General features: G+C 68.9%; 99 protein-coding genes and 1 pseudogene. 36 read left to right on the top strand and 64 right to left on the bottom strand.

Annotation, left to right across the window (positions count from 1 at the left end; translation table 11 throughout):
* Positions 1 to 127: 127 nt before the first annotated feature.
* Complete coding sequence (gatB, locus tag AMD30_RS13240; RefSeq protein ID WP_055475937.1) at positions 128 to 1,633, bottom strand: Asp-tRNA(Asn)/Glu-tRNA(Gln) amidotransferase subunit GatB; 1,506 nt, start codon at positions 1,631 to 1,633, stop codon at positions 128 to 130.
* Between the two features lie 133 nt (positions 1,634 to 1,766).
* Between gatB and AMD30_RS13235 the strand changes: the two genes are divergently transcribed.
* Positions 1,767 to 2,000: a PspC domain-containing protein gene (locus AMD30_RS13235; protein ID WP_010841334.1), complete on the top strand. Its 234-nt coding sequence runs from the start codon at positions 1,767 to 1,769 to the stop codon at positions 1,998 to 2,000.
* A gap of 14 nt (positions 2,001 to 2,014) precedes the next feature.
* Here AMD30_RS13235 and AMD30_RS13230 read toward each other — a convergent pair whose 3' ends face one another.
* From AMD30_RS13230 to AMD30_RS13220, 3 genes are all read right to left on the bottom strand, one after another.
* Entirely contained in the window at positions 2,015 to 3,049 is a 1,035-nt protein-coding gene (locus AMD30_RS13230) for a 6-phosphofructokinase (RefSeq protein ID WP_014927505.1), read from the bottom strand.
* A 149-nt stretch (positions 3,050 to 3,198) separates the two neighbouring features.
* A complete protein-coding gene (locus tag AMD30_RS13225) occupies positions 3,199 to 3,849 on the bottom strand; it encodes a response regulator (RefSeq protein WP_010841336.1) in 651 nt (216 codons plus the stop codon).
* A gap of 9 nt (positions 3,850 to 3,858) precedes the next feature.
* Positions 3,859 to 5,151 (bottom strand): sensor histidine kinase, encoded by a 1,293-nt coding sequence (locus AMD30_RS13220; protein WP_055475936.1) that lies wholly within the window; start codon positions 5,149 to 5,151, stop codon positions 3,859 to 3,861.
* Positions 5,152 to 5,316: 165 nt separating this feature from the next.
* Here AMD30_RS13220 and AMD30_RS13215 point away from each other — a divergent pair, with 165 nt between their 5' ends.
* Both AMD30_RS13215 and AMD30_RS13210 read left to right on the top strand, forming a co-directional pair.
* Positions 5,317 to 6,018, top strand: coding sequence for a hypothetical protein (locus AMD30_RS13215; RefSeq protein WP_231632715.1), 702 nt, complete (start codon positions 5,317 to 5,319; stop codon positions 6,016 to 6,018).
* Positions 6,015 to 7,259: an alpha/beta-hydrolase family protein gene (locus tag AMD30_RS13210; protein WP_055475934.1), complete on the top strand. Its 1,245-nt coding sequence runs from the start codon at positions 6,015 to 6,017 to the stop codon at positions 7,257 to 7,259. The genes AMD30_RS13215 and AMD30_RS13210 overlap by 4 nt, the downstream gene beginning before the upstream one ends.
* A gap of 41 nt (positions 7,260 to 7,300) precedes the next feature.
* On the opposite strand, the gene gatA is transcribed toward AMD30_RS13210, so the two are convergent.
* Together gatA and gatC are read right to left on the bottom strand one after the other, a co-directional pair.
* Entirely contained in the window at positions 7,301 to 8,806 is a 1,506-nt protein-coding gene (gatA, locus tag AMD30_RS13205) for an Asp-tRNA(Asn)/Glu-tRNA(Gln) amidotransferase subunit GatA (protein ID WP_010841340.1), read from the bottom strand.
* Entirely contained in the window at positions 8,803 to 9,114 is a 312-nt protein-coding gene (gene gatC / locus AMD30_RS13200; protein WP_010841341.1) for an Asp-tRNA(Asn)/Glu-tRNA(Gln) amidotransferase subunit GatC, read from the bottom strand. The genes gatA and gatC overlap by 4 nt, the downstream gene beginning before the upstream one ends.
* Before the next feature lie 176 nt (positions 9,115 to 9,290).
* Here gatC and AMD30_RS13195 point away from each other — a divergent pair, with 176 nt between their 5' ends.
* Both AMD30_RS13195 and AMD30_RS13190 read left to right on the top strand, forming a co-directional pair.
* A complete protein-coding gene (locus AMD30_RS13195) occupies positions 9,291 to 9,959 on the top strand; it encodes an amino acid-binding protein (RefSeq protein ID WP_035717011.1) in 669 nt (222 codons plus the stop codon).
* A 29-nt stretch (positions 9,960 to 9,988) separates the two neighbouring features.
* Positions 9,989 to 10,504 carry an O-acetyl-ADP-ribose deacetylase gene (locus tag AMD30_RS13190; RefSeq protein WP_055475933.1) on the top strand — a complete coding sequence of 172 codons (516 nt, stop codon included), beginning with the start codon at positions 9,989 to 9,991 and terminating at the stop codon, positions 10,502 to 10,504.
* 4 nt (positions 10,505 to 10,508) lie between these two features.
* Here the strand turns inward: AMD30_RS13190 and ligA are convergent, their stop codons facing one another.
* The 10 genes from ligA to AMD30_RS13140 form a co-directional block, all read right to left on the bottom strand.
* Positions 10,509 to 12,599, bottom strand: a complete 2,091-nt coding sequence (gene ligA / locus AMD30_RS13185) for an NAD-dependent DNA ligase LigA (RefSeq protein WP_055475932.1) — start codon at positions 12,597 to 12,599, stop codon at positions 10,509 to 10,511.
* A 241-nt stretch (positions 12,600 to 12,840) separates the two neighbouring features.
* Positions 12,841 to 13,227, bottom strand: a complete 387-nt coding sequence (locus AMD30_RS13180; protein ID WP_010841345.1) for an MmcQ/YjbR family DNA-binding protein — start codon at positions 13,225 to 13,227, stop codon at positions 12,841 to 12,843.
* Between the two features lie 41 nt (positions 13,228 to 13,268).
* Positions 13,269 to 14,288 (bottom strand): methionine synthase, B12 independent, encoded by a 1,020-nt coding sequence (locus AMD30_RS13175; RefSeq protein ID WP_014927516.1) that lies wholly within the window; start codon positions 14,286 to 14,288, stop codon positions 13,269 to 13,271.
* Positions 14,285 to 15,403, bottom strand: a complete 1,119-nt coding sequence (mnmA, locus tag AMD30_RS13170) for a tRNA 2-thiouridine(34) synthase MnmA (protein ID WP_055475931.1) — start codon at positions 15,401 to 15,403, stop codon at positions 14,285 to 14,287. Before mnmA ends, AMD30_RS13175 begins: the two co-directional genes overlap by 4 nt.
* Entirely contained in the window at positions 15,403 to 16,623 is a 1,221-nt protein-coding gene (locus AMD30_RS13165; RefSeq protein WP_014927518.1) for a cysteine desulfurase family protein, read from the bottom strand. Before AMD30_RS13165 ends, mnmA begins: the two co-directional genes overlap by 1 nt.
* A gap of 143 nt (positions 16,624 to 16,766) precedes the next feature.
* Complete coding sequence (locus AMD30_RS13160) at positions 16,767 to 17,246, bottom strand: DUF4334 domain-containing protein (protein ID WP_010841349.1); 480 nt, start codon at positions 17,244 to 17,246, stop codon at positions 16,767 to 16,769.
* A gap of 61 nt (positions 17,247 to 17,307) precedes the next feature.
* Positions 17,308 to 18,252 carry a lysophospholipid acyltransferase family protein gene (locus tag AMD30_RS13155; protein ID WP_055475930.1) on the bottom strand — a complete coding sequence of 315 codons (945 nt, stop codon included), beginning with the start codon at positions 18,250 to 18,252 and terminating at the stop codon, positions 17,308 to 17,310.
* The gene (locus tag AMD30_RS13150) at positions 18,249 to 19,235 is read right to left on the bottom strand and encodes a GNAT family N-acetyltransferase (RefSeq protein ID WP_055475929.1); all 987 of its coding nucleotides are present in this window, start codon (positions 19,233 to 19,235) and stop codon (positions 18,249 to 18,251) included. Before AMD30_RS13150 ends, AMD30_RS13155 begins: the two co-directional genes overlap by 4 nt.
* Positions 19,236 to 19,335: 100 nt before the next feature.
* Positions 19,336 to 20,292 (bottom strand): electron transfer flavoprotein subunit alpha/FixB family protein, encoded by a 957-nt coding sequence (locus AMD30_RS13145; protein WP_010841352.1) that lies wholly within the window; start codon positions 20,290 to 20,292, stop codon positions 19,336 to 19,338.
* A gap of 53 nt (positions 20,293 to 20,345) precedes the next feature.
* Positions 20,346 to 21,131, bottom strand: coding sequence for an electron transfer flavoprotein subunit beta/FixA family protein (locus AMD30_RS13140; protein WP_010841353.1), 786 nt, complete (start codon positions 21,129 to 21,131; stop codon positions 20,346 to 20,348).
* A 185-nt stretch (positions 21,132 to 21,316) separates the two neighbouring features.
* Between AMD30_RS13140 and AMD30_RS13135 the strand changes: the two genes are divergently transcribed.
* From AMD30_RS13135 to AMD30_RS13125, 3 genes are read left to right on the top strand one after another with little or no spacing between them, the layout of a single operon-like run.
* Complete coding sequence (locus tag AMD30_RS13135; protein WP_055475928.1) at positions 21,317 to 22,135, top strand: class I SAM-dependent methyltransferase; 819 nt, start codon at positions 21,317 to 21,319, stop codon at positions 22,133 to 22,135.
* Between the two features lie 3 nt (positions 22,136 to 22,138).
* The gene (locus AMD30_RS13130; RefSeq protein WP_055475927.1) at positions 22,139 to 23,746 is read left to right on the top strand and encodes a 1,4-alpha-glucan branching protein domain-containing protein; all 1,608 of its coding nucleotides are present in this window, start codon (positions 22,139 to 22,141) and stop codon (positions 23,744 to 23,746) included.
* The gene (locus tag AMD30_RS13125) at positions 23,743 to 25,083 is read left to right on the top strand and encodes a glycosyltransferase family 4 protein (RefSeq protein WP_055475926.1); all 1,341 of its coding nucleotides are present in this window, start codon (positions 23,743 to 23,745) and stop codon (positions 25,081 to 25,083) included. Before AMD30_RS13130 ends, AMD30_RS13125 begins: the two co-directional genes overlap by 4 nt.
* A 120-nt stretch (positions 25,084 to 25,203) precedes the next feature.
* Here AMD30_RS13125 and AMD30_RS13120 read toward each other — a convergent pair whose 3' ends face one another.
* Positions 25,204 to 25,950 (bottom strand): acyltransferase, encoded by a 747-nt coding sequence (locus AMD30_RS13120; RefSeq protein WP_010841357.1) that lies wholly within the window; start codon positions 25,948 to 25,950, stop codon positions 25,204 to 25,206.
* A gap of 129 nt (positions 25,951 to 26,079) precedes the next feature.
* Here AMD30_RS13120 and AMD30_RS13115 point away from each other — a divergent pair, with 129 nt between their 5' ends.
* Complete coding sequence (locus tag AMD30_RS13115) at positions 26,080 to 27,417, top strand: outer membrane protein assembly factor BamB family protein (protein ID WP_055475925.1); 1,338 nt, start codon at positions 26,080 to 26,082, stop codon at positions 27,415 to 27,417.
* A 25-nt stretch (positions 27,418 to 27,442) separates the two neighbouring features.
* On the opposite strand, the gene AMD30_RS13110 is transcribed toward AMD30_RS13115, so the two are convergent.
* From AMD30_RS13110 to AMD30_RS13100, 3 genes are all read right to left on the bottom strand, one after another.
* The gene (locus AMD30_RS13110; protein WP_055475924.1) at positions 27,443 to 28,642 is read right to left on the bottom strand and encodes a class I SAM-dependent methyltransferase; all 1,200 of its coding nucleotides are present in this window, start codon (positions 28,640 to 28,642) and stop codon (positions 27,443 to 27,445) included.
* A 170-nt stretch (positions 28,643 to 28,812) separates the two neighbouring features.
* Entirely contained in the window at positions 28,813 to 29,787 is a 975-nt protein-coding gene (locus AMD30_RS13105) for a class I SAM-dependent methyltransferase (RefSeq protein WP_055475923.1), read from the bottom strand.
* A 63-nt stretch (positions 29,788 to 29,850) separates the two neighbouring features.
* Positions 29,851 to 30,639: an enoyl-CoA hydratase/isomerase family protein gene (locus AMD30_RS13100; RefSeq protein WP_055475922.1), complete on the bottom strand. Its 789-nt coding sequence runs from the start codon at positions 30,637 to 30,639 to the stop codon at positions 29,851 to 29,853.
* A 101-nt stretch (positions 30,640 to 30,740) separates the two neighbouring features.
* On the opposite strand from AMD30_RS13100, the gene ligD reads away from it, so the two are divergent.
* A complete protein-coding gene (ligD, locus tag AMD30_RS13095) occupies positions 30,741 to 31,721 on the top strand; it encodes a non-homologous end-joining DNA ligase (RefSeq protein ID WP_010841364.1) in 981 nt (326 codons plus the stop codon).
* Here the strand turns inward: ligD and AMD30_RS13090 are convergent.
* On the bottom strand, positions 31,702 to 32,106 hold the full coding sequence (locus tag AMD30_RS13090) for a MarR family transcriptional regulator (RefSeq protein ID WP_035717031.1): 405 nt from the start codon (positions 32,104 to 32,106) through the stop codon (positions 31,702 to 31,704). The two genes, ligD and AMD30_RS13090, sit on opposite strands and share 20 nt — an antisense overlap.
* A 108-nt stretch (positions 32,107 to 32,214) precedes the next feature.
* On the opposite strand from AMD30_RS13090, the gene AMD30_RS13085 reads away from it, so the two are divergent.
* Positions 32,215 to 32,814 carry a maleylpyruvate isomerase family mycothiol-dependent enzyme gene (locus AMD30_RS13085; protein ID WP_055475921.1) on the top strand — a complete coding sequence of 200 codons (600 nt, stop codon included), beginning with the start codon at positions 32,215 to 32,217 and terminating at the stop codon, positions 32,812 to 32,814.
* A gap of 11 nt (positions 32,815 to 32,825) precedes the next feature.
* Here AMD30_RS13085 and AMD30_RS13080 read toward each other — a convergent pair whose 3' ends face one another.
* Together AMD30_RS13080 and AMD30_RS13075 are read right to left on the bottom strand one after the other, a co-directional pair.
* Positions 32,826 to 33,650, bottom strand: a complete 825-nt coding sequence (locus AMD30_RS13080) for an NUDIX hydrolase (protein ID WP_055475920.1) — start codon at positions 33,648 to 33,650, stop codon at positions 32,826 to 32,828.
* Entirely contained in the window at positions 33,650 to 34,486 is an 837-nt protein-coding gene (locus AMD30_RS13075; RefSeq protein ID WP_055475945.1) for an ABC transporter ATP-binding protein, read from the bottom strand. Before AMD30_RS13075 ends, AMD30_RS13080 begins: the two co-directional genes overlap by 1 nt.
* Before the next feature lie 122 nt (positions 34,487 to 34,608).
* On the opposite strand from AMD30_RS13075, the gene AMD30_RS13070 reads away from it, so the two are divergent.
* The gene (locus AMD30_RS13070) at positions 34,609 to 35,613 is read left to right on the top strand and encodes an LLM class flavin-dependent oxidoreductase (protein ID WP_035717013.1); all 1,005 of its coding nucleotides are present in this window, start codon (positions 34,609 to 34,611) and stop codon (positions 35,611 to 35,613) included.
* 4 nt (positions 35,614 to 35,617) lie between these two features.
* Here AMD30_RS13070 and AMD30_RS13065 read toward each other — a convergent pair whose 3' ends face one another.
* The 4 genes from AMD30_RS13065 to ctaD are packed head-to-tail and all read right to left on the bottom strand — an operon-like array spanning position 35,618 to position 39,870.
* Positions 35,618 to 36,067 carry a cupin domain-containing protein gene (locus AMD30_RS13065; protein WP_055475919.1) on the bottom strand — a complete coding sequence of 150 codons (450 nt, stop codon included), beginning with the start codon at positions 36,065 to 36,067 and terminating at the stop codon, positions 35,618 to 35,620.
* On the bottom strand, positions 36,064 to 36,825 hold the full coding sequence (locus AMD30_RS13060; RefSeq protein WP_055475944.1) for a peptidyl-tRNA hydrolase: 762 nt from the start codon (positions 36,823 to 36,825) through the stop codon (positions 36,064 to 36,066). The genes AMD30_RS13065 and AMD30_RS13060 overlap by 4 nt, the downstream gene beginning before the upstream one ends.
* Positions 36,826 to 36,840: 15 nt before the next feature.
* Positions 36,841 to 38,082 carry a phosphoserine phosphatase SerB gene (gene serB / locus AMD30_RS13055; protein WP_055475918.1) on the bottom strand — a complete coding sequence of 414 codons (1,242 nt, stop codon included), beginning with the start codon at positions 38,080 to 38,082 and terminating at the stop codon, positions 36,841 to 36,843.
* 3 nt (positions 38,083 to 38,085) lie between these two features.
* A complete protein-coding gene (gene ctaD / locus AMD30_RS13050) occupies positions 38,086 to 39,870 on the bottom strand; it encodes an aa3-type cytochrome oxidase subunit I (protein WP_055475917.1) in 1,785 nt (594 codons plus the stop codon).
* Positions 39,871 to 40,161: 291 nt separating this feature from the next.
* Here ctaD and AMD30_RS13045 point away from each other — a divergent pair, with 291 nt between their 5' ends.
* Together AMD30_RS13045 and AMD30_RS13040 are read left to right on the top strand one after the other, a co-directional pair.
* Entirely contained in the window at positions 40,162 to 41,202 is a 1,041-nt protein-coding gene (locus tag AMD30_RS13045; protein ID WP_197282778.1) for an ABC transporter substrate-binding protein, read from the top strand.
* 135 nt (positions 41,203 to 41,337) lie between these two features.
* Positions 41,338 to 41,826: a beta-class carbonic anhydrase gene (locus AMD30_RS13040; RefSeq protein WP_055475916.1), complete on the top strand. Its 489-nt coding sequence runs from the start codon at positions 41,338 to 41,340 to the stop codon at positions 41,824 to 41,826.
* A gap of 9 nt (positions 41,827 to 41,835) precedes the next feature.
* Here the strand turns inward: AMD30_RS13040 and AMD30_RS25260 are convergent, their stop codons facing one another.
* Positions 41,836 to 42,006: a hypothetical protein gene (locus tag AMD30_RS25260; RefSeq protein WP_193748540.1), complete on the bottom strand. Its 171-nt coding sequence runs from the start codon at positions 42,004 to 42,006 to the stop codon at positions 41,836 to 41,838.
* 180 nt (positions 42,007 to 42,186) lie between these two features.
* Between AMD30_RS25260 and AMD30_RS13030 the strand changes: the two genes are divergently transcribed.
* Together AMD30_RS13030 and AMD30_RS13025 are read left to right on the top strand one after the other, a co-directional pair.
* The gene (locus AMD30_RS13030) at positions 42,187 to 45,189 is read left to right on the top strand and encodes a DEAD/DEAH box helicase (RefSeq protein ID WP_055475915.1); all 3,003 of its coding nucleotides are present in this window, start codon (positions 42,187 to 42,189) and stop codon (positions 45,187 to 45,189) included.
* Positions 45,186 to 45,998, top strand: coding sequence for an SWIM zinc finger family protein (locus tag AMD30_RS13025; protein ID WP_055475914.1), 813 nt, complete (start codon positions 45,186 to 45,188; stop codon positions 45,996 to 45,998). The genes AMD30_RS13030 and AMD30_RS13025 overlap by 4 nt, the downstream gene beginning before the upstream one ends.
* Before the next feature lie 49 nt (positions 45,999 to 46,047).
* Here AMD30_RS13025 and nrdF read toward each other — a convergent pair whose 3' ends face one another.
* From nrdF to AMD30_RS12995, 6 genes are all read right to left on the bottom strand, one after another.
* Positions 46,048 to 47,055, bottom strand: a complete 1,008-nt coding sequence (gene nrdF / locus AMD30_RS13020; protein ID WP_055475913.1) for a class 1b ribonucleoside-diphosphate reductase subunit beta — start codon at positions 47,053 to 47,055, stop codon at positions 46,048 to 46,050.
* A 283-nt stretch (positions 47,056 to 47,338) separates the two neighbouring features.
* Positions 47,339 to 48,253 (bottom strand): hypothetical protein, encoded by a 915-nt coding sequence (locus tag AMD30_RS13015; protein ID WP_055475912.1) that lies wholly within the window; start codon positions 48,251 to 48,253, stop codon positions 47,339 to 47,341.
* A gap of 178 nt (positions 48,254 to 48,431) precedes the next feature.
* Entirely contained in the window at positions 48,432 to 50,624 is a 2,193-nt protein-coding gene (gene nrdE, locus AMD30_RS13010) for a class 1b ribonucleoside-diphosphate reductase subunit alpha (protein WP_055475911.1), read from the bottom strand.
* A gap of 100 nt (positions 50,625 to 50,724) precedes the next feature.
* Entirely contained in the window at positions 50,725 to 51,189 is a 465-nt protein-coding gene (nrdI, locus tag AMD30_RS13005; protein WP_055475910.1) for a class Ib ribonucleoside-diphosphate reductase assembly flavoprotein NrdI, read from the bottom strand.
* A 190-nt stretch (positions 51,190 to 51,379) separates the two neighbouring features.
* Entirely contained in the window at positions 51,380 to 51,613 is a 234-nt protein-coding gene (locus AMD30_RS13000; RefSeq protein WP_055475909.1) for a redoxin NrdH, read from the bottom strand.
* 420 nt (positions 51,614 to 52,033) lie between these two features.
* Positions 52,034 to 52,591, bottom strand: a complete 558-nt coding sequence (locus AMD30_RS12995) for an NAD(P)H-dependent oxidoreductase (protein WP_055475908.1) — start codon at positions 52,589 to 52,591, stop codon at positions 52,034 to 52,036.
* 118 nt (positions 52,592 to 52,709) lie between these two features.
* Between AMD30_RS12995 and AMD30_RS12990 the strand changes: the two genes are divergently transcribed.
* A complete protein-coding gene (locus AMD30_RS12990) occupies positions 52,710 to 53,336 on the top strand; it encodes a TetR/AcrR family transcriptional regulator (protein ID WP_055475907.1) in 627 nt (208 codons plus the stop codon).
* 107 nt (positions 53,337 to 53,443) lie between these two features.
* Positions 53,444 to 54,601 (top strand): FAD-dependent urate hydroxylase HpxO, encoded by a 1,158-nt coding sequence (gene hpxO / locus AMD30_RS12985; RefSeq protein ID WP_055475906.1) that lies wholly within the window; start codon positions 53,444 to 53,446, stop codon positions 54,599 to 54,601.
* 23 nt (positions 54,602 to 54,624) lie between these two features.
* On the opposite strand, the gene eccB is transcribed toward hpxO, so the two are convergent.
* Positions 54,625 to 56,121 carry a type VII secretion protein EccB gene (eccB, locus tag AMD30_RS12980; protein WP_055475905.1) on the bottom strand — a complete coding sequence of 499 codons (1,497 nt, stop codon included), beginning with the start codon at positions 56,119 to 56,121 and terminating at the stop codon, positions 54,625 to 54,627.
* A gap of 203 nt (positions 56,122 to 56,324) precedes the next feature.
* Here eccB and eccE point away from each other — a divergent pair, with 203 nt between their 5' ends.
* Positions 56,325 to 58,061, top strand: coding sequence for a type VII secretion protein EccE (gene eccE / locus AMD30_RS12975; RefSeq protein ID WP_055475942.1), 1,737 nt, complete (start codon positions 56,325 to 56,327; stop codon positions 58,059 to 58,061).
* Between the two features lie 10 nt (positions 58,062 to 58,071).
* Here eccE and manA read toward each other — a convergent pair whose 3' ends face one another.
* From manA to AMD30_RS12960, 3 genes are all read right to left on the bottom strand, one after another.
* Complete coding sequence (gene manA / locus AMD30_RS12970) at positions 58,072 to 59,358, bottom strand: mannose-6-phosphate isomerase, class I (protein WP_055475904.1); 1,287 nt, start codon at positions 59,356 to 59,358, stop codon at positions 58,072 to 58,074.
* On the bottom strand, positions 59,355 to 60,512 hold the full coding sequence (locus AMD30_RS12965; RefSeq protein WP_055475903.1) for a hypothetical protein: 1,158 nt from the start codon (positions 60,510 to 60,512) through the stop codon (positions 59,355 to 59,357). The genes manA and AMD30_RS12965 overlap by 4 nt, the downstream gene beginning before the upstream one ends.
* A gap of 260 nt (positions 60,513 to 60,772) precedes the next feature.
* Positions 60,773 to 61,282, bottom strand: a complete 510-nt coding sequence (locus tag AMD30_RS12960; protein WP_014927557.1) for a DUF3499 domain-containing protein — start codon at positions 61,280 to 61,282, stop codon at positions 60,773 to 60,775.
* A 122-nt stretch (positions 61,283 to 61,404) separates the two neighbouring features.
* Between AMD30_RS12960 and AMD30_RS12955 the strand changes: the two genes are divergently transcribed.
* Positions 61,405 to 61,926 (top strand): metallopeptidase family protein, encoded by a 522-nt coding sequence (locus AMD30_RS12955; protein ID WP_035717019.1) that lies wholly within the window; start codon positions 61,405 to 61,407, stop codon positions 61,924 to 61,926.
* Between the two features lie 87 nt (positions 61,927 to 62,013).
* Here the strand turns inward: AMD30_RS12955 and AMD30_RS25255 are convergent, their stop codons facing one another.
* Positions 62,014 to 62,271, bottom strand: a complete 258-nt coding sequence (locus AMD30_RS25255; RefSeq protein WP_171011557.1) for a WhiB family transcriptional regulator — start codon at positions 62,269 to 62,271, stop codon at positions 62,014 to 62,016.
* A gap of 691 nt (positions 62,272 to 62,962) precedes the next feature.
* On the opposite strand from AMD30_RS25255, the gene cofD reads away from it, so the two are divergent.
* The 3 genes from cofD to AMD30_RS12935 are packed head-to-tail and all read left to right on the top strand — an operon-like array spanning position 62,963 to position 65,939.
* Positions 62,963 to 64,000, top strand: a complete 1,038-nt coding sequence (cofD, locus tag AMD30_RS12945; RefSeq protein WP_055475901.1) for a 2-phospho-L-lactate transferase — start codon at positions 62,963 to 62,965, stop codon at positions 63,998 to 64,000.
* The gene (locus AMD30_RS12940) at positions 63,997 to 65,346 is read left to right on the top strand and encodes a coenzyme F420-0:L-glutamate ligase (protein WP_055475900.1); all 1,350 of its coding nucleotides are present in this window, start codon (positions 63,997 to 63,999) and stop codon (positions 65,344 to 65,346) included. The genes cofD and AMD30_RS12940 overlap by 4 nt, the downstream gene beginning before the upstream one ends.
* The gene (locus tag AMD30_RS12935; protein ID WP_055475899.1) at positions 65,343 to 65,939 is read left to right on the top strand and encodes an NUDIX hydrolase; all 597 of its coding nucleotides are present in this window, start codon (positions 65,343 to 65,345) and stop codon (positions 65,937 to 65,939) included. Before AMD30_RS12940 ends, AMD30_RS12935 begins: the two co-directional genes overlap by 4 nt.
* Here AMD30_RS12935 and glgC read toward each other — a convergent pair.
* Entirely contained in the window at positions 65,936 to 67,150 is a 1,215-nt protein-coding gene (gene glgC, locus AMD30_RS12930; protein ID WP_055475898.1) for a glucose-1-phosphate adenylyltransferase, read from the bottom strand. The two genes, AMD30_RS12935 and glgC, sit on opposite strands and share 4 nt — an antisense overlap.
* 129 nt (positions 67,151 to 67,279) lie before the next feature.
* Between glgC and glgA the strand changes: the two genes are divergently transcribed.
* Positions 67,280 to 68,446 carry a glycogen synthase gene (gene glgA / locus AMD30_RS12925; RefSeq protein WP_197282777.1) on the top strand — a complete coding sequence of 389 codons (1,167 nt, stop codon included), beginning with the start codon at positions 67,280 to 67,282 and terminating at the stop codon, positions 68,444 to 68,446.
* Here glgA and AMD30_RS12920 read toward each other — a convergent pair.
* From AMD30_RS12920 to AMD30_RS12880, 10 genes are all read right to left on the bottom strand, one after another.
* The gene (locus AMD30_RS12920) at positions 68,425 to 69,396 is read right to left on the bottom strand and encodes a putative RNA methyltransferase (protein ID WP_055475897.1); all 972 of its coding nucleotides are present in this window, start codon (positions 69,394 to 69,396) and stop codon (positions 68,425 to 68,427) included. The genes glgA and AMD30_RS12920 overlap by 22 nt on opposite strands.
* 2 nt (positions 69,397 to 69,398) lie before the next feature.
* Entirely contained in the window at positions 69,399 to 69,566 is a 168-nt protein-coding gene (locus tag AMD30_RS24560; protein WP_004019232.1) for a DUF3117 domain-containing protein, read from the bottom strand.
* A 105-nt stretch (positions 69,567 to 69,671) separates the two neighbouring features.
* Positions 69,672 to 70,070 carry a DivIVA domain-containing protein gene (locus tag AMD30_RS12915; RefSeq protein WP_055475940.1) on the bottom strand — a complete coding sequence of 133 codons (399 nt, stop codon included), beginning with the start codon at positions 70,068 to 70,070 and terminating at the stop codon, positions 69,672 to 69,674.
* Positions 70,071 to 70,208: 138 nt separating this feature from the next.
* The gene (locus tag AMD30_RS12910; protein WP_055475896.1) at positions 70,209 to 71,237 is read right to left on the bottom strand and encodes a glucosyl-3-phosphoglycerate synthase; all 1,029 of its coding nucleotides are present in this window, start codon (positions 71,235 to 71,237) and stop codon (positions 70,209 to 70,211) included.
* Positions 71,234 to 72,058, bottom strand: a complete 825-nt coding sequence (gene folP, locus AMD30_RS12905; protein WP_091344402.1) for a dihydropteroate synthase — start codon at positions 72,056 to 72,058, stop codon at positions 71,234 to 71,236. Before folP ends, AMD30_RS12910 begins: the two co-directional genes overlap by 4 nt.
* Positions 72,059 to 72,129: 71 nt before the next feature.
* Positions 72,130 to 73,935, bottom strand: coding sequence for a long-chain-acyl-CoA synthetase (locus AMD30_RS12900; RefSeq protein ID WP_055475894.1), 1,806 nt, complete (start codon positions 73,933 to 73,935; stop codon positions 72,130 to 72,132).
* 55 nt (positions 73,936 to 73,990) lie between these two features.
* Entirely contained in the window at positions 73,991 to 74,548 is a 558-nt protein-coding gene (locus AMD30_RS12895) for a TIGR00730 family Rossman fold protein (protein WP_055475893.1), read from the bottom strand.
* Positions 74,549 to 74,591: 43 nt separating this feature from the next.
* Positions 74,592 to 75,383, bottom strand: a complete 792-nt coding sequence (locus tag AMD30_RS12890; RefSeq protein ID WP_055475892.1) for a TIGR00730 family Rossman fold protein — start codon at positions 75,381 to 75,383, stop codon at positions 74,592 to 74,594.
* A gap of 46 nt (positions 75,384 to 75,429) precedes the next feature.
* On the bottom strand, positions 75,430 to 76,530 hold the full coding sequence (gene dapE, locus AMD30_RS12885; protein ID WP_055475891.1) for a succinyl-diaminopimelate desuccinylase: 1,101 nt from the start codon (positions 76,528 to 76,530) through the stop codon (positions 75,430 to 75,432).
* Between the two features lie 4 nt (positions 76,531 to 76,534).
* Positions 76,535 to 77,047: a DM13 domain-containing protein gene (locus tag AMD30_RS12880; RefSeq protein ID WP_055475890.1), complete on the bottom strand. Its 513-nt coding sequence runs from the start codon at positions 77,045 to 77,047 to the stop codon at positions 76,535 to 76,537.
* A 190-nt stretch (positions 77,048 to 77,237) separates the two neighbouring features.
* Here AMD30_RS12880 and dapD point away from each other — a divergent pair, with 190 nt between their 5' ends.
* Together dapD and AMD30_RS12870 are read left to right on the top strand one after the other, a co-directional pair.
* Positions 77,238 to 78,203 carry a 2,3,4,5-tetrahydropyridine-2,6-dicarboxylate N-succinyltransferase gene (dapD, locus tag AMD30_RS12875; RefSeq protein WP_014927573.1) on the top strand — a complete coding sequence of 322 codons (966 nt, stop codon included), beginning with the start codon at positions 77,238 to 77,240 and terminating at the stop codon, positions 78,201 to 78,203.
* A gap of 60 nt (positions 78,204 to 78,263) precedes the next feature.
* A pseudogene (locus tag AMD30_RS12870) lies at positions 78,264 to 78,507 on the top strand (DUF3072 domain-containing protein).
* Positions 78,508 to 78,519: 12 nt separating this feature from the next.
* On the opposite strand, the gene dapC reads toward AMD30_RS12870, so the two are convergent.
* Positions 78,520 to 79,662, bottom strand: coding sequence for a succinyldiaminopimelate transaminase (gene dapC, locus AMD30_RS12865; protein WP_014927575.1), 1,143 nt, complete (start codon positions 79,660 to 79,662; stop codon positions 78,520 to 78,522).
* A gap of 10 nt (positions 79,663 to 79,672) precedes the next feature.
* Positions 79,673 to 80,002 (bottom strand): ferredoxin, encoded by a 330-nt coding sequence (gene fdxA / locus AMD30_RS12860; protein ID WP_004019217.1) that lies wholly within the window; start codon positions 80,000 to 80,002, stop codon positions 79,673 to 79,675.
* Positions 80,003 to 80,440: 438 nt separating this feature from the next.
* Between fdxA and AMD30_RS12855 the strand changes: the two genes are divergently transcribed.
* Both AMD30_RS12855 and AMD30_RS12850 read left to right on the top strand, forming a co-directional pair.
* The gene (locus AMD30_RS12855) at positions 80,441 to 81,097 is read left to right on the top strand and encodes a cysteine dioxygenase (protein ID WP_010841410.1); all 657 of its coding nucleotides are present in this window, start codon (positions 80,441 to 80,443) and stop codon (positions 81,095 to 81,097) included.
* Complete coding sequence (locus AMD30_RS12850) at positions 81,094 to 81,477, top strand: rhodanese-like domain-containing protein (RefSeq protein WP_055475889.1); 384 nt, start codon at positions 81,094 to 81,096, stop codon at positions 81,475 to 81,477. Before AMD30_RS12855 ends, AMD30_RS12850 begins: the two co-directional genes overlap by 4 nt.
* A 6-nt stretch (positions 81,478 to 81,483) precedes the next feature.
* Here AMD30_RS12850 and cofG read toward each other — a convergent pair whose 3' ends face one another.
* The 7 genes from cofG to typA all read right to left on the bottom strand — a co-directional run bounded on the left by cofG (position 81,484) and on the right by typA (position 90,723).
* A complete protein-coding gene (gene cofG / locus AMD30_RS12845; RefSeq protein WP_055475888.1) occupies positions 81,484 to 82,731 on the bottom strand; it encodes a 7,8-didemethyl-8-hydroxy-5-deazariboflavin synthase CofG in 1,248 nt (415 codons plus the stop codon).
* Positions 82,728 to 84,233 carry a flavin-containing monooxygenase gene (locus AMD30_RS12840; RefSeq protein WP_055475887.1) on the bottom strand — a complete coding sequence of 502 codons (1,506 nt, stop codon included), beginning with the start codon at positions 84,231 to 84,233 and terminating at the stop codon, positions 82,728 to 82,730. Before AMD30_RS12840 ends, cofG begins: the two co-directional genes overlap by 4 nt.
* 56 nt (positions 84,234 to 84,289) lie before the next feature.
* Positions 84,290 to 85,429, bottom strand: a complete 1,140-nt coding sequence (locus AMD30_RS12835; RefSeq protein WP_055475886.1) for a hypothetical protein — start codon at positions 85,427 to 85,429, stop codon at positions 84,290 to 84,292.
* 60 nt (positions 85,430 to 85,489) lie between these two features.
* Positions 85,490 to 85,897, bottom strand: a complete 408-nt coding sequence (locus tag AMD30_RS12830; RefSeq protein WP_010841415.1) for a hypothetical protein — start codon at positions 85,895 to 85,897, stop codon at positions 85,490 to 85,492.
* Positions 85,898 to 85,909: 12 nt separating this feature from the next.
* Positions 85,910 to 86,809: an N-acetyl-1-D-myo-inositol-2-amino-2-deoxy-alpha-D-glucopyranoside deacetylase gene (mshB, locus tag AMD30_RS12825; RefSeq protein ID WP_055475885.1), complete on the bottom strand. Its 900-nt coding sequence runs from the start codon at positions 86,807 to 86,809 to the stop codon at positions 85,910 to 85,912.
* A complete protein-coding gene (locus tag AMD30_RS12820; protein WP_055475884.1) occupies positions 86,806 to 88,746 on the bottom strand; it encodes an ABC transporter family substrate-binding protein in 1,941 nt (646 codons plus the stop codon). Before AMD30_RS12820 ends, mshB begins: the two co-directional genes overlap by 4 nt.
* Positions 88,747 to 88,809: 63 nt before the next feature.
* Positions 88,810 to 90,723, bottom strand: a complete 1,914-nt coding sequence (gene typA / locus AMD30_RS12815; RefSeq protein WP_010841418.1) for a translational GTPase TypA — start codon at positions 90,721 to 90,723, stop codon at positions 88,810 to 88,812.
* A 210-nt stretch (positions 90,724 to 90,933) separates the two neighbouring features.
* Here typA and AMD30_RS25250 point away from each other — a divergent pair, with 210 nt between their 5' ends.
* On the top strand, positions 90,934 to 91,110 hold the full coding sequence (locus AMD30_RS25250) for a hypothetical protein (RefSeq protein ID WP_010841419.1): 177 nt from the start codon (positions 90,934 to 90,936) through the stop codon (positions 91,108 to 91,110).
* Between the two features lie 8 nt (positions 91,111 to 91,118).
* Here the strand turns inward: AMD30_RS25250 and AMD30_RS12810 are convergent, their stop codons facing one another.
* From AMD30_RS12810 to AMD30_RS12795, 4 genes are read right to left on the bottom strand one after another with little or no spacing between them, the layout of a single operon-like run.
* Positions 91,119 to 91,997 carry an EamA family transporter gene (locus tag AMD30_RS12810; protein WP_055475939.1) on the bottom strand — a complete coding sequence of 293 codons (879 nt, stop codon included), beginning with the start codon at positions 91,995 to 91,997 and terminating at the stop codon, positions 91,119 to 91,121.
* Positions 91,998 to 92,034: 37 nt separating this feature from the next.
* Positions 92,035 to 93,072: an ABC transporter ATP-binding protein gene (locus AMD30_RS12805; RefSeq protein ID WP_055475883.1), complete on the bottom strand. Its 1,038-nt coding sequence runs from the start codon at positions 93,070 to 93,072 to the stop codon at positions 92,035 to 92,037.
* Positions 93,069 to 94,703 (bottom strand): ABC transporter permease, encoded by a 1,635-nt coding sequence (locus tag AMD30_RS12800; RefSeq protein WP_231632714.1) that lies wholly within the window; start codon positions 94,701 to 94,703, stop codon positions 93,069 to 93,071. The genes AMD30_RS12805 and AMD30_RS12800 overlap by 4 nt, the downstream gene beginning before the upstream one ends.
* Positions 94,704 to 94,731: 28 nt before the next feature.
* A complete protein-coding gene (locus tag AMD30_RS12795; protein ID WP_010841423.1) occupies positions 94,732 to 95,802 on the bottom strand; it encodes a thiamine ABC transporter substrate-binding protein in 1,071 nt (356 codons plus the stop codon).
* Positions 95,803 to 96,102: 300 nt separating this feature from the next.
* On the opposite strand from AMD30_RS12795, the gene AMD30_RS12790 reads away from it, so the two are divergent.
* The 5 genes from AMD30_RS12790 (at position 96,103) to AMD30_RS12770 (ending at position 100,849) form a co-directional block, all read left to right on the top strand.
* A complete protein-coding gene (locus tag AMD30_RS12790) occupies positions 96,103 to 96,933 on the top strand; it encodes an Rv1157c family protein (RefSeq protein WP_055475882.1) in 831 nt (276 codons plus the stop codon).
* Between the two features lie 131 nt (positions 96,934 to 97,064).
* A complete protein-coding gene (locus tag AMD30_RS12785) occupies positions 97,065 to 97,724 on the top strand; it encodes a GAP family protein (protein WP_055475881.1) in 660 nt (219 codons plus the stop codon).
* Positions 97,725 to 97,937: 213 nt separating this feature from the next.
* Positions 97,938 to 98,840, top strand: coding sequence for a hypothetical protein (locus AMD30_RS12780; protein ID WP_055475880.1), 903 nt, complete (start codon positions 97,938 to 97,940; stop codon positions 98,838 to 98,840).
* A gap of 51 nt (positions 98,841 to 98,891) precedes the next feature.
* Positions 98,892 to 100,190, top strand: a complete 1,299-nt coding sequence (locus AMD30_RS12775; RefSeq protein WP_055475879.1) for an alpha/beta hydrolase family protein — start codon at positions 98,892 to 98,894, stop codon at positions 100,188 to 100,190.
* On the top strand, positions 100,187 to 100,849 hold the full coding sequence (locus AMD30_RS12770) for a lysoplasmalogenase (protein WP_055475878.1): 663 nt from the start codon (positions 100,187 to 100,189) through the stop codon (positions 100,847 to 100,849). The genes AMD30_RS12775 and AMD30_RS12770 overlap by 4 nt, the downstream gene beginning before the upstream one ends.
* 1 nt (position 100,850) lies before the next feature.
* Here AMD30_RS12770 and AMD30_RS12765 read toward each other — a convergent pair whose 3' ends face one another.
* A complete protein-coding gene (locus tag AMD30_RS12765) occupies positions 100,851 to 101,390 on the bottom strand; it encodes a hypothetical protein (protein ID WP_055475877.1) in 540 nt (179 codons plus the stop codon).
* Between the two features lie 48 nt (positions 101,391 to 101,438).
* Between AMD30_RS12765 and AMD30_RS12760 the strand changes: the two genes are divergently transcribed.
* Positions 101,439 to 102,023: an HhH-GPD-type base excision DNA repair protein gene (locus AMD30_RS12760; protein ID WP_055475876.1), complete on the top strand. Its 585-nt coding sequence runs from the start codon at positions 101,439 to 101,441 to the stop codon at positions 102,021 to 102,023.
* Between the two features lie 72 nt (positions 102,024 to 102,095).
* Positions 102,096 to 103,064 carry a hypothetical protein gene (locus tag AMD30_RS12755; protein ID WP_010841431.1) on the top strand — a complete coding sequence of 323 codons (969 nt, stop codon included), beginning with the start codon at positions 102,096 to 102,098 and terminating at the stop codon, positions 103,062 to 103,064.
* Positions 103,065 to 103,080 lie beyond the last annotated feature (16 nt).

Here is a 103,080-nt window from a genome sequence, read left to right as displayed (position 1 = left end):
TCAGGGAGCAAAGGACCTGCAGCTCACTCGAATCAGGGAGCAAAGGACCTGTAGCTCATTCGGATCAGGGAGCGGGGTGACGCTCGCAAGCTCGCTCCTCAGGGAGCGGGAGTTCTGCGGTCAGCCGTCAGGAACAGGCCGCGATGACCAGTTCTTTCACGCGAGCCGGGTCTGCCTGTCCGCGAGTCGCTTTCATGACATCGCCGACGATCTTGCCGGCGGCCTGGACTTTTCCGCCGCGGATCTTCTCGGCGATGTCGGGGTTCGCGGCGAGGGCGTCGTCGACGGCCTTCTGGAGAGCGGAGTCGTCGCGAACCACCTCGAGACCGCGGTCGGCGACGATCTGTGCGGGTTCACCCGCACCGTCGAGGACGGCGGTCGCGACCTGCTGCGCGAGCTTGGTGGTGAGCTTGCCCTCGTCGACCATCCCGATGATCTCGGCGACCTGGCCGGGCGTGATGGGCAGGTCGGCGAGTTCCACTCCACGCGAGTTCGCTTGCTGCGCAAGGAAGGACACCCACCATCCGCGTGCGGCCTCGGGTGATGTCCCGGCGTCGACGGTGGCGATGATGAGGTCGACCGCGCCGACGTTGACGAGGTCACGCATCACCTCGTCGGACACTCCCCACTCCTCCTGGATGCGGGCACGACGCAGCCACGGCAGTTCCGGCAGGGTTGCTCGGAGTTCCTCGATCCACGCCGAGTCCGGCTGCACCGGCGGCAGATCCGGCTCCGGGAAGTAGCGGTAGTCCTCCGCGGTCTCCTTGCGACGGCCGGCCGAGGTGGTGCCGTCGGTCTCGTGGAAATGCCGCGTCTCCTGGACGATCTCACCCCCGGCCCGCAGGATGGCGCCCTGGCGGCGCATCTCGTGACGGACGGCCACCTCGACGCTCTTGAGCGAGTTGACGTTCTTGGTCTCGGTGCGGGTGCCGAACTCGGTGGCGTCCTTCGTCTTCAGCGACAGGTTGACGTCACAGCGCATCGACCCCTGGTCCATGCGGACGTCCGACACGTCCAGCGATTTGAGCAGATCACGCAGCGCCGACACATACGCCCTGGCGACCTCCGGTGCACGTTCCCCGGCGCCCTCGATGGGCCGCGTGACGATCTCGACAAGCGGCACGCCGGCGCGGTTGTAGTCGAGCAGCGAGTGACTGGCCCCGTGGATCCGGCCCGTGGACCCGCCGATGTGCAGAGACTTTCCGGTGTCCTCCTCCATGTGGGCGCGCTCGATCTCCACCCGCCATGTGGTGCCGTCACCGAGCACGACGTCGAGGAAACCGTCGTAGGCGATCGGCTCGTCGTACTGCGAGATCTGGTAGTTCTTCGGCTGATCCGGGTAGAAGTAGTTCTTCCGCGCGAAGACACTCGACGGCCGGATGGCGCAGTTGAGTGCCAGGCCGATGCGGATCGCGGACTCGATGGCCTTGGCGTTGGCGACCGGGAGCGAGCCGGGGAGGCCGATGCACACCGGGCAGACCTGGGTGTTGGGGTCGGCGCCGAACTCGGTGGGGCACCCGCAGAACATCTTGGTCGCGGTGCCCAGCTCGACGTGCACCTCGAGGCCCATCACCGGATCGAAACCGGCGAGGACGTCGTCGTAGTCCAACAGGTCGACGGCTGCGGAAGTCATGGCAGTCAGTTTATGCGGCGATATCCCAGGGGCACGTTCAGGGTGATCACCGATGCCGGAAAGGTGCGCCCGCTCGTAGCGTCGACGACATCGACGGACAACGTCGCAACGGACGCCCACCCAGGAGGACGAGATGACCACCCCACAACCCGCCTACACCGGCCCACGCCTGATGCGTTCACGCACCAATTCCTGGCTGGGCGGTGTGTGCGGCGGCATCGCCGAACGCTGGGGCTGGGACCCGACGCTCGTCCGCGTCCTGTTCATCCTGTCGATGCTGCTGCCGGGACCCCAGGTGCTGCTCTACCTGGCACTCTGGATCATCATCCCGCGCGAGCCCGCCGCGACGGCCGCGCCCGTCGCCTGACGCGGCCACCGAGCTCAACCGAAGATGACCCGGATCTCCTTGTACTGATCCAGCGGCACGGTCTTGAGTTCGCCGAGCGCCTCGTCGAAGGTGATCCGCGCGATCTCGGTGCCGTGCAGGGCGACCATCTGCCCCCAGCCCTTCTCGGCGACGAGGTCGGCGGTCGCCATCCCCATCCGTGTCGCCAGGACCCGGTCGTAGGCCGACGGCACCCCGCCGCGCTGGATGTGCCCGAGAACGGTGGCGCGGGTCTCGATGCCGGTCCGCTCCTCGATGAGCGGGGCGAGCACCTCGGCCACACCGCCGAGCCGGGGGCGGTTGAAGCCGTCGAGGCCCTTGGTGGAGTGGGCCTCCTTCATCTCCGGGAGGGTGAAGCCCTCGGCGACGACGACCATCGGTGAACGGCCGCGCGACTTGACGCTGGTGACCCAGGCGCAGATCTGGTCGAGGCTCTCCGGATTCTCGGGGATCAGGATCACGTGCGCGCCGCCCGCGATCCCGGAGTGCAGGGCGATCCAGCCGGCGTGGCGGCCCATCACCTCGAGCACCATGCACCGCTTGTGCGAATTGCCGGTGGTGCGAAGCCGGTCGATGGCCTCGGTGGCGATCTCCACGGCCGTGTTGAACCCGAAGGTGTAGTCGGTGGCGGCGATGTCGTTGTCGATGGTCTTGGGAACCCCGACGATGTTGATGCCGTCGTCGAACAGTCTCTTCGACGCCGCCGCGGTGCCCTCGCCGCCGATCGCGATCACGCCGTCGATCTCGAGGTTCTTCAGAACCTTCTTGATGTTCTCGGGTCCGCCGTCGGGTTCGGAGTAGGGACCGAACCGGCTCGTGCCCAGGATGGTGCCGCCCTGATTGGACAGGCCGCGTACCGTCGACCGGTTCAGTTCGACGATGTCGCCGTAGACGAGTCCGGCCCAGCCGTCCCGGAACCCGACGAACTCGTGGCCGTACACGGTCTCACCTTTGAGCACTGCGCCGCGGATCACCGCGTTCAGTCCGGGGCAGTCTCCCCCGGACGTCAGAATGCCGAACCTCTTGGCCATCTGGTGAGACCACCCTCCCTGTCGTCATCCGTCGAACCTGCGTCATCTCCGGAGCCTTGACGTCATCTCCGGGGACACGGCCGGTGCCGAGCACGCGGCACGAACATCCCCAATCTAGTGCCCCGGTGAGCCGGGCGCTGGCCGCGAAATCACTTGATGCCGTTCTCGTAGGCGAACACGACCGCCTGGGCTCGGTCCCGGAGTCGGAGTTTGTTCAGGAGGCTGCTCACGTGCGTCTTGACCGTCTGTTCGGTGACGAACAGGTCGGCACCGATCTCTGCGTTGGACTTGCCGTCCGCCACCAGATCGAGGACCTCGCGTTCCCTCGGGGTCAGGGTGTCGAGCTTGTCGTCCCGCGACGGTCGACGACGGTTGGCGGTGACCTCGGTGATCAGGCGCCGCGTGATCGACGGCGCCAGCAACGCCTCGCCCGCGGCCACCACCCGCACCGCCCGCACCAGCTCGTCGGCGGGTGCGTCCTTGAGCAGGAAGCCCGAGGCACCGATCCGCAGGGCTTCGTACACGTAGTCGTCGATGTCGAAGGTCGTGAGCATCAGCACACGCGTGGGCGGTTCCGACGACGACGAGAGGATCTGTTCGGCCGCCCACAAACCGTCCTTGCGCGGCATGCGCACATCCATCAGGACGACGTCGGGACGGACGCGGCGACACACCTCGACGGCCTCGACCCCGTCGGCGGCGTCGCCGAGGACCGAGAGATCGGGCTGCGCGGCGAGCAGAGCCGAAAAGCCCTGACGCACCATGGCCTGGTCATCTGCGATGACTACGGTGATCGGCACGCCGTTACGCTACCGTCGTCGCGACCGCGGCTCACCGGAACCCGACGAGGTCACGATCGGCTCGGGAACGACGACCTCACGTCGCGGCGACGCCGGGATTCGGGCGCGTACCTCAAATCCCCCGGCCGGGGTCGGCGAGGCGATGAGCGAACCGCCCACTGCCTGAGCACGATCGATCATCCCGGGGATACCCACACCACTCCCACCGATCTGCAGCGGCTCGGCGGTCGCGGCAGTGTTGACGACGGCGACGTCGACGAGGCCGTCGTCGGTCCGCGACACCTCGACGTCCACGCGTCCGCCGGGGGCGTGTCGGGTCGCGTTGGCCAGCGACTCCTGCACGATTCGATAGATCACCAGGGCAGCCGATTCACCGACCTCGTCCGCGTCGACGTCGAGTACGAGCGCGACCTCGGCGCCGGCGCGTCGTGTCTCGGCGACCAGCGAATCGAGTTCGCCCAGGCCCGGATTCGGTGCCGGCGAGGCGTCCGTACCCTCGACGCGCAGGACCCCGAGCAGTTGCCGGACCTCATCGAGGGACGTACGTGCCGCGTCGGCGATCGCCTCGAATTCCGCTGCGGCCGAGGGACTCACATCAGGCAGGCGATATCTCGCGGTCTGCGACATCACCACCACCATCGACATCCGGTGGGCGACCACGTCGTGCAGGTCCCGGGCGATGCGCGCCCGCTCCTGGAGCACGGCTGCCTCTGCTTCGGCGGCCTCGGTCTGCTCGGTGCGAACCGCCAGCTGCCGGCGCGAGGCCATCAGGCCGCGCAACAACGCGACCACGACCGCGAGCACGGAGATCCCGAAGACCCACCCGACGCGCGCGGTCGGCTGCACGGCGAACGCGATGACGATGGAGGTCGAGACCCAGACCACCGGAATCCACCGCAGCGGGCACTTGAGAAAGGCCATGAACGTGAGGACCAGCAGTTCGATGAGATGGGTCACCTGGATCGTCAGCTCCCACGTACCCCGAACCGGGACGACGATGCCGATCAGTTGCGCGGAGACCACCGAGATCGCCCATCCCAGCAGCGGGGCCGACCACGCGAGGGCGATCGGCAGGGCGGCGAAGGCGGCGACCACGGGAAGCACGAACACCGGCATGGAGTGGGTGATGGGCAGTGTCGGCCAGGCGACCGAGTACATGACGAGCGCCACGAACAGGAAGAACCAGTTCAGGCGCGACGAGAAGTAGTGCCGCACCGCGGGGTCCTGGGCCACGGGTGCGGTCGACACCCATTCCAGTGAGGACGCCCCCACCGCGCGGAGCTTCTTGCGGTATCCGAACATGCACTCACCCTAGGCCCGCCGACGACCCGAAGACCTCATACTTTCGAGGGAGACTACCCGATACCGGCGTACGGGTCCGGCGCCGGCGGACCGGCCTGGGGACGACCTCGGACGGCTCCGCGGAGCGATGTGCCGGTTGGGTCCGACCTCATAGCGTCGATGACCATGACCGGATCACAGGATTTCCGAAAACCACCTTTGGACAACGGCTTCCACGGTTCCCTCGATTCCTTCGCACCGGACCGCCGGCGGCGCTCGCACTGGTGGGCCGCGATGCTCACCCTCACCGCGCTCCTCGCCGGGCAGTGGGTCTCGACCGCGCACGCCGTGGCGGGTCCGCTTCTCGGAGCGACGAGCACGTCGGTGGCGGCGCCATCGGACGATGCGCACAACCCCTACGCGGCCGCGGTCGTCGCCCTCGTGGGACCGCACCCGGCCACCGCGGTGACGCTCCTTCCTCCGACCTTCGTCGTGGCGCAGGGGTACTCGCCCCGAATCGTCGACGGATACCCGGTCGACCCGGACGGGGACTGCTCGTCACCGGTCCCCCTGCCGGCGCAGTTCACATCCCTGTGTCGCACCCATGATCTCGGCTACGACCTGCTGCGGGCGGCCGAGCGAGACGGTGCACCGCTCGGCGCGTGGGCCCGGATCGCGCTGGACCGCATGCTGATCGACCGGATGTACGCCTCCTGCGGCTCGCCCGCCTGCACGATCGCCGCGCACGGGGCCCGCATCGGGCTGGCGTGGAACACCTGGCGTCAGTACGGCGGTCCCCCGGCCCGGGGTGAGTCGCTGCCCGCGCTGGTCGGCACGACCATCGAGCGCGCCCTGGTCGACCCCGACGAGTACGAGGTGCGGCGATGACGTCGCACCGGGACGCGCGGTGGTTGCGCGACAGCACTTTCCGATCGTGGCCGCACCCGGCCGTCAGTGTCGCCGCCACGCTCGGCCACCTCGTCGCGCTCTACCCGGGCACACTGCCACGCGACGCGACGACGACGGCGATCCTGACCGTTCTGCTCAGCGCTCTGGGAGCGTGCACCGGCATGATTCTCGCGCGGCGTACCCGTCGGCAGCCGGAGGAACAGGCCCGGCGCGTCGTCTTCGGCTCGTGCGTGGTGATCCTCGGATGCGCGGTCGGCGTGGCGCTCTGGTGGCAGAACCTCATCCGGTCGGCGGTCGACGCCGTACCCGCGGGCCTCGGGTGGTGCGCTGCGGCGACGTTGCCGTCCGCGCTGATCGTGGCGGCGATCGTGGCCGTCCCGCGGATCACCGCGATGGCCGCCGCCGGTGGCCTCGCACTCACGGCCGGACTGCTGGCGCCCGCCGACGCCGGGGCCGACGGGCAGCCGTTGCCGGTCTCGTCGTCGGCGCAGCAGGATTCGCGCATCGTGCTGCGCGGCGAGCTCAGGGACGGCCGATTCGACGATGCCGCAGCGGAACTGACGCGGACGTGGGCGGTGTCGGACGGACCTTCGGCGCGCGCGGTCGTGGTCGCGGTGCCGACCGGATCGGGGTGGGTCGATTCCGCAGCCGTCGACGGTTACGCCAGCCGTTTCGCCGGCGATGTCCGGGTTCTCACCCTCCCGTACGCCCAGGTGCCGTCCTGGCAGGCCTTCCTGTCCGACCGGACCAGGGCCGCGGAATCGGCGATCGCCGTGGTGTCGGCGCTGGCGACCGTTCTCGATCGTGTGCCCGAGCACGAACGTCCGCGAGTGGTTCTCTACGGGCAGAGTCTCGGCGCCGTGGGTGCCGACGCCGCCCGGGTGTGGCTGGAGAACGAGCATCCCGCGCTGCTCGACGAGACCGTGCTGGTCGCGCCGCCGGCGGGCACCGTCGCCGCGGTGTCCCGTACCCCGAGAGCGGTCCTCGCCAATTCCAGCGATCCGGTCGTGCGCTGGTCGTTCGCCGAACTGTGGCGACCGCACCGGGCGACCGGCGACACCCACATCCGTGGTCCGCGGGTTCCCGACGCACCGTGGCTACCCGTGGTCAGCTTCGTGCAGACGAGCATCGACCTGCTCGGCGCGCTCGACGGGGCGGCCGGCGTCGGCCACCGATACGGGACGGAACAGGCCGGGCCGCCACATCCGTTGCGCGGCTGACGGTCCGCCGGCCGGCACACCGATGAGCCGTGCAGTGCCGGTCAGACGATCGGGCCGCGAGCCGCTTCGTAGGAGGCGCCGACCCGGTACAGGCGGTCGTCGGCAAGGGCGGGAGCCATGATCTGCAGACCGACGGGCATCCCGTCATCGACCGACAGGCCCGAGGGCACCGACATCGAGCCGATGCCGGCGAGGTTCACCGGCAGCGTGCACAGATCGAACAGGTACATCGCGAGCGGATCGTCGACCTTCTCCCCGATCGGGAACGCGGTGGTCGGCGTGGTCGGCGAGATCAGCACGTCCACCTTCTCGAAAGCCGTGGCGAAGTCGCGCGATATCAGGGTGCGGACCTTCTGCGCCTGACCGTAGTACGCGTCGTAGTAACCCGACGACAAGGCGTAGGTGCCGATCATGATGCGGCGCTTGACCTCTGGGCCGAAGCCGGCTTCGCGGGACAGCGCCATGACCTCGTCGGCGGAATGCGAACCGTCGTCGCCGACACGCAACCCGTAGCGCATCGCGTCGAACCGTGCGAGGTTCGACGACACCTCCGACGGGAGGATCAGGTAGTACGCGCCGAGCGCGTAGGTGAAGTGCGGGCAGCTCACCTCGATGACCTCGGCGCCACGCTCGGTGAGCAACTTCACGGCCTGGTGGAAGGAGTCGAGTACGCCCGACTGGTAACCCTCGCCCTGCAGTTCGGTGACGACACCGATCTTCACGCCCTTGAGGTCCTGCTCGGCGCCCTCGCGGGCGGCCGCGACGACGTCGGGTACCGGGACGTTGATCGACGTCGAGTCGCGCGGGTCGTGCCCGGCGATGACCTCGTGCAGCATCGCGGTGTCGAGAACCGTGCGGCCACACGGGCCGCCCTGGTCGAGTGACGACGCGCAGGCGACGAGGCCGTAGCGCGAGACGGTGCCGTAGGTCGGCTTGACGCCGACGGTCGCGGTGACCGCGGCCGGCTGGCGGATGGAGCCGCCGGTGTCGGTGCCGATCGCCAGCGGGGCCTCGTACGACGCCAGTGCCGCCGCGCTACCGCCACCCGAGCCGCCCGGGATCTTGGTGAGATCCCACGGGTTCCGGGTCAACTGGTACGCCGAGTTCTCGGTCGAGCTGCCCATGGCGAACTCGTCCATGTTGGTCTTGCCCAGGATCGGGATGCCCGCGGCGCGAAGACGTTCGGTGACCGCCGCGTCGTAGGGCGGAACCCATCCCTCGAGGATCTTGGAGCCGCAGGTCGTCGGCGCGTCGGTGGTGGTGAAGACGTCCTTGAGTGCGATGGGCACACCCGCGAGCGCCGATGGGGTCTCGCCGGCGGCGATCGCATCGTCGGCCGCCTTGGCGGCGACCAGAGCTTCGGCACCGCTCACATGCAGGAACGCGCCGAGCTGGTCGTCGATCTCGGCGATGCGGTCGAGATGGGCCTGGGTGACCTCCACCGAGCTGACCTCGCGCGCGCCGATCTTGGTGGCGAGTTCGGCGGCGGACAACCCGGTCAGATCACCAGCGGGACGCGGGGTTGCGGCACTGGACTCGGGACTCACTGTTCTTCTCCCAGGATCTGCGGGACGGCGAAACGGTCCTGCTCCACCGCCGGTGCACCGGACAGGGCGGCGTCGGTCGTCAGCCCGGGGACCACGACATCCGGACGCAGCACATTCGCGAGTTCGGCCGGGTGAGCGGTACCGGGCACGTCGTCGGCTGCCACCTCCGACACCGACGCGACGTGAGTCAGGATCGAGTCCAGCTGCTCGGCGTAGACATCGAGTTCGTCCTCGCTCAGGGCCAGTCGTGACAATCGCGCCAGATGCGCGACCTCATCCCGCGATATGGACTTCGGTTCGCCAGCCACTGCAGCGTCCTTCCTCACATCACTGTTCGTTCATCTGTCGTCATCTGTGCTCGCCTCATCGCGTCGTCGACACGGCTCGCACAACGTCTCCAGACTATGGGAACCCACGAGAGGGACTCACCCCAGCCACCGGTTGCGCCGCGGGCGCTGCGCGCGGCACGCACGCGGGTGCGAGAATGTCGCACGTGTCCTACCTGTTGCGGGTCTACCTCGAAGACCGGCCGGGCAGCCTCGGCGTGCTCGCCGTGCAGCTCGGCTCGGTCGGTGCAGACATCCTGTCACTCGAGGTCGTCGAGCGCGGCAACGGCTACGCCGTGGACGATCTCGTCGTCGAGGTGGCGCCCGGTTCGCTTCCCGACAGCCTGATCACCGCGGCGGAGAAGGTCAACGGTGTCCGCGTCGACTCGATCCGGCCCTACTCCGGTGTCCTGGACACCCACCGCGAACTCGAGCTGGTCGACCGGGTGGCCACCGCCGGTCGTGACCGGCTACAGGTCCTCGTGGACAACGCACCTCGGGTGCTGCGCGTCTCGTGGGCGATGGTGATCACCCCCGCCAGCGGCGGCGTGCTGCAACTCTTCGGCTCATCTGGAGCCCCGGAGACCCCGTTGACCAGGGCCGACTGGCTTCCTCTGGAGAGAGCGACCGAGCTCGACGCCGAGGGTGACTGGGTTCCGGGTGCGTGGCAGGAGATGGACACCCGCCTTGCCGCGGCGCCGCTGGGTTCGGAGTCGAAGGCGATCCTGCTCGGACGCATCGGCGGGCCGGACTTCCGGCCGTCGGAGGTCGCCCGGCTCGGTTACCTCGCCGGGATCGTCAGCACCGTCCTACGCGCCGAGAGTTAGTCCCGACGGTCGTCGGGCATCATGGACATATGACGTCCATCACGCTGGTACAGGGCGACATCACGACGCAGTCCGTCGACGCGATCGTCAATGCCGCCAATTCCACCCTGCTCGGTGGCGGCGGGGTCGACGGCGCGATCCACCGGCGCGGCGGCCCGGCGATCCTCGCGGAGTGCAAGGAGCTACGCGCGGGCTCCTACCGCCGCGGACTGCCGGTCGGCGAGGCGGTGGCCACCACCGCGGGAGACCTGCCTGCGCGCTGGGTCATCCACACTGTCGGACCGGTCCACTCCTACGACGAGGACCGCTCCGCCCTCCTCGTCTCCTGTTACCGCGAATCACTCCGTGTCGCAACCGAACTCGGGGCCACCACGATCGCCTTCCCGGCGATCTCGACCGGCGTCTACGGCTGGCCGATGGAGGACGGCGCCCGCAAGGCGGTCGACACGGTCCGTGCCGCGGTGCCGGACACCTCGATCGAGGAGGTCCGGTTCGTCCTCTTCGACCAGCGCGCCTACCGCGCGTTCGAGGCCGCACTGGCCTGATCGGTCACTCCGGGCTGCCGGTCTCCAGCAATTTCTTGAACGCGTCCTCGTCCAGCACCGGCACGCCGAGCTGTTCGGCCTTGTCGGCCTTGGTGCCCGGCGACTCCCCCACCACCACGTAGTCGGTCTTCTTCGACACCGAACCCGACGCCTTGCCACCGCGCTGCAGGATTGCCTCCTTGGCGCCGTCGCGCGAGAAGTCCACCAGCGATCCGGTCACGACGATCGTCTTGCCCTCGAGGGTCCGCGGGATCGACTCGTCCCGCTCGTCTTCCATGGAAACGCCTGCGGCGCGCCATTTCTCGACGATGTCCCGATGCCAGTCGACGGTGAACCAGTCGTGTATGGACTGCGCGAGGGTCATCCCCAGCCCTTCGACGCCGGCGAGCTGGTCGATGTCGGCGGCCTCGATCGCCTCGAGCGAACCGAACTCGGTGGCCAGGGCCCGGGCCGCGGTGGGCCCGACATGGCGGATCGACAGCCCGACCAGCACGCGCCACAACGCCACGTCCTTGGCCTTGTCGAGGTTCGCCAGCAGCCTCTTGCCATTCGCCGAGAGCGCCCCCGCCTTGGTGGTGAACAGGTCGGTGCGGACCAGATCGTCGGCGGTCAGCGAGAAGAGATCACCCTCGTTGGTGAGCACACCCGCCGACAGCAGGGCCGACGCGGCTTCGTAACCGAGCGCCTCGATGTCGAAGGAGCCCCGGCCGGCGAGATGGAAGAGCCGCTCGCGCAGCTGAGCCGGGCAGCTCTCCTGGTTCGGGCAGCGGAGGTCGGCGTCGCTCTCCTTCTCCGGTCGCAGCGGCGTCTGGCATGCCGGACACAGCTCCGGCATCTCGAACTCGACCTCGGTGCCGCCGCGTAGATCGACGACGGGCCCGAGGACCTCGGGGATCACGTCGCCCGCCTTGCGGATGGTGACGGTGTCGCCGATCAGCACGCCCTTGCGCTTGACCTCCGAACCGTTGTGCAGGGTCGCACGCGAGACCGTGGATCCGGCGACGAGCACGGGTTCGAGGACCGCGAAAGGGGTGACGCGGCCGGTGCGCCCGACGTTGACCTGAATGTCGGAGAGCTTGGTGGTGGCTTCCTCGGGCGGGTACTTGTAGGCGATCGCCCACCGCGGCGCCCGCGAGGTGGAACCGAGGCGTCGCTGCACCCCGAAGTCGTCGACCTTGACCACGATGCCGTCGATCTCGTGCTCGACGTCGTGGCGGTGCTCGCCCCAGTAGGTGATCTTGTCGATGATCTCCTCGGCGCCGGACACCTTGGTGGTGTGGGTCGACACCGGCAGACCCCAGGCGCCGAGCGCCAGGTAGGCGTCGTGCAGGGATGCCGGGCGCCAGCCCTCCGTGTGCCCGATGCCGTGGCAGATCATCCGCAGCCTGCGACGGGCCGTGATCTGCGGGTTCTTCTGGCGTAGCGATCCGGCGGCCGAGTTGCGCGGATTCGCGAAGGGCGCCTTGCCCTCCGCCACGAGCGAGGCGTTCAGCGCCTCGAAGTCCTCCACGCGGAAGAAGACCTCGCCACGCACCTCGAGGACGTCGGGGATCGGGTACTCCGCGGACTCGGTCAGGCGCATCGGGATGTCGTCGATGGTGCGCGCGTTGAGGGACACGTCCTCGCCGGTCCGGCCGTCGCCACGGGTGACACCCCGCTCGAGGACTCCGTTGCGGTAGACCAGCGCGAGGGCCACCCCGTCGATCTTGAGTTCACACAGGAAGTCGGCCCTGGCCCCGGCGTCGGCGAACACCCGGTCGACCCAGGTGCGCATCTCGTCGTGGTCGAAGACGTTGTCCAGCGACATCATTCGCTCGAGGTGGTCGACCGGGGAGAACGCCGTCGAGAAGCCGCCACCGACGAGCTTGGTGGGTGAGTCGGCGGTCGCGAGTTCCGGGTGCGCGTCCTCGAGTGACTGCAGACGCCGCAGGAGCAGATCGAACTCGCCGTCGGTGATGATCGGCGCGTCCTTGACGTAGTAGCGGAACTGGTGCTCGCGGATCTCCTCGGCGAGGGCGGTCCACTCCTCGCGCAGATCGCTCTCGGGTCCCGACTGCTCGGTGACCGGCTGACCCGACTCCGTTGTTTCTGCCACGTTCCGAGGGTATCGGAGCGTTAGGACAGGTCTTGCAGGTCTTGACCCTTCGTGACGCTCGCACGCTCGCTCCTCAGGGAGCAGGAGACACACCCGCACGCTCGCTCCTCAGGGAGCAGGAGACACACCCGCACGCTCGCCCCTCAGGGAGCAGCAGACACACCCGCACGCTCGCTCCTCAGGGAGCAGAGCGGCGTCACACCCCCGCCCCCTGAGGAGCCCCGGAGCTTGCGGAGGGGCGTCACGAAGGGTCCAGCTTCGCCAGCGACCGCTTCGGTGCGATCTGGCGGTAGCTCGTGTCGAGGAGTTCGGCGACCTCGTCCCAGTCGGTGTCGTCGTCGAGGATCAGGCCCACCCAGCCGGCGGGGCCGAGGTAGGCGGGCAGGAAGAATCGCGGATCGTCCAGCAGGGCGGGCCGTTCGGAGTCGTCGGCGAGGACCAGGATCGATTGGTCGTGACGGATCTTGCTGCCCTTGACCCCGCCGCCGTAGTTGCCGAACATCTTGCCGCAGCGGAAGGTCGGGCGGCCGTGCGCGACGACCTCGGTCGCGTCGGGCAGCGCGAGCGCGATCGTCCGTACGCGGACCAGGTAGGGGTCCGCGTCGTCGAACATGATCGGGTGCGGCATACCGACGAGGATAGGTCTGCGAGGTCGGGCCTGCAGGGGTTTCAGAGTGCCGACGGATCGCTGCCGAGTAGCTGACCGGCTTTCGCGGTGACCGCCAGCGCCGTCTTGGCCCAGCTCGTCGACGCGCCGGCCAGACCGCAGGTCGGGGTCACGATGATGTTGTCCGACAACACTTTCCGGCTCAGACCGATGCGATCGGTGAGCGCGGCGAGTTCGGTCGCCACGTGTTCGGCGGCCAACGGGCGATCGGGTGCGGTCGACGGCACGCGTCCCGCGAGCAGCACGCCGCCGCGATCGACGAGCATGCCGATGCCGTCGAGATCGGCCGGGGAGGGCTTGGTCAGGTCGATCGAATAGCCGACGCCGGGAAGGTGTTCGATCAGTTCCCATCGCGGTCTGCCGCAGTCGTGCAGGATCACCGGTGCGCCGACATGGTCGATGAGTTCGGTGAGTGCACGGGCCACCTCGACCACCGGTATCGCCCGGATGGGGTCGAAGCGCGTCAGCGGCTTCACCGTGCCGTCGATGACCTGACCGATCATCGGCTCGTCGAGCTGGACCACCACGCGCGCGCCGAGCCGGCGTTGTACCTCGGCGACGTGCGCGCGCACGCCCTCGGCCGTCGACTCGACGATGTCGCGGACCGCGCCATGATCCTTGAGGACTCGCTGCCCGTTTGCCAGCTCGACCGACGCCGACGTGGTGAACGGACCGGCGACCTGCACCTTGAACGGGCGTCCGGTGCCGACGAAACCCGCGGTCTCCCAGAGCTCCTCGACGACGTCGAGGTCCTCGGCGAGGAGGTCGGATGCACGCCGTGCCAGGCGGGAGTGGCGTTGCGCGAGACGGTATCCCCACGTCGCGGTGTCCATCGGCAGATCGACGAGGATCGCCGCCATCCGGCCGATCAGATCCGAGCCGATACCTCGGCCGGGGAGTTCGACGAGGTGTGTGAGGTCGAGTTCGCCGTTGACCACCTCGGCCGCGGCTCGCGCGTCGGTGCCCGGCATCGATCCCACACCGGTGCCCACACCGGTGGGCAGAGCCGATGATCCGGTCACGGAGTCGGCACGACAGTCGGCTGCGACGAGGTGGTGGCGATCCGCCCGCACCCGACGACCTGGTCGCCGCGCCGGGCATCGGGCAGGTACAGCACCGCGGCCTGACCGCGGGCGACGCCGGTGAGTGGCTCCTGCAGGACGATCTCGATACCTGGTCCCCCGTCGATCGTGGTCGCGGTCGCGCGCACCGGCGCGAGTCCGCCGTGGGCGCGGACCTGCACCATCGCGTCGAAGGGCTCGCCGGGAGTGACACCCGAGGTCCAGACCGCGCGGGTGGCGGTGATCCCCCAGACCTGCAGGTCGGCTGCCGTCCCGACGGTGACCGTCCCCGAATCGGGATCGATCTCGGTGACATAGCGCGGCTTGCCGTCGGCGGCGGGCGCGTCGACCCCGAGGCCCTTGCGCTGACCGATGGTGAAACCGTGGACTCCGTCGTGCTCGGCGAGACGCTCACCCGACGCCGCGTCCACGATCGCCCCCGGCCGAACACCGATGCGGGCACCGAGGAACGCGCGGGTGTCGCCGCTCGGGATGAAGCAGATGTCGTGGGAGTCCGGCTTGTCCGCGACGGCCAGCCCGCGGCGGGCCGCCTCGGCTCGGATTTCGGTCTTCGGGGTGTCGCCGATCGGGAACATCGCCCGCGACAACTGATCACGCGTCAGGACGGCGAGCACATACGACTGGTCCTTGTCGGCGTCGACCGCACGCCGTAGCTCCCCGTCGACGAGCTGGGCATAGTGGCCGGTGGCCAGCGCGTCGAAACCGAGGGCGACCGCCTTGTCGGCGAGGGCCGCGAACTTGATCTTCTCGTTGCACGTCAGGCACGGGTTCGGTGTGCGTCCGGCCGCGTAGGCCTCGACGAACTCGTCGATCACATCGTCTTTGAAGCGGTCGGCGAAATCCCAGACGTAGAACGGGATTCCGAGGACATCGGCCGCCCGGCGGGCGTCGGAGGCGTCCTCACGTGAACAGCATCCGCGCGACCCCGTGCGCAGCGCACCCGGAGCCGTTGACAGCGCCAGATGAACACCGACCACCTCGTGACCGGCCTCGACCGCTCGTGCCGCGGCGACCGCCGAGTCGACGCCGCCACTCATCGCCGCCAGTACTCGCATCAGGAGATCCTTCCGCCGGGGACCGATACCAGGCCCGCGGCTCGTGCCCGGTCGACGACCCCGTCGATGACCGCGGCGACCGCGTCGATGTCGGCGTCGGTGGTGGTGTGGCCGAGGGAGAACCGCAACGACGACCGTGCGTCGGCCATGTCCAGCCCCATCGCGAGGAGCACATGACTGGCCTGCGCCACCCCGGCGGTGCAGGCCGATCCGGTCGAGCATTCGACGCCCTTGGCGTCGAGGAGCATCAGCAACGAGTCACCCTCGCACCCGGCGAACGACACGTGCACGTTGCCCGGGAGGCGGCCGGCACCGTCGGCCCCGTTGCGCACCGCTCCGTCCACGCCGAGCAGGACCTCGGTCAACCGGGTCTGCAGCGCCCGCAGGTGGGCGGTGTTGGTGTCCAGGTTCTGCACGCACCACGACAGCGCGGCGGCCATGCCGACCGCGCCGGCGACGTCCTGCGTTCCCGACCGGACGTCGCGTTCGTGGCCGCCGCCGTGCAGCAGCGGCACACACCCGACGTCCCGACCGAGCAGCAGGGCGCCGACACCCTGCGGCCCGCCGAACTTGTGGGCGGCCAGGCTGAGCGCCGAGAGGCCGCTGGCCGCGAAATCGACCGGCAGATGGCCGACGGCCTGGATCGCGTCGGAATGCACGGGGATGCCGAACTCGGACCCGAGCGCGGCGATCTCGGTGATCGGCTGGATCGTGCCGACCTCGTTGTTGGCCCACATGACCGAGATGAGAGCGGTCTCGTCCGCGTGCGCCTCGAGCTCGGCACGCAGGTCGGCCGGCGAGATCACACCGTCGGCATCGACGGGTAGCAGTACGAGATCGGCGCCGGCCTCGTCGGCGAGCCACTGAGCGGGGTCGAGGACGGCATGGTGTTCGACCGCGGAGGTGATGATCCGGCGACGGCGCGGGTCGGCGTTCCGCCGGGACCAGTAGATGCCCTTGACCGCCAGGTTGTCGGACTCCGTCCCGCCCCCGGTGAACACGACCTCGGACGGCCGGGCGCCGACAGCCGCGGCGATGGCCTCGCGCGCCTCCTCGAGCCGACGGCGCGCGGTGCGGCCGGATCCGTGCAGCGACGAGGCGTTACCCGGTTGGGCGAAGACGGCCGTCATCGCCTCGACGGCTTCGGGCAGCATCTGCGTCGAAGCGGCGTGATCGAGGTAGACAGGCGCCTTCACGGGCGGTCGGCTTGGCACGGGCATCGCTAGCAAGGATAAACGCGCGTAGGTCGCCGACAAATTCCGCGATCGGGCCGCCGATCGCCGGCCTGCCGACCCGGTAGCGGCCGCACGACGCCGAACGCGCACGTCGGGAGGTGTGAGGCCACTCCGGCGACCGGTCGCGCTCAGACCCGCTCGAGATAGAAGTACAGGTGACGGCCGTCGATGACGCCGCCCTTACCGTTCATGATCCCCATCACCGTGGTGTCGTCGACCCGCTTGAAGTGGTCGATGACCGGCTGGCCGTCGTAGACCATCGACGCGGTGATCTCGCCGCGGAACTCGATCGCCCACAGGCTCGCCTCGCCCTTGCCGAGCTTCGTGTTGGAGAAGAGATTGCCGTTGTCGTCACGGCACACCAGAGGCTGGACGTCGCTGCGCGAGGTGAAGGTCTTGCCGAACCAGTTGGCCTTGGCGAGCGTGCCGTTGATGGCGTGCCCGGTGGTGAACTCGCCACCCTTCCAGGCGCCGAGCATCTCCTCGGGCCGGAGCGTCGACAATCCGGCCCAGACGGTGTCGAGATCGGCGTCGTCGACCCGGCCGTCGACATCGCGGAGTTCGAAGAACTTGGTGCGCGCGGCTTCTCGGGTTCGGGTGGACGTCATCGTCGCCTCCTGGAGGTGCGCGGTTATCGTCCACAGACCTGCGGACGGCTACCGGTGAAACCTATATGAGAGAACGGATGATGTCACTTTCCGCGGCGGCGGGAAGGCCCGCCACGACGCGCTCGCATCGACCCGCCAGCTCGCGACGATCCCGGCCGGGCGCCTCGGGTGGGTGGATGACCATCGTGACGGCCAGGCCACGTGCCCGCAGAACCCGCCGGAGGGTGTCGGCCGGGGTGTCGGCGCCGATGAAACTCGGCGCCGTCGCGGTGGTCCCGTCGGTGCCGACGAATCGCAGCTTCACCGGCACCACCGGGACATCCGCGTCGATCGCGGCCTGGAAGAACGCCGGGCGGAACGCGCCGCCGGATCGACCGCAGTAGGTGGTGCCCTCGGGGAACACGATCACCGACGAGTCGCGGTGCAGGTGTCCGGCGACCTCGCCGACCGTCTCCGGTAACCCGCGGAGTGTGCCGCGGTCGACGGCGATGACGCCGAACCTGCGCGCGAGGGAGGACACCACCGGCATCCCGACGACATCGGATTTGGCCACCACGTGCGCGGGGCTGATCAGCGCGAGTGCGAGCACGTCGAGGAAGGAGATGTGATTGGCGACCACCAGCCCCGCTCGGGCAGGGTCTGCTCGGCGGTCCTCGACGTCGACGGAGATCCCCAGGGCCGCCAGCAGTGCACTCGATGCAGGGGCGCGGAGCGAACGTGGCGGTCGTCGACGCAGACCCGCCACCGCCCGAGCGGTCAGGACGGCCCAGACGATCCACATCGCGACCGCCGCGAGCCGGCACAGGCGCCACCCGACGATCGTCGCGTCGGCGATCGCGTCGAAGCGCCGCGCCACCGTCGGGCCGAGGCATCCTTCGCCGCAGGTGCTGATCGGGAACCACGGATGCGTGAGCGCGCCGGGCGGGCGGGCCGGCGGGCACTGTGCGTGGCCGCGTCGCGGACCAGCCGTGCGCGGTGAGACCGGACCGGCCAGCAGCGCGGTCATCGTGCCGCGCCCCCGGGCTCCGGCGCGGCGTCCGTGCGGGGCGAGCCGAGCCGTCTGGCACTCGATCGCAGCCGGTCCAGGTAGCGTCTGTTCGCGCCCTCGCGGTCGAGCAGGGTGAGGAAGTCCGCGACGTCGAAGACGTCGTCGACCGCCGGCTCGCCGCAGATCCGGGCACCGAGGCGCAGGTATCCGCGCATCAGCGGCGGCATCGCGACCGTGTCCGAGGGCACGATGTCGTCGAGCAGGCGTCCGCCCACGCGTGCCGGCACGAGCGGGTGGGCCTGACGCCGCGCATCCCGATGCTCGTCGCGCAGTCGATCCCGCAGGGCGCGCAGCGACGACCCCGGCAGCCACTCCCCCGGACTGTGCAGCGGCACCGACACGCACCCCATCAGGTAGCGCAGGTCGGCGTCGTCCATGTACTGGAGCAGCGCCGCCCACATCAGCGCGGTCACCGAGCCGTCGCGGTACCCGGAGTGCACGCAGGCACGCCCCAATTCGACTGTGGCGGAGACGATGTCGTTCATCTCGCGAAGATCGAACTCGGTCGCCGAGTACCACCCGCCGGCGGCGATCGCCCGGGCCGGGGCGAGGACTCGCGCGCATCCGACGACACCGTCGTCGGCGTGGCGGACGATGAGGTGCTCGCAGAAGGCGTCGAAGCGGTCGACGTCCCGGCCGGTGGCCGAGTCACCGATGCGATCGGAGAAACCGGGTTCATCGGCGAAGACGCGGTACCGCAACTCCTGCGCGGCGACGATGTCGGCGGGGTCGTCGGACACGAGGACGCGGATGGGCCCCGCGGTGAGCAGGGTCCTCGGCTCGGCTCGCGTGAACGGTGCGCGCGAGACGTGGCCGGTGCGGACTGGCGACTGCATGGCGTTCATGACTCGAATGAAAGCCAGACCGGGCATCGGCGGGACCACCGCAGTGTGTCGTGTCGGTGCGGGTTCGGTGAACTCGGGCCGCCACCGGGTGAACACGACCCGCGACGGCCACGAGCGGGTGAACGACCCCCGAACGCACGGTGACCCCCGACACGGGGTCGGGGGTCACCGGGTTTCTGAGCGGATCAGCGCATGATCACTTGCGCTTCTTGACCTCTTCGGTCAGCTGCGGCGCGACGTTGAACAGGTCACCGACGATGCCGTAGTCGGCGATCTCGAAGATCGGGGCCTCTTCGTCCTTGTTGACGGCCACGATCGTCTTCGAGGTCTGCATGCCGGCGCGGTGCTGGATGGCGCCCGAGATGCCCAGGGCGACGTACAGCTGCGGCGACACGGTCTTGCCGGTCTGGCCGACCTGGAACTGGCCCGGGTAGTAGCCGGAGTCGACGGCCGCACGCGAGGCGCCCACAGCGGCACCGAGCACGTCGGCGAGTTCCTCGACGACCGAGAACTTCTCGGCGCTGCCGACACCGCGGCCACCCGAGACGACGATCGACGCCTCGGTCAGCTCCGGGCGGTCGCCGCCGACGTTCGGCTCGACCTTGGTGATCTTGACCGCACCCTCGCCCTGAGCGGGGACCTCGACGTCGACACGCTCGCCGGCGCCGGCCTGCGGAGCCGCCTCGACACCACCGGGGCGGATCGAGAAGACGGGCACGTCTCCCTTGGCCTGCGCGTCGACGGTGAAGGCGCCACCGAAGATGGAGTGGACGCCCACGCCACCCTCCTTGACGTCGACGATGTCGGCGAGGACGCCGGAGCCGAGACGCACGGCCAACCGGCCGGCGATCTCCTTGCCGTCGGCGGTCGCCGCGACCAGGATCCCGGCCGGCGAGGCCGACTCGGCGATCGAGGCCAGCACGTCGACCTGCGGGGTGATGAGGTAATTGCCCGCGTCGTCGGACTCGGCGACGTAGACCTTCTCCGCGCCGGCCTCCTTGAGGCCGTCGAGGATGCCGTCGGCCGAGCCGGGCTTGCCGACCACGACTGCCGACGGGGTGCCGAGAGCGCGGGCGGCGGTGATGAGCTCGCTGGTGACCTTCTTCAGGGCGCCTTCGGCGTCCTGCTCCACGAGCACGAGTACTTCTGACATGGTGGTTCTCTCCTGAATGTCTGGGGGTTCGCCGGTGGTCTGCGTCGAGAAGGTCAGATGATCTTCTGGCCGACCAGGTACTCGGCGACCTTGGTGCCGCCGTCGCCTTCGTCGGTGACGCGCTCACCCGCGGTCTTCGGCGGCTTCGGGGTGTTCGCCGTCACGACCGAGCCGGCGTTCTCCAGGCCCACGTCGCTCGCCTCGACGTCGATCTCGGCGAGGGTGAGGACGGTGACTTCCTTCTTCTTGGCGGCCATGATGCCCTTGAAGGACGGGAAGCGCGGCTCGTTGATCTTCTCGTTGACGCTGACGATGGCCGGCAGGGTGGCCTCGACGTGGAAGATGCCGTCGTCGGTCTCGCGCTCGCCCTTGAGGGTCTCGCCCTCGAGGGTCAGCTTGCGCAGGTGCGTCAGGTGCGGGAGCTCGAGGTACTCGGCGATCATGGCCGGGATGGCGCCGACGCGACCGTCGGTGGCCTCGTTGCCGGCGATGACCAGCTCGACACCCTCGACCGTGCCGAGTGCCCGCGCGAGCACGTATGCGGTCTGGACCGCGTCCGAGCCGTGCATGAGGTCGTCCTTGATGTGGATCGCCTTGTCCGCACCCATCGACAGCGCCTTGCGGATGGCGTCGGTCGCGCGCTCGGGTCCCGCAGTCAGGATGGTGACTTCACCGCCGTCTGCCTCCTTGATCTTCAGCGCTTCCTCGACGGCGCGCTCGTTGATCTCGTCCAGGACGGCGTCAGCGGCTTCACGGTCCAGGGTGTAGTCGTCGTCGGACAACTTGCGCTCGGACCACGTGTCGGGAACCTGCTTGATCAGTACGACAATGTTTGTCATGGGTCTTCGTCGACCTCCTGCATCGGGTTCGGCAACTTACCGGCGGGTAAGGCCATGGGTCCTCACCACTTTAGCGTCTCCTATCCTCTCACTAAACATCGACTACCTCACACAATGCGGCGACCGTTCGCTCGCTCGGTACGACGGACCCGGTGACCGGCGGGGCATGCCCTAGTCTCTCTCAGATGACTGACGCAGACCTCGGATCGTCGCGCGGGACGGCAACCACTGGTCTCGAGGCGCTCGACACCGACGAGCAACTCGCGCTCACCGGCGAGCGCACGGTCCCGGGGATCCCCGCCGAGAACTACTGGTTCCGGCGCCACGAGATCGCCTATCGCCACATCGCCGACCGGTGCGCGGGCCGTGCCGTTCTCGAAGCCGGGTCCGGCGAGGGTTACGGCGCCGCGATGATCGCCGACGCCGGGGCGTCGTCGGTGGTCTGCGTCGACTACGACACCGCCGCGGTCGAGCACACCCGTCGCCGCTACCCCGAACTCGTCGTCCACCAGGGCAATCTCGTCGACCTCCCGCTCGACGACGCCTCGGTCGACGTCGTGGTCAACTTCCAGGTGATCGAGCACCTCTGGGATCAGCCACGTTTCGTCGCCGAGTGTCACCGCGTGCTGCGCCCCGGCGGGCTGTTGCTGATGTCGACGCCCAACCGCATCACCTTCTCCCCCGGTCGCGACACACCGCTCAACCCGTTCCACACCCGTGAGCTCGACGCGGCCGAACTCACCGACCTGCTTCTCGGCGGGGACTTCGTGGTCAACGCGATGCTGGGCGTCGTCCACGGTCCGCGGCTGCGGGCGCTCGACACCAAGTGGGGAGGTTCACTCATCGACGCCCAGATCGAGCGCGCGCTCGCCGGCGAGCCGTGGCCCGACGAGCTGACCGCGGATGTCGCCGGCGTGGTCGCCGAGGACTTCGAGGTCGTCGACTCGCGCGAGTGCGACATCGACGCCTCCCTCGACCTGTTCGCGGTCGCGTTGCGGGGCTGACGGGTGATCACCGGTACCGCGCCCGTTCCCGGCCAGTTCACGCTGGTCCTGCATTCGCATCTGCCGTGGCTGGCCAATCACGGCCGCTGGCCGGTCGGCGAGGAGTGGCTGTATCAGTCGTGGGCGGCGTCGTATCTGCCGTTGGTCGACATGCTCGAGCGTCTGGCCGCCGACGGTTTCACCGATCAGCTCTCGCTGGGCATCACGCCGGTACTGGCCGCGCAGCTCGACGACCCGCACTGCGCGTCGTCGATGTACGAGTGGCTCGCCGACTGGCAACTGCGGGCCACCCAGGCCGCGATGTCCCGGGACGCCGACCGTGCTGCGGCCGGACGCCGCGAGTACCTCGATGCCCAGCGCGCTCTCGACACCTTCGCGAGCCGATGGCGTCACGGTGCGTCGCCGCTGATCCGCGGGCTGGCCTCGAGCGGGGTCGTCGAGATCCTCGGCGGTCCACTCGGCCACCCGTTCGCGCCGCTGCTCGACCCGCGACTGCGCCACTTCTCGCTGACCGAGGGGCTCGCCGACGCCCATTCACGCTGGGGTTTCGATCCGGCCGGCATCTGGGCTCCCGAATGTGCCTTCGCGCCGGGCATGGAGACCGAGTACGACCGCGCAGGTGTGCGTCACTTCATGGTCGACGGACCCGCCTTGCACGGTGACACCGCGCTGGGACGCCCCGTCGGCGACAGCGCCGTCGTCGCCTACGGCCGTGACCTGACGGTGAGTTATCGCGTCTGGTCGCCGAAGTCGGGCTATCCGGGCCACGGCGCCTACCGCGACTTCCACACGTACGACCACGAGACCGGGCTCAAGCGGTTCCGCGTCACCGGCCGGACCGTGTCGGGCGAGGACAAGAAGCCCTATGACCCGGCACGGGTCGACGCGGTTCTCGACCGGCACGTCGAGGACTTCGTCGCGCACGTGCGCACCCGCCTCGTCGACGAGTCCGACCGGATCGGCCGCCCGGCGCTGGTCGTCGCGGCGTTCGACACCGAGCTGTTCGGCCACTGGTGGCACGAGGGGCCGGTCTGGCTCGAACGCGTGCTCCGCCGCCTGCCCGAGGTCGGGGTCACCGTCGGAACACTCGCGGGCGCGACACGAGCCGGGTTCGTCGGTGCACCGTTCGACCTTCCCCGGTCGTCGTGGGGGTCGGGCAAGGACTGGCGGGTGTGGAACGGCCCGGCCGTACAACACCTGGTCGACCTGAACGCCGAGGTCACCGAGACGGCCCTCGACGCCGTCGCCAAGCTGCGGCACCGGGGCGGCGAGCGCAGTCGCGTGGCCGATCAGATCGTGCGGGAGGCACTGCTGACCGTGTCGTCGGACTGGCCGTTCATGGTGTCGAAGGACACTGCCGCGCAGTACGCTGTGTCGCGAGCTCACACGCATGCGCACGCCACCCGCGAGATCAGCGACGCGGCGATGCGAGGCCGCGACGACGCTGCCGAGACGCTCGCCGCGAACTGGTCGCGCGCCGACAATCTGTTCCCCGCTCTCGATGCGCGCCGTCTGCAGACCACGCTGACCGCCGACGGGATCGGCACCGAGACCGGCCGTCCAGCGGACATCGGCCCAGGGGGGATCGACACCGAGGGGGAAATCGGATGAGGGTGTTGTTCGTGTCGTGGGAGTACCCGCCGGTGGTGGTGGGCGGACTCGGCCGGCACGTGCATCACCTGGCGACCGAGATGGCCGCCGCGGGTCACGACGTGGTGGTCCTGACCCGTCGACCGTCGGGAACCGATGCGGTGAGTCATCCCACGACGGACACCGTCGTCGAGGGTGTGCGCGTCGTGGCGGTCGCCGAGGATCCGCCGGAGTTCGAGTTCGGGCAGGACATGATGGCCTGGACGCTCGCGATGGGGCATGCGTTCGTTCGGGCGGGGCTGCGGATTCTGCACGGCGCCGGAAGCGGAGCGAGCGGGCCGGATCCACACGGCGCCGGGAGCGGAGCGAGCGGGCCGAATCTGCACGGCGCCGGGAGCGGATCGGCATCGCGGTGGGTGCCCGACGTGGTGCACGCGCATGATTGGCTGGTCGCCCATCCCTCCATCGCACTGGCCGAATTCTTCGATGTGCCTTTGGTTTCCACGATCCACGCGACCGAGGCGGGGCGGCACAGCGGCTGGGTGAGCGGCCGGACGAACCGTCAGGTGCATTCGGTGGAGTGGTGGCTGGTGTCGGAGTCCGATGCTCTCATCACGTGTTCGGCGTCGATGCGCGACGAGGTGAACCGGTTGTTCGGGTACGACGCGGCCGACATCACGGTGATCCACAACGGCATCGACATCCGGACGTGGCCGTTCGCCGAGCGTCCGCGGACGGGCGGACCGGCCGAGTTGTTGTTCGCGGGACGGCTCGAATACGAGAAGGGCGTGCAGGATCTGCTGGCCGCGCTGCCCCGTATCCGGCGCAGCCATCCGCGTACGACGCTGACCGTCGCCGGTGACGGCACCCAGCGGGACTGGCTGATGGAGCAGGCGCGCAGGCACCGGGTCGGCAAGGCGGTGACCTTCGTCGGCCCGGTCGACCACGGTGAGCTGGTGACGCTGATGCACCGATGCGACGCCATCGTTCTGCCCAGCCGTTACGAGCCGTTCGGGATCGTGGCGCTGGAGGCTGCGGCGACCGGCGCGCCGCTGATCGTGTCGACCGCGGGCGGTCTGGGTGAGGCGGTCCGCGAGCCCGACACCGGACTGACCTTCGAGCCTGCCGATGTCGCCGGTCTGGCGGCAGCGGTCCGTGCGACGCTGTCCGATCCGGGCGCGGCGGCGCAACGGGCACTGCGGGCCCGGGCGCGGCTCACCGCGGAGTTCTCCTGGGCCGAGGTCGCCGAGCGGACCGCGAGCGTGCACCTCGCGGCGAAGCGTCGGGTCCGGCACGCGATCGGACGTCCCGACATTCCCGAACGTCCTCTGCCGGAACGGGACCCGGGCCAGGCGTAGCCCTTCGAGGCTCGCTTCGCTCGCACCTCAGGGAGCGGGCAGGCCGCACACCCGCACCTCAGCGAGCGCGACCCACTGCTCCCTGAGGAGCCCGGAGCCTGCGGAGGGCGTCACGAAGGGTCACTCCCGTTCGGCCGCGGCCTTCTTTCGTTCGATGTCGGCGAGAGCGCGTTCGAGTTCGGCGCGCTCCGCCGCGTTCGACGCCCAGTCGTCCATCCGGTTCTTGACCACCCGGGCGGGCGCGCCGACCGCGATGGCGTAGTCGGGGATCACGCCCTTGACCACCGCGTGCGAGCCGAGCACGCATCCGCGGCCCACGATGGTGTTGCGCAGGACCGACACCTTGGCCGCGACCCAGGTGTCCGGGCCGATCCGAACCGGGCCCTTCACGATGCCCTGGTCTTTGATCGGCAGCGTGATGTCGTCCATCTTGTGGTCGAAGTCGCAGATGTAGCACCAGTCGGCGATGAGGGTGGACCCGCCGATCTCGAGGTCGAGGTAGGAGTTGACCACGTTGTTGCAGCCGAAGACGGTCTTGTCGCCGATGCGGAGGCTGCCTTCGTGACAGCGGATGGAGTTGCCGTCGCCGATGTGTACCCAGCGCCCGATCTCCATGCGGGCGAGCTCCGGTGTCGCGTGGATCTCGACATTGCGCCCGAGGAACACCATGCCCCGCAGCACGATGTGCGGATTGGCCAGGCGGAATCGGGCGAGACGGTAGTAGCGCACGAGGTACCACGGTGTGTACGCGCGATTGCGTTTCACCCAGCGCAGCGAATCGAGGGTGAGGAAACGCGCCTGGTCGGGGTCGCGGCGTCGGCCTGCGCGCCGGCGGGACCGGTACGAGGCATTCCACATGGTGGTCATGACGAGAAACCCTAATCGACGCGAATTTCGCGCACGATAGGCTCACTGCTGGCACGTCGGGTGCCGGTTCGATGGCATGTCCGGTGCCTTGGTTCGACGACGACTCCGGACACGACGACGAGGAGCAGGATGGCTTTCGCACGACCGCAGGTGTCTCGACGCCGCCGATCTGCGCTGACCCGCCTGCTCGTCGCGCTCACGGCCGTGTGCTCGCTGGTCCTCGCCGCCTGCTCGGACGGCCACATCGACGTCCGGTCCGTCCCGAGCGTCGGCTGGCCCAGTTACGGCGGTGTCCCGGGCAACGCCAACTTCGCGTATGCCGATGTGCCGGAAGATCTGACGCTGAGCTGGACACGACCGACCGGCGGTCCCGTCACCGCGCCGGTGACCATCTCGGGCAAAGGCAACGTGGGTGTGACGTCCAATGCGGCCGAGGGTTGCAACGTCCTCGTGCTCGACAGCCGGTCGGGACGGAAGAACTTCTGCAAGGACATGCGCGCCGGTGTCGAGATCAGCGCGATGCTCGTCGACCAGTACGACCAGCCCTATCTCGGTGAGGAGACGACCTTCCTCGCCTTCAACGCCGGCGGCGCCATCCGTTGGCGCGCGGGCGTGATCGGCGTGCCGCTCTCGGCGAAGTTCGCGGCCCCCAGCGCGGTGCTGGTCGTCACCACCCAGGGACAGATCCTGCTGATCGACACCCAGCGCAACGAACTCCTCGCTCCCGAGGTGAACCTGCGCGATGACGCCGATCCCGCGCAGCCTCTCCGCGGCTTCGGAGACTGCGTGCGCAACGGGCCGCAGTGCGCGATTCCCGCTCCCGCCGCCGTCGACACCGAACGAGAACGTTTCTACCTCAACTTCTTTCCCGAAGGCGCCGCGACCTCACAGATCCGCGCGATGAAATACGGCGAGGTCGCCGGCGCGCGCGAGGTCCGCACCGCCTGGCAGGCCGACGTCCCGAGCGGCGTCGTCGGGACCCCGACGCTGTCAGCCGACGGCGCGACCGTCTACGCATTCTCACGCGACGGCAAGATCGTCGCGCTGAACGCCGAGGACGGATCGACGCGGTGGACCTACGACATCGGCGGGCACGGTTTTGCGACGATGACCGTCTCACCGGACGGCCTGATCATCCCCACCGGCTCACTGGGCGCCCCGCTGACCCTGCTGCGCGACCAGGGCGACCGAGCCGAACAGGTCTGGCAGCGTACCGATCTGGCGACGGTGAGCCTGTCGGCGCTGACCCAGCAGCAGACCGCGTGGACGGTGGCGCGCGATCCGGGCAAGGACACCCTGTCCCTGGTCGAGGTGTCCACCGCCGACGGCGCGACGAAGCGCACTCTCCCGCTGCCTGAATCGCGCGGCTTCGCGACCGGGGTCTCGGTGTCCTACTCCGGACAGATCGCCACCGCGACCAACCTCGGAGAGGTCTACTTCTTCGACAGCAAGGCCAACCTCGAATAGTCGCCGGTAGACCGGCGAAAGCGGTCTAGAACCGGACTCCCGGCTCACAGATGAACGCGACGCCCTTGCGTCCGATCCGGGTCAGCACCACCGACAGCGAGCGGGAGCCCTTGGGCTTGAGCTTCTTTCGCAGCCGATCGGGGTCGACGTCGAGTCCGCGGACAAGGATCTCGAGCGGGCCGCAGTCCAGCGCGGCGAGCGCCTTGCGGAGCGACTTCTCGGTCACCCCCGTCTGCTCGATCACCCGGAATCCGCGCGCTCCTTCGGGGACGGAAGTGCCGGTCAGGTAGGCGATCTGCAGATCCAGCTGCCATAGTCCGAACCGGTGGGCGTAGTGCCTGACCAGCCCCGCCCGCACGATCGCCCCGTCCGGGTCGACGATCCATTCCCCGACCTCACCGGCGGGCACGTCGTCGTCTTCGCGATCGGTGATCTCGACCTCGGCGACCGTGCCGTCAGGCCTGGTCCGCAGGACGGTGGCCCGGCGACCGGGCTCCACACCCGGCCCCGACCACAGGCACGCCTCCCGCACGCCGCCGTCGAGCGAGGTGACCTGGACCTCGCCGTCGAAGCCGAAGCGGTTCCGCAGCATCTGATGATCCAGTCCGGGAGCGCATTTCACGATCATCAGGCGGCCCGGATAGGTGGTCAGCAGCTCGAAGAGCGGTGGCGTCAGCTGATCGAGCCGGAAGGTCCGGCCCGCGTCCGACCGCCGTGCCGGGTCCGCGAGGAGCACGTCTGCGGTCGATGTCGGGGTGAGTGCATCCGCGATCAGCAACGTGGCGTCGGGCACGTTCGCCCGCGCCATCGCGAGCCGGACCCGATCGATGTCGCTGCCGATGACACCACGAATACCGCTGACACGCACCAGCTCTCGAAGTTCCGCGCCGATCGAGCAGGTCAGGTCGTGCACCACCGACCCCGGGAATCGTCCCGCGACCTCGGCGGCGCGGTGCGCGGCGACCACCGACGCGGTCGCCTGCTGCCCGGCGTCGTCGGTGAGCAGGAGGCCATCGGCGTCACGCAGCTTCGAGCGCGCTCGCCGGCGGCACCGCACCGTCTCGATGAGCGCGGCATCGTGCGGCGCGTACCGGCTGCGGACCTCGGTGATGTCGGACAGCATGGTCGACGGGGTGAGATCGAGTCCGGACACCGTCTCGACCGCCTTCTCACCGTGCCGCGACCGCAGGAACGCGACGTCGTCGAGACTGAAGGAGTAGCCCATGATGCTTGCAGGCTACCGTCGGGCTCACGGCCGCGGTCACACACCATCTGGGCGACGTCCGACACACTCATCGACGAGGGCGCCTGGGTGACCGAGTGGCAGTACGGCGACGCGCGACCACTGATCGCCGGGCCGCTCGCCAGGGCCGGGCGGACCTGACGGGGTTCCGCCTACTGCGGCTTCACACCCGTCACCACGACGTTGTAGAAGAACTTTGGCGGCACGATCTTGCGCAGCACGTTCTCGTCGAGCCAGGTGAGGCGTTTCCATCCGCCGAAGGCGAACCGAGCCCAGCCCCACCCCAGCTTCTCCGGCGGCACCGCGGCTTCGAAGGTGCGCACCGGCCAGCCGAGCATCGCGGCGGCCAGTTCCTCGGTGGCGGTGTCCACCTTGTGCGCACCGGCGGCGCGGGCGATGCCGGCGAGCTCGTCGGGATCGAAGGTGTGGATGTCGACCACGGCCTCGAGTTCGGCCGCGCGGGAGGACTCGTCGAGTTCCTCCTGCGGGCGCCGCCATCCTTGCAGCGGGCCCAGCTTGGTGATTTTCGTCGTGGCGAACCAGGTGGCGCGGCTCATCCAGCGTGCATAGAAGTCGCCGATCGTCGACGGCTCACCCGCGAAGATGAAGCGACCGCCGGGCTTGAGCACCCGCAACACCTCACGAAGTGCCTGCTCGACGTCCGGGATGTGGTGCAGCACAGCGTGTCCGACGACGAGATCGAAAGTGTCGTCGTCGTAGGGGATCTTCTCCGCGTCGGCGACGCGACCGTCGACGTCGAGCCCCAGGTTCTCCGCGTTGCGCAGCGCGACCTTGACCATGCCGGGCGAGAGGTCGGTCACCGATCCCTTGGCCGCGACCCCCGACTGCATCAGGTTCAGGAGGAAGAAGCCGGTGCCGCAACCGAGTTCCATCGCGCGGCCGTACGGGAGGGGCTCGTCGGTGGCGACGGCGTCGAAACGGCCACGCGCGTAGTCGATGCACCGTTCGTCGAAGCTGATCGACCACTTCTCGTCGTAGGTCTCGGCCTCCCAGTCGTGGTAGAGCACCTGGGCGAGCTTCGTGTCGGTGAGTGCCGCCTTGACCTGCTCCTCGGTGGCGTGCGGGTTGGGAGCCGGATCAGTGCCCGGCGTGGCATCGGTGGTCATGATCGCTTCCTGTTGCGTGGTGGTGTCGGTGATGAAGTCGGGGATCGCGGTGACTCCGCCGGCTCAACGGCCGACGAATTCCGCCTTCCCCGGGCCGTTCTCGGCGAACGACGCCATGCCGATGGCGCGGTCCTCGGTCGCGAACAGCGGGGCGAACAGCTGCTCCTCGATCTTGAGTCCGGTGTCGAGGTCGACGTCCAACCCCTGGTCGACGGCCTTCTTGATCGCCGCGAGCGCCACCGAGGCGGCGCCGGTGAACTGCCCGGCCCAGGCGAGCGCGGCGTTGTAGACCTCGTCGGGCGGGACGACCTCGTCGACGAGTCCGATGGCCAGCGCCTCCTCGGCGTCGACGAATCGCCCGGTGAACATCAGGTCCTTGGCCTTCGACGGGCCGATGAGGCGAGCCAGCCGCTGGGTTCCGCCGCCGCCGGGGATCAGCCCGAGCAGCACCTCGGGCAGGCCGAGCTTCGCGTTGTCGCCGGCGATCCGACGGTCGGCACCCAGCGCGACTTCGAGCCCGCCGCCGAGCGCGTATCCGGTGATGGCGGCGACGGTCGGCTTGGGGATCGCGGCGATCGCGCCGAGATCGCGTTGCAGACGACCCGCCACCCGGCTCATCTCGGCGTAGCCGATGTCTCGCATCTCGGTGACGTCGGCGCCGGCCGCGAGGATCTTCGGGCCGCCGTAGACGACGACCGCCTTGATGTCCGTGCGCACGGACGCCTCCTGGGCCGCGGCGGCCAGTTCGGCCTGCACCTGCCGGCTCAACGCGTTCATCGGTGGCCGCTGCAGCAGGATGGTGCCGACGCCCGGATGAGCGTCGGAGCACTCGAGGGTCACGAACTCAGGCATGGTCGAAGGCTACCGGTTGGTAAGTCCCGTCGATGCCCCAGCCCGGAGACGCGGCCCGCAGAGTCCGCCGCCGCGGACGCCGGAGTCATACAGTGACGGACATGGCGAAAACGTCGGCTTCCGCAGGTGATCCCATCGAACTCGAGGTCGGCGGACGCACCGTCCGGCTGTCGAGCCCGGACCGCGTCTACTTTCCCGAGCGCGGCGAGACCAAGCGCGACCTCGCCGAGTACTACCTGTCAGTGGGCGACGGGATCGTGCGCGCCCTGCGCGACCGCCCGTGCATGCTGCACCGGTTTCCCAAGGGCGTCAGCGGCAACAAGGTGCACCAGAAACGCGTCCCGGCCGGCGCACCGGACTGGCTGGAGACCACCGAGATCTACTTCCCGCGGTTCGGCCGCACCGCCGACGAACTGTGCGTCACCGAATTGGCGTCGGTGATCTGGGCGGTGCAGATGTCGACCGTGGAGTTCCACCCCTGGAACTCGCGTCGCGCCGATCCCGAGACCCCCGATGAATGGCGAATCGACCTCGACCCGATGCCCGAGTGCACGTTTCCGCGGGTTCGCCGCGTGGCGCACGTCGTCGAAGAGGTGCTCGACGAGCTGGGCATGCGCGGGTTCCCGAAGACCTCGGGTGGTCGAGGCCTGCACATCTATGTCCGCATCGCACCGGAATGGGGCTTCCCCCAGGTCCGACGCGCCGCGCTGGCGTTCGCGCGGGAGGTCGAGCGCCGGGCGCCCGACGACGTGACGACGACGTGGTGGCGCAAGGACCGTGACCCCGCCGCGGTCTTCGTCGACTACAACCAGAACACCCGCGACCACACGATGGCCTCGGCCTATTCCGTGCGCGGTAACGAACGGGCCACCGTGTCGACACCGATCACCTGGGCCGAGATCGACGACATCGAACCCGACGACTTCACGATCGCCACCGTGCCGGCCCGCTTCGCCGAACTCGGGGACCTCCACGGCGAGATCGACGATGTCGCCCACCGCCTCGACACGCTCATCGACTGGGCCGACCGTGACGACATCGGTGACGACGAGGGCGCCGAGGTCATCGATATGGATCGGTGACCTCGCGCAACGACCGCATCGCCTCCTCGAGGGCGGCGAACTGTTCGGCACCGAGATGCTCGCGCCACTCCTGCTCCTGCACCTCGACCTCGCGGGCAGCGACCTCACACAGCCGCACACCCCGTTCGCTCAGGGTCACCAGCCGCGCGCGACGGTCGGTCGGGTCGGGCACCCGGGTCAGGTAGCCCGCGGCTTCCAGCTGGTCGACGATGCCGCCCGCGGTCTGTTTGGTGACACCCGCCTGCTCGGCGAGGTCGGTCAGCCGCATCGGCTCGGGCGCCAGCCGTTGCAGGACCCGGGACTGCGCCGGGGTGATGTCGCCGGCCCCTTCTTCGGCGATCCGTGCCAACACCCGACGCTCGGTCGCACGGTGGGCGATGAACATCAGGACGGCGATCTGCGGCTGGTCGTCGGACACCCCATTGACGTTAGTACGAAGACCTGACTAATATCAGTCAGGGAACCTGACTATCGATCCGTAGTGGGAGCGATCATGGACACCGACCTCATCTGGCAACACATCGACGAGCAACGGCTCGAACTCGCCGCGCTGATCGAGACCCTCACTTCCGAACAACTCGCCACCCCGTCGCTCTGCGACGCGTGGACGGTGCGCGACGTCGCGGTCCACCTCACCCACTCACACACCTCACCGATACGCGCGATGCTCGCCGCATGCCGGTACGGGTTCCGGTTCGACACGATGATCCGCGAACTCGCGTTGCGCGACCACACCTCGGCCGACGAGGCGGCCGCCACGTTGCGCGCCATGGTCGGGTCCCGCCGTCATCCGATCGGGACGACCCCGATGGCTCCGCTCCTCGACTCACTGCTGCACGGGCAGGACATCACGGTGCCCCTCGCCATCGACCGGACGATGCCGCACGACGCCGCGACGGCGTGTGCCGCCTACCTGTGGTCGACCGGATTTCCGTTCCATGCGCGGCGACGCAACGCCGGACGACGGTTCGTGGCCACCGACAGCGGGTTCGCGGTCGGCGAAGGTGAAGTCGTCGAGGCACCGATTCGCGACATCGTGATGCTGTTCGGCGGGCGGTCCAGCGCCGCCGGGGTGCTGGCGCCCTCCCTCTGAGAGCGTCTGCGTCAGAGCGTGATGTCCGGCGGCTTCTGATCGCCGAGCGTTCGGAAGTACTCGTCGGAGTTGGGGAAACCGAGGCCGGCGAGTCCCGCGCCGGGCGTGACGTCGGGCAGGACCGGTTCGATGACGCGCTCGGCGTCGAGCAGTTCGTCGATGCTCGAGAACCCGGAGACATAGTTGAGCTGCGACCACGTCGGCGGCATGAGGAAATGCGCGCCCGCCGCCCATGAGTCGATCGCGACCCGGGCATTCACCCACCTCGCGACCTCGGCTTCGGTGGTCTCGGCGTCGGCATGCTGACCGTCGGGCATCGCCGCCAGGAAGAACCGGGTGTCGTAGCGTCGCTTCTCGTTGACCGGGGTGATCCAGTGGGCGAGCGGCCGCAGAAGATCGGCACGCAGCGTGAGCCCGCGCGAGGTGAGGAACTGCGCGAACGACAACGACTTCTCGACGAGGCGTCGCCGATCGTCGGCCAGGCCGGCAGGGTCGGCGAACGCGCCGTCGGCGTCCGTCGCGAGCAGGACGCCGCACTCCTCGAAGGTCTCGCGGACCGCAGCGCACACCAGCGCCTGCGCGGTCTCGGCGTCACTGGCGAACTGCGTGGCCCACCAGGCCGCGTCGGGACCGGTCCACGCCAGGTCGGCGTCGGCGTCGCGCTTGTCCACCCCGCCGCCCGGGAACACCGTCATGCCGCCCGCGAAGGCCATCTGCTTGACGCGGCGTTGGAGGAACACCTCGATGCCCTCGGCGGCGTCGCGGACGAGCACGACCGTCGCGGCGTCCCGCAACGGCGCGGACACGACTCCCGGACCCGGTTCCGTCGACGTCATCAATTACCTCCTGCTGCTCGCCGATGGCCGCCCGCGCGGCGCCGTCGCCGCGCGAAGTACCGACCGTCGACCTTGTCCAGAACGATCTGCTGCCGAAAGGCGGCGGTGAGATTCTCACTGGTGAGCACCTCTTCGAGCAGACCCTGTGCCACGACGCCACCCTCGGACAGGATGAGTGCGTGGGTGAAACCCTCGGGGATCTCCTCCACATGGTGGGTTATCAACACGATGGCCGGGGCGTCGGGATCGGCGGCCAGACGCGCAAGACGGTCGACAAGCTCTTCGCGTCCGCCGAGGTCGAGGCCCGCGGCGGGTTCGTCGAGCAGCAGGAGTTCGGGATCGGTCATCAGCGCGCGCGAGATCACGACGCGCTTGCGCTCACCTTCGGACAGCGTGCCGAAGCGGCGGTCGGCGAGGTGCTCGGCACCCATCGATTCCAGCGACTCGACGGCCTGCGCGCGGTCCATCGCGTCATAACTCTCCCGCCAGCGGCCGAGGACCGCGTAGCCCGCCGAGATCACGACGTCGCTGACGATCTCCTCCGGCGGCACCCGGTCGACCAGCGACGGGCTGGAGACACCGATCCGGGTCGACAGTTCGCGGATCTCCACCCGGCCGAGCTTCTCGTTGAGCACGAAGGCGGTTCCCGAGGTCGGATGGATCTCCGCACCGGCCAGCCGGATCAGCGTTGTCTTGCCTGCGCCGTTGGGTCCGATGATCACCCATCGTTCGTCCAGTTCCACCTGCCAGGACAGCGGGCCGACGAGGGTCTTGCCGCCACGGACGACGGCGACATCGCGAAAATCGATCAGGAGGTCGGGATCGGAATCGGTCACTCCCCCATCCTGCACCACGACCCCGCGTCCGGACGTGTCGACTCTCGGCGCCGTCGAGGTGATCGGGAAACCCCACAACCGCACGGGAATAGGAACGGGCGTGCTCACGGTTGACCTCATTCGTGACGTCTTCGAACCTCCCCTTGTCGATCCTCGACCTCGCGCAGATCGGTCCCGACGAGACGGCTCAGCAAAGCCTTTCCGCCAGTGTCGAACTCGCGCAGCGCGCGGAAGAGTGGGGCTACCGTCGGATCTGGTACGCCGAGCACCACAACATGCCGACGATCGCGTCGTCGGCGCCGGCCGTGCTGATCGCTCACGTGGCGGCGCACACCTCGACCATCCGCCTCGGAGCCGGTGGGGTCATGCTTCCCAACCACGCCCCACTCACCATCGCCGAACAGTTCGGCACACTGGCCGAGCTTCATCCCGGACGTATCGACCTCGGTCTCGGACGCGCCCCGGGCAGCGATCAGCAGACCTTCACCGCCCTCCGACGGACGCACGCCTCCGCCGAGCGTTTCCCGCACGACGTCCTGGAGCTGCAGGCGTTTCTCGGCGACGAGTCCCGCATCGAGGGCGTCCGCGCCACCCCCGGCGCCGGAACGCACGTCCCGCTGTACATCCTGGGCTCCTCGCTGTTCGGCGCCCAGCTGGCCGCCGCGCTCGGTCTTCCCTATGCCTTTGCGTCCCACTTCGCACCGCAGGCCCTGACCGAGGCTGTTGCGCTGTACCGCCGCGAATTCCGGCCCTCCGAGGTCCTCGCAGAGCCCTACGTGATCGCAGGTGTCGGGGCCATAGCGGACGACGACGGCGACCGCGCGAAGGAACTACTCCAGATCTCGAAACGCCAACGAGTGTCGCTGCTCTTCGGCCGCGGTCGCACCTTCACCGACGACGAGGCAGATGCCATCTTGTCGATGCCGCAGGGCCGCCAGATCGACGAGATGTCGACCTACACGGGCGTCGGCACACCCGAGCAGGTTCGCGAGTACCTGACCTGGTTCGCCGGCCATGCCGATGCCGACGAGCTGATCGTCGCGTCATTCGCACCCGACCGCGAGTCCTGGATGGCGACGTTCGGTCATCTGGCCCCGGTGAACACACCGTTGGCAGCTGCCCGGTAGTCGCTCAGGCCAGCCGAAAGTCCTCGAAGTCGAAGCCCGGCACCACGATACAGCTGACCAGCGACGGTTCGTCGCCGGCGGGCCGGGCCCGTTGCCACACACCCGGCGGCACGAGCGCCTGAGGATGCTGTCCGGATTCGATGTCGGGCCCGACGAGAACGGTGGTCGGGTCGCCGGGGGCGTCGGCGCCGCCGCCGAGGTCCAGTTCGACCGGGGCGCCGCGATGGTGCAACCACAACTCGGCGCCGCGGACCGTGTGCCACGCGGACTCGTCGCCCGGCATGAGGACGAAGTAGATCGCGGTCCCGGCGGCCCGTTCGCCGTTGTACTCCGCCGGCAGCGCGTCGCGCGGGATCTCGACCTCGCTTCGCCAGGTCTGCCGGTACCAGCCCCCTTCGGGGTGGGGCTGCAGGTCGAGTTCACGCACCCAGTCGGGCAGTTCTGCCGCGCTCATCCGTGCTCTCCGTCCGTCTTCCCATCGTGACGCACGACTTCGGCGATCACGGTCACCGATCCGGGCGCGATCTCGGTGAAGCCGGCATCGCGCACGGCCACCGCCGTCCCGGCCGCGTCTGCGGCGAGGAGCTCGCGCCATCGCTTGGAACCGGACTGGCGAACCACGAGCGGGCACTCATCCGATCGCCATCGAATCGCCTCCTCGGTCGTCAGCAATTTCGCGGCGAGCATCGACGCGTGCCCGACCTGCGCGGCCAGTTTGCCGACGGTCATCTCCAGGACCGGACTGGTCCATAGCACGACCCCGCGCTCGGGAGGTTCGCCGGACAGCGCCCCCTCGACGTCGGTCCCGCCGATCTGCAGCTTCGCGACACGACGGTCGAGGTCGCCCACGCGTCCGGGTACGAATGCGCGCGCCGATGCGCCGCCCTCAGTCGCGGTCACACCCCAGACCTCTTGCGCGGCAGCCCATTGCGCTCCACGCGCGCGTCGCGCGATCTTCCGGATGCGCGCATTGCACCAGTCGTCCATCGCCGAGGCCCACGGCCCCTCGCCGGCACAGCGTTCGTCGAGGCACAGCAGCGCGACAGCTCTCGCCGCAGCGGTCAGCAGTTCGGTGCGGTCGGGAGGATCGTTCTTCTCGATCCGCAGCACCATCGCCATCGCCAGGACGTCGGCGGGATCGGACGGGTCATCGCCGCCACCGACATAACCGACCAGCCGACGATGATCGGCGGCGATCGCCTCGACATCCATGGAGAGCGGACGCACTCAGCCCAGCGGCACCCGGCGATAGACACCGTCGGCGGCGTCGGCCGCCTCGATCTCGTCGCGGGACACACCCAGGATGAACAGGACCCCGTCGAGGAACGGGTGATTCAGCGTGGCGTCGGCGACCTCGCGCAGCGCAGGCTTGGCGTTGAACGCGATGCCGAGTCCGGCGACGCTGAGCATGTCGATGTCGTTGGCGCCGTCACCCACGGCGATCGTCTGCTCCATCGGGACGCCGACCTGGTCGGCGAACGACCGCAGGGCGTGTGCCTTGCCCATCCGGTCGACCACCTCGCCGATGACCCGGCCGGTGAGCTTGCCGTCGACGATCTCCAGGGTGTTCGCCCGGACGAAGTCGAGTTCGAGTTCGTGCGCGAGGCCGTCGATGACCTGGCGGAAGCCACCCGATACGAGACCGCAGTGGAAGCCGAGCCGGTGCAGCGTGCGGATCGTCGTGCGCGCGCCGGGGGTCAACTCGAGTGACTTGGCGACGTCGTCGAGAACACTCGCGTCGAGGCCGGCCAGTGCTTTGACACGTTCGTGGAGGGACTGCGCGAAGTCGAGTTCGCCACGCATCGCCGCCTCGGTCACCGCGGCGACCTCGGCCTCGCGACCTGCATGCGCGGCGAGCATCTCGATCACCTCACCCTGGATGAGGGTCGAGTCGACGTCGAAGACGATGAGCCGCTTGGCACGCCGGGCGAGGCCGCCACGCTCCACCGCGATGTCCACCGCGTGTTTCGCCGCCACCTCGGCGAGGCCCTTGCGAAGGGCCGCGTCGGCCGCGACGCCCCCGCGACCGGCGACGCTGACCATCAATTCGAGACCGGTGAGCGGATAGTCGGCGATCCCGCGGATCGAGTCGATGTTGCCGCCCTGGCTCGCCAGCTTCGCGGCCACCGCACTGAAGGCGGTCGCTGTCACCGGGCTGCCGAGGATGACGACGGCGTGCGATGACGGCGATCTGCTACCGGGATCCACCCCGATCTCGACGCGGACGTCGAAACCGATGGACGCCATCGCCTGTTCGACGACTTCCTGCAGGGCTTCGGGGTCGCCGGTGGAGGACACCAGGACACCGAGGGTGAGCTGACCCCGGATGACCACCTGCTCGACGTCGAGCAGTGCAACGGCCTGACCGGCCAGGGCACCCATGAGAACAGAGGTGACGCCCGGCCGGTCGGGACCGGTGACAGTGACCAGGACGGTCGTACCGGAACTGGCTGTCGAGTCCTTGCTCACCGGTCAGCGCGGGTCGGGATCCGGAGACCCCTCGTGCGTTCCCACGGTGAACGGCTCGCGACGAGCCTCTTCCATCTGACGGTCCTTGCCCGCTTCGTGACCCGGGCCCACGTGCGCCTCGGCACGCATCCGGTCGATCATGTGCGGGTAGTGCAGCTCGAACGCCGGACGCTCCGACCGGATGCGGGGCAGCTCGGTGAAGTTGTGGCGCGGCGGCGGGCACGAGGTGGCCCACTCGAGCGAGTTGCCGAAGCCCCACGGGTCGTCGACGGTCACGACCTCGCCGTAGCGGTAGCTGCGGAAGACGTTCCACAGGAACGGCAGGGTCGACAGGCCGAGGATGAACGCACCCACCGTCGAGATAATGTTCAGGGTCGTGAAGCCGTCCGACGGGAGGTAGTCGGCGTAACGACGCGGCATGCCCTCGTTGCCCAGCCAGTGCTGCACCAAGAAGGTCATGTGGAAGCCGATGAACGTCATCCAGAAGTGGATCTTGCCGAGACGCTCGTCGAGCATGCGTCCGGTCATCTTCGGGAACCAGAAGTAGATGCCGGCGTAGGTGGCGAACACGATGGTGCCGAAGAGCACGTAGTGGAAGTGCGCGACCACGAAGTAGCTGTCGGACAGGTGGAAGTCCAGCGGCGGGCTGGCGAGCAGGACGCCGGTCAGACCACCGAAGAGGAACGTGACGATGAAGCCGACCGAGAACAGCATCGGGGACTCGAACGTCATGTGACCTCGCCACATCGTTCCGATCCAGTTGAAGAACTTCACGCCCGTGGGCACCGCGATCAGGAACGTCATGAAGGAGAAGAACGGCAGCAGCACTGCGCCGGTGACGTACATGTGATGCGCCCACACCGCGGCCGACAGGGCGGCGATGGCGAGGGTGGCGTAGATCAGGCCCGAGTAACCGAAGATCGGCTTACGCGAGAAGACCGGGAAGACCTCGGACACGATGCCGAAGAACGGCAGGGCGATGACGTACACCTCGGGGTGTCCGAAGAACCAGAACAGGTGCTGCCACAGGATGACGCCGCCGTTGGCCGGGTCGTAGATGTGGGCGCCGAACTGGCGGTCGACCTCGAGACCCATCAGCGCCGCGGTGAGCAGCGGGAAGATGAGGAGGATCAGAACGCTGGTCACCAGGATGTTCCAGGTGAAGATCGGCATGCGGAACATCGTCATACCGGGTGCGCGGAGGCAGACCACGGTGGTGACCATGTTGACCGCGCCGAGGATGGTGCCCAGACCCGAAACACCCAGGCCCATGATCCACAGGTCCGCACCGATGCCGGGGCTGTGCACGGCGTCGGTCAGCGGGGTGTACGCGGTCCAACCGAAGTCGGCGGCACCACCCGGGGTGATGAAGCCGGCGATCGCGATGGTCGAACCGAAGACGAACAGCCAGAAGCCGAGTGCGTTGAGTCGCGGGAAGGCGACGTCGGGCGAGCCGATCTGCAGCGGCAGCACGAAGTTGGCGAAGCCGATCACGATCGGGGTCGCATACATCAGCAGCATCACGGTGCCGTGCATCGTGAAGAGCTGGTTGAACTGCTCAGTGGACAAGAACTGCATGCCCGGCATCGCGAGCTCGCCGCGCATCAGCAGGGCCATGAGGCCGCCGATGAGGAAGAACGCGAAGCAGGCAGAGATGTACATCATGCCGATCAACTTGTGATCCGTCGTCGTCAGCAGCTTGTAGATGAACGAACCCTTGGGCTGATAGCGCTCCGGGAACGGACGCACTGGAGCCACTTGCGTGGTGGGTTGGTCTACCGCGGTCACAGATCCTCCTCTTGCCCGAAACCCACTCCGAACCCCTTCGGACGTGGGTCGGCACATGAACAAACCGAGCGCTGGTTACTGATCCTAAACCCTCACCGGTGCCCGAGCCGAGCGGGTCCTACGATCTGTCGTATTCGATGTCGGAGCCGCCGGATCGGCAGTGCTCATCGGCGGTTTCTTCGACGACGCGCGGGGCTCTCGGAGCAGCCTCCCGGGCGCCGGTGTCCGGTGCCGCGGTGTGCGCTCCCGAGCCTACGCCGGGCACTGTGAGGCCGGTGCTAGGTTGGGCGGGTGCAACGCAGGGTCACGGTCGCGAACGAGGCTGACAGAAGTGTCGACGCCGGCACCCGCCTCTCCCTCGTCCGGCGCGCGGGCCTGGCGACGACGATCGGGTTGACGATGGTCGCACTGGCCGCCTGTTCGGGCGAACAGCCGCTGACGACCCCGGACGGCTCCCCCATCTCCACCGTGACCACCCGAGTCGCCGAGGTGAACATCGTCTCGGCCGACCGCGACTACGCAACGACCTGCCTCGCGCCCACCGCGCCGGATGCCGGTCAGGCCGATGTCGAACGCATCGTCGTCACCGACCCCGCCGTTCTCGACGCACTCTGCGCACTCGGGCTCGGCCCCGAGGTCGTCGCGGTGGCGGCCGACCCCGGCTCCGTCCCGGCATATCTGGGTCCGCAGCTGACCGCGGTCCCGACCATCGGATCGGCCCCCGACGCCGCAGCGGTCGCCGACGCCGACGCCGGCCTCGTGCTCACCACCGCCGACACCGCGGACACGGCGCGACCGTTCACCGGCGTCCGTTCCGTCACCATCCCGGCCGGCGGCACCTGGAAAGAGAAGTTCCAGGCGGTCGCCGACGCCGTGAACCGCAGCGAGGCAGGTCGGGCCCGGCTCGCCGAGTACACGACCGAGGCCACCAAGACCGGCCGACGGATGGATGCCGCCCACACGCAGGTGTCGCTGGTGCGATTCGGGGAGGACTCCGAGACGATCGCCGGGATGGACACCTTCGCCGGGCAGGTCCTCGGCGACATCGGCGTCCAACGCCCCGCCCCGCAGCGCGTGCCGGACTCGTTCCCCGTCACCGACGAGAACTTCCGCGACGCCGACGCCGACCTCATCTATGTCAGCTTCGAGGGCGAGAAGGGTCTCGCCCACGGCGAAGACGTCCTGTTGAGCGACGAATGGCTCAGTCTCGGGGCACCCGTGTGGAAGCGCGTCCTCGCGGTCGACGACGCGCTCTGGTACGAGTCCTCGGGGCTCGCCGCCGCCTGGCTGGTCCTCAACGACGTCAAGGGATCACTCGACGGGAACTCCTGACCCGATTCCGCAGGTGTCGCAGTTCGTTGCGGCACGCGCTACGACTCGCTACATCTGCTGGGGTTGTCGCGGTCACTTCAGATCACCGGCGTCCAAACCCTCGCCGGGCCGAGGGAGACGCATCAGGATCGGCGCATGAGTGTCACCGACGAATACCTCGCGAACAACGCCGACTACGCCAAGACCTTCACCGGCCCGCTGCCCCTGCCTCCCTCCAAGCACGTGGCGGTGGTCGCCTGTATGGACGCGCGCCTCGACGTGTACCGAATTCTCGGACTGAACGACGGCGAAGCCCACGTCATCCGCAACGCGGGAGGCGTGGTGACCGACGACGAGATCCGGTCGGTCGCCATCAGCCAGCGACTCCTCGGCACCACCGAGATCATCCTCATCCACCACACCGACTGCGGCATGCTGACCTTCACCGACGACGACTTCAAGCGGCAGATCCAGGACGAGATCGGACAGAAGCCAGCTTGGTCGGCCGAGGCGTTCGGTGACCTCGACGAAGACGTCCGCCAGTCGCGCACCCGGATCCGGAACAGTCCGTTCGTCAGCAAGACCACGTCGCTGCGCGGATTCGTCTTCGACGTGGCGACCGGACTCCTGCGCGAGGTGTCCTGACCCGAGTACCTAGCCGTCCGTCGAGTCGCCGCCCTCGGAGCGCTGAACCGCCTCGGGGGCGTTCTCGCGGGTGGCCATCCCACCGTCGCGCCCGTGGTCACGCGGGCCGGGCGGATCCTTCTCCACTTCCTTGTCAGAAGCTTCTGACCCGGAAGTCTTGTTGCTCTCGGACTGTCCCATCGGTACCTCCGTGATCGTGCCGGCCGGCGTATCGGCTGCGAGGATCGTCGATACCCGGGACGTCGTGGGGACAAACCACCGGCCGACCACTGTCCTGCCGACCACCGTCCGACCGGACACCCTCGGTCCGCGACGGCGACCGGTGTCGGGGGCCGCGGCTAAACTGGCCGACGATCCTCGATGCCATACGATTCCCCATCCAGCGGGCGGACTCCCCCGGACTCCGCCCCGAAGCCCCATCGCGCCGCGCCCCTGCACGCCCTCTGGCGGCCGGGCGTCGGCATGGCGGTGTGGATCGACGGCGATCTGTCCGACCTGCCATCGTCGCTGCGCGACGTTCTCGACGGCCGCCGGTTCCGCAGCGAGATCCCCGTCGTCGACGCCGACGGTCGCCGGCGGTTCGTCCCCGCCGCGACCCTGGGCATGGCGTCGGCGGTCACGCTGCTCGACTCGTCGCGTGCGGTCGCGGTGACCGGCGACGTCCGGTGGTACCGCTATCTCCTCGACGGCGTGCGGTCGTTCGTGCGGTCCGGCACGGTGGTGCCGTCGGTGCTGCAGGTCGCAGGGGAATGGATGGTCCGCTGGGTCGTCATCGCGACCCCGACGTGGCGCAGCTGGCATGCGGTCGTCGTGGGAAGCGCGCCGGACGCATTGCTGCACAACGGTTCCGCACCGGCCCTCGACGACTTCCTCGCCGAACTCGTCGACCACGAATGCCGTTCTGCCATCGCTCGTTCCGCACTTCGTCTCGGCGAACCCCGACCCGCGTCGCCGATCGTGCGGGCCCTTCTCCCTGACGCGGACCCCCGTCCGCCCAGCTCGCCCGAACGCCTCGCGGCCGCCGCGGGCGGCTGGTCGAGGTGGAACTCCGGCGCCCCACGAGACGACCGGTCGCTGATCTTCCGTCTGCACGAGCCGGAGTACGACGATCTCGCCGAGAACCAGTGGGACGACGCGTGGGACGACGACTCCGTCCCCGAGCCGAGCCGAGCCGAGGTCGCCGAGAGCTCGCGGTGGCGGCTGCAGGTCTGCCGTCGGAGCATCGACGGACAGGTCGAACCCGTCGCACCGCACCGGCTCGACGCCCACGAAATCGACGAGCTGACAACTGAACTGGCGACGGCTGTCCGTGAGTTCCCGGATCTCGGCCGGGCCGATCCCGACCGCGGCTCGCTCGACTTCCTGCTGCCGACCGAGGTCGCCGAAGAACTCTTCGCCACCGGCGCGGCGGCACTGGGGGCGGTCGGCATCCCGGTTCTGCTCCCCCGGACCATCGCCGAGGTCCGTCCGAGCCTGACCCTGCGTGCGCTCGCGCCGCCCGGCGGCGGGGCGCCGGCGGCGATGGTCGGTCTGCGGGAGATCCGGGAGTTCGAGTGGCGCCTCGCCCTCGGCGACACATCCGACGCGATCACGCTCACCGACGCCGATCTGGACGAGCTGTCCGGGCAGAAGGGCGACCTGGTCCGGGTGCGCGGGGTGTGGATGCGCGCCGAGGGTGCCGCGCTCACCCGGGCGGCCGCGTTCGTCGCCGCCCAGCGCGCACTGGCCGCGACCGAACCACCGAGCGACTTCGGCGAGCTGTTCAACCTCGTCACCGGCGAATCGGATCGGCTGCCCGTTCCGGTCTCGCGCGTGGAGGGCCTCTCGTGGCTCGACGACATCGCCGACAGCGGCGCCCTCCGTCCCGAATCCATCACGCCGCCGGCGGATCTGGCCGCCACCCTGCGCCCCTATCAGCAGCGCGGGTTGGACTGGCTCGCCCATCTGTCGGCGCTGGGCGTCGGGGGCGTACTCGCCGACGACATGGGTCTGGGCAAGACCCTGCAGGTCATCGCCCTCGAATGCCACGAGCGGACCGGTTCGACCGGCTCGTCCGACTCCGAACCCACGACGCCGACGCTCGTCGTCTGCCCGATGTCCCTGGTCGGCAACTGGGCGCGGGAGTTCGCGCGTTTCGCGCCGACGCTGCGGGTGGCGATCCACCACGGGCCCTCCCGTGAGTCCGGGGCCGCCTTCGCCGGGATTCGCGACTCGGTCGACGTCGTTGTCACCACCTTCGCTATCGCGGCACGCGACCACGAGCTGCTGTCGTCCCGGCCATGGCATCGGATCGTGGTCGACGAGGCCCAGCACCTCAAGAACGTGAACACCATTGCGGCCAAGGCAGTTCGGACGGTGCCGGCCGATCATCGACTCGCCCTCACCGGCACCCCGGTCGAGAATCGACTGGAAGACCTCCGCGCGGTCATCGACCTGGTCAACCCCGGCCTGCTCGGATCGGCATCGGTCTTCCGGGCGCGCTACGCCGAACCGATCGAACGGGACCGCGATCCGTCGGCGCTCCGACGGCTGTCCGCGATCACCCGCCCCTTCATCCTGCGCCGCGAGAAGTCCGATCCGGCCATCGCCGCGGACCTCCCGGCGAAGGCCGACTTCGCCGTCCGCGCCAACCTCACCGTCGAGCAGGCCGCGCTCTATCGCGCGGTGATCGACGAACTGATGGCGGCACTCCGGGACAAACAGCAGCGCACCCTGCGACGCCGCAACGTGCTGGCCGCACTGACCCGCCTCAAGCAGGTGTGCAACCACCCCGCGCACTATCTCGCCGACGGCACCGACCTCGTCCGCGACGGCGAACACCGTTCCGGCAAGGTCGAACTGCTGGCCGACATCGTTTCCACGGTCGCCGACGAGGGCGACCGCGCTCTGGTCTTCACCCAGTTCGCCGCCTTCGGCGACATGCTCTCGTCGTGGCTGAGTTCGGAGTTCGGTACCGAGATCCCGCTGCTGCACGGCGGTCTGGGGCGCACCGAGCGCGACCGCCTCGTCGCCGACTTCCAGTCCGACGACGGGCCGCCGGTCCTGCTGGCGACCTTGAAGGCCGGCGGCACCGGACTCAACCTCACGGCCGCCAACAACGTCATCCACGTCGACCGCTGGTGGAACCCGGCCGTCGAGGACCAGGCCACCGACCGCGCCTACCGGATCGGCCAGGAGCAGAAGGTGTCGGTGCACCGGTTCGTCTGTGTCGGCACCATCGAGGAGCGTATCGACGACATGATCGCCAGGAAGCGCGAACTCTCCAGGCTGACGGTCGCGGCCGGCGAGAACTGGGTGTCAGACCTGGCCGACGACGAACTCTTCGAGCTGTTCCGGCTGCGAGAGGAGGCGGTCAGCGAATGACGGTGCGCAAGAAGGGCACGCAACGCCGGGGCGAACGGGGCACGATCGCGGTCCGCGGTTACGGCCTCACCTCGTGGTCGCGCGCCTTCGTCGACGTCGTGGAGGGACGCGGAGCCGACGGCGAGTCGGTCGCCGACAGTCGCCGCATCACCAAGGCGCGCAGGTATTTCCGTGATAGGCATGTGCGCGGTCTGCGGATCGGCGCGGGACAGGTGACCGCCTCGGTCGAGGGCACACAGCTCGAACCGTTCGACGTCATTCTGACCACCCGCACCGTCGACACCGCCACGCTCGCGACCCTTATCCGCGAGCGGTCCGCCGTCGATGAACTCATGCTGCTGGCGCGCGGGGAGCAACCTCCGACGCTGGGCGAGCTGTTGGTGCCCACCGAGTCCGCCGACGTCGAGACCGACTGCACCTGCCCCGACGAGGCCCCGCGGTGCATCCACGCGCTCGTCACCTGCTACGAGGTCGCCGCCGAGATCGACCGCACCCCGCTGACCCTGCTCACCGTGATGGGCACCGACCTGCGGGCACTGCTGGCCGAGATCGATTCGCGCCCCGCGGAGGCACGGACATCGGACGACGACGCCGGGTCATCGGACTCCCTGCGACCCGACGACTACTACGGCACCACGTCGACGCTGCCGGCGCTCCCGTCGCCGTCGCGGATGAATCCGCTGACCGCGCTCGACGGCGGGGAGTTGCGCGCCGCGTTGCGCGCGACCGGCGTGGCGCCCGCCGACATCGCCGAGACGATCGACGAACTCGGCGACCTCTACGACCGCCTCACCGTCGACGATTCGTAGCGTCAATGCGCGCCATGTGCGCATTGACGCTACGAAATCCCCAGGGGGACTAGAAGTCCCAGTCCTCGTCCTCGGTGTTGACGGCCTTGCCGATGACGTATGAGCTGCCCGACCCGGAGAAGAAGTCGTGGTTCTCGTCGGCGTTGGGCGACAGGGCCGACAGGATCGCCGGGTTCACGTCGGTCTCGTCGCGCGGGAACATCGCCTCGTAACCCAGGTTCATCAGGGCCTTGTTCGCGTTGTAGCGCAGGAACTTCTTGACGTCCTCGCTGAGCCCGACCTCGTCGTAGAGCGCCTCGGTGTAGTCGCTCTCGTTGTCATACAGCTCGAACAACAACTCGAAGGTGTAGTCCTTGAGCTCCTGACGACGCTCCGGGGTCTCGACCTCGAGCCCGCGCTGATACTTGTAACCGATGTAGTACCCGTGCACGGCCTCGTCGCGAATGATCAGACGGATCAGGTCGGCGGTGTTGGTGAGCTTTGCGCGGCTCGACCAGTACATCGGCAGGTAGAAGCCGGAGTAGAACAGGAACGACTCGAGCAGCGTCGAGGCGACCTTGCGCTTCAGCGGGTCGTCGCCACGGTAGTAGTCCATGACGATCCGGGCCTTGCGCTGGAGTTGCTCGTTCTCCTCCGACCAGCGGAACGCCTCGTCGATCTCCTTGGTGGAGCAGAGCGTCGAGAAGATCGAGCTGTAGCTCTTGGCGTGCACCGACTCCATGAACGCGATGTTGGTGAGCACCGCCTCCTCGTGCGGAGTGGTCGCATCCGGGATCAGGGACACCGCGCCGACCGTGCCCTGGATGGTGTCGAGCAGGGTGAGACCGGTGAACACCCGCATGGTGAGCTGCTTCTCGTACTCGGTGAGCGTGCCCCACGACGGGATGTCGTTGGACACCGGCACCTTCTCGGGCAGCCAGAAGTTACCGGTGAGGCGATCCCACACCTCGGCGTCCTTCTCGTCGGGCACGCGGTTCCAGTTGATCGCCGAGACCCGGCTGACCAGCTTGATGGGCGCTCCGTCGGCGGGGCTGTGGGGAGTGGACGCAGTCGTCATAGAGATCTAGCTTCTTTCGCCGAGGTCGTTCCTTGCGAGACAATTGGCGACCAGAGTGTCTAAGCAGGTCCTGCTCAAACTCTTAGAGTCGACGCCGCGGCGGCTATCCCGCGACCCGTACTAACGACCCTAACGTACACCAGCGAGGCACCGGGCCCAAAAGCACCACGGCGTGGAAAGTTGCTGAAATATCTTGGCACACAAAGAGAGCTGGCGGCACGGGTGTGCCGCCAGCTCTCCGGGGACGGTGTGTGACGGGTGCGACTATTGGGAACGCATCGAACTAGCCCACACCCTCGTCGCCGCGCTCTTTGCGCCGCTCGGCTGCAAATCGTCTGAATACCTCGACGAGGTTCTCCGAGTTATCGATCGCTCTCATTGTCACCCTCAGGTTCGTTGAACGTCCGCGGCCCAACCCTGGCAGTTTTCTCACCAACCGCTTCGGCAACCGCTTTACTTCGTCAGCGGCGCGCGAAAACCGCGACTGCTCTCCCTGCGCGTACGTCAAGATGGTCGTTTCGTAGTATCTACCGGCGGACATGAGCAGGACGTTGCCAACCCATGCGCTCGGAACGAGGAGGAGAGGCCTCCCGTCGACGGCAGGTACCTCCATGTCCTGGTCAGTCCACTGAGACAGGTTCGGATCCCAGATCTGCCGGGTGATGGTCATCGTTCGGTGCGGCCCGGTAGAAAACTCCGGGAAGAGCGCAAGCATAGCTTCGGTGAACTCAGCGAGGGCGCTAAATACGATTCTAGTTGTGATGTCCGAGGTGATGTCCCGATCAATACCCTCAACGAACATCGGGAGCTCTTCGAGGTACTTGAGCACTCCGACCCTGAGCAGAGCGTCGAGCTTTCCATTCAGGGCATCCCAGATCCACGAGCCAACGTCGTTTCCGCCCCCTCGGCCACGAAACCCGTTTGCCGACATACCAAGTCGAGTCTCCCAGGGCTCCGAGAACATCTTCAGAACAGCTTCACCGTAGGCACGTTCGACTGAGTCGGTAGACATTACGCACCGAGCAACGGTGTCGAAGTAGCTATCCAAACACCACCGGGCATGCAAGGCGTACGACTCACCCGAACTGTCGAGTCGGATCTTGTACGGATCGAGGTACAGCTTGTTATCCAGGTCGACACCCACGTCGGCGAACGGTACAGGCCCCCGAATCCCGTAGTAGTCGGTGATCCTTCTCATAAAACCAGCCCCTTTCTAGGCAGTTTCTACCCAGGAGCCGGAATGTGGCCGGATGCCACTGAACTTTCCGATACGCTGTCGTGGACTGACAAAGTCACACAGCGTCTCCGGGCGCTTCTCGGCCTGGCTCCGTTGCAGCGGAGTCAGGCCGAAGTCTTCTTCATGCCTGTTCAGGCATTCACAACATGCAGCTGACGCAGCCCTCCACCTCGGTCCCCTCGAGCGCGATCTGACGCAGGCGGATGTAGTAGAGCGTCTTGATCCCCTTGCGCCATGCGTAGATCTGCGCCTTGTTGACGTCACGCGTGGTGGCGGTGTCCTTGAAGAAGAGCGTCAGGCTGAGACCCTGGTCGACGTGCTGCGTGGCCGCGGCGTAGGTGTCGATGATCTTCTCGTACCCGATCTCGTACGCGTCCTGGTAGTACTCCAGGTTGTCGTTCGTCATGTACGGCGCCGGGTAGTAGACGCGGCCGATCTTGCCTTCCTTGCGGATCTCGATCTTGGCGGCGACCGGGTGGATCGAGCTGGTCGAATGGTTGATGTAGCTGATCGAGCCGGTCGGCGGGACGGCCTGCAGGTTCTGGTTGTAGATGCCGTCACGCTGGACGGCGGCCTTCAGCTCACGCCAGTCGTCCTGGGTCGGGATGGCGATCCCGGCCTGCCCGAACAGGTCTCGCACCTTCTGGGTCGCCGGCTCCCACACCTTCTCGGTGTACTTGTCGAAGAACTCACCGCTCGCGTACTTCGACTTCTCGAAGCCGGTGAACGCCCGGCCGCGCTCGGCGGCGATCCGGTTCGACGCGCGCAGCGCGTGATAGAGCACCGTGTAGAAGTAGATGTTCGTGAAGTCGATGCCTTCTTCGCTGCCGTAGAAGACCCGCTCACGCGCCAGGTATCCGTGCAGGTTCATCTGCCCCAGGCCGATGGCGTGAGACTGGTTGTTGCCGTGCTCGATCGAGGGCACCGACGTGATCGTGGTCTGGTCGCTCACCGCGGTGAGGCCGCGGATCGCGGTCTCGATGGTCTGGCCGATGTCGGGCGAATCCATCGTCTTGGCGATGTTCAGCGAACCCAGGTTGCACGAGATGTCCTTGCCCACTTCGGCATAGGACAGGTCGTCGTTGAAGGTCGACGGCGTCGACACCTGCAGGATCTCCGAGCACAGGTTGGAGTGCGTGATCTTGCCGTCGATCGGGTTGGCCCGGTTCACCGTGTCCTCGAACATGATGTACGGGTATCCCGACTCGAACTGCAGCTCGGCGAGGGTCTGGAAGAACTCGCGCGCCTTGATCTTGGTCTTGCGGATGCGGCGGTCCTCGACCATCTCGTGGTACTTGTCCGTCACGTTGACGTCGGCGAACGGTACGCCGTAGACACGTTCGACGTCGTACGGACTGAACAGGTACATGTCGTCGTTGGCCTTGGCCAGCTCGAACGTGATGTCCGGGATGACCACACCGAGTGACAGGGTCTTGATACGGATCTTCTCGTCCGCGTTCTCGCGCTTGGTGTCGAGGAAGCGGTAGATGTCGGGGTGGTGCGCGTGCAGGTACACCGCGCCCGCGCCCTGCCGGGCACCGAGCTGGTTGGCGTAGGAGAAGGAGTCCTCGAGCAGCTTCATGATGGGGATGACACCCGAACTCTGGTTCTCGATCTTCTTGATCGGCGCACCGTGCTCGCGGATATTGCTGAGCAGCAAGGCAACTCCGCCGCCGCGCTTGGAGAGCTGCAAGGCCGAGTTGATCGACCGGCCGATCGACTCCATGTTGTCCTCGATACGCAGCAGGAAGCACGAGACGGGTTCGCCGCGCTGCTTCTTGCCGGAATTGAGGAAGGTCGGCGTCGCCGGCTGGAACCGGCCGTCGATGATCTCGTCGGTGAGGTTGCGCGCGAGGACCGTGTCGCCGTCGGCCAGGGTCAGCGCCACCATGCACACGCGATCCTCGAAACGCTCCAGGTACCGCTTGCCGTCGAAGGTCTTGAGCGTGTAGCTCGTGTAGTACTTGAACGCCCCGAGGAAGGTCGGGAAACGGAACTTCTTGCTGTAGGCGTGCCCGAAGAGGCTCTTGACGAACTCGCGGTCGTACTTCGCGAGAACCTCGGGCTCGTAGTAGTTCTCTTCGACGAGGTAGTCGAGCTTCTCGTCGAGATCGTGGAAGAAGACCGTGTTCTGGTTGACGTGCTGCAGGAAGTACTGGTTCGCGGCTTCGCGATCCTTGTCGAACTGGATCTTGCCGTCGGCGTCGTACAGGTTGAGCATCGCATTGAGAGCGTGGTAGTCGAGCTCGCCCGGGTCGTGTCCCGAGGGCCCGGGGTGCACACCCGACTTGCTGGCTGAAGTGGTGTCCGAGACGGCGGCGGTGGGCGACACGACAGATGACTCCTGCGGGTAGTGGTGGCTGTTACCGAGGGCCGGTGCGGCCAGAGTATGGGAGGGGTACGACAAAGCCTGATCGAGCGGAATTCGCAGGTCAGGCGGGCGAGGCGCTGAGCGACACGCTCGCCGCGAACGCCGGACTCTGGGCGAATTCGGCGAGTCCCGCGCGGACGCGGTCGACATCGTCGGAGGTGCCCATCAATTCGAACCGGTAGAGGTAGGGGACGTGGCACTTCCGTGCGATGACATCGCCGGCGTAACAGAACTCCTCGCCGAAGTTCGTGTTACCCGCCGCGATCACCCCCCTGATCGATGACCGATTGTGTTCGTCGTTGAGGAAGCGGATGACCTGCTTGGGAACGTAGCCGCCGGGTTGCCCCGTCGCCTTGCCCCCGCCGTAGGTCGGGCAGACCAGGACATACGGCTCATCGACACGGAAAACACCGGTCCGATCGAGGACCGGGATGCGCACAGCGCGCATGTCCAGTTTCTCGACGAACCGGTGGGTGTTCTCCGAAACCGAGGAGAAGTACACGATCAACGGCGATTCTGCCGCCATGTCTCCTCCAGCCTGGACGTTCTCGTCGATCTCGCCGGCCGTGTCCGGCCCGGCACTGTCGGTGTCAACGCCGTGAGCGGCGTGACCATTTCCTCGATGACCCCGCGGTGCGGCGTGATCCGGCTTCCCCGTCGGATCGCCTCCGAACCGTCGGTCGGGCGGGCGATGTCACCGTCATGGTGACGACAGATCAGGCAGCGGCGGTGGCGAGTGCCTTGATGCGGTCGGGACGGAAGCCCGACCAGTGCGCGTCGCCGGCGACCACGACGGGTGCCTGCAGGTAGCCGAGCGCCATCACGTAGTCACGCGCCTCGGCATCTTCGGTGATGTCGACGATCTCATAGGACAGACCCTGCTTGTCGAGGGCCTTGTAGGTGGCATTGCACTGGACGCAGGCCGGCTTCGTGTAGACGGTGATAGACATTCGGAGGTACTCCTCGGGTCGTAGGAATCGCCAGTGACGTGCGGTTTCCCAGCGTGAAGATGGTGACCTGGATCACCATCGTGGTGGCTTTCTCCGAGGAGTCGAACTGCTTCTCGTCGTCTGCCTGACTGGTAGCTCAAACACTACACCTAGTGGCTGACATTTCTGGTCACCACAAGGGCTTGTGAATAACATTGATGGAAGACATGCAGGTCGGAGCGGTGCACGATCACAAATCCCCCGCGTGTCCTCCGCGTGTCCGGCGTGTCGTTCACAGGCTGTCCCGAGGCGGTCCACAACATGTCCACCGACCATCCACATCCGCCCCCGGTCGCACTCGCGGCCCGACGCCGGCACCCCCGGACACGACGACGCCGCGCCGGGCAAGGGCCGGGCGCGGCGTCGGGACGTTGGTGCGGGTCAGGCGCTGACAGCGACCTCGTCGACGAGCCGGGTGACGGACGCGACGACCTTCTCGACGACCTCCGGAGAATCCAGGCCGGCCTCGGGCAGTGCCGCGAGCTGCAGACCGAGGTCGGCTTCCGCGATCGCGCGACCGCCGGCGATGCCGACCGACTTACGGGTGTCCTCACGGGTCCACGCGCCGCCGTACTGGCCGAGGGCCGCGCTCAGCACCGCGACGGGCTTGCCCGTGAGCGCGCCGGTGCCGTAGGGCCGCGACAACCAGTCGATGGCGTTCTTGAGTGCGGCGGGGATGGTGCCGTTGTACTCGGGGGTCGCGATCAGCACGCCGTCGGCGGCGCCGACGATCTGGCGCAGGTTCGCCACGGCTGGGTCGAGCTGCTCCTCGATGTCGATGTCCTCGCTGTAGAACGGCAGCGAGCCGAGATTGTCGACGACCGTGATGGAGACTCCCGACGGCGCATTGTCCGCGGCCAGGTGGGCGAGCTGGCGGTTGACCGAGGCCGTACGCAGGCTTCCGACCAGCGCGACCAGTTCGACGACTCGTTCCGACATGTGATTCCTCTCGATGGCACAGGAGTCCGTGGAAGTCCACGCGACCTTGTCTACGACATGCTCTAACCGGACCAGGGTCCGATTCATTCCGCATCTGGTCAAGAGTTACGCTCATCACGTGCCAAACGGGCCCGACCACTCCCCACTCCACATCTCGCTCAATTCTTCGGGGACCGAACGTGCCGACGCCGCACGTAACCGGCGTCTGCTGCTGGCTGCCGCCAAGAACCTCATCGATCACCACGGTGCGGCCGCGGTGACGATGGAGGCGGTTGCCCGCGAAGCGGGTGTGGGCAAGGGCACAGTGTTCCGTCGCTTCGGCAGCCGGACCGGGCTCATGCTCGCTCTCCTCGACCACAGCGAGTCCGAGATCCAGCAGGCGTATCTGTCCGGTCCGGAGCCGCTGGGTCCCGGCGCTCCCCCGCTCGACCGACTCCTCGCCTACGGTCGCGCTCGCCTCAAGCTCACCGCCGACCACCTCGACATCCTGCTGGAGGCCGGCGCCGGCGCCGAGGACTTCATGAGTCACCCGGTGGCCCGAACGTCCACCCAGCATGTGCAGATCCTGTTGCGCCAGTTGGGTTTCGACGGCGCGCTGGATTTCCTGGCCCTCACTGTCCAGGCGCCGCTCTCGGCGAGTTCGGTCCGCTACCTGTTGGTGGACATCGGGCTCGACCTCGAGACGATCACCCATCAGTGGCAGGACATGGTCACCGCGCTCGTCACCGGACACGACCGGTCCTGACCGTCGGGTCCATCCCGGTCACGCGTCCTCGCGGCGGCGGTCAGGCGGCGAGGTGTCCGGCGTACTCGCCGCGCGCCGCGGCTCGCGGACACCTAGCCTGGGTTCCTGTGAAAGCTGTGATCATCGGCGCCGGTATGGGCGGGACCTCGGCGGGCATCGCGTTGCGACAGCTCGGGCACGAGGTCGAGATATACGAGCAGGTCACCGAGAACCGCCCCGTCGGCGCGGCGATCTCGGTGTGGTCCAACGGGGTCAAGTGCCTGAACCACCTCGGCCTCGAAGCCGAGACCGCCGCGCTGGGCGGCATCGTCGATTCGATGAGCTACATCGACGCATTCACCGGAGAGACGATGTGCCGCTTCAGCATGGCACCGCTCATCGACGAGGTCAGGCAACGTCCTTACCCGATCGCACGCGCCGAACTCCAGCTCATGCTCATGAACGCCTTCGGCCACGACGAGATCCGGTTCGGCAAGAAGATGGTCGCCGTCCACGACGGTCCGGACGGCGCCACGGTCGAATTCGCCGACGGCACCACTGCCCAGGGTGATGTCGTCATCGCCGCCGACGGTGCGAGATCGCTTGCCCGCGACCATGTGCTCGGTCAAGCGGTCGAGCGTCGTTACGCCGGGTACGTGAACTTCAACGGACTCGTCCCGATCGACGAGGAGATCGGACCGGCCACCGAATGGACCACCTACGTGGGCGATTCGCGTCGGGTATCGGTGATGCCGGTGGCGGGCAACCGGTTCTACTTCTTCTTCGACGTGACCATGCCCGAAGGGGTTCCGTTCGAACGCGGAACCGCACGCGAGGTGCTCGCCGAGGAGTTCGCCGGATGGGCGCCCGGCGTCCAGAAGCTCATCGAGACACTGGATCCCGCGACCACCAACCGCGTCGAGATCCTCGACATCGATCCGTTCCACACCTGGGTCCGGGGACGTGTGGCACTACTCGGCGACGCCGCGCACAACACGACCCCCGACATCGGGCAGGGTGGTTGTTCGGCGATGGAAGATGCGATCGCCCTGCAGTTCGCCTTCCGTGATCACGCCGACGACCTGCACGCGGCCCTCGCGACCTATGAGGCGTCACGCACCGAACGGGCCGCCGACCTCGTGCTCCGCGCACGGAAGCGCTGCGACGTCACGCACGGCAAGGACCCGGAGGCGACCGCGGCCTGGTACGAGGAACTGCGATCCGAGGATGGCACCAACGTCATCCGCGGGATCGTCGGCAACATCGTCGGCGGCCCGCTCACGTAGGGCCGCGGCGGGAGCGCCGTCGATCATCCGCCGGTCGAGGGTCCTTCGGTGTGCTCCGCGCCGGCGTCGAGTCGTGCGGTCTCCAGGCCGTCGTGCGCGACGAGGGCGTTCTCGCGCGAGAGGGTCGGCCCGGGCGCGAGCAGCGACACCACCGACCACGGCGCGCGGGACGGTGAATCCCCGAGCCCGAGGATGCCGCCGGTCTCGAAGTCCGGCACGCCGAACCGCACACCCGAATCGTTGACGTAGAACAGCGATTCGGTGCGCGAGCTGTCCGCCTCGTTGCCGGTCACCTGCAGATACTGGCCCGAGCCCGGCGGCATGTAGACCGCGTCGAGGTTCGGTCCGGCACCATCGGACGACGTCAGCCGGACCGGCACCGCGTCCGACGCGAGCGGCAGTTCACGCCCCGCGAGCAACGTCGTCTGTGCGCGCGGCTCCCCCGTCCCGCGGGTCCAGGTGCGGCACAGCGTCGGATCGCCGCCCACGTCCAGCAGCGTCGGCGCGACTTCGGGAAAGTCCGAGACGGGTTCCGACTCCACGGTTCTCAGCGCAGCGAGCTGCCCCGGGGCGACGGTGGTCACCGGAGCTGCGTCGGAGTCGGCCAGCCGCATGAGTTCGGCGGTCGGGGCGCTGATCTCCTGCACCCCGTCGCGCAGCACCAGATGATAGGACGTCGTGTCGTCGACACCGACCGACTTGACGACACTGCCGACACTCGCGCCGTCGACTGCCCCGGGCTGGCCGGCACCCGAGATCTCCGGCACGGCAAGCGGATCGACCAGTGGGAAGGTGTTGAGTAGGCCGGTGGACATCTGCCGGGGCGTGGCCCCCTCGAGACCGAGGGCCCGCATGACGGGCGCGCTCTCGGTGTCGACAGCGGCACGGACCGGACTCCAGACACCGTCCCGGAACAGCTGATACACCAGGAAGGTCTGGTCGCCGCCATCGACGAGCACGGCGTCGGCGGGGTTCGCCGTCCCGATCGCGTCACCCAGACGCGGCGTCTCGGCGATGACGGTCTGCTCGATCGACTCGACCGGCGCGTCCGACACGGTCGACGAATCGCAGACCGTCCAGGTGGAGGAGTCCGGGTGCGCCGACTTCGGCAGTGCCGCCGGCGCACCCGGGATGCCCAACAGGGGTCCGCGCGGGTACGGCTTGAGCTTGTTGTCCCCGACCGAGGTCGGCGACTCCGAGCTACCCGTCACCAGCCGTGCCGAGGCCAGGTTGAGGACGGGATGCAGGGTGTCCTCGATCAGGACGTAGGTGCTGCCGCTGTTCTTGCTGACGATGATCGTGGCGTCGCCGACGGACCCCTGCGGCCGGATCAGGCCCCAGATTCCACACCCGCCGAGGACCAGCAGACCGAGGACGGTCCCGACCACGAGCGCCTGCAACTGTGAACGCATGGGATCGTGCAACATCCGGACGTCGCGTCGTACCAGGGCGTGCTCGAGCCTCTTGATCAGGAAACGGTAGCCGTTGACCTGGGCTTTGGTCGTCAGCTGACGTGCCACGGCTCCCCCTGTCCGCACCCGGGCCGCGGCGTCGGACCTTCTCCGGCGGCGAGCGGGTTGTGATCTCCTGCGGCATACCCCCTGCCGCGCGGTAGTAGCCTAACCGACAAACATGCCCCTGACGTGTGGGGCTCCACCGCTTGTGCACACTCTCGGTGGACGGCACACGCCAGTCGGCAGCGGTGATCGAGGGGGTCGCAACCGTGGAGCGGAACAGGCGTGGGATCGCACTGCCCACACTCGTCGTGATCGAGGCGGTGCTGGCGCTCGGACTCGTCGTCTGGGTGGTGTCCGGCAGCGTCTGGGGTGCAACCGCACTCGGCGTGGCCGCGGTCGTCTCCGCAGGTCTGGTGCGGGTCGGCGGCCGGCCGTCGGTGTTCGGTCGAATCGTGGCGAATCTGTCGTTCTCGTGGTCGCGGATGCGCCGCGACCACGCCGATCTCGCCCCGGCCCCGTTCGACATCCCGCTGCCCGCCCCCAGTACCCACGCCACCGCACGGCGGACATCGGCTCCGACGACCATCGGCGCGAGGTGGGTCGGCGACACCCTGGTCACCGTCGTCCGGGTGGACCCGGGCAGCCCGGCCGTCACCTACCTGACCCCGGGCCACAGCGAACTCGGCGACGAATCGGGCCAGGTGGTGCCCCTCGGCGTCCTGGCCGAGTGCATCAGTCCCTACGACATCCGGCTCAGCTCCATCGAGGTCATCAGTCACGGTGTGCGCGTGTGGGGTTCGGGCATCGCGCCGGACACCTACGACCGCACCCTGGGCCCGCTGTCGGCGACGGCCCAACGGTCGGTGCTGGTCGTCCTCCGGCTCAATCCCCTCGACTGCGCCGACGCCGTCGCCCGCCGCGGGGGCGGCGCGACCGGTGCACTGCGCACCGCGACGGTGACCACCCGCCGCGTCGCCAAGAGGCTCGCCGAACACGGCTTGTCGACGACCATCCTGTCGGCGGCACAGATCACCGCCATCACGGCGCAGCTCATCGAGGGCGCAAGCCTCGACTCGCTCGCCGAGGAACGCGACTCGGTCGGCGTCGCCGGTCTGCGGATGCGCAGCGCCGCCGTCGAACCGGCCGCCCTGACCGACGTGCTGCGCGGCATCTGGGTCAACTCCGCGGTCTCGACGACCGTCACCGTGAAGTTGTGCCCACGAGTCACCGAGGGCAGGCGTCGCGGCGATCGCACGACGGTCGAGGTGTCCGGGATCGTCCGCGTCAACGAGTTCCCCGCCGCGAGGCGCGCACTCGGTGGATGGCCCGCGGGTCTGATCCCCCTCGACGGCCGCCAGTTCGACGCTCTCGCAGCGAGTCTCCCCATCTCGACGCCGACCCGGCTCGACCGGGCCGTACCCGCACTCACGGGTTCGGAGGCGGAGGCGTTCCTCGCCTCGGCGCGTATCCCGGCAGGCGGTTGCGGCCAGCTCATCGGCGCCGATCACGCCGGCCGCGCGGTCGCCACCCGGCTCGTCGGACCCGGTATCTCCACGGTCTCGGTCGCCGCGGGCATTCACGTCGTGGCCCAGATCGCTCTCCGCGCAGTCGCGGTCGGTGCCGCGGTGCGCGTGCACACCGACCGCCCGCACCGGTGGACCCCGGTGGTCACCGCCGTGGGCGATCCGAGCGCGCTGTCACTCTCGGGCGACCGCACCCCGGCGCGCCCCGGCCCCGGCCTGGTCATCGTCGACGGTGTGGCGCCACCTTCCCCACAACCCGACACCACGCGGATGATCGTCGTCGCACCGGGCCTCGGCGAACCCGCCGACGGCGCCACCGTCGCGCTGCGTCAGAATCCGCGTACGCCACAGGACATCGCACTCGACACCGGCGGGCGGCCGATCCTGGTCACCATGGTCGCGACCCCCGACGAATGGAACCTGATCGGCGGCTACCCCGAACCCGCGGGCACCGCTGCGGCTACTCCGGTCCGGCGCTGACGGACTGACATCATTCGGACGCGGACGCCACCGATGAGGTCGGGTCGGGTTGCGCCGAGACCGCGGCCGGCACCAGCGCGCGGTAGAAGACCGCACGAGCCGACGCCGCGCGGACGATGACGTCCGGGTCGTCGTCGGTGATCCACACCGCCCGTCCGGCCGTCACGGTGAGCGGGTTCCCACCCGCCGGTCGGACCTCCACCGCGCCGCTGAGCACGGCGAGGATCTGCGGGCCCGGCATGTCGAAGCAGATCGACGAGGCGTGGTGGAGGCCCGTCCCGTCGAGTTCGACACGCGACAGCCGGAATTCGGGAGCGGGGGTGAGGTACACGCGCTCGGCGCCGACGGTCCGGATCTGCGGGGTCAGGTCCGAGACATCGACCGGGGTGAAGTCGAGGACGCGCAACAACTCGGGAACGTCGATGTGTTTGGGCGTCAGTCCGCCCCGCAGCACGTTGTCGGAGTTCGCCATGATCTCCACGCCCGTACCGCGGAGGTAGGCGTGCAGGTTGCCCGCGGACAGATAGAGCCCCTGCCCGGGTTCAAGGTGAATGTTGTTGAGCAGCAACGATGCCAGGACACCGGGATCGTTCGGGTAGGCCTCCCCGAGTTCACACACCGTCCGCAGTTCGGCGACGAACTCCGTCTCACCCGCGCTCAGCACGGTGACCGCGCCGGCGAGTACCGCCGGGACCAGCTGACGGAGCAGCGACTCGGGCAGCGTCAGCCACGTCGTGAAGAGCGCCCGCAGCCCCTCCGAGTCCGGCTGCCCCGCGAGCATCCCCAGATAGGGGTCGAGCTCACTGACCTGCAGTGCGCGGAGCAACCGAATGGTGTCCTCCGGTCGACGGAAGCCGGCCAGGGCGTCGAACTGGGTCGTCGCGACGATCAGTTCGGGCTTGTGCCATGGATCGCGGTAGTTGCGGTCGCGGGCTTCGAGCGCGACACCGCGGGCGTTCTCGCGTTCGAATCCTGCCCGGGCCTGTTCGGCGGACGGATGTGCCTGCAGGGACAGCGGTTCCTCGGCGGCGAGCACCTTCAGGAGGAACGGCAGACGCTCGCCGAAGGCCGCCGTGCTTGCCGCGCCGAGCGTACCGATCGGATCCGCGTCGATCACGTCGACGAGATCCTGCTCGATCCCGGCGACATCGACGCACCGAGCCGACCCCGCGGGATGGGACCCGAACCACAGCTCCGCCTCCGGGTGCGCCGACGGCACGGACCTACCCTGCATGGACGCGATCGCGGTCCGCGACCCCCAGGCGTATGGCCGCACCACTCCGTCGATGATCCTCATTGCAACGCGTTCCCAACCAGGCGGAGGTACACCGCCGCCATCTCGACCCGTAGTGCCACGATCAGGAAATCCAGTACATCCCCCGGGCCGTCGGCCACCGGATCCTCACCCGGCGCCGGACGCCGGTCCTCCCACTCGCGGCCGTCCGCGCCCCCGGCGGCCGAAGTCTCTTGCGCACGATCGATTCCGACGAGGAGATCGACCTCGCCGAGACCGGTGATCCGCTGACGCGTGAACCATTCCCGCCGCCCCGTCGAGACGACCTGGACACGCGGCGCGGGAGCTGCCGGCGGTCCGTCGAAGTCGGGGTCGTAGAAGATCGAGTCCGCACTCGGTGCGACATCCGAGCGCGACCCGAGCAACTGCACCATTCGCGAGACGTCCGTGAGTTCGGCTGCGGCGCTGACGATCCCGGAGAGTCCGACGAGCCCGGCGACGGCATGCCGGGCGATGGCCGCGCCGGCCGGGCTGTCCGCCGTCCAGACGGTGGGGCGGCCCCGGACGCGCAGCGCCAGCGATTTGGCGCGATTGTGGAAGGCGTCGCGGGCCGGGTGTCCGGTCGAGGCCTCGTCGTCGAGTGCGTCGGCGAGGTCGTCGAGTGCGGGCACGCTCCCGGTGAACCGGACCTGGGTCAGCGCACCGAACACCGCGAGCAGCGCGGCGGCGAACCCCACGAAGCGGAAGCGGGGTTCGATGTCGAACCGCGGCGCAAGGTTGATCCCGTTGCCGCCCAGCGCATCTCGAAGAGGCCCGGCCACGGGGGCGACCACCACGACCTCTGCGCGCCGGCGCAGTGCCCGCGCGGCGGCGTCGGCGAGCGCCATGTCCCCGGCGTCGTCGCCGGCGATGATCACGACGTCCAGCGGCCCGATCCACCCGGGCAACACCGGACCGCTGACCACCGGGACGTCCACCCGGGCGCCGAGCGTGGCCACCGCGAAGTCGGTGGCCCGATGGGACACCCCGCTGGACCCGTGGACCACGACCACGCTGCGCGGACGCAGATCGGCGAGCGGCGCGAGCACGCCTTCCCGGACCGCTTCGGCGACGGCGCGTATCTGAGCACCGGCGAGTGCGACCGATCTCAGCAAACCGTCGACATCAGCCGAGATCAGCTCCTCGGCGTTGTCGAGGTCGGGGGAACCGGTTCGCATGCCACCAGGGTAGCCAGGTCGCGGAGTCGGCGCCCACGTACTCGGCACAGTCCGGGCAACACGGGACTGTGTCGTCACTGAACAACGCACAGTCGACGAGAAACAACGCACGGTCGACGGCAAACGACGCCCAGTCGACGAGAATCGACGCCCAGTCGACGAAAGACGACGCACGGTCGACGGGGACGGCGCATGGTCGCGGTGGCGACGTCCCTCCTCGACGTCGATGAGGTCCACGCCCCCCGCGCGGTGGTGACCGGTCAGTCGACCGGATCCGGTAGTACCCGGAGATGTCCGCGACGCCCCGGACGCGGCCGGGTCTGGTGCCGCGGCGCCCCGGCGGGCTGCGGCGGTGCGTCGACCGGGCCGGCACGATGGCGCCCCGAACGACGGTCCTCGACGGCGTCCCGGTGAGCGTCGGCGAAGTGGGTGTCCTCAAAAGCATCGAGTGCGTCGATCGGACCGCGATCGACATAGCGCGGGCGTCCACCACCGGCGACGGCTCCGGCCTCCCGGACCGCCTCGGCCAGGGCGGTCAGCTCCTGATCCTCGGCCGGCGGTGCGGAGAAGCCACGCTCGCTGCGCAGCATCTCCCAGCCACGCGGGACGGTGATCCGTCGTGCGTGGTCGTCGCACAGGTCCCACGAGTGCGGCTCCTGCGACGTCGCGAGCGGACCGATCACCGCGGTCGACTCGGCATAGACGAAGGTCAGGGTAGCCACCGCGGATCGGGCGCAGCCGGGTCGGCAGCACAGTCGGGGAAGCTTCACGTGACGAGATTAGCCCTCGTCGCTCGCAACCACGTCGACGACACGCTCACCGCGCGGGCCGCCGGAGAACACACGGGCGGCCAGAGGAGACACGGGCTCGCCCGACCTCCTACACTCTCGCCATGCGTATCGACCCGAAGCCGACTCCACGTGGCTCCTCCGGCCTGCCGGAGGCGCGCCGCGGTCGGCGGCGGGTGGGCCGTCACCGAGACCGTCGCGGACGCGGACTGCGCTCGCCGTTGCTCCCGCAGGGTGTCCCCGCCCACAACAGCCGGTCCGACGAATTCGACGCGGTGGCGCTCGAGGCCTTCGCCGAGATCGACGCGCAATGGCACGACCAGATCGCCGGCCTCGACATCGCCGTCGACGAGATACCGAGGCTGCTGCCGCGTGACCCGGAGACCGTCGAGTGGCCCGACGAGGTGACCGCGGACGGCGCAGTCCCGCTTGCACGGCTGATCCCCGCCGGGATGGATGTGAACGGTGCGCCGACGCGTGCGCAGATCATCCTGTTCCGCCGGCCGCTGGAATCCCGCGCCAAGAAGGGCACCGAGTTGCTGGACCTGATCCACGAGGTCCTCGTCCAACAGGTGGCGACACACCTGGGTGTCGACGAGGACACGATCGACCGCGGACCAGAGTGATCCGCGGTCGAAGTGCCGCGGGGGCCGTTCGGCCGACCGCGGCGAGATGATCGGTGATGTCGAGCGATCCCCGTTCGGGGACCCGACTCAGATGATGCCGCGCTTGAGGCGGCGGCGCTCACGCTCCGACAGGCCGCCCCAGATTCCGAAGCGCTCGTCGTTGTGCAGCGCGTACTCGAGGCATTCGGACTTCACCTCGCAGCCCTGGCAGATCCGTTTGGCCTCGCGCGTCGACCCACCCTTCTCGGGGAAGAACGCCTCGGGGTCGGTCTGCGCGCACAGCGCGCGGTCCTGCCACTGCTCCTCGACGGCATCGAAGAGATCGTCGAAGTCGTTGGGCACCAACGAGAGATGGCGACGGCCCGGGTCCGTGTCGTCGACGACGGGCCCGAGTGGCGACCCGACATCGGCCCTGGCACCGACGGCCGACGAGGTGGCGGTGCCACCGATCATCGAATCGTCAACGGGGCCAAGGGTATTGAATTCGGCGATGAATTGCGGGCGATTCTGTGGTTCAAGCGGATTGCCGATCGGGTTTTCCAAAGCCATCGTCGGCGCCTCCTAGCTCGGGATGTTGGTAGTTTCTGCGTCCTTTGCGAACACGGCCTGTGTGCCGCACCCACCACTGTTGCCACACCACTTGTACTACGGATGCGGAAACTCCCACATCAGACGTACACACAGCGCCCGAGCGACGGCCCGCGAAGTGCCGGAACCGACCCTCACCCGAGTTCGAACATACAATCGAATCCGTTGAAGTCCAGCGGTTTTCGATCCAGAGGTTCTCGATCTCAAACTCGGAATGACACTGATGTGATTACACACGCCCGAAGCGGTCGCGGTCAAGTTGAAGTCAAAGATTCTCTGTTTACCACCAGGATCCGACAACGGTGTGACTCGACACGACGTTGACCTCAACCCGACGTCAAAGTCACACCGACCCCGGCACCGGTAGGACTCATCCCGACCGCGCCGACAGCGCCTGACCGCCCTCTCACACCGCGCACTACAGTGGCGGTGTGAAGGAGTACCTGCTGTGAAGGTGACCGTACTCGTCGGGGGCGTCGGAGGGGCACGATTCCTCCTCGGTCTGCGCGAATTGTTCGGCCCGACGGCGTTCCCCGTCCCCCAGGACGACGCGTCCGGCGCCCAGGCGAGCGAACACGAGATCACCGCGATCGTGAACGTCGGCGACGACGCGTGGATGCACGGCGTCCGCATCTGCCCCGATCTCGACACGTGTATGTACACCCTCGGCGGCGGGATCGATCCCGAGCGCGGATGGGGCCGGCGCGACGAATCCTGGCACGCGAAGGAGGAACTCGCCGCCTACGGCGCCGACCCGGACTGGTTCGGCCTCGGCGATCGCGATCTCGCCACGCACCTGATCCGCACCCAGATGCTCGATGCGGGATATCGGCTGTCCGATGTCACCGCCGCGCTGTCCCGGCGATGGAACCCCGGCGTCCGGCTCCTACCCGTGACCGATGACCGTCACGAGACGCACGTCGTCGTCGCCAAACCCGACGGCGAGGACGGCGAACGGGTCGCGATCCACTTCCAGGAGTGGTGGGTGCGCCATCGCGCCCAGATCCCGACCTTCGGCTTCGCACAGGTCGGTTCGGACGACACCACTCCGGCTCCCGGCGTCCTCGACGCGATCGCCGACGCCGACGTGGTGCTGCTCGCACCGTCGAACCCCGTCGTGAGCATCGGCGCGATCGTCAGCGTTCCCGGGATGCGCAGCGCGCTGCGCCAGACGAAGGCCCCGGTCGTCGGCATCTCACCGGTCATCGACAACCGCCCGCTGCGCGGCATGGCCGACGAATGCCTGTCGGTGATCGAGGTCGAGTCCTCGGCCGAGGGCATCGCCGGACATTACGGCGCTCGCAGCGGCAACGGGATTCTGGACGGATGGCTGATCGCCGAGGGCGACCACGCCACCGTCGACGGCATCGCCGTCGGCGCCGCCCCCCTCCTCATGACCGATCCCGCGGCCACCGCCCAGATGGTGCGCGCGGCGTGCGCACTCGTCGACGTCCCGCTCCCCGATTCGAACAAGGGCCGCGCGTGACCGCTCGCCCCGACCATCGTGCCCCGGGCCACCTCGAGATCCGTCCGGTGACCGGCCTGCCCGAATTCACCGCCGGCTCGGACGTCGCCCGCGAGATCCTCACCGCCGCACCGTGGCTCGAATCCGGTGACGTCCTGGTCGTCACCAGCAAGATCATCTCCAAGGCCGAAGGCCGGATGGTCGACGCGCCGAGCGACCCCGAGGCGCGGGACACGTTGCGCCGTCACCTCGTCGACCAAGAATCGGTACGCGTGCTGGCACGCAAGAACCGGACCCTGATCACCGAGAACCGCCTGGGCCTGGTCCAGGCCGCGGCCGGGATCGACGGCTCGAACGTGCGCAGCGACCAGCTCGCTCTGCTCCCGGAGAACCCCGACCGCAGCGCGGCGGAGCTCCGGCGAGCCGTCGCCGACGCCACCGGCCTCGACGTCGCGGTGATCATCACCGACACGATGGGCCGGGCCTGGCGGACCGGGCAGACCGACGTCGCCATCGGCGCCGCGGGTATCGCCGTCACCCATCCGTACGAGGGCGGAGTCGACGAGTACGGAAACCCGTTGATCGTCACCGAGATCGCGGTGGCCGACGAGCTGGCCGCCGCGGCCGACCTCGTGAAGGGCAAACTCGCGGCCGTCCCCGTCGCGGTCGTCCGTGGTTTCGCACCGGCCGAGAACGGGACCACCGCCGCCGACCTGATCCGGCCCCACGACGAGGACCTGTTCCGTCTCGGTACCGAGGAGGCGATCGCGCAGGGACGCCGCGAGGCCGTCCGCACCCGGCGGTCGGTGCGGACCTTCGCCGACCGGCCCGTCGACCCCGAAGAGCTGCGTGCTGCGCTCGGCGAGGCGCTCACCGCCCCGGCCCCCCACCACACGCATCCCGTTCGCTTCGTCTGGCTGCGGTCGGATTCGCGGCGCCGCGAGCTGCTCGACGCGATGGCGCACGAGTGGCGCACCGATCTCGAATCGGATTCCAAGACAGCCGAGTCCATCGAGAAGCGGCTGCGGCGCGGCCAGATCCTCTACGACGCACCGGAACTGGTGATCCCGTTCCTGGTTCCCGACGGCGTCCACGAGTACCGCGACGAACGACGCAACGCGGCCGAGCACACGATGTTCACCGTGGCAGCGGGCGGGGCGGTCGCCACCCTGCTCACCGCACTGTCGGTCCGCGACATCGGCAGCTGCTGGATCGGCTCGACCATCTTCGCCGCGCCGACGGTGCGCCGGGTCCTCGACCTCGACCCGGGCTGGGAACCACTCGGCGCGGTCGCCATCGGCCATCCCCTCGAGCCGGCGGGGCTGCGCGAGCCCGCCCCGACCGCGGACTGGGTCGTCGAGCTGTGACCGCCGAGTCGCTGCACGCATCCGCAGTCGAGGCCCTCACCCGGTGGGAGACACCCGATCCCGCTCAGGACACCCTCCGGCACACGTACCTCGCCTTCCTCGCGGCGTCCCCGGAGGGATGCCTGCGAGCCAGCGCTCCGGGACATCTGACGGGTTCGGCGATCGTCTTCGACGCCACGCGCCACCACGTCCTGCTCACCCTGCACCCCCGGGTCGGGAAGTGGATTCAGCTCGGCGGGCACTGCGAACCGACCGACGACTCCATCGCCGACGCGGCGCTGCGTGAGGCGCGGGAGGAGTCGGGCATGCCCGAACTCGTGCTGGACACGCCAGACCCCGCGGATCCCGGCGGGGGGATCGTGCATCTCCACACCCACCCGATCACCTGCTCGCTGGGGGTCCCCACCCGCCACCTCGATGTCCGCTATCGCGTGGTCGCCGCTCCGACGTCCGACGGCGAACTCCCACGCGTCGTGCGCAGCGACGAGTCGGTGGACCTGCGCTGGTGGCCGGTCGACGCCCTGCCGGACGACGCCGGAGACGACATCGCGACACTCATCGGCGCGGCCCTACGGGACGGACGGCCGCGCTAAACGCGGAGGTTCTTCCCCACCGTGACCACACCGCCCGCGCTCACCGAGAACCGCTCGCGGTCGGCGCTGACGTCGACACCGAGTTGCTCGCCGTCGCCGACCACGACGTTCTTGTCGAGGATCGCCTTGCGGACGACCGCGCCCTTGCCGACGCGCACGCCGGGCATCAGCACGCTGCCCTCGACCACCGCGCCGTCTTCGACGATGACGTTCGAGGACAGCACCGAGTTGCGGACCGTGCCCCCGGAGATGATGCAGCCGGATCCCACGACCGAGTCCTCGGCGACCCCGGACTGGACGAACTTGGCGGGCGGCAGGTTGTGGGTCTCGCCGCGGATGGGCCAGCGGCCGTTGTAGAGGTTGAAGATCGGGTGGACCGACACCAGGTCCATGTGCGCCTCGTAGAACGCATCCAGTGTTCCGACGTCGCGCCAGTAACCGGTGTCGCGTTCGGTGGCACCGGGTACCTGGTTGTCCTTGAAGTCGTAGACGAAGGCGGTGTTCCGGCGCACGAAGGCCGGGATGATGTCACCGCCCATGTCGTGGTCGGAGTCCGAGTCGGCGGCGTCGGCGCGCAGCGCGTCGACCAGCGCCTCGGTGGTGAACACGTAGTTGCCCATCGACGCGAACGTCACGTCGGGATCGTCCGGCGTGCCGGGCGGATCGGCCGGCTTCTCCAGGAAGCGGGTGATCTTCCCGCTCTCGTCGGAGTCGATGCAGCCGAAGGCCACCGCCTCCGCTCGGGGCACGCGGATCCCGGCCACCGTGACGTCGGCGCCGGATTCGATGTGCGCGGCCACCATCTGCGACGGATCCATCCGGTACACGTGATCGGCTCCGAAGACGACGATGTACTCGGGTCGTTCGTCGGTGATGAGGTTCATCGACTGGAAGATCGCATCGGCACTGCCGGTGTACCAGCGTGGTCCGAGTCGCTGCTGGGCCGGCACCGGGGTGATGTACTCGCCGTGGAATCCCGACGTCCACCAGGTCTGCGAGATGTGCCGGTCCAGCGAATGCGACTTGTACTGTGTCAGCACGCAAATGCGCTCGTAACCGGCATTGACCAGGTTGGACAGCACGAAGTCGATGAGTCGGTAGGCACCGCCGAAGGGCACCGCAGGTTTGGCGCGGTCCATCGTCAGCGGGTACAGACGCTTGCCTTCGCCGCCTGCGAGGACGATGCCGAGGACGTGCGGCTCAGATCTCACTCCCCCAACTTAACCGCGATCGAAGCCGTCGGCCAGATGACCGGGCGGTCAGTATGCGTGGCGTCGGCCGCGACCGGGGTTTGGCAGCACCGATGGCGATCTGCGCGCGTTGGCACTAGCGTCGAGATCATGCGGGTGGCGATGATGACACGGGAATATCCACCTGAGGTCTACGGTGGCGCCGGGGTCCACGTCACCGAATTGGTCCGGTATCTGCGCGATCTCATCACCGTCGACGTGCACTGCATGGGCGCCGAGCGGGAGACTGCCTCGGTGTACACCCCCGACCCGGGGTTGGCCGGGGCGAATGCGGCGATCACGACGCTGTCGGCCGATCTGCGGATGGTGGTGGGTGCGTCCGGTGCCGATGTCGTGCACTCCCACACCTGGTACACCGGCCTTGCCGGGCACCTGGCGGGACAGCTCTACGACGTGCCGCACGTGCTGACCGCCCACTCGCTCGAACCGTCGCGCCCGTGGAAGGCCGAGCAACTCGGCGGCGGGTACCGGGTGTCGAGCTGGGTGGAACGCAACGCGGTGGAGTACGCCGACGCGGTGATCGCGGTGAGCTCGGGGATGCGCACCGAGATCTGTGACACCTACCCGCGTCTGGACCCTGAGCGTGTCCATGTGGTGCGCAACGGGATCGACACATCTCAATGGTTCCCGGTCGACGATCCGTTCGGACCCGACTCGACGCCGACCGCACTCGGGCTCGACCCGGATCGCCCGATCGCGGCGTTCGTCGGCCGGATCACCCGGCAGAAGGGCGTCGCACATCTGGTGGCCGCGGCGCACCGGTTCGATCCGGACATCCAGCTCGTCCTCTGTGCTGGTGCCCCCGACACGCCGGAGATCGGCGCCGAGATCGAGAGCGCGGTGGGCGAACTCTCCGCCTCGCGTCCCGGCGTCCACTGGGTGCGCGAGATGCTCCCACTCCCCCGCATCCGCGAGATCCTGACCGCGGCAACGGTCTTCGTGTGCCCATCGGTGTACGAACCGCTGGGCATCGTCAACCTCGAGGCGATGGCCTGCGGTACCGCGGTGGTGGCCTCGGCGGTCGGCGGCATTCCCGAGGTGGTGCGCGACAACGTCACCGGCCGCCTCGTGCGGTACGACCCCGTCGATCCGGCGACCTTCGAACACGATCTCGCCGACACGGTGAACGCGGTGGCCTCGGATGCGGCGGCGGCGTCGGCGATGGGGGTGGCCGGCCGCGAACGCGCCGAAGCCGAGTTCTCCTGGGCGTCGATCGCCGAACAGACGCTGGGTGTCTACGAGTCCGTACGGCGTTGAGCGGGTGAGCGTCCGCGGACGGGCCGACACGTGGTCACCACGACCGACACCGTGACCGGCACCCGACCGTCCCCGGCGAAGGCCGCGGCCCGCGAGCGGATGTCGGCCTCGTCGGAGTGAAATGCCGACGGGCCCATGGCGACCAGATCCCCCACGGTCTGCGCGTCGACGTCTGCGGAGTACCGGACAGGTGACTCGTCGACCAATTCGAAGCCCGCGTCGAGCGAGGCACGGAGGCGCTCGGATTTGGCCTCGTCGACACGCAGCATCGCCATCGGCTCGATGAGTTCGCCGAGGTGGTCGGGCCCCGGACTCACGATGATCAGTGCGCCATCAGGGGCCAGTACGCGGGCGAACTCGCTCGCGTTGCGCGGCGCGAACACCGAGAGCACCACCCCGACAGCGTCATCGACGACGGGCAGGCCGCGCCAGACGTCGGCGACGACGGCAGCGAGGGGTCGGGGTCCCCGCGCCATGGCCCGCGCGCAGTACTTCGAGAGGTCCAGGCCGATTCCGGCGGCCGAGGACCGTCCGTCACCGCCGGGCACCCCACTCGCCTCGACCGCGGTGCGAAGATAGTGTCCGCCACCGGCCCCCGCGTCGAGGATCACCGGCCGGTCGTGTCCACCCGTGACCTCGGCCGCGCGGCCGGCGACGAAATCGACCACGGGGAGCAGGAAACCGGAGTCGTGCACGCGGGCTCGGGCGGCCACCATGGCTGCGGTGTCGGCGCGCAGCGCGCCGGACCGGCCGTCGAGCAGTGAGACATAGCCCTGACGGGCGAGGTCGAAAGAATGCGCCTGCGGACAGCGCAGCGACGCGCCGTCGGCCGACAGGCGCCCGGTACACACCGGGCAGCGCAGGATCTCGAGTACCGAAGTGAGGCCATGCGCCCGGTGCGGGGTCGGTGGGTCCGCCCGGGCCTCATGGGAACTACCCTCGTGGGGCATGTTCAGCCGGTTACCCCGCGGAGTTCCTCGCCCAGCGCGGCTGCTTCGTCGGCGGTCAGCTCGACGACCAGTCGACCTCCACCTTCGATCGGAATCCGGACAACGATTCCACGCCCTTCTTTGGCCGCTTCGAGGGGGCCGTCCCCAGTACGTGGCTTCATTGCCGCCATTCTCAAGCTCCCTTCAAGGTCCCTGCTCCGAACATGATACGTGCCCGGGTCGCACACGATTGTCAGTGCGCGACACGCGCGCCGCGCGGTCTCGACGTACAGCCCCTACTGGGGGGTGCTCGGCGGGCCGGACCGCCCGGCGTCCACGCCGCCGTTCCCGGTGATACCAGCGGCGGGATCGTCCGGAGCCGCGCCCGCTTCCGCCCCGGGCACCGACTCCCGTTCGCGCAGACGCGTGATCACCGACCGCAGGTCGTCGACCTCACGCGCGAGACGTGCCAGCGCCCAGTCGACTTCGGCCTGCTTGTAACCACGCGGGGTCTGGGCGAAGCGCAACGCACGCACGTCGTCACCGGTGATGCCCACCGACGGCAACCGGGTGAGCGTGGTGTCGGGCTCGACCGGCGGCAGATCTTCTCCGCGTCCGAACACGAACCAGACGACAGCGAACACGATCGCGACGACGAGTCCCATGATCAGCAGGTACAGCAGCAGCGTCTGCATGCGTTCCATCCTGGCAGAAGCGCCCGGACGACGGCCCGGCACAGCACCGACCCGGCGACGGCCACCCGCGTCAGGGCGGGCGGCGTCGCCGGGTCGGGGCCGGGTTCATCAGGTCCGGCCCATCAGGTCCGGAGCCGCCTAGGAGGCCATCTCCTCGGCCTTGGGGGTCAGGGCGCGCACGGTGTTCATCGGCGGACGATCCTCGAGATAGACCTCGGTGGTGTGCGGCGTGAAGGAGCCGTCGGGTTCGGCGGTGAACTGGGTGAGCCCGACGCCCGAGTCCTCGATGCCGCAGCGGCGCATCAGGGTTCCGACGATCTGGCGGCTCATGACCCCCAATTCCACCAGCGGGCGGTTGCGATGGGTTCGGACCCCGAGGTTGACCTGACCGATCCCGGCCAGGCCGTACCGGTCATAGGTGTCGATGAGAAGGCCGATCTCGACCCCGTAGCCCGGCGCGAACGGCACCGACGAGAGCAACTCGCGGGTGCCGGCGTACTCGCCGCCGAGTGGCTGGAGGACCGCGGTGAGATCCGGCTTCTGGGATGCCAGGAGGGGGCGTGCCACGAGCTCGGTCACGCGTCCGCCACCGTTCGCGTCGTGCGTACCGCCCGTGCGCAGCGGGCGCCGGTAGTAGCCCTTCACGAGCTGGATCTCGGGGTTCAGCAGGAGCGGACCGAGCATCTTGGGCACGAACATCGGGTCCGGGTCGATGAGGTCGGAATCGACGAATGCGATGATGTCGCCGGTCGCCACGGCGACCGAACGCCACAGCACCTCACCCTTGCCCTTGACCGGGTCCAGCTCGGGTACCGCCTCCTCGCGGGAGATCACCTGCGCGCCGGCGGCGAGCGCGCGCTCGGCGGTGGCATCGGTGGACCCGGAGTCCAGCACGATGATCTCGTCGACCAGGGTGCCGTACAGCGGCATGATCGTGGCGATGACGTCGGCGACGGTCTCTTCCTCGTTCAGCGCGGGCAGCACCACCGAGATGGTCCGGCCGTTCTTCGCGTCGACGAGGTCGTCGATCGTCCAGTCCGGCTGCTCCCAGGTGTGGGTTGCCGACCAGCGCTGCTCGGTCCCCGGGGTCTGGGCGACCGTCGGCCACATGGCGGCCTTGTCCCGGCTGACGGTGCTGGGCTTACGTCGCTTCTGCTGCTTGGTCATGCGAGTCCCCTGACTGTTCGGGCGGGTGGTTTCGCTCCCGCGATGGCAGCGACCATGTCGACCACGCGACGAGTGGCAGCGACTTCGTGGACGCGGAAGATCCGGGCGCCTTGGGCGGCGGCCAGACTTGTCGCGGCCAGAGTCCCTTCCAATCGGTGCGCTAGGTCTGTACCCAGAGTCTCCCCTACGAAATCCTTGTTGCTCAGCGCCATCAGGACCGGCCAGCCTGTGTTAACAAGATCTTTCACACCGCGTAACAGAGCCAGCCCGTGGTGAGTGTTCTTGCCGAAATCGTGCGTCGGATCGATAACGATCGAGTCTCGACGCACCCCGGCAGCGAGCGCCCGGTCGGCCGCGGAGGTCACCTCCCGGATCACGTCGGCCACCACCGCGTCGACCGAGTCCCCGTATGCGACGCGGTGCGGCCGGGTCCGCACCCGCGCGCCACCCGTGTGCGAGCAGACGATCCCGGCCCCGCGTTCGGCGGCGACGTCGACGACGTCGGGGTCGAATCCCGCCCAGGTGTCGTTGATGAGATCCGCGCCGGCGGCGCAGGCCTGGTCGGCGACCTCGCTGCGCCAGGTGTCGACGCTGATCAGCACGTCCGGATGCCGGTCACGGATCCAGGCGATCATGCCGACGACCCGGGCGGCCTCCGTCGCGGCGTCGACCTCGCGTCCGGGTCCGGCCTTGACCCCGCCGACGTCGATGATGTCGGCGCCCTCGGCGACGACCCGGTCGACGTGCGCCTGAGCGGCGGCGTCGTCGAAGCTCGCACCTCGGTCGTAGAACGAATCAGGGGTGCGGTTGACGATCGCCATCACCAACGCGCGGTCGGTCGGCACCCGCCGCCCGCACAGCGTGTCCGACGCCGACGTCTCCGGGCCGGAACTCACCCCTTGGGCACCTTGGCGGCGGCGACGTCGTCGGGGTAATCGTCGTAGAACTCGGTGTAGCCCTTCTCCTTGCCGAGCAACACGTAGAGCCGTTCGGCCTCGGCGTCGGTGTACCCCTCCTTGCGCAGCTCGACCTTGCGGTTCTTGAAGGTCGAGGTCTGCTCGAAATCGTCGACGATCCGCACGAACAGCGGCACCGCGTACGACGGCAGCGCGTCGTAGAGATGGCGGGCGAATGCGCCCGGGTCGAGGTCGGCGCCCTCGCGCAGCTTGATCGCGATCATCCCGGCGCGACCGTCGGTGCCGGGGACCTCGACGCCGTACGCCACCGACTGCGCGACGGCCTGATAGGAGTCGACCGCCCCCTCCACCTGGGTGGTGGCGACGTTCTCGCCCTTCCAGCGGAAGGTGTCGCCGAGCCGGTCGACGAAGGCGATGTGCGCGAAGCCCTGATCGCGGACGAGGTCACCGGAGTTGAAGTAGGAGTCACCGTCCTTGAAGGCGTCGCGGATGATCTTCTTCTCGGTCTCCTCGGAGTCGGTGTAGCCGTCGACGGGCACCCGGTCACTGATCTGGGCGAGCAGCAGGCCGGTACCGCCCCGGCCGACCTTCACGAGCCGACCGTCGTCGCCGCGTTTGGGGTTCCCCTCCTCGTCGTATTCCACGATCTTGTACGGGAGCGGGCAGAAGCCGGCGGTCTTGTCGACGCTGAACGCGTTGACGAATGCGAGGTTCAGTTCGCTGGCCCCGTAGAACTCGACGACGCGGTCGACCCCGAAACGCTCGCGGAACTCGTCCCAGATGTCCGGGCGCATACCGTTGCCGACCACGGTGTGCACGGAATGCTGGCGATCCGTGGGCTTCTCGGGCTGCGCGAGGAGGTAGCGACAGAGCTCGCCGATGTAGCAGAACGCCGTCGCACGGTTGAGGATCACGTCGTCCCAGAACTTCGACGCCGAGAACGAGCGTCCGATGGCGATGCACGCACCCGAGGCGAGGACCGAGGACAGTGACACCGACAACGCGTTGTTGTGGTAGAGCGGCAGCGGCACGTACATGGTGTCGCTGTGGCGTAACCGAACGGCGAGACCGCCGATGCCGGACAGGCTCGCCAGCCACCGGTTGTGGCTCATCACGCTGGCCTTCGGCATCCCCGTGGTGCCGGAGGTGAAGATGTAGAACGCCTTGGTCGACGCGGGCAGCTGCTCGGTGACCTCGGGATCGGCTTCCGAGAGTCCCTCGGCCGCGGCGTCGAACGCGGCGAAATCGTAGACGTGTTCGGGCAGGACCGATTCCGGGATCGACTCGAAGGCCTCCGCGCACTCGGGATCGTGGATGAGGACCTTGGCCTCGAGGAGGCCGACGCTGTGCTCGAGCACCTCGCCGCGCTGGTTGTAGTTCAGCATCCCGGCGATCGCGCCGAGTTTGACGGTGGCGAGCATCAGCAGCAGGTCGGTCGTGCAGTTCTTGGAGAGCAGCGCCACCACGTCGCCCTTGCCGACGCCGTCGGCGGAAAGTGCTGCGGCGTAACGATTCACGCGGCGGTTGGCCTCGCCGTAGGTGGTCGTGCGGCCCTCGAACCGGACGAACGGCCGGTCGGGGTGCTCGGCCGCGTGCTTCTGGAAGACCGAACCGATGGTCCGTTTGGCCTCCGGTGGGCGTCGGATGAGTCCCGGCGCGTGCTTGATCATCCCGGTCGCATGTGGCGCCATCTTCACCACGCCGCGAAGGATGTCGGGGATACCGACGGTCTTCTTCACACTCTGCTGCCGACCGTCCTGCTGCTCGACCCCTTGGGACATCTGCCCTCCGCTCTCCCGCTGGCGTTTCGAGTGCCCCGCGCACTCACGCGCTACCTTACCGGCCGGTAGCAAGACCTTTCCGTGCCGTCGCCAACTCCACCGCGTCGGCGACCGACCGCGTGATGAGCAGCCGGTCGAGCGATCGTCGGGCGACGAACCCGGTTGTCGACAACTCTCGCAGCCAGTCGAGCAACGGCGCGTAGAAATCGACAGGATCGAGCAGGACGACCGGTTTGTCGTGCATCCCGAGGTAGCCCCCGGTCCAGGTCTCGAAGAGCTCCTCGAGCGTCCCGATCCCGCCGGGGAGGGTGATGAACCCGTCGGCGCGCTCGTCCATGAGGCGTTTGCGTTCGCGCATGGTCTCGGTGACCACGAGTTCGCCCGACCCGAGGTCGGCGACCTCGTGCTTCATCAGTGCGCGCGGGATGATGCCGACCGTGTGGCCACCGGCCTCGCGAGCGGCGTTGACCAGCGCTCCCATCATGGAGATGTTCCCGCCACCGGAGACGACCACATGCCCCTGCTCGGCGAGCGTCCGACCCACTTCGGCGGCGAGATCGAGGTAGGGCTGGTCGACGGGACCGGAGGCGCAATAGACGCAGACAGCACTCACCGGGCAATCGTGCCATCGTCGGCCGGGAAGGTCATATCGACCCTCAGGGTGTCGCGGCCTCGATCGCGGCGACCACGTCGTCGGGGTCGTCGACGACGGTGAGCAGGTCCAGATCCTCGGGCGAGATCATCCCACGCGCGGCGAGGACGTCGCGCATCCAGTCCAGGAGGCCGCCCCAGAAGTCGCTGCCCACCAGCACGATCGGGAACCGGACCACCTTCTTGGTCTGCACGAGGGTCAGCGCCTCGAAGAGTTCGTCGAGGGTGCCCATCCCGCCGGGGAGACAGACGAACGCCTGCGCGTACTTCACGAACATCGTCTTGCGCACGAAGAAGTAGCGGAAGTTCATGCCGAGATCGACCCACGGGTTGAGGCCCTGTTCGAAGGGCAGCTCGATGTTGAGTCCGATGGACTGCGCCCCGGCCTGATGTGCGCCCTGGTTGGCGGCTTCCATCGCACCGGGTCCGCCACCGGTGATGACCGCGTACCCGGCCTCGCCCAGCGCTCGGCCCACGCGGACACCGAGCGCGTATTCCGGCGACTCCGGATGCAGTCGCGCCGAGCCGAAGACGGTCACGGCCTCGGCGACCTCGCTCATCGCATCGAACCCGGCGACGAATTCGGACTGGATGCGCAGGACCCGCCAGGAGTCGCGCATGGTTCGTTCGGAACGACGCGTGGCGTCGCGCGGGTCGACCCATTCCAGCAGGCGGCGGTCCGTGGTCTTGCCGCGCTGGTCCCGCCGAATCCGGATCGGGCCGACGTAGCAGGTGTCGGCGTCCCCGGCCTCGTCGGCCTCGTTGACGGCTGCAGCGGGATCGGGCGTGGTCGACATGGCGGTCACGCTAGCAGCGCCGCCCGGACCGGACGGTCTCGGCAGGTCAGGACAGGTACGCGCGCAGCAGTTCGGTCACCGCGCGGATCTGCTCCACCGGCACTCGTTCGTCGACGCGGTGCGCGAGGTTGGGGTCGCCGGGACCCAGGTTCACGGCCGGGATCCCGAGCGCCGAGAACCTGGACACGTCGGTCCAGCCGTACTTCGCGCGGAAGCGCCCGCCCGCGGCGTCGACGAGCGCCGCGGCCGCCGGATGCGCCAGCCCGGGCAGGGCGCCGGCGGCGGAATCGGTGACCTCCAGCCCGAGGGTGCCGTCGGCCAGATCGGCGGCGAACACCTCGCGCACGTGATCGAGCGCCTGGTCCACCGAGCGGTCCGGCGCGAAGCGGAAGTTGACGTCGACGTGCGCGGCGTCCGGGATCACGTTGCCGGCGACGCCGCCACCGACCGCGACCGCGGACAGCCCCTCGCGGTACTCACAGCCGTCGATGTCGACCCGGCGGGCCTGATAACCCGCCAGCGTGGTCAGGACACCGCCGAGTTTGTGAATGGCGTTGTCGCCCATCCACGACCGGGCCGAATGCGCCCGGGTGCCCGTCGTCGACAGACGAACCCGCAGCGTTCCCTGGCATCCCGCCTCGATGAGCCCCGCGGTGGGCTCGCCGAGAATCGCCACGTCGCCGGCCAGCCACTCGGGGAGCTCACGCTCGATGTCGTTCAGGCCGTTGAACTCCGCCGCGATCTCCTCGCAGTCATAGAAGACGAGCGTCAGATCCGAGGCGGGCTCGGGCAGCGTCGCCGCGAGGTGGAGGAACACCGCGTCACCGGACTTCATGTCGACGGTCCCGCATCCGTGCAGGACGTCACCCTCCTCGGGATGGGTCTCACGACGGTGTGGGAGGTTGCCCGCGACCGGCACGGTGTCGAGGTGTCCGGCGAGGATGACCCGCTGGGCGAGACCGCGATCGGTGCGCGCGAGAACGCGGTTGCCGTGCCGGATGATCTCGAAACCGGTTGTCTGCGTTCGCAGGGCGGCCTCGACCGCGTCGGCGATGGCGGACTCGTTGCGCGACTCGCTCTCGATGTCGACCAGTGCGGCGGTCAGGTCGACGGGGTCGGCGGTCAGGTCGAGATCGGGAATGCTCACCCCTTCACCGTAGTGAGCCCATCTCTGCGGCGCCGAAGGAGACGCTGAACTTCACGCACCAGAGAAACACCGACGGATAGTCACCCAGGTCGACGTCGGCGGGGATCTCGTAGACCTGGTTGCCCTTGTTCCCCTTGATCATGCCGAGGTCGACGTGCGGGACCCCGGCGGCCGTGCGCCAGCCACTGAATCCCTCGACGACGTCCCCCTGCGACAGCCACACGTGGACGTCCGGGCCGGTCGTGGTGTCCAGGTTCTCGATCGCCAGGACCCGCGACCCGTCCGGTTGCTCGATGATCGAGACCGTCCCGGAGGTCGAGTGCTCGTGGCTGATCAGATCGCCCCGCGAGACCACCACCGGTCCGGCGGGAGGCGCTTGCCCCGGCGCCGACGTCGTCGGGGTGACCGCCACGGGGATCGCGTCGTCGACCTCGGTGTCGACGAAGATCAGCCACGGCTGGAAGACAGCGACGACGGCCAGCGCCGCAATGACCACGACGCCGAGCCCGCCGAGCACCCACGGCCAGCGCCGGCGTCGGCGCCGTGGTGGTGCGGGCGGCTGCGGATGACCGGTCATGGTGGCGACCCTACGAGCGGCGCACTACGCGTGACCAGGTCTTTGGGCCGAATGGATGACGACGGGTCGGCGCCGCGGCGTCGGTGGCGGGGCGTGGACGTCCGGCATCGATCACCTAGACTCACGTGTCGTGACTTCTACTGGCGCACACGCAACTGGCATCGCGACCGTGATCGACGGGGGTTCGACTCCGGGCGTCGTCCTCGACGTCTGGTTCCCCGAGCCCGAACTCGACGGTGTCGAGACCGCGGAGACGGTGACCCTCGACGAGGAGTCGACGCCGGCCCACCTCCGTGAGCTGGTGGGAGTCGACGAGGCCCGCGGGGTGAAGACCATCGCGGTCCGCACCGGGATCGCCGACATCGCCGCCGCACCCATCGACGCCTACGACGTCTACCTGCGACTGCACCTGCTGTCGCACCGGCTCATCACCCCGCACGGCGCCAACCTCGAGGGCATCTTCGGAATGCTCACCAACGTGGTGTGGACCAACCACGGCCCCTGTGCGGTCGAGAACTTCGAGTCGGTTCGGGCGAAGCTCCGCGCGCGTGGACCGGTCACCGTCTACTCGATCGACAAGTTCCCGCGCATGGTCGACTACGTCGTGCCCGGGGGCGTCCGCATCGGCGACGCCGACCGTATCCGCCTCGGTGCGCACCTCGCGGCCGGCACCACCGTGATGCACGAGGGCTTCGTCAACTTCAACGCCGGAACCCTCGGTTCGTCGATGGTGGAAGGTCGCATCTCCGCGGGTGTCGTGGTCGGCGACGGCTCCGACATCGGCGGCGGCGCATCGACGATGGGCACCCTGTCGGGTGGTGGCAAGGAGATCATCGCGCTGGGCAAGCGGTGCCTGCTCGGCGCGAACTCCGGCTGCGGCATCCCGCTGGGTGACGACTGTGTCATCGAGGCCGGTCTCTACGTCACGGCCGGCACCAAGGTCACCGGGCCCGACGGCACCCAGATCAAGGCGCGCGACCTGTCCGGACAGTCCAACCTGCTGTTCCGTCGCAACAGCCTGACCGGCGCGGTCGAAGTCGTGCCGTGGAAGGGCGACGGCATCGCCCTCAACGAGGCCCTGCACAAGAACGACTGAGTCCCTCGGAGGGATCGCCGCTCACTGGCCGGATCGGCGATCCCGACGTATGGTGGGCCCATGAGCACATCGAACAATCGTTCGACGAACGACACCGAGAACGAGGTCCTCGGCGCAGGCGCCGGAAACTCCACCGAGAAGGATCCCGACGACTGGGTGACCGGTGACGAGCCGATGACCGGGGCGCAGCGCAGCTACCTCGACACCCGCGCGGGAGGCCGGTGAGACGATCTCGGCCGACCTCACCAAGGCGGAGGCCTCCGAAGAGATCGACCGATTGCAGAAGAAGAGCGGGCGCGGCTGACCAGGCCGGGACTCAGCCGGCCAGACGAGCGACCGCCGCACCGATGCGTTCGTCGGTGGCGGTGAGCGCCATGCGCACATGGCGTTCGCCTGCCGGCCCGTAGAAATCGCCGGGGGCACAGAGGATTCCACGCGCGGCGAGCCAGTCGACGGTCTCCCGGCACGGTTCATCCCGGGTGGCCCAGAGATACAGGCCCGCCTCTGAGTGGTCGACCCGGAAGCCCGCGGCCTCGACCGCACCCTTCAGCAGACGACGGCGCGCGGCATAGCGTTCGCGCTGCTCGTCGACATGGGCGTCGTCCCGCAGCGCGGCGGTCATCGCCCCCTGGATCGGGAACGGCACGATGAGTCCGGCATGCTTGCGGACCGCGAGGAGTTCACCGATGAGCTCGGGGTCGCCGGCGAAGAAGCCCGCGCGATACGACGCCAGGTTCGAGATCTTCGACAGCGAGTGAACCGCGAGCAGCCCGGTGTGGTCGCCGTCGCAGACCCTGGGGTCGAGGATCGACAGCGGCTCGCCCTCCCAGCTCAAGCCGAGATAGCACTCGTCGGAGACGACGACGGTTCCCCGCTCGCGTGCCCACCCCACGACCTTGCGGAGATGGTCGAGGCCGAGAATCCTGCCGGTCGGATTCGACGGCGAGTTGATGAACATCAGGGCCGGGTTCATCGGTCCCAGGGCGACGGTCGAATCCGCGCGCACCGGCCGGGCACCCGCGAGCAGGGCGCTCACCTCATACGTCGGATACGCGACCTCGGGGATGACCACGTCGTCGCCGGCACCGAGCCCGAAGGTCGATGCGAGCCCGGCGATGGCCTCCTTCGTCCCGATCACCGGGAGGATGCCCGTCTCGTCGAGCGACGTGACGCCGTGCCGTCGGATCAACGATTCCGCGGCCGCTTCGCGTAACTCGCGCGTTCCGGTCGTCGTCGGATATCCGGGGAACGTCGAACTGTCGGCGAGTGCGTCGCGGATGAGGGCGGGCACCGGGTCGACGGGTGTGCCGACCGAGAGGTCGACGATGCCGTCGGCGTGAGCCTGGGCTGTCGCCTTCGCGCCGGCGATCGTGTCCCAGGGAAAGTCCGGCAGGCGTCCGCTCACACGAGTGGAGGAGACACGCAACGGTGCGGCCGCACGGGAGACGGAGCTGCTCATGCGGAGCCGGTCAGTCCTCTTCGTTCATCGGCGGGAGGCCCTTGATGAACGCCGGATCGGCATCGGTCTTGCCGACCTTGCTGGCGCCGCCCGGCGAACCGAGGTCGTCGAAGAAGTCGGCGTTCGCGCTGACGTAGGGCTCCCACTCGTCGGGAACATCATCCTCGTAGAAGATCGCCTCGACCGGGCACACCGGCTCGCACGCACCACAGTCGACGCACTCATCCGGCTGGATGTAGAGCATGCGTCCACCCTCGTAGATGCAGTCGACGGGGCATTCCTCCACGCAAGCCTTGTCCAACACGTCGACGCAAGGCTCCGCGATGATGTAGGTCACCACTCACTCCTTCGCTAGGGAAGATCCGGGTCGGCGCGACGAGAAGCGCGGTTCGGCGTCGAACAGCACTCCGGCATCGGCGCCGGTGCGGCCCGAGGGCTGGTCGAACCGCACCCCACAGTATCCGCCCCGGTGGACGCTGCGACGAAATCGGCCCCCGTCGAGAAGCACCTGGATCGCCCTTCGAGTAACGAGGATCACACTCGGGCGGTAAACCGACGTCCCGGGTTTCGCTCAGCGTGCCGCCAAACCTCGACGCCACGGCGGTCGGCGGGCAGTCTCGGGCACATGATCGTCGTCGACGAATCCGTCCTCACGGGCCACCGCCCCGTGGGCGCATGCGCTCGGGTGCCGCACCGACCCACGGCGCGGTCGATGTCGATGTGCTGTTGCTGAACCGATCGGCCACACCACATCCATCGACCCTCGCAAGGATTCGCCATGACCTCCACACTCGCCCGCACCGAATGGGCATCTCCGTCCTCGACGCCGTCCCTCTCCCCCGCCCGCCGTGCGCGGAACTCCTCGTCGCTCCGTGAGCGTCCCGTGACCGCTGCCCCGCGCGCCCTCAGCCACCTGCCGACGCGGCTTCGGCCCGCCGACCTCCTTCGCATCACCGACCAGGGCGTCGCGGACGTTCTCGACGGCCGGCACGACGCACTCCTTCCGGAGGTGTGGGACGAGCGGCACCGCTGGTCGACACGTCTGCACGCCGACGACGACGTCGACGTGTGGCTGATCAGCTGGACGCCGGGTGAGGCCACCGAACTCCACGACCACGCCGGCTCGCTCGGCGCGCTGACCGTCCTGTCGGGAAGCTTGCGCGAGTACCACTGGACGGGGGACGATCTGGCGGTGCGCATCCTCGACGCCGGCGACCAGGCCGCCTTCCCCCTCGGGTGGGTGCACGACGTCGTGCGGAACCCGGTTGCGGCCACGCCGGACTCGTCGCCGAACGAGGAGCCCGTCGCCCTGGTGACGCCCACGCTCAGCGTGCACGCGTATTCACCGCCGTTGACCGCGATGTCCTACTACGACATCTCCGAGGGCGGACACCTGCGCCGCAACCGGACCGTTCTCACCGACGAACCCGAATGACCGGGACGGGGCCGACCAAGACCATCGACGACGTCCTCGCCGAGGCACGGGCCCGTCTGGACCGCGTCGACGCCGCGGCTGTTCCCGCCGAACTCGCCGCCGGTGCCGTGCTCGTCGACATCCGGCCTGCGGCCCAGCGCGCCGAGGAGGGCGAGGCGTCGGGGGCTCTCGTGATCGAACGCAACGTCCTCGAATGGCGCTGCGACCCGCAGAGCGACGCGCGGATCGACCAAGCCGTCGACCACGACGTCCGCTGGATCATCCTGTGCTCACAGGGATACACCTCCAGCCTCGCCGCGGCGGCGCTGCAGGATCTCGGGCTCCATCGAGCGACCGACGTCATCGGCGGGTTCGAGGCCCTCGCACCCGTTCTCGACTGAGCGCCACTAGGCGACCGCGGGCCAGGGACGGGGTGCCGGTCGGGTGTCCACGGCGAGCCCGGTCACCGGGTCAGCGAGTGCGGCGACGTGATGGGTCAGAGCCGGGTCGATCCAGTCGGCACCGTTCAGGACATAGGGCGGCTGCGCGGTGATGCGTTCGGTGAGAACGAAATCGGACTCCGCGGTGCGTGCGGCCAGGGCGTCGAGGTGGGGCCACGGGCGCTCCGGATTGACATGATCGGGCGTCAACGGCGACACCCCACCCCAGTCGTCGACGCCCGACGCGATCAGTGCCGCGCATTCGGCGGGCGACACCAGATTCGGCGGCGCCTGGACCCGCATGTGCGGACCGAGGACGATCCGGGCGACCGCGACGGCGGCGAGGAACTCGGTCATCTCGGCATCGGGGGTCGAGCGCATGGCGGTGTCCGGCTTCGCGCGGAAGTTCTGCACGATCACCTCCTGGATGTGCCCGCCCCGGGCGTGCACATCGGCGATCGCCAGCAGCGATTCGGCTCGCTCGGTGAGGGATTCGCCGATCCCGACCAGGATGCCGGTGGTGAACGGAACGCGTGCGGCGCCCGCGTCGCGCAACACCTGCATGCGGACCAGGGGGTCCTTGTCGGGACTTCCGTAGTGCGCCTGGCCTTTCTCGGTGAACAGGCGGCGTGACGTCGTCTCCAGCATCATGCCCATCGACGGCGCGACCGGCCGCAGCCGGAGCAGTTCCTCGAGGCTCATCACCCCGGGATTGAGGTGCGGCAGCAGTCCCGTCTCCGACAGCACCGCAACCGCCGCGGCACGCACATAGTCCAGCGTCGAGGAGTAACCGCGTTCGGCCAGCCATTCGCCGGCCTGCGGCCACCGGCCCTCGGGCCGGTCACCGAGGGTGAAAAGAGCTTCCTTGCAACCGAGTTCGGCACCTCGTCGCGCAAGGTCGACGACCTGGTCGAGTTCCAGATAGAGGCCCTCCCCCGCGCGTGCGAGCTTCCCGGGGACCGTCACGAAGGTGCAGTAATGGCAGCGGTCGCGGCACAGCCGGGTCAGCGGGATGAACACCTTGCGGGAGTAGGTGATCTGACGCGGCCTGCCGGCCGCCTCGAGTCCTTCGTCGCGGATCGCCCCGGCGATGGACTGGAGTTCGGCGAGGTCGTCTCCCGAACAGGCCAGGAGCGCCTCGGCCTCGACGAGACCGATCGGCGCCCGGTCGCGGGCGGCGGCCAGCGCCGCACCAATGGTGGTCTGGTCGGTCATTCCTCCCCCTCCTCGGGTGTTCCGGTGCGGGTGTCGCCGGGACCTGGTTCATACGGCTGGGGGTCGAAGGTGCCGTTGCGCTCCCGGAACGAGGCCGCGGTGCCCGGCCAGAGCAGGGTCAGGCGACCACTGTCGGGGTCGACATACCAACTGTCACAACCGGTCAGCCACACCGTCGACTCGCTGCGCGCGTCGATCTCGCGCGTGTACGCGTCCTCCGCCGCAGGCGAGACCGCCAGGGTCGCGACCCCGTTGTCGGCCATGTACTCCAATGCACCGACGACGTAGTCGAGTTGCGTCTCGATCATGTAGATCGCCGAGTTGTGTCCGAGTGCGGCGTTCGGCCCGTCGAGGACGAACATGTTGGGAAATCCGCTGACGACGGTCGAGGCGTAGGAGGTCATACCCGCGGACCAGTGCTCCGACAACCGCCGGCCGGCCCGTCCCGTGATGCGCGACGCCGCGGGGGGCCGCGCGGACTCGAAACCGGTTGCCATCACCAGCACGTCGAGGTCGTAGGTGTGACCGCTGTGCGCAGTGGCCTTGGACTCGGTGACCGACGCCAGTGCACTCGGCTCAAACACCACGTTGGACCGCTGCAGCGCCGGGTAGAAGTCATCGCTGAGAAGTATTCTCTTGCAACCGATCTCGTAGTCCGGGGTCAGCTGTTCACGGAGGTCGGCGTCGGCCACCTGCCCGTGCAGGTGGTCACGGGCCCGCGCCCGGATCTCGTCGATGTCGGGATGCAGCCCGAGCCGCTGCCGGAATGCCACGTCGGCCTCGGCGAGGAGTCGGTCGCGCACTTCGGAGGCGACGACGGGATCGAGCATCGCGGCGCGCTCGTCGTCGGTGTAGCTCCGGTCCGCCCGCGGCACGACATATGGTGCGGTGCGGCAGAAGACGACGAGCTCCTCGGCGACGTCGGCGAGGTGCGGGACCAGCTGGACCGCAGACGCGCCGGTCCCGACGACCCCGACCCGCTTCCCCGCCACGGCGACCTCGTCGTGCCAGTCGGCCGTGTGGACGACCTGCCCCGGGAAGGTGTCGAGTCCGTCGATGTCGGGGATGCGCGCCTCCGACAGCCGCCCCACGGCCAGGACCAGCGTGCGGGCACAGAACGTGGCGGACCTTCCGTCCGGCGCTGCCGCGGTGATCACCCAGTGCGCGGCCCGCTCATCCCAGACCGCTTCGCGCAGTTCTCGATTGAGTTCGATGTGATCGGCCAGCCGTTCGTCGACGACGATCTGCTCGAGGTAGCCGCGGATCTCGGCACCGCGCGGGAACCGCGTCGACCAGTCTGCGGGTGGCCGGAACGAGAACGAGTACAGATGTGCCGGGATGTCGCAGGCGATACCGGGATATGTGTTGTCGCGCCACGTGCCCCCCACTCCGTCGGCCCGTTCGAGCACGACGAACGATTCCCGCCCGCGACGCGCGAGTTGCGTTGCCATCCCGAGGCCGGCGAAGCCCGCGCCGATGATGACGACATCGACGTCGTCCATGGTCAGCGGGGGCTGCCGCGTTGCGGTCGACGACCCGACCGCGGAGGGTGTCCCACTCACGCGGACACCTGGGGCAGCGGGAGTTGCCGATCGGATCCGGGCTCCTCGTAGCGGGTGGTGCGCTGACGCGGTGTGCGTCCGGCGCGCGCCGCGATGTCGACGACGGCGGCGGCGTCGAGCACGCGACCCGCTTCCGGTCCGGCGGCCGGCATCAGGGCGCCGTCGAGCAGCAGACCACCCAGATCGTCCGCCCCGCCGCGCAACACCAGATCGACGGTGGCGGCCGGGAGTTTCGTCCAGGCCACCTGGAGATGATCGATGAGGCCCGCGGACATGAGCCGGGCGACGGCATGCAACGCGCGGGTCTCCCGTTCCGACGCCGTCCGCGAGGCGGACCCGGCGAGGTGCGGAGGCACGTTCTCGGGCAGCAGCGGCATCAGGATCAGCTCGCTGAAACCGCCCGTGCGACGCTGGATCTCGAGAAGCAACCGCAGATGTGCGATCTGGTGCGCGGGCGTCTCCACGTGTCCGTAGAGCATCGTCGCGGTGGAGAAGAGGCCCACGCGATGGGCTGTCTCGATGACGTCGACCCAGCTGCCGACCGGTGGGGCCGAGCCGGAGGGTGACAGCGTCGCCCGGACGGTGTCGTCGAGGATCTGGGCGGCGGTCCCCGGCACCGATCCCAGGCCCGCCGACCGCAACCGCCCGAGATGTTCGGCGACGGACACCCCGGCACGCTCGGCGCCGTCGACGATCTCCGGGGCCCGGTAGGCGTGCAGGTGCAGCCCGTCGGCGGCACCGGTGATCTCCTCGACGAGCCGGACGTACCCGTCGGCCGGCAACTCGGCGGGCAGTGGACCCTGCATGCAGATCTCGGTCGCACCGAGCCCGACCGCCTCGGCCACCAGCTCGTCCAACCCCGGGTCGTCGGGGCCGAGACGACTGACGACGCCGGTGTCGAAGTTGCGGTTGACCACGAAGGTCAGCGCATCCGGGTCGGTGACGCGACGGCGCACGGAGTCGGCGAGGTCGCACAGTTCGTCGAGGTGCGCGCCGCAAGCGCCGAGCAGCGCGACCCAGCCGTCATCGTCGAGGGCGTCGGCCCCGAGTGTCGGGTCGTCACGAACACGGCTCAATGCGGCCGTGACGCGCTCGTTCGGGGCCAGGATGTCTTCGGCCCACGCGCGCAGAAGCATGTCTCTCACTCTAACGCCGCCCGCCGCAGTGCAGCGCAGAGCGCCCCCGCGCAGGTGCGGTCAGTCGGGCTCGGGCAGCCGACCGGTCCAGGCCAGCGCGGCGCACGGCCCGACCCCGAGGACGAGGAGCAGCAATGTCTGCACCAGGTAGCCGCCGCTGATCGAGAGCACGACATCACCGCCCGGACCGGGGAGTCCGCCGGCGATGACGACCACGAGTCCCCACGCGGCGAGGGGGCCGTACCGCCACGGGGTGGCGGTGAAGGCGGCCGCGAGCCAGAGCAGGACCGCGTTGACCACCCCGGCGACGAGGGCGGCGACGGGCAGAGCGACGCCACCGAAACGCTGGTAGGTGAACGCGACGCCGAGCAGTCCGATGGCGAACCCGTCGACGATCAGGAATCCGAGGAGGACCCGGTCGAGGACGGACCCCGGCGCGGGGCGAGTGGAACGTGTCATCGGCTTCATCGATCCCGGGTCTCAGTCGATCCCGGCGAACAGGTCCGACTCACGTGCGCCCGGGTCGTCCGGGGCACCGAGCGACTCGTGGCGTTCCGGTTCGGTGAGGATGTAGTGCTCCGCGCTCGCGATCGGCTGCAGGATGTTGTTCGACAGCGCGTATTCGGTACCCGACGCGGCGACGGTCACCTGGGTGGCATGGGCGGCCAGGGCGGCAACCTTGCGGTCGAGGTACGCACTGATGTCGATCTCGGTGGTGATGTCGGCATCGGGGTAGCTCGGCAACTCCCCCGCACGGGGCATCCGCCAGTCGTCGGGCACCGTGACGGCCCGGGCCAGACCGGACTCGAGGGCGCTGCGTTCGGTCACCGACTCATAGACCTTCACGGGGCCCCGGCCCAATTCGCGGGCGCGGGCGACCGCGGCCGCGGTGACCTCGTGCACGAGCTTGTGGTCGGGATGTCCGTACGTCCCCGAGGCGTCGTAGCTGACGACCACCTGGGGTGCGAACTCGGTGAGCACATCGACCAGCGCGCGGACCGGTTCGTCGAACGGTGCCCGCACGAGTGCGCGCGGGTGGTTCGCGGACGGCGCGCCGGCCATTCCGGAATCCCGCCAGCGTCCGGCGCCGCCGAGGAATCGCGGCCGCAGCGGGGCCCGGCCGTCGGGAGTGAGCTCGGCCAGGGCCCGTGTCAGTTCGAGGACCCGGAAACCACCGAGTTGGTCGGCACCTCCGTCGGCGACCAGTTGCGCCCACTCGTCACCGATGACCTCGCCCTCCTCGCCCAGCGTGAAGGTCAGGACCCGCACGTCGACGCCCTCCGCGAGATACCGGGCGATGGTGCCGCCGGTCATGATCGTCTCGTCGTCGGGATGCGCGTGGACGAGCAGCAATCGGCGACCGTCCGAGGTACCGGTCACGACAGCTCCCAGTCCACCGCGGTCCCGAAGATCGAGACCTGGATGGGTCCGGTGAGCGGGACGTCGCGCACGGCGGACGTGGTTCCGACGACCATCGAGTCCTGGTACAGCGGCAGATAGACGGCCTGGGCGGCCAGCAGCGGTTCGGCCTCGTTCAGCGTCGGGACCGGGTCGTCCTCGGAGAGCGCGGTCCGTGCGAGCTCGATCAGACGGGGGTCGCACAGTCCGGAGATGTTGCTGGCGTAGCTGTCCCCGGGATCGCCGCCGCTCGGCGCGATGCTGGTGGGGGTCGGCGGCGTCGCGGGCGACGGTTCGGTGCCGGGTTTGGGCTGGTTGCAGTCGACCTGCGAGGCGAGCGATGCCGCCGGCGGCACGCCGAGCCCCGACCACCCGACCACCAGGTCGACGCGCTTGTTGGTGAGGGCCGAACCGTACAGCTCACTGTTGGGGAGTGTGACGACCTGCGCGCGCACCCCCGCGCCGCGGAGCTGGTCGACGATGCTCGACGCGGCCGACGTGGTCCGTGGATCGCCGGCGACCGCGCCGACACGCACGATGAGGTCCTGACCGTCTCGCTGGAACGGCAGGATGCCCTCGGGCAGCTCCGGCACCTCGGCCAGCCCCTCGATCGGGGCCTCGCCCGAACCCGGGACCGGGGATGAACCGGACGGGGACGGGGAGGGGGACGAGGACTGCGACTCGGACGACGGCGCGGGCACCGGGGACGCGGAGCCGACCGGTTCCGGCGCGGCGCGACGATAACCGGCGCCGGCCAGCAGGGCGTCGATCTCGGCCGGTCCGGCACGCGGTCGGTCCACCGGCGAATAACCGGGGTCCGACGGCGCGAAGACCGTGTTGGCGTACGGCTCGACGACCCAGTCCCCGGCACCGGCGAAGGTCGTCAGCCGCGGGTCGATCAGCCCGAGGATCGCGCGCCGGACCTCGACCGAGCTCATCGCATCGGTCCGGGCGTTCACGCTGACGCCCAGCGACCGCGCTGTCAGGCTGCGCGCGGTCTCCAGACCGGGCAGGGCGGTCAGTTCGGCGTCGGTGGCCGGCGAGGCACCCAGGGCCACGACGGCCGAATCGCCGGAGCGCACGGAGTCGAGCATCTGGGCCTCGGTGCCCGCGCGACGCAGCACGATCTGATCCAGCCGCGGCGGTGTCACCCAGTAGCGATCGTTGCGGGCGAGCCGGACCTCGTCCCGGGTCTTGTCGATGCCCACGATCGCGTAGGGACCGGCCGACACCGGCTTGCCGGTGTCCATCCCGGTCTGGAAACCCGCGGGCGCACCCTTCAGCACGTGGCTCGGCAGCAGCCCGGTGAAGAGCTCTCGCCAGGCCGGATACGGCCGCTCGAACCGCACCTCGACGACCTTGCCGCCCTCGCTGGACTGCACCGAATCGATGAGTCGGTAACCGGCCGGAGCCACAACATTGGGTTGCCGCGACATCTGCTGCCACAAGAAGTTGAAGTCATCACCGGTCACCGGGAGGCCGTCGGACCATTGGGCGTCGGTGTGGATGCGGTAGGTGACCGTGAACGGCGCCCGCGACGTGACCTCCGCGGAGGTCACGAACGAACGCTGGAGTTCCCACACCGTCCCGCGCGGTGTCTGGACCGGGGCGAAGGCACTGGGCAGCGTCATCGCCGCGACCGCCGTGGTCACCGGGTTCTGGTCCGCGGCGATGTGCGGATTGAACCCCGAGCCGACCGAGTCGGTGGCGATGTAGATCGTCTTCTCCACCGGGTACTCGGTAGGGGTGGGCGGCGGTCCCGTGTCGCGGACCGGGGGCGGCGGATCGGACATGCACGCCGTCAGCACGACGAGCAGGGCGACACCGCACGAGAGCACACCGAGGATCCGGCCACGGACCCGGTTCGCGGCCTCGCGGCCAGGACGTGGTCTCGCGCGATTCACCTCGGATACCCCCATGACAAAGAAGCTGCTCGGTCCGTCAAGACGTGTCGAGGCCACCGCCCCGGTCGCCGGCCGCGGTCAGGATCCGACGGCGGCGTCTCGGGACTTGGCCCGCGAACGCTCACGTGCCCGCGTGTTCGAGTCGAGGTGCACCTTACGCACCCGCACGACCTCCGGGGTCACCTCGACACACTCGTCGGCGGCACAGAACTCCATCGCCGCCTCGAGGTCGAGCTGCATCGGCTTGGCGAGGGTCTCCATCACGTCGGCCGAGGACTGCCGCATGTTGGTCAGCTTCTTCTCGCGGGTGACGTTGATGTCGAGGTCTTCCTGACGCGGGTTGATACCCACGACGTGACCCTCGTAGCTGTCGTCGCCCGGGTTGACGAAGAACGTGCCGCGATCGGCCAGCTGGATCATCGCGAACGGGGTCACCGTGCCGGCGCGGTCGCTGACGAGCGAGCCGGTGTGGCGGGCGCGGATCTCGCCGGCCCAGGCGTCGTATCCGTCGAAGACGGCGTTGGCGATACCCGTGCCGCGCGTCTCCGTGAGGAAGTCGGTGCGGAAACCGATCAGGCCACGCGAGGGCACGATGAACTCCATCCGGACCCACCCGGTGCCGTGGTTGTTCATCTGCTCCATGCGGCCCTTGCGGGCGGCCAGCAGCTGGGTCACCGCACCGAGGTACTCCTCGGGGACGTCGACGGTCAGGTGTTCGAAGGGCTCCTGAACCTTGCCGTCGACCTTGCGCGTGACCACCTGGGGCTTGCCGACGGTCAGCTCGAAACCCTCGCGGCGCATCTGCTCGACGAGGATCGCCAGCGCGAGCTCACCACGTCCCTGCACCTCCCAGGCGTCCGGGCGGCCGATGTCGAGTACGCGCAGCGAGACATTGCCGACCAGCTCGGCGTCCAGGCGCGACTTGACCATGCGGGCGGTCAGCTTGTGACCCGAGACGCGGCCGGCCAGCGGCGACGAGTTGGTTCCGATCGTCACCGAGATGGCGGGCTCGTCCACGGTGATCCGCGGGAGCGGCTGCGGGTTGTCGACGTCGGCCAGCGTGTCGCCGATCATGATCTCCGGCATACCGGCGACGGCGACGATGTCGCCGGCCGATGCCGACTCGGCCGGTGCCCGCTCGACGCCGACGGTGGCGAGGAGTTCGGTGATCTTGGCGCGTTCGACGACGGCCTCGCCGTCGACCTCGCGGCACCAGGCCACCTGCTGACCCTTGCGCAGGGTGCCGTTGTGGATGCGGACGAGCGCCAGACGACCCAGGAACGCCGAGGCGTCGAGGTTGGTCACGTGCGCCTGCAGCGGAGCCTCCGGGTCACCCTTGGGCGCCGGGACGTGCTCGAGCAGGACGTTGAAGAAGTCGTCGAGGTTCTCCCCCGACGGGACCTCGCCGTTGGCGGGCTGGACGGTGCTGCACTTGCCCGCGCGGCCCGAGGCGTAGAGCACCGGGAGTTCGAGGACCAGCTCGGCGGCCTTGGCGGCCTCGTCGCTGAGGTCCGAGGCCAGGTCGAGCAGCAGGTCCTGCGTCTCGTCGACGACCTCCTGGATGCGGGCGTCGGGACGGTCGGTCTTGTTGACGACGACGATCACCGGCAGCTCGGCGGCCAGCGCCTTGCGGAGCACGAAGCGCGTCTGCGGCAACGGGCCCTCGGAGGCGTCGACGAGGAGCACCACACCGTCGACCATCGACAGACCGCGCTCGACCTCACCACCGAAGTCGGCGTGGCCGGGGGTGTCGATGACGTTGATGACGACCTCGGTGCCGTCCGGCTGGCGCCGGTGGACCGCGGTGTTCTTGGCGAGGATGGTGATGCCCTTTTCACGTTCGAGGTCACCGGAGTCCATCACCCGGTCGACGACCTCGGCGCGCTCGCCGAAGACGCCGGACTGGCGCAGCATGGCGTCGACGAGTGTGGTCTTTCCGTGGTCGACGTGCGCGACGATCGCGACGTTGCGGAAGGTGGGGGCAGCGCTCACTGGCTCTCTTTCGTGTGGGTGGGGACCTGCGGCGGCGGCCGGCGCTCGGCTCGACTGCGGAACGTCGGCGACGCTCGCATCCGAACGGCTCTGACCGGCGCGGGGAGCAGATCACCTAGGGATTCAATGTGACAGAGTATCGGCTCGGACGGTGAGACCGCGATCACAGCACCCGGAAGCGGTCTAGTTAGGGTCTGCTAACCTCGCCGTATGGGCAAGGTCGACCCGACCAAAGTGGGCTCTCTGAAGCCCAAGAAGAAGTGCTGCCGGAGTTCCACGCGCTGCGTCCGCTGTCCGGTGGTCATCCACCGGATGCGCAAGCTCGACACCTCCGACATGTCGAAAAAAGAACTCCACAAGGCGCTGAAGAAGGCGCGCGCGGCCTGAGCCCGACCTCACCCCGGCGGGATGTCCCCCTCGCGTTCTCCGAGCCGGTCGTCGTCGACCGATCGGACCGCGACGGCCACCGCGACGAGCGCGATCCCGACCGCCTCGAGCGGCCGCGGGACCTGTCCCAGCGCCAACAGGCCGATCACCGACGCGGTCACCGGTAGCAGCGCGAGCAGAATGGCGAACCTCGCCTGGCCGACCCGCCGCAGCACCACCTGGTCCAGTGCGTACGGCACCGCGGTCGACGCGATGCCCAGCAGGAGGCCCTGGGCCAACACAACCGGCAGCGCGGCACCCTCGCGCACCGCGTCGGCCACCCACCACGCGAGCGGTGCGGTGAGCAACGCGGCGACCGCGAAACCCGTCGCCAGGTCCTCGACGCCGGCGCCTCGCGCCGCCACGCGCTTGCCCAGGACGATGTACCCCGCCCAGCAGGCGGCCGCGGTGAGCGCCAGGACGACGCCGATCGCCGTTCCCGACCACCGGACATCGGCGATCAGGACCACGCCGACCGCCGCCAGGACGAGGGCGGCGACATCGCGACGCGTCGCCGAGCCCAACGCGGCCACCACGATCGGCCCCAGGAACTCCAGGGCGACGGTCGTACCCAGCGGCAGATGCGCGAGCGCCTCGTAGAACGCGATGTTCATCCCCGCGGTGATCAGCCCGAAACAGGCCGCGAGGCGCAGTCGCCCCCACCGCCACGCGGTCCGGGGCGGCCGCACCCACAGCAGCAACACCAGGGCCGCCCCGGCGATCCGCAGCCAGGCCACCGCGGCAGGGGCGATGACATCGAAGAGACCCACGGCGACAGCCGCACCGAGGTACATCGACGTCGCGCCGACGATCATCAGACCCGGCGGGACGAGCAGGTCGCGTCGCATCACCGGCACGGCAACGTCCGTCCCACCGCGCGCGTCGTCACGGCCCGATCACCGCGACCCGTTCGGGCACCAGACGCATCCGCACCCGGTCACCGATGGCCACCGAAGTGTTCGTCACGGCGTCGATCTCGCCGATCGGAGTGTCGATGCGCACCCGCGGACCGCCCGGGAGTTCGGCGACGAGCACGACGGTCGCCGCCGCGTCCTCGGCCTCTCTGGACGACAGCGGGCCGATCGACACCGACTCGGGCCTCAGACCGAGCCTGCGGGAGCCGTCGGGAAGGTCCAGCGGCATCCCACCGAGCACGGTGTCGGCCATGCCCGACCGGACCTGGGCGTCGATGACGGTGGTGGCGCCGAGGAATCGCGCGGTCCACTCGTCGACCGGGCGTCGCCACAGCGCCGCCGGGGCGTCGGTCTGGATCATCACCCCGTCCCGCATCACCGCGATCTCGTCGGCCATGGTCGCGGCTTCGGTATGGTCGTGCGTGACCACCATCGTCGGGACGCCTGCCGCCCGGACGATCTCTGAGATCTCCACGGCCAGTTCATCTCTCATACGACGATCGAGGGCCGCGAGCGGCTCGTCGAGCAACAGCAGACGCGGACGGGGGGCCAGCGCGCGCGCAAGTGCGACCCGCTGCGCCTGACCGCCCGACAGGGTGTCGACGAGACGTGTGTCGTAGCCGGCGAGGCCGACGACGTCGAGCATCTCCCCGACTCGTGCGGCGATGGCGCGGCGCGACCAGCGCCGCATCCGGAGTCCATAACCGATGTTCGACGCGACGCTGCGTCCGCCGAACAACTGCCCGTCCTGGAAGACGACGCCGAAGTCCCGGCGATGGACCTCGACACCGGCGAGGTCGACACCGCCGAACCGCACAGTTCCCCGGACCGGGGACTCGAGCCCGGCGATCGCCCGGATCAGTGTGGACTTTCCGCACCCCGACGGGCCGAGGATCGCGGTCACGAGCGAACCCTCTCCCCCGAGGCGCCAGGACAGGCCGTCGATGACGGCGTCACCCCCATAGGCGACGGTGAGGTCACTGACTTCCAATGAATTCCCCGAGGTCACAGCAGTGGAACCTCCGAGCGCGGACGGAACGCCTCGACCACGACGACGGCGAGCACCGTCGCGACGACCAGGACCACCGAGGCGGCCATGGCGGTCGCGAGGTTGTCGGCGCCCGGCCGGTTCAGGGCGGACCCGATCAGCACGGGCAGGGTGGTGGTGTCGGCGCGTGCGAGAAAGCTGGTGGCGCCGAACTCGCCCAGTGCCATGACGAAGGCGAAACCGCCGGCTGCTCCGATCGACCTGCCGACGATCGGCAGGTCGACCGTGGCGAACACCCGAATCGGTCTGGCCCCCAACGTCGCCGCCGCATGCCGGAGCCGGGCGGGTACCGATTCGAGGGCGGGCATCATGATGCGGATGACCACCGGTATGGCGATGAGCGCCTGGACGAGCGGGATGACCGCAGGTGACGCGGCGATCTCGTACGGCAGCGATGCCAGCACGATCAGGTATCCGAATCCCAGTGTGACAGCGCTGATCCCGAGTGGCACGAGCGAGATGGCCGACCCGATCGCCCCGACCACCCCGTGTGCCCGGTGCAACGCGACGGCGGCGAGGGTCCCGACCGCCAGCGCGATCGCGGTCGCCGCGGTTGCGGTCACCAGTGAATAGCGCAGACTCTCCAGCGGTGTCACGCCATTGACCGGTTCGGCCAGTGCGCGATAACCGGCGAGCGTCCAGTCGCCGTGCGCGACCGGCCGGATCGACCGCACCACCAGCACCAGGACGGGCCCGACGAGGAGCAGCGCCGTCCACACCCCGACCACCCAGACGGCCGGCCGTGTCCACCGGCCGCCGACGACCCTGCGGTCGCGTTCGGTCCGTCGCCTGGCGCCACCCGATCCTCGGCCCGCCGGGTCGGCGAACACCCGCGTCAGCAGCAGCGCGGCGAGGACCACGACGATCTGCAGCATCGACAGCGCGACCGCCTCCGGGATCCGGAAGTACCCGATGGCCTGGGTGTAGATCTCGGTCTCCAGGGTGCGCAGCTCACCGGCGCCGAGGATGATCACGACACCGAAACTGGTGGAGCAGAAGAGAAAGATGAGCGCTGCGGCCGAGGCGATCGCGGGCACGAGTCGCGGCACGACCACGGTCAGCGTCGCCCGTATCCGGCTCGCGCCGAGCGACCGTGCCGCCTCCAGCAGCCGTGGGTCGAGGTTGCGCCAGGCTGCGCCGACGACGCGCACGACCACGGCGACGTTGATGAAGACATGCGCCGCGAGCACGGCCGGTAGCCCGGACTCGATGTGCAGGAATGCCAACGGGCCGGACAGCAGCGAGCGGAACGCCACGCCGACGACGACCGTCGGCAGCACGAACGGCACCGTGACCACGACGGCGAGGACGACCGCGGTGGTCCCGCGGACCCGGGCGAACAACCACGCGATGGGTGCCGCGGCGGCGAGTGCCAGGACGGTCGAGGCCGCCGCCTGCCCCAGGGTGACGCCGAGAAGTCCCAGCGCGTCGGTGCGTTCGAGCAGTTCGCCCAGGCCGGTCCCCGAGTCGCGGGCGATCGACACGGCGCGCCGGACGAGCGCGACGACCGGCCACGCGAACAGCACCACGATGAACACAGCCGGGATCACCCACAGCGCCACCGGTCCGGCAGCCCGGGTGGTTCGGGTCACCGCCGTCGCGGCTCGGGTCACCGAGGCATCACCGGCCGACCGCGGCACGCCACTGATCGAGCCACATCTCGCGGTTCTCCGCGATCGTGGCGGGCGGCAGCGACGACATCCAGGCGGGCACCTCCGCGCGCGCCGGCCACCCTTCCGGCAGCGGCGTGTCGCGCTGCACCGGGTAGACGTACATCGACGACGGAAGTTCTTTCTGCACAGTGGGACTGAGCATGAAGTCGACGAGTTTACGTGCGCCGGTGGAGTTCCGGGTGCCCTTCAGGACGCCGATGTACTCGACCTGGGGGAAGCAGCTGTCCAGCAGCGCGCTCGTCCCGGGCGTGGCCGCCGGCGACGAGGCATAGGACAGCACGATGGGCTTGTCACCGCGGCCCTCGCCGGCGGTGAAGAGCTGGTTGTAGGCGACCTCCCACCCCGAGACGACGGTCGCACCGCCACCGACGACCTGTTTCCAGTAGTCCTGCCAGCCGTTTCCGAGCGCACCGACCGTGGTGAGCAGGAACGCCGTACCCGGTGACGATGTCGCGGGGTCGGTCACCACGGTGAGCGCGGCGAACTCCGGCCGGGTCAGGTCGCGAAAACTCGCGGGCGGGGTCAGCGACCTGGATTCGAACCACCCGTCGTCGACGTTGAGGCACACGTCGCCCCGGTCGACAGCCGTCAGCTGCCCCTCCGCGCCGGGCACCGCATAGTCCGCGGCACCGTCGGCCGCGGCGGGCGACTCGTAGGACTCCAGGGCGCCGGCGTCGATCGGCCGTGAGGCGAAGGTGTTGTCGATGCCGAAGACCGCGTCCCCTTTGGGCGCGCCCGGTGTCAGTGACACCGTCGACGCCAATTGCCCCGCATCGCCGGATTTCACGATCTTCAGGGTCAGACCGGTCTCCTGGCGGAACGCGTCGAGCACCGACTCGGGAAGCTCGAAGGAGTCGTGGGTGAGCAGCGTGACCTCGGCACCCGACGACGAGTCGTCGGCGCATGCACTCGCGGTCGTCGCCACCAGTGCGATCGCGGCCGCGGCGACGACCGCGCGCGTCAGTCGCGATCTCCCGCGTCGACGACCCGGCAAGCCGTCGGTGCGCAGCTCGTTCACATCAGACTCCTGTTCGACCCGTCCGTGTTCCCCGAATTCTCTTCATCCAACCAGGTTGCCGACAGGGCGCTCGATTCGACCGACTGAACATCACTTCAGTAACAATTGCATCAATAACCACATAAACCTCACCCGTAACGCCGTCACGGCCTGGACATTGGAACCCGCAGGGGGCTTAGAATGACCCGCGACGACTCGGGTGAGAGGATGGACTGTCGCGACCCGACACCCGGGCGGATGACACGACCACGAGGCGCAGCACGGCTCTCCCGCCGGCGCCACGACCGTTAGGACACACCAGTGCGTTTCTCCCGGCCACCGAGGTTGCGGCCCGGCAATGCCCCGCATCGAATCCGGACTCGTCGCCTCCTCGTCGCCGTGTCGGCGCTGGCGGCGGCCACCTCGCTCGCCCTGCCGGTTGCCGCACAGGCCGCACCCGCCCCGAAGGTCGATCAGCGCGTTCTGGACTCGCTCGGCGCGTTCGCACCCGCGATCATCGGTTCGGTGGCGACGCCCGGACCCGACGGCAAGGTCTCGGCCGATCTGCTCCGTCAGGCCCAGTCGTTCGCCAACACTCCCGGGATGCCCGGCGAGGTCAGCAAGATCTGGCGCTCGATCGCCGACTTCCTGGGCGAACCCGGCCGCAAGCAGGCCGCGCGTGAACTCGCCGCCGAGCGCAAGCCCGGCGACCCGGAGATCCCGCAGGGCCCGAACGCCCCGAAGATCCAGGAATTCCTCTACCCGACCTTCGGCCTCGGCTGCATCCCGGGTGGCGGGTCGCTCGGGCGCGCCCTGGTCACCGCGGGACCGCAGGAGGCCCCGGCTCCCGGCCCCAAGCGCGGCGAGAGCGGCTACGTCTACACCTCGCTCGGCACCGGCCCGGCCATCGACAACAAGGCCGCACCCCTCACGGTGAGCTGGTTCAACGTCGACACCGGCCGCACGGGCATGACGACGCTGAAGCGCAATCCCAAGATCAACGTCCAGGAGGGACCCGGCACCTTCACCGGTATCTCGCGGACCGGCAAGGGCCGTGTCATCTCGGCGATCCACGGCAACGTGACCACCAAGACGAAGGGCAAGGTCGTCTCCTGCACGATCGTCCCGGTCATCGGACTCGCGATCATCTGACTCTCCCCCTCTCACAGACGAAGGCACCCCGGCACATCGCCGGGGTGCCTTCGTCGTGACACCGATGTTCGGACAGTCACCACCCCCATGGCGTACAACTAGGTGTCGCCACCAGTCGTGAGGAGTTCTCGATGGGACCCGTGCTCGGTGAGCTGTTACCCCTTGCGGTCGGTGTCGCGGTGTCGCCGATCCCGATCATCGCGGCGATTCTCATGCTCCTGGGCCGCCACGCGCGCACGACGAGTATCGGGTTCGCGGTCGGATGGCTCGTCGGCATCGTCGTCGCGGTGGTCGTGTTCGTGGCGCTCGGCAATGCCGTCGACATCGGCGGTTCGTCGTCGGGCACCGGCTGGGTCAAGATCGCGCTCGGCGGTGTGTTGCTCGTCGTCGGCCTGCGCCAGTGGCGTTCGCGAGACGCGGAGTCCGCGACGCCGAGATGGATGTCGGCGATCGACGAGATGCGGCCGCTGACCGCGCTGGGAATCGCGTTCGCGCTGGCGGCGATCAATCCGAAGAACCTCGTACTCTGCGCGGCGGCGGGGGTCACGATCGCCTCCGGCGCGCTGTCGGCGTCCGGCGACGTCGTCGCCGTCGCGGTGTTCGCGCTTCTGGCCTCGACCTCGGTCGTGGTGCCCGTCGTCGGTTTCCAGGTCGCGGCGGCACGCCTGCGCGGCCCCCTCGACCGCCTGAAGTCGTGGCTGCAGGCGAACAATGCGACCGTGATGGCGGTGCTGATCCTGGTGATCGGAATCGTGTTGATCGGCAAGGGAATCGGCGCGGCGAGCGGATAGGCACACCGAGGACACGGCTCGCCCGGCCACAGGCGAAGACGCAGGTCGCCGCGGGTTCGGTCTCTCGCTGATCGCGCCCGTGTCACAGGTCGGACTCGCGACTTGCCGCGGCCGCCGCCCGCGTGGTCTCGTGTAACTCGAGTCCCATCTGTCACACCCGCCACACGTGGCGGGTGCTCGGTTGTCATCACCGGGGTTGCCATAAGGAGAGCCATGTCCCTCACGTCTCGGTTCACGCGCACCGACGCCGACCGTCGCGTCACCCGCAACCGCGCAATGCGACGCTGCGGTGCCGGACTCATAGGTGTGGCGATGGCGGCGGCCACACTCACCGCCACGTCGGCACCCGCGGCCGCCGAGCCACTCATCCCGGCGAACATGCTGGGTGCGCTGTCGATCCCGTTCGACGCCGAGCTGGCGGGCGCGATCCGTCTGCTGAAGGCTGCAGGCGTCGACCAGATCGCCGTTCAGGCCGCGCAGACGATCATGGGCAGCGCCGGGCAGCTGTCGGTCGAGGACATCGCCGGTCGTGCGGGAGCCCTCCCGCTGCCGGCCGCCGCCGAGGGTGCACCCGCGTCGGCCGCCACTCCCGCCGCCGCGCCGACCGATCCCATCGCCCTGCTCCGCACGCTGGGGATCCAGACACTCACCCCGTCGGTGTCGCCGTTCTGCACCGCACCGACCGCCGACAACCCGCTCGGTCTCGTCACCGCCGGCGCGGGAGCCGTGGCGGGTCCGTGGCCGATGAAGACCGATCCGCTGACCCAGCTCAAGCCGCTGCTGGACATGATCCCCGGCGTCAAGCTGCCCGAGAAGCTGAACCTCGTCGACAAGGGAGAGACCGCCTACGCGTTCGTGCCCGCCTCACCCACGGCCGGCAGCGGCGGCACCATGCAGGTCGCCTGGTTCAACACCAGCACCCTGCAGGGCGGATTCGCCGATCTCGACCCGATCACCGATCAGACCGCGCTGACCGCACTGCCCCTGCTGTCCGGGGTTCGCCTGGCACCGGTGAAGACCGGCAGCGGCACCATCCTGTCCGCGGTCTTCGGCAACGCGAGCAACGGCACCCAGAACTGCTGGTTCCTACCGGCCGTCGGCGTCGTCAACGCCTGAGCCGCAACGCCTTCGGTACTCGCCTCCTCTCACAGAACGAACTGACGACACATGAACCCCCACGGCAACGCTTCGAAACCCCGGAGTGCCCATCTCGCCCGTGCCCTCGCGGCCGCTGCGGCCCTGACGATCGTCGTGGCCCCGGCCGCGCTCGGCCTGACAGCGACCGCCGCCGCCGAACCGACCCCGGGGACATCGACACCGGACTCATCGACACCGGGCACATCCGCCCCGGCCTCGGAACCGTCGACCGCGGACGGGGCCGCCCCCGCCGACGACAACGCGGGCACCGTCGACACCCGGGGTCCGGGACAGGCCCCGGGCGCGGTCTACGCCAATCGTGAACTCTCCCGGGCCCGTACGGTCAGCGGCGCCGCATCGGGCAACGACTTCACCTACTGGAGCACCGGCGCCGACGGCAAGGCCCATCTCTCCTCCGGCGTGCTGATGGTGCCCACCGGGCGCGCCCCGGCCGGCGGCTGGCCGATCGTCGCCTGGGCGCACGGTTCGCGCGGCATCGCCGACAGATGCGCGCCGTCGACACGGCCCACCGCCGAGGACACCGAGGAGCTCAAGCGCTGGCTCGGACGTGGATATGCCGTCGTCAGTACCGATTACGCCGGTGTCGGTACGCCCGGCACCCCGCAGTACTACGACCTCGAGGCCACCGCTCGCAACATCGTCGACGCCGTGCGCGCCTCGCGTGACATCGCCGACAACCTGTCGCGCTCGTGGGCGGTCGTCGGCGAGGGACAGGGAGCGGCGGCCGCCATCACGCTCGCCCGGTTGGCCCCGACGATCCAGGGCGGCAAACTCGACTTCAAGGGTGCCGCGGCCAGTTCGATCCCGGCCCAATTCGGTTCGCTGGTGGCCAATCTCGGCCCGTCGTCGGCCGCGATGCCGTCCGGGCTGGCCGCCGACGCGCTGTACACACTGAGCGCGATCCGCAACGCGCAGTCCGACATCGACCTGGACGCCTACCTGACCGACGCCGGGAAGAAATGGATGACCAGGGCCGCCGCCTCGTGCGCGACCGAATTCGTCCGCGAGGTCGACGGTCTGGCGATCGGCTCGCTGTTCACCAAACCCCTGTCGGGGAACACCGAACTCACCGCGTTGCTCACCAAGGCGACCGAATTGCCCACCCGTGACTTCGAGCGTCCCGTCCTGATGACCCAGACACTGCAGGACACCTCCGTCGTCGTGCCGCTCACCCTCAAGTACCTCAACGACGCCCGGGCCGGTGACACCAAGGTGTCGGCACGCACGTACCTGACACTCGACGGCACGCACTCGAAGCGACTCTCCGACACCGACATCCGTGGGTTCGTCGCCCGAATCCTGCGGTGAATCGAGCATTCCGGATCGTCTATGCGGCCGCCGCCGCGGCAGCGACGATCACCGGGTCCGCCGGTGGCCGGCGCAGCGCCGAGATCACCAAGCCGCTGCCGATCGTGCTGCTCGCGGCACGGGTGGCCGCAGGTGCTCGACGTCGCCCGGTGGCCGACACCGTCGCACTGGCGGCCGTACTCGGGTTCTCGGCCGTCGGCGACCGACTGATGCTGCGGGAGGAGTTCGAACACGACGACCCGGTGGCGAAGGATCGATTCCTCCGCAGGGGCGCAGCCTCTTTCGCGGGTGCGCAACTGAGCTACGCGGCCGCGATGTGGCGCGCCGGCGCACGACCGTCGGTCCGTACCGTCGCACCGCGGATGAGCATCCTCGCCGAATCGGCGACGGTGCTGGCCCGCCACCGTCCGGCACTCCTGCCGGTGCTGAGTACGTACGGCAACACGCTCGCGACGATGTCGGCGCTGGCGTCGGACGTACCCGCACCGCAACCGCGGATGCGCGCCGGCGGATGGTTGTTCCTGCTCTCCGATCTCGCGATCATCAACCGACGGCACCTGGTCGGCGATCCGCGACTCCGGGTGGCCGGCGAGGCCTGGGTGCTCGCGAGTTATTTCACCGCGCAGTACCTCTTGGTCGGCGGACTGGCCGACCGGTAGGTCACGCGACCGCGCGACCCGAACACGTCGAGTACTTCGGGTTGGTCATCGGGAAGAACGCGAGCGCGCCGATCTTCTGCCGGATCGTGAAGGCCACGGGGCCGCTTCCCGGGTGGATGTCAACCTGCCACTTGACCGTGTACCCCCGGCCGGGGACCGTCGTGACGCCGGTCCGTCCGGTGCGGAGATTCCGCCACGACACCGACACCTCGTAGGTGTATTCGAGTGCGACGCGCTGCGCGCGGTCGGTGCCGATGAGCGCGATGACCGGGCCGGGGAGGCCGTCGGCCGGGTGCTGGATCTGGTTGAACACGTCGACCCGGACCTTGACCGTGCCCGCGGGCCACGGGTTGACGCTGTCGCACCGCAGCGTGGTGACGTAGTTCGCCCCGTGGTCGGCTGGTGCCGCCGCGGCGACACCGGTGCCGAACAGCATCACCGCCAGCCCCATCACGGTTCCGACCACCATCGCGACCGTCCCCCAACCGATGCGCCGGACCCTGCTGTTCCCGACGCCGACCGTGTTCTCCCCGCTGATCATGGAGGCAGTCTAGAGCCGTGCACGGGTGACGTCTGCCAGAATCGATCCATGCCGAAGATCCAGATCGCCCAGGAACCCGCGGCCGACGAACTCCTCTCCAGCGATTCGTTCGCCCTCCTCACGGGAATGCTGCTCGACCAGCAGTTCCCGATGGAGCGGGCGTTCGCCGGGCCGGCCAAGATCCGCGATCGGTTCGGCACGATGGACCCGGTCGAGATCGCCGACGCCGACCCCGAGGCGTTCGCCGACCTGTGCGCCACACCCCCGGCCATCCACCGCTACGGACGCTCGATGGCCGGTCGGGTCCAGGCACTCGCGAAGGTCGTCGCCGAGGAGTACGGCGGGGATGCCGCGCGCATCTGGACCGAGGCCTCCGACGGTGCGGACCTGATGAAGCGGCTGCGCGCACTGCCCGGGTTCGGCGACCAGAAGGCCAAGATCTTCGTCGCCCTGGTCGCCAAGCAACTCGACGTCAAACCGTCCGGCTGGACCAAGGTCGCCGGGGACTACAGCAAGAAGGGATTCCGTTCGGTCGCCGACGTGACCGGCCCGGAGTCGCTGCAGAAGGTCCGCGACTTCAAGAAGGCGGCAAAGGCCGCGAAGGCCGCGCAGGCCTCGGGCACCGACTCCTAGCAGCGACACCGTCCGCCGGAATCGCGCAACCCTCACCCCGAACGCACACCGGTTGGCCTAGGGTCGGACACCATGGAGTCCCTTCCGGATCGGTCTCTCCCCGACCGTCCCGTCCCCGGTCGACGAGAAGTCGAGCGTCGTCAGGCTGCGCTCGATCCCGGCCGTGCTCTCGTCGAGATGCCCTTCCGAATCGGATTCGCCGTGACCGGCGTGGTGTTGAGCGCCGCCGAGTCCGCCGTCACGATCGCCCGGGTCACCGCCAGCAGCGTCCAGCACGAACTCGCGCTGGCCGTCGGCGTCGACGCCGACGAACTGGGCAGTGCCCGCACGCCGCTCGCCCTGCTGAACCAGTTGTCCGAACTACTCGGACCCGACCGGCCGTTCGGGCGCATCCTCGCCAACGGCGGGCCACTGGAGCGGTTGCTGAACCCGGGCGGTGTCATCGACCGTTTGACCGCGCCCGACGGCCCACTCGAGAAGCTCACCGCCAAGGGCGGGCTCCTCGATCAGATGGCCGACGAACGCGGCATCCTGATCCGGCTCACCGCCAAGGACGGCCCCCTGGACCGGTTGACCCGCCCCGGCGGCGTCGTCGACCAGTTCACCGAGAACGAGGGCATCCTCGAACGCCTGACCTCCGAGGGCGGGATCGTCGACAAGCTGACGGCACCCGACGGCGTGCTGGAGAAGGTCACCGCGGCCGGCGGCATCCTCGATCGTCTCGCCGCCGACGGCGGGCTGCTCGATCAACTCGTCGGTGAGGACGGCGCGGTCGAACGGGCCATCGCCCCCGGCGGGCCGCTGGACCGGATCACCGAGCTGACCGAGGTCATCGGCCAACTGGCGCCGAACCTGCTCGCGATGCAGGACACCGTGCACGAGCTGGCCGAGACCGTCGACCTGCTCAACCAGACAGTCGCTCCCCTCGGCGGCCTCGCCGAACGACTCCCCAAACGACTCACCCGCCCCCCCAAGGGTTCTGGCGGCAACGGCAACGGGGACGCCGCTCCCGCCGACTCGAACGGATACCCGCGGGCCTAGCTGTACTGACCTGAGA

It is taken from the genome of Gordonia sp. HS-NH1 (genome assembly GCF_001418765.1).
Lineage (GTDB): Bacteria > Actinomycetota > Actinomycetes > Mycobacteriales > Mycobacteriaceae > Gordonia.
The sequence above is the reverse complement of the archived record's forward strand: the minus strand, read 5'-3'. Positions and strand labels throughout refer to the sequence as shown.

Coding starts and splice junctions, on each gene's coding strand:
- AMD30_RS25250 (WP_010841419.1), top strand. CDS start 90,934: ATGGGCAAGGTCGACCCGACCAAAGTGGGCTCTCTGAAGCCCAAGAAG.
- AMD30_RS12955 (WP_035717019.1), top strand. CDS start 61,405: ATGCGTATCGACCCGAAGCCGACTCCACGTGGCTCCTCCGGCCTGCCG.
- ligD (WP_010841364.1), top strand. CDS start 30,741: ATGGCGAAAACGTCGGCTTCCGCAGGTGATCCCATCGAACTCGAGGTC.
- AMD30_RS12760 (WP_055475876.1), top strand. CDS start 101,439: ATGCCGAAGATCCAGATCGCCCAGGAACCCGCGGCCGACGAACTCCTC.
- AMD30_RS12785 (WP_055475881.1), top strand. CDS start 97,065: ATGGGACCCGTGCTCGGTGAGCTGTTACCCCTTGCGGTCGGTGTCGCG.
- AMD30_RS13165 (WP_014927518.1), bottom strand. CDS start 16,623: ATGCCCGTGCCAAGCCGACCGCCCGTGAAGGCGCCTGTCTACCTCGAT.
- AMD30_RS13080 (WP_055475920.1), bottom strand. CDS start 33,650: ATGACGTCGACGGAACCGGGTCCGGGAGTCGTGTCCGCGCCGTTGCGG.
- AMD30_RS13155 (WP_055475930.1), bottom strand. CDS start 18,252: ATGACCGCGCTGCTGGCCGGTCCGGTCTCACCGCGCACGGCTGGTCCG.
- AMD30_RS12850 (WP_055475889.1), top strand. CDS start 81,094: ATGACCGGGACGGGGCCGACCAAGACCATCGACGACGTCCTCGCCGAG.
- AMD30_RS13000 (WP_055475909.1), bottom strand. CDS start 51,613: ATGTCTATCACCGTCTACACGAAGCCGGCCTGCGTCCAGTGCAATGCC.
- AMD30_RS13115 (WP_055475925.1), top strand. CDS start 26,080: ATGGCTTTCGCACGACCGCAGGTGTCTCGACGCCGCCGATCTGCGCTG.
- AMD30_RS13065 (WP_055475919.1), bottom strand. CDS start 36,067: ATGAGCGCGGCAGAACTGCCCGACTGGGTGCGTGAACTCGACCTGCAG.
- AMD30_RS13025 (WP_055475914.1), top strand. CDS start 45,186: ATGACGGTGCGCAAGAAGGGCACGCAACGCCGGGGCGAACGGGGCACG.
- AMD30_RS13060 (WP_055475944.1), bottom strand. CDS start 36,825: ATGGATGTCGAGGCGATCGCCGCCGATCATCGTCGGCTGGTCGGTTAT.
- AMD30_RS13190 (WP_055475933.1), top strand. CDS start 9,989: ATGACGTCCATCACGCTGGTACAGGGCGACATCACGACGCAGTCCGTC.
- glgA (WP_197282777.1), top strand. CDS start 67,280: ATGCGGGTGGCGATGATGACACGGGAATATCCACCTGAGGTCTACGGT.
- AMD30_RS12890 (WP_055475892.1), bottom strand. CDS start 75,383: ATGTCGACCACGCCCGATCCCGCTGCAGCCGTCAACGAGGCCGACGAG.
- AMD30_RS12775 (WP_055475879.1), top strand. CDS start 98,892: ATGAACCCCCACGGCAACGCTTCGAAACCCCGGAGTGCCCATCTCGCC.
- nrdF (WP_055475913.1), bottom strand. CDS start 47,055: ATGACGACTGCGTCCACTCCCCACAGCCCCGCCGACGGAGCGCCCATC.
- nrdI (WP_055475910.1), bottom strand. CDS start 51,189: ATGGCGGCAGAATCGCCGTTGATCGTGTACTTCTCCTCGGTTTCGGAG.
- gatB (WP_055475937.1), bottom strand. CDS start 1,633: ATGACTTCCGCAGCCGTCGACCTGTTGGACTACGACGACGTCCTCGCC.
- AMD30_RS13090 (WP_035717031.1), bottom strand. CDS start 32,106: ATGTTCATCGCCCACCGTGCGACCGAGCGTCGGGTGTTGGCACGGATC.
- AMD30_RS13140 (WP_010841353.1), bottom strand. CDS start 21,131: ATGACAAACATTGTCGTACTGATCAAGCAGGTTCCCGACACGTGGTCC.
- AMD30_RS13105 (WP_055475923.1), bottom strand. CDS start 29,787: ATGACCACCGATGCCACGCCGGGCACTGATCCGGCTCCCAACCCGCAC.
- AMD30_RS12840 (WP_055475887.1), bottom strand. CDS start 84,233: ATGGACGACGTCGATGTCGTCATCATCGGCGCGGGCTTCGCCGGCCTC.
- AMD30_RS12915 (WP_055475940.1), bottom strand. CDS start 70,070: ATGCAGACGCTGCTGCTGTACCTGCTGATCATGGGACTCGTCGTCGCG.
- AMD30_RS12835 (WP_055475886.1), bottom strand. CDS start 85,429: ATGCTTCTGCGCGCGTGGGCCGAAGACATCCTGGCCCCGAACGAGCGC.
- AMD30_RS13180 (WP_010841345.1), bottom strand. CDS start 13,227: ATGCCGCACCCGATCATGTTCGACGACGCGGACCCCTACCTGGTCCGC.
- AMD30_RS25260 (WP_193748540.1), bottom strand. CDS start 42,006: ATGGGACAGTCCGAGAGCAACAAGACTTCCGGGTCAGAAGCTTCTGAC.
- AMD30_RS13215 (WP_231632715.1), top strand. CDS start 5,317: ATGACCGGATCACAGGATTTCCGAAAACCACCTTTGGACAACGGCTTC.
- AMD30_RS13160 (WP_010841349.1), bottom strand. CDS start 17,246: ATGACGTCCACCCGAACCCGAGAAGCCGCGCGCACCAAGTTCTTCGAA.
- AMD30_RS12765 (WP_055475877.1), bottom strand. CDS start 101,390: ATGATCAGCGGGGAGAACACGGTCGGCGTCGGGAACAGCAGGGTCCGG.
- AMD30_RS13110 (WP_055475924.1), bottom strand. CDS start 28,642: ATGGGCTACTCCTTCAGTCTCGACGACGTCGCGTTCCTGCGGTCGCGG.
- AMD30_RS24560 (WP_004019232.1), bottom strand. CDS start 69,566: ATGGCGGCAATGAAGCCACGTACTGGGGACGGCCCCCTCGAAGCGGCC.
- AMD30_RS12910 (WP_055475896.1), bottom strand. CDS start 71,237: ATGACCAAGCAGCAGAAGCGACGTAAGCCCAGCACCGTCAGCCGGGAC.
- AMD30_RS12995 (WP_055475908.1), bottom strand. CDS start 52,591: ATGTCGGAACGAGTCGTCGAACTGGTCGCGCTGGTCGGAAGCCTGCGT.
- cofG (WP_055475888.1), bottom strand. CDS start 82,731: ATGACCGACCAGACCACCATTGGTGCGGCGCTGGCCGCCGCCCGCGAC.
- mnmA (WP_055475931.1), bottom strand. CDS start 15,403: ATGCGAGTACTGGCGGCGATGAGTGGCGGCGTCGACTCGGCGGTCGCC.
- folP (WP_091344402.1), bottom strand. CDS start 72,058: ATGGCGATCGTCAACCGCACCCCTGATTCGTTCTACGACCGAGGTGCG.
- AMD30_RS13125 (WP_055475926.1), top strand. CDS start 23,743: ATGAGGGTGTTGTTCGTGTCGTGGGAGTACCCGCCGGTGGTGGTGGGC.
- AMD30_RS12855 (WP_010841410.1), top strand. CDS start 80,441: ATGACCTCCACACTCGCCCGCACCGAATGGGCATCTCCGTCCTCGACG.
- AMD30_RS12830 (WP_010841415.1), bottom strand. CDS start 85,897: ATGAAGCCGATGACACGTTCCACTCGCCCCGCGCCGGGGTCCGTCCTC.
- AMD30_RS12820 (WP_055475884.1), bottom strand. CDS start 88,746: ATGGGGGTATCCGAGGTGAATCGCGCGAGACCACGTCCTGGCCGCGAG.
- AMD30_RS12900 (WP_055475894.1), bottom strand. CDS start 73,935: ATGTCCCAAGGGGTCGAGCAGCAGGACGGTCGGCAGCAGAGTGTGAAG.
- AMD30_RS13120 (WP_010841357.1), bottom strand. CDS start 25,950: ATGACCACCATGTGGAATGCCTCGTACCGGTCCCGCCGGCGCGCAGGC.
- AMD30_RS13030 (WP_055475915.1), top strand. CDS start 42,187: ATGCCATACGATTCCCCATCCAGCGGGCGGACTCCCCCGGACTCCGCC.
- AMD30_RS13040 (WP_055475916.1), top strand. CDS start 41,338: ATGAGTGTCACCGACGAATACCTCGCGAACAACGCCGACTACGCCAAG.
- AMD30_RS13195 (WP_035717011.1), top strand. CDS start 9,291: ATGTCGCACGTGTCCTACCTGTTGCGGGTCTACCTCGAAGACCGGCCG.
- AMD30_RS13100 (WP_055475922.1), bottom strand. CDS start 30,639: ATGCCTGAGTTCGTGACCCTCGAGTGCTCCGACGCTCATCCGGGCGTC.
- AMD30_RS12755 (WP_010841431.1), top strand. CDS start 102,096: ATGGAGTCCCTTCCGGATCGGTCTCTCCCCGACCGTCCCGTCCCCGGT.
- AMD30_RS12965 (WP_055475903.1), bottom strand. CDS start 60,512: ATGCGAACCGGTTCCCCCGACCTCGACAACGCCGAGGAGCTGATCTCG.
- AMD30_RS13145 (WP_010841352.1), bottom strand. CDS start 20,292: ATGTCAGAAGTACTCGTGCTCGTGGAGCAGGACGCCGAAGGCGCCCTG.
- AMD30_RS13135 (WP_055475928.1), top strand. CDS start 21,317: ATGACTGACGCAGACCTCGGATCGTCGCGCGGGACGGCAACCACTGGT.
- AMD30_RS12780 (WP_055475880.1), top strand. CDS start 97,938: ATGTCCCTCACGTCTCGGTTCACGCGCACCGACGCCGACCGTCGCGTC.
- AMD30_RS13015 (WP_055475912.1), bottom strand. CDS start 48,253: ATGAGAAGGATCACCGACTACTACGGGATTCGGGGGCCTGTACCGTTC.
- AMD30_RS13085 (WP_055475921.1), top strand. CDS start 32,215: ATGGACACCGACCTCATCTGGCAACACATCGACGAGCAACGGCTCGAA.
- AMD30_RS13220 (WP_055475936.1), bottom strand. CDS start 5,151: ATGTTCGGATACCGCAAGAAGCTCCGCGCGGTGGGGGCGTCCTCACTG.
- AMD30_RS13210 (WP_055475934.1), top strand. CDS start 6,015: ATGACGTCGCACCGGGACGCGCGGTGGTTGCGCGACAGCACTTTCCGA.
- AMD30_RS12810 (WP_055475939.1), bottom strand. CDS start 91,997: ATGCGACGCGACCTGCTCGTCCCGCCGGGTCTGATGATCGTCGGCGCG.
- dapC (WP_014927575.1), bottom strand. CDS start 79,662: ATGAGCAGCTCCGTCTCCCGTGCGGCCGCACCGTTGCGTGTCTCCTCC.
- manA (WP_055475904.1), bottom strand. CDS start 59,358: ATGAGGATCATCGACGGAGTGGTGCGGCCATACGCCTGGGGGTCGCGG.
- AMD30_RS12920 (WP_055475897.1), bottom strand. CDS start 69,396: ATGCCCCACGAGGGTAGTTCCCATGAGGCCCGGGCGGACCCACCGACC.
- AMD30_RS13235 (WP_010841334.1), top strand. CDS start 1,767: ATGACCACCCCACAACCCGCCTACACCGGCCCACGCCTGATGCGTTCA.
- AMD30_RS13230 (WP_014927505.1), bottom strand. CDS start 3,049: ATGGCCAAGAGGTTCGGCATTCTGACGTCCGGGGGAGACTGCCCCGGA.